General features: G+C 58.0%; 116 protein-coding genes, 1 tRNA gene, 1 pseudogene and 2 riboswitches (2 of these 120 only partly in view). Of the genes and pseudogenes, 53 read left to right on the top strand and 65 right to left on the bottom strand.

The features are described from left to right. The 4 genes from Q0955_RS12820 to Q0955_RS12805 all read right to left on the bottom strand — a co-directional run. Positions 1 to 578: the start of a hypothetical protein gene (locus Q0955_RS12820; protein ID WP_299424771.1), read on the bottom strand. The gene continues 586 nt to the left of window position 1, outside the view; the window shows 578 of its 1164 coding nt (coding positions 1-578); it begins with the start codon at positions 576 to 578; the stop codon falls past the left edge of the window. Between the two features lie 165 nt (positions 579 to 743). After that, on the bottom strand, positions 744 to 1229 hold the full coding sequence (gene rpsI, locus Q0955_RS12815) for a 30S ribosomal protein S9 (protein ID WP_093320630.1): 486 nt from the start codon (positions 1227 to 1229) through the stop codon (positions 744 to 746). Positions 1230 to 1232: 3 nt separating this feature from the next. Continuing rightward, positions 1233 to 1694: a 50S ribosomal protein L13 gene (rplM, locus tag Q0955_RS12810; RefSeq protein WP_299424769.1), complete on the bottom strand. Its 462-nt coding sequence runs from the start codon at positions 1692 to 1694 to the stop codon at positions 1233 to 1235. A 159-nt stretch (positions 1695 to 1853) separates the two neighbouring features. Continuing rightward, a complete protein-coding gene (locus Q0955_RS12805; RefSeq protein WP_299424768.1) occupies positions 1854 to 3248 on the bottom strand; it encodes a PLP-dependent aminotransferase family protein in 1395 nt (464 codons plus the stop codon). A gap of 89 nt (positions 3249 to 3337) precedes the next feature. Here Q0955_RS12805 and Q0955_RS12800 point away from each other — a divergent pair, with 89 nt between their 5' ends. After that, the gene (locus Q0955_RS12800) at positions 3338 to 3568 is read left to right on the top strand and encodes a DUF1127 domain-containing protein (protein WP_299424766.1); all 231 of its coding nucleotides are present in this window, start codon (positions 3338 to 3340) and stop codon (positions 3566 to 3568) included. A gap of 59 nt (positions 3569 to 3627) precedes the next feature. Here the strand turns inward: Q0955_RS12800 and Q0955_RS12795 are convergent, their stop codons facing one another. Beyond that, positions 3628 to 4053 (bottom strand): PaaI family thioesterase, encoded by a 426-nt coding sequence (locus tag Q0955_RS12795; RefSeq protein ID WP_299424765.1) that lies wholly within the window; start codon positions 4051 to 4053, stop codon positions 3628 to 3630. 56 nt (positions 4054 to 4109) lie between these two features. On the opposite strand from Q0955_RS12795, the gene Q0955_RS12790 reads away from it, so the two are divergent. The 3 genes from Q0955_RS12790 to gluQRS all read left to right on the top strand — a co-directional run bounded on the left by Q0955_RS12790 (position 4110) and on the right by gluQRS (position 7429). Then, complete coding sequence (locus Q0955_RS12790; protein WP_299424763.1) at positions 4110 to 4895, top strand: enoyl-CoA hydratase; 786 nt, start codon at positions 4110 to 4112, stop codon at positions 4893 to 4895. Between the two features lie 254 nt (positions 4896 to 5149). Further along, positions 5150 to 6493 carry a methylenetetrahydrofolate--tRNA-(uracil(54)-C(5))-methyltransferase (FADH(2)-oxidizing) TrmFO gene (trmFO, locus tag Q0955_RS12785; protein WP_299424761.1) on the top strand — a complete coding sequence of 448 codons (1344 nt, stop codon included), beginning with the start codon at positions 5150 to 5152 and terminating at the stop codon, positions 6491 to 6493. Between the two features lie 93 nt (positions 6494 to 6586). Continuing rightward, positions 6587 to 7429 carry a tRNA glutamyl-Q(34) synthetase GluQRS gene (gene gluQRS, locus Q0955_RS12780; protein ID WP_299424759.1) on the top strand — a complete coding sequence of 281 codons (843 nt, stop codon included), beginning with the start codon at positions 6587 to 6589 and terminating at the stop codon, positions 7427 to 7429. Here the strand turns inward: gluQRS and hisI are convergent. Beyond that, a complete protein-coding gene (hisI, locus tag Q0955_RS12775) occupies positions 7426 to 7788 on the bottom strand; it encodes a phosphoribosyl-AMP cyclohydrolase (RefSeq protein ID WP_299424758.1) in 363 nt (120 codons plus the stop codon). The genes gluQRS and hisI overlap by 4 nt on opposite strands. Positions 7789 to 7855: 67 nt before the next feature. On the opposite strand from hisI, the gene Q0955_RS12770 reads away from it, so the two are divergent. Further along, entirely contained in the window at positions 7856 to 8308 is a 453-nt protein-coding gene (locus Q0955_RS12770) for an iron-sulfur cluster assembly scaffold protein (RefSeq protein ID WP_299424756.1), read from the top strand. Between the two features lie 316 nt (positions 8309 to 8624). Here Q0955_RS12770 and Q0955_RS12765 read toward each other — a convergent pair whose 3' ends face one another. From Q0955_RS12765 to Q0955_RS12745, 5 genes are all read right to left on the bottom strand, one after another. Continuing rightward, complete coding sequence (locus tag Q0955_RS12765) at positions 8625 to 8747, bottom strand: hypothetical protein (RefSeq protein WP_271308124.1); 123 nt, start codon at positions 8745 to 8747, stop codon at positions 8625 to 8627. Between the two features lie 117 nt (positions 8748 to 8864). Then, the gene (gene recG, locus Q0955_RS12760) at positions 8865 to 10955 is read right to left on the bottom strand and encodes an ATP-dependent DNA helicase RecG (protein ID WP_299424753.1); all 2091 of its coding nucleotides are present in this window, start codon (positions 10953 to 10955) and stop codon (positions 8865 to 8867) included. After that, a complete protein-coding gene (gene ligA / locus Q0955_RS12755) occupies positions 10952 to 13204 on the bottom strand; it encodes an NAD-dependent DNA ligase LigA (protein WP_299424821.1) in 2253 nt (750 codons plus the stop codon). The genes recG and ligA overlap by 4 nt, the downstream gene beginning before the upstream one ends. Before the next feature lie 98 nt (positions 13205 to 13302). Next, positions 13303 to 14019, bottom strand: a complete 717-nt coding sequence (ctrA, locus tag Q0955_RS12750; protein WP_299424752.1) for a response regulator transcription factor CtrA — start codon at positions 14017 to 14019, stop codon at positions 13303 to 13305. A 102-nt stretch (positions 14020 to 14121) separates the two neighbouring features. Continuing rightward, positions 14122 to 14394, bottom strand: a complete 273-nt coding sequence (locus Q0955_RS12745) for a DUF1153 domain-containing protein (RefSeq protein WP_299424820.1) — start codon at positions 14392 to 14394, stop codon at positions 14122 to 14124. Positions 14395 to 14517: 123 nt separating this feature from the next. Between Q0955_RS12745 and mnmA the strand changes: the two genes are divergently transcribed. Beyond that, the gene (mnmA, locus tag Q0955_RS12740; protein WP_299424750.1) at positions 14518 to 15663 is read left to right on the top strand and encodes a tRNA 2-thiouridine(34) synthase MnmA; all 1146 of its coding nucleotides are present in this window, start codon (positions 14518 to 14520) and stop codon (positions 15661 to 15663) included. Positions 15664 to 15675: 12 nt separating this feature from the next. Here the strand turns inward: mnmA and Q0955_RS12735 are convergent, their stop codons facing one another. From Q0955_RS12735 to pyrH, 14 genes are all read right to left on the bottom strand, one after another. Beyond that, the gene (locus tag Q0955_RS12735; RefSeq protein WP_299424749.1) at positions 15676 to 16254 is read right to left on the bottom strand and encodes a cadmium resistance transporter; all 579 of its coding nucleotides are present in this window, start codon (positions 16252 to 16254) and stop codon (positions 15676 to 15678) included. Then, a complete protein-coding gene (lpxB, locus tag Q0955_RS12730; protein ID WP_299424747.1) occupies positions 16251 to 17408 on the bottom strand; it encodes a lipid-A-disaccharide synthase in 1158 nt (385 codons plus the stop codon). The genes Q0955_RS12735 and lpxB overlap by 4 nt, the downstream gene beginning before the upstream one ends. Next, complete coding sequence (lpxI, locus tag Q0955_RS12725; RefSeq protein WP_299424746.1) at positions 17408 to 18208, bottom strand: UDP-2,3-diacylglucosamine diphosphatase LpxI; 801 nt, start codon at positions 18206 to 18208, stop codon at positions 17408 to 17410. Before lpxI ends, lpxB begins: the two co-directional genes overlap by 1 nt. A 4-nt stretch (positions 18209 to 18212) precedes the next feature. Further along, positions 18213 to 19010 (bottom strand): acyl-ACP--UDP-N-acetylglucosamine O-acyltransferase, encoded by a 798-nt coding sequence (gene lpxA, locus Q0955_RS12720; protein ID WP_299424744.1) that lies wholly within the window; start codon positions 19008 to 19010, stop codon positions 18213 to 18215. A gap of 5 nt (positions 19011 to 19015) precedes the next feature. Beyond that, on the bottom strand, positions 19016 to 19480 hold the full coding sequence (fabZ, locus tag Q0955_RS12715; RefSeq protein WP_299424743.1) for a 3-hydroxyacyl-ACP dehydratase FabZ: 465 nt from the start codon (positions 19478 to 19480) through the stop codon (positions 19016 to 19018). Positions 19481 to 19611: 131 nt separating this feature from the next. Next, positions 19612 to 20178: an OmpH family outer membrane protein gene (locus Q0955_RS12710; RefSeq protein ID WP_299424741.1), complete on the bottom strand. Its 567-nt coding sequence runs from the start codon at positions 20176 to 20178 to the stop codon at positions 19612 to 19614. Positions 20179 to 20184: 6 nt separating this feature from the next. After that, positions 20185 to 22545, bottom strand: coding sequence for an outer membrane protein assembly factor BamA (bamA, locus tag Q0955_RS12705; RefSeq protein ID WP_299424740.1), 2361 nt, complete (start codon positions 22543 to 22545; stop codon positions 20185 to 20187). A 177-nt stretch (positions 22546 to 22722) separates the two neighbouring features. Further along, a complete protein-coding gene (locus tag Q0955_RS12700) occupies positions 22723 to 22869 on the bottom strand; it encodes a hypothetical protein (protein ID WP_299424738.1) in 147 nt (48 codons plus the stop codon). Positions 22870 to 22961: 92 nt separating this feature from the next. Beyond that, positions 22962 to 24308 carry an RIP metalloprotease RseP gene (rseP, locus tag Q0955_RS12695; protein WP_299424735.1) on the bottom strand — a complete coding sequence of 449 codons (1347 nt, stop codon included), beginning with the start codon at positions 24306 to 24308 and terminating at the stop codon, positions 22962 to 22964. Between the two features lie 24 nt (positions 24309 to 24332). Further along, entirely contained in the window at positions 24333 to 25502 is a 1170-nt protein-coding gene (gene dxr / locus Q0955_RS12690; RefSeq protein WP_299424733.1) for a 1-deoxy-D-xylulose-5-phosphate reductoisomerase, read from the bottom strand. Further along, complete coding sequence (locus tag Q0955_RS12685; protein ID WP_299424732.1) at positions 25499 to 26239, bottom strand: phosphatidate cytidylyltransferase; 741 nt, start codon at positions 26237 to 26239, stop codon at positions 25499 to 25501. The genes dxr and Q0955_RS12685 overlap by 4 nt, the downstream gene beginning before the upstream one ends. Positions 26240 to 26268: 29 nt before the next feature. Further along, positions 26269 to 26991, bottom strand: coding sequence for an isoprenyl transferase (locus Q0955_RS12680; RefSeq protein ID WP_299424730.1), 723 nt, complete (start codon positions 26989 to 26991; stop codon positions 26269 to 26271). 5 nt (positions 26992 to 26996) lie between these two features. Further along, entirely contained in the window at positions 26997 to 27560 is a 564-nt protein-coding gene (gene frr / locus Q0955_RS12675) for a ribosome recycling factor (RefSeq protein ID WP_299424729.1), read from the bottom strand. Positions 27561 to 27657: 97 nt separating this feature from the next. Then, on the bottom strand, positions 27658 to 28392 hold the full coding sequence (gene pyrH, locus Q0955_RS12670) for a UMP kinase (protein ID WP_299424727.1): 735 nt from the start codon (positions 28390 to 28392) through the stop codon (positions 27658 to 27660). Positions 28393 to 28511: 119 nt separating this feature from the next. Here pyrH and miaA point away from each other — a divergent pair, with 119 nt between their 5' ends. Both miaA and Q0955_RS12660 read left to right on the top strand, forming a co-directional pair. Then, positions 28512 to 29393: a tRNA (adenosine(37)-N6)-dimethylallyltransferase MiaA gene (miaA, locus tag Q0955_RS12665; RefSeq protein WP_299424726.1), complete on the top strand. Its 882-nt coding sequence runs from the start codon at positions 28512 to 28514 to the stop codon at positions 29391 to 29393. A gap of 120 nt (positions 29394 to 29513) precedes the next feature. Then, positions 29514 to 30401: an AraC family transcriptional regulator gene (locus Q0955_RS12660; RefSeq protein ID WP_299424724.1), complete on the top strand. Its 888-nt coding sequence runs from the start codon at positions 29514 to 29516 to the stop codon at positions 30399 to 30401. 21 nt (positions 30402 to 30422) lie between these two features. Here Q0955_RS12660 and Q0955_RS12655 read toward each other — a convergent pair whose 3' ends face one another. Next, complete coding sequence (locus Q0955_RS12655; protein WP_299424723.1) at positions 30423 to 31007, bottom strand: lytic transglycosylase domain-containing protein; 585 nt, start codon at positions 31005 to 31007, stop codon at positions 30423 to 30425. 227 nt (positions 31008 to 31234) lie between these two features. On the opposite strand from Q0955_RS12655, the gene ssb reads away from it, so the two are divergent. Next, positions 31235 to 31771 (top strand): single-stranded DNA-binding protein, encoded by a 537-nt coding sequence (gene ssb / locus Q0955_RS12650; RefSeq protein WP_299424721.1) that lies wholly within the window; start codon positions 31235 to 31237, stop codon positions 31769 to 31771. A 139-nt stretch (positions 31772 to 31910) separates the two neighbouring features. After that, positions 31911 to 33155, top strand: a complete 1245-nt coding sequence (gene pepT, locus Q0955_RS12645; RefSeq protein WP_299424719.1) for a peptidase T — start codon at positions 31911 to 31913, stop codon at positions 33153 to 33155. 57 nt (positions 33156 to 33212) lie between these two features. Here pepT and trpB read toward each other — a convergent pair whose 3' ends face one another. The 3 genes from trpB to Q0955_RS12630 all read right to left on the bottom strand — a co-directional run bounded on the left by trpB (position 33213) and on the right by Q0955_RS12630 (position 36176). Beyond that, entirely contained in the window at positions 33213 to 34421 is a 1209-nt protein-coding gene (trpB, locus tag Q0955_RS12640; RefSeq protein ID WP_299424718.1) for a tryptophan synthase subunit beta, read from the bottom strand. A 90-nt stretch (positions 34422 to 34511) separates the two neighbouring features. Next, positions 34512 to 35624 carry a 3-dehydroquinate synthase gene (gene aroB / locus Q0955_RS12635; RefSeq protein ID WP_299424716.1) on the bottom strand — a complete coding sequence of 371 codons (1113 nt, stop codon included), beginning with the start codon at positions 35622 to 35624 and terminating at the stop codon, positions 34512 to 34514. 3 nt (positions 35625 to 35627) lie between these two features. Further along, entirely contained in the window at positions 35628 to 36176 is a 549-nt protein-coding gene (locus Q0955_RS12630) for a shikimate kinase (RefSeq protein WP_299424715.1), read from the bottom strand. A gap of 120 nt (positions 36177 to 36296) precedes the next feature. On the opposite strand from Q0955_RS12630, the gene Q0955_RS12625 reads away from it, so the two are divergent. Genes Q0955_RS12625 through Q0955_RS12615 form a run of 3 tightly spaced genes read left to right on the top strand, consistent with a single transcriptional unit; the run spans position 36297 to position 38922 of the window. Next, the gene (locus tag Q0955_RS12625) at positions 36297 to 36446 is read left to right on the top strand and encodes a hypothetical protein (protein ID WP_283426350.1); all 150 of its coding nucleotides are present in this window, start codon (positions 36297 to 36299) and stop codon (positions 36444 to 36446) included. A gap of 1 nt (position 36447) precedes the next feature. Beyond that, positions 36448 to 37965 (top strand): hypothetical protein, encoded by a 1518-nt coding sequence (locus Q0955_RS12620; protein ID WP_299424713.1) that lies wholly within the window; start codon positions 36448 to 36450, stop codon positions 37963 to 37965. Between the two features lie 3 nt (positions 37966 to 37968). Next, the gene (locus Q0955_RS12615) at positions 37969 to 38922 is read left to right on the top strand and encodes a site-specific tyrosine recombinase XerD (RefSeq protein WP_299424711.1); all 954 of its coding nucleotides are present in this window, start codon (positions 37969 to 37971) and stop codon (positions 38920 to 38922) included. Here the strand turns inward: Q0955_RS12615 and Q0955_RS12610 are convergent. The 3 genes from Q0955_RS12610 to Q0955_RS12600 form a co-directional block, all read right to left on the bottom strand. Next, positions 38886 to 39704, bottom strand: coding sequence for a metallophosphoesterase family protein (locus Q0955_RS12610; RefSeq protein WP_299424710.1), 819 nt, complete (start codon positions 39702 to 39704; stop codon positions 38886 to 38888). The two genes, Q0955_RS12615 and Q0955_RS12610, sit on opposite strands and share 37 nt — an antisense overlap. Before the next feature lie 127 nt (positions 39705 to 39831). Continuing rightward, positions 39832 to 40533, bottom strand: coding sequence for a transporter substrate-binding domain-containing protein (locus Q0955_RS12605; RefSeq protein WP_299424708.1), 702 nt, complete (start codon positions 40531 to 40533; stop codon positions 39832 to 39834). A gap of 171 nt (positions 40534 to 40704) precedes the next feature. Then, positions 40705 to 41406: a transporter substrate-binding domain-containing protein gene (locus tag Q0955_RS12600; protein ID WP_299424707.1), complete on the bottom strand. Its 702-nt coding sequence runs from the start codon at positions 41404 to 41406 to the stop codon at positions 40705 to 40707. A gap of 140 nt (positions 41407 to 41546) precedes the next feature. On the opposite strand from Q0955_RS12600, the gene Q0955_RS12595 reads away from it, so the two are divergent. The 3 genes from Q0955_RS12595 to eno all read left to right on the top strand — a co-directional run bounded on the left by Q0955_RS12595 (position 41547) and on the right by eno (position 45304). Then, complete coding sequence (locus tag Q0955_RS12595; protein ID WP_299424818.1) at positions 41547 to 42851, top strand: HlyC/CorC family transporter; 1305 nt, start codon at positions 41547 to 41549, stop codon at positions 42849 to 42851. Positions 42852 to 42996: 145 nt separating this feature from the next. Further along, on the top strand, positions 42997 to 43881 hold the full coding sequence (locus Q0955_RS12590; RefSeq protein ID WP_299424705.1) for a DMT family transporter: 885 nt from the start codon (positions 42997 to 42999) through the stop codon (positions 43879 to 43881). Positions 43882 to 44029: 148 nt separating this feature from the next. Further along, the gene (eno, locus tag Q0955_RS12585) at positions 44030 to 45304 is read left to right on the top strand and encodes a phosphopyruvate hydratase (protein WP_299424703.1); all 1275 of its coding nucleotides are present in this window, start codon (positions 44030 to 44032) and stop codon (positions 45302 to 45304) included. A 76-nt stretch (positions 45305 to 45380) separates the two neighbouring features. On the opposite strand, the gene Q0955_RS12580 is transcribed toward eno, so the two are convergent. Next, the gene (locus tag Q0955_RS12580) at positions 45381 to 45770 is read right to left on the bottom strand and encodes a response regulator (RefSeq protein ID WP_299424702.1); all 390 of its coding nucleotides are present in this window, start codon (positions 45768 to 45770) and stop codon (positions 45381 to 45383) included. Then, the gene (locus Q0955_RS12575) at positions 45767 to 47239 is read right to left on the bottom strand and encodes an ATP-binding protein (protein WP_299424700.1); all 1473 of its coding nucleotides are present in this window, start codon (positions 47237 to 47239) and stop codon (positions 45767 to 45769) included. Before Q0955_RS12575 ends, Q0955_RS12580 begins: the two co-directional genes overlap by 4 nt. A gap of 396 nt (positions 47240 to 47635) precedes the next feature. On the opposite strand from Q0955_RS12575, the gene Q0955_RS12570 reads away from it, so the two are divergent. From Q0955_RS12570 to Q0955_RS12550, 5 genes and pseudogenes are all read left to right on the top strand, one after another. Then, the gene (locus tag Q0955_RS12570) at positions 47636 to 48223 is read left to right on the top strand and encodes a L,D-transpeptidase (protein ID WP_299424699.1); all 588 of its coding nucleotides are present in this window, start codon (positions 47636 to 47638) and stop codon (positions 48221 to 48223) included. A 10-nt stretch (positions 48224 to 48233) separates the two neighbouring features. Then, a pseudogene (locus Q0955_RS12565) lies at positions 48234 to 48676 on the top strand (cytochrome c). Positions 48677 to 48732: 56 nt separating this feature from the next. Next, entirely contained in the window at positions 48733 to 50106 is a 1374-nt protein-coding gene (locus Q0955_RS12560) for a multicopper oxidase family protein (protein ID WP_299424697.1), read from the top strand. A gap of 139 nt (positions 50107 to 50245) precedes the next feature. Further along, complete coding sequence (locus Q0955_RS12555) at positions 50246 to 51565, top strand: insulinase family protein (protein ID WP_299424696.1); 1320 nt, start codon at positions 50246 to 50248, stop codon at positions 51563 to 51565. Further along, positions 51565 to 52953, top strand: coding sequence for a hypothetical protein (locus Q0955_RS12550; protein ID WP_299424694.1), 1389 nt, complete (start codon positions 51565 to 51567; stop codon positions 52951 to 52953). The genes Q0955_RS12555 and Q0955_RS12550 overlap by 1 nt, the downstream gene beginning before the upstream one ends. 11 nt (positions 52954 to 52964) lie before the next feature. On the opposite strand, the gene Q0955_RS12545 is transcribed toward Q0955_RS12550, so the two are convergent. Then, the gene (locus Q0955_RS12545; protein WP_299424693.1) at positions 52965 to 53462 is read right to left on the bottom strand and encodes an Lrp/AsnC family transcriptional regulator; all 498 of its coding nucleotides are present in this window, start codon (positions 53460 to 53462) and stop codon (positions 52965 to 52967) included. Positions 53463 to 53515: 53 nt separating this feature from the next. Here Q0955_RS12545 and Q0955_RS12540 point away from each other — a divergent pair, with 53 nt between their 5' ends. Further along, positions 53516 to 54445: an EamA family transporter gene (locus tag Q0955_RS12540; protein WP_299424691.1), complete on the top strand. Its 930-nt coding sequence runs from the start codon at positions 53516 to 53518 to the stop codon at positions 54443 to 54445. A gap of 30 nt (positions 54446 to 54475) precedes the next feature. Here the strand turns inward: Q0955_RS12540 and Q0955_RS12535 are convergent, their stop codons facing one another. Both Q0955_RS12535 and Q0955_RS12530 read right to left on the bottom strand, forming a co-directional pair. Next, complete coding sequence (locus Q0955_RS12535; RefSeq protein ID WP_299424689.1) at positions 54476 to 55360, bottom strand: NAD(P)-dependent oxidoreductase; 885 nt, start codon at positions 55358 to 55360, stop codon at positions 54476 to 54478. Between the two features lie 139 nt (positions 55361 to 55499). Continuing rightward, positions 55500 to 55973, bottom strand: coding sequence for a phosphoribosyl-AMP cyclohydrolase (locus Q0955_RS12530; RefSeq protein WP_299424688.1), 474 nt, complete (start codon positions 55971 to 55973; stop codon positions 55500 to 55502). Between the two features lie 159 nt (positions 55974 to 56132). On the opposite strand from Q0955_RS12530, the gene Q0955_RS12525 reads away from it, so the two are divergent. Beyond that, complete coding sequence (locus Q0955_RS12525; RefSeq protein ID WP_299424686.1) at positions 56133 to 56993, top strand: alpha/beta hydrolase; 861 nt, start codon at positions 56133 to 56135, stop codon at positions 56991 to 56993. A 70-nt stretch (positions 56994 to 57063) separates the two neighbouring features. Beyond that, the gene (locus Q0955_RS12520) at positions 57064 to 57489 is read left to right on the top strand and encodes a cupin domain-containing protein (protein ID WP_299424685.1); all 426 of its coding nucleotides are present in this window, start codon (positions 57064 to 57066) and stop codon (positions 57487 to 57489) included. A 71-nt stretch (positions 57490 to 57560) separates the two neighbouring features. Here Q0955_RS12520 and Q0955_RS12515 read toward each other — a convergent pair whose 3' ends face one another. The 3 genes from Q0955_RS12515 to Q0955_RS12505 all read right to left on the bottom strand — a co-directional run bounded on the left by Q0955_RS12515 (position 57561) and on the right by Q0955_RS12505 (position 61047). Then, entirely contained in the window at positions 57561 to 58670 is a 1110-nt protein-coding gene (locus Q0955_RS12515; protein ID WP_299424684.1) for an anhydro-N-acetylmuramic acid kinase, read from the bottom strand. 160 nt (positions 58671 to 58830) lie between these two features. Beyond that, positions 58831 to 59265, bottom strand: coding sequence for a hypothetical protein (locus tag Q0955_RS12510; protein ID WP_299424682.1), 435 nt, complete (start codon positions 59263 to 59265; stop codon positions 58831 to 58833). Positions 59266 to 59298: 33 nt separating this feature from the next. After that, complete coding sequence (locus Q0955_RS12505) at positions 59299 to 61047, bottom strand: alpha/beta fold hydrolase (RefSeq protein WP_299424680.1); 1749 nt, start codon at positions 61045 to 61047, stop codon at positions 59299 to 59301. Positions 61048 to 61219: 172 nt separating this feature from the next. Here Q0955_RS12505 and tyrS point away from each other — a divergent pair, with 172 nt between their 5' ends. The 6 genes from tyrS (at position 61220) to Q0955_RS12475 (ending at position 66530) form a co-directional block, all read left to right on the top strand. Then, entirely contained in the window at positions 61220 to 62473 is a 1254-nt protein-coding gene (tyrS, locus tag Q0955_RS12500) for a tyrosine--tRNA ligase (RefSeq protein ID WP_299424679.1), read from the top strand. A gap of 214 nt (positions 62474 to 62687) precedes the next feature. Beyond that, positions 62688 to 63443, top strand: coding sequence for an SDR family NAD(P)-dependent oxidoreductase (locus Q0955_RS12495; protein WP_299424677.1), 756 nt, complete (start codon positions 62688 to 62690; stop codon positions 63441 to 63443). A 61-nt stretch (positions 63444 to 63504) separates the two neighbouring features. Beyond that, positions 63505 to 64122: a hypothetical protein gene (locus Q0955_RS12490; protein ID WP_299424675.1), complete on the top strand. Its 618-nt coding sequence runs from the start codon at positions 63505 to 63507 to the stop codon at positions 64120 to 64122. An 84-nt stretch (positions 64123 to 64206) separates the two neighbouring features. Next, positions 64207 to 64929 carry a hypothetical protein gene (locus Q0955_RS12485; protein ID WP_299424674.1) on the top strand — a complete coding sequence of 241 codons (723 nt, stop codon included), beginning with the start codon at positions 64207 to 64209 and terminating at the stop codon, positions 64927 to 64929. A gap of 177 nt (positions 64930 to 65106) precedes the next feature. Then, complete coding sequence (locus tag Q0955_RS12480) at positions 65107 to 65982, top strand: TIGR01459 family HAD-type hydrolase (protein WP_299424673.1); 876 nt, start codon at positions 65107 to 65109, stop codon at positions 65980 to 65982. Between the two features lie 104 nt (positions 65983 to 66086). Beyond that, positions 66087 to 66530: a MaoC family dehydratase gene (locus Q0955_RS12475; protein ID WP_299424671.1), complete on the top strand. Its 444-nt coding sequence runs from the start codon at positions 66087 to 66089 to the stop codon at positions 66528 to 66530. 64 nt (positions 66531 to 66594) lie between these two features. On the opposite strand, the gene Q0955_RS12470 is transcribed toward Q0955_RS12475, so the two are convergent. Next, positions 66595 to 67365, bottom strand: coding sequence for a nuclear transport factor 2 family protein (locus Q0955_RS12470; protein ID WP_299424670.1), 771 nt, complete (start codon positions 67363 to 67365; stop codon positions 66595 to 66597). 94 nt (positions 67366 to 67459) lie between these two features. On the opposite strand from Q0955_RS12470, the gene Q0955_RS12465 reads away from it, so the two are divergent. Genes Q0955_RS12465 through Q0955_RS12445 form a run of 5 tightly spaced genes read left to right on the top strand, consistent with a single transcriptional unit; the run spans position 67460 to position 70576 of the window. After that, positions 67460 to 67825, top strand: coding sequence for a helix-turn-helix domain-containing protein (locus Q0955_RS12465; RefSeq protein ID WP_294113445.1), 366 nt, complete (start codon positions 67460 to 67462; stop codon positions 67823 to 67825). A gap of 52 nt (positions 67826 to 67877) precedes the next feature. Next, the gene (locus Q0955_RS12460; RefSeq protein ID WP_299424667.1) at positions 67878 to 68810 is read left to right on the top strand and encodes a bifunctional riboflavin kinase/FAD synthetase; all 933 of its coding nucleotides are present in this window, start codon (positions 67878 to 67880) and stop codon (positions 68808 to 68810) included. After that, positions 68807 to 69304: a YcgN family cysteine cluster protein gene (locus Q0955_RS12455; protein ID WP_299424666.1), complete on the top strand. Its 498-nt coding sequence runs from the start codon at positions 68807 to 68809 to the stop codon at positions 69302 to 69304. The genes Q0955_RS12460 and Q0955_RS12455 overlap by 4 nt, the downstream gene beginning before the upstream one ends. Next, positions 69304 to 70353 carry a beta-eliminating lyase-related protein gene (locus tag Q0955_RS12450; RefSeq protein ID WP_299424664.1) on the top strand — a complete coding sequence of 350 codons (1050 nt, stop codon included), beginning with the start codon at positions 69304 to 69306 and terminating at the stop codon, positions 70351 to 70353. The genes Q0955_RS12455 and Q0955_RS12450 overlap by 1 nt, the downstream gene beginning before the upstream one ends. A 4-nt stretch (positions 70354 to 70357) precedes the next feature. Next, the gene (locus Q0955_RS12445; protein WP_299424663.1) at positions 70358 to 70576 is read left to right on the top strand and encodes a DUF6500 family protein; all 219 of its coding nucleotides are present in this window, start codon (positions 70358 to 70360) and stop codon (positions 70574 to 70576) included. 7 nt (positions 70577 to 70583) lie between these two features. Here Q0955_RS12445 and Q0955_RS12440 read toward each other — a convergent pair whose 3' ends face one another. The 4 genes from Q0955_RS12440 to Q0955_RS12425 form a co-directional block, all read right to left on the bottom strand. Further along, positions 70584 to 71666, bottom strand: coding sequence for a serine hydrolase (locus tag Q0955_RS12440; protein WP_299424661.1), 1083 nt, complete (start codon positions 71664 to 71666; stop codon positions 70584 to 70586). A 148-nt stretch (positions 71667 to 71814) separates the two neighbouring features. Continuing rightward, positions 71815 to 72447, bottom strand: coding sequence for a hypothetical protein (locus tag Q0955_RS12435; protein ID WP_299424659.1), 633 nt, complete (start codon positions 72445 to 72447; stop codon positions 71815 to 71817). Between the two features lie 31 nt (positions 72448 to 72478). After that, positions 72479 to 73282, bottom strand: coding sequence for an alpha/beta hydrolase (locus Q0955_RS12430; protein WP_299424658.1), 804 nt, complete (start codon positions 73280 to 73282; stop codon positions 72479 to 72481). A 16-nt stretch (positions 73283 to 73298) separates the two neighbouring features. Continuing rightward, the gene (locus Q0955_RS12425; RefSeq protein ID WP_299424656.1) at positions 73299 to 73898 is read right to left on the bottom strand and encodes a 2-hydroxychromene-2-carboxylate isomerase; all 600 of its coding nucleotides are present in this window, start codon (positions 73896 to 73898) and stop codon (positions 73299 to 73301) included. Between the two features lie 107 nt (positions 73899 to 74005). On the opposite strand from Q0955_RS12425, the gene Q0955_RS12420 reads away from it, so the two are divergent. Then, the gene (locus Q0955_RS12420) at positions 74006 to 75022 is read left to right on the top strand and encodes a ribose-phosphate pyrophosphokinase (protein WP_299424655.1); all 1017 of its coding nucleotides are present in this window, start codon (positions 74006 to 74008) and stop codon (positions 75020 to 75022) included. Between the two features lie 208 nt (positions 75023 to 75230). Here the strand turns inward: Q0955_RS12420 and Q0955_RS12415 are convergent, their stop codons facing one another. Genes Q0955_RS12415 through Q0955_RS12405 form a run of 3 tightly spaced genes read right to left on the bottom strand, consistent with a single transcriptional unit; the run spans position 75231 to position 77590 of the window. Continuing rightward, positions 75231 to 76148, bottom strand: coding sequence for a DUF2950 family protein (locus tag Q0955_RS12415; protein WP_299424653.1), 918 nt, complete (start codon positions 76146 to 76148; stop codon positions 75231 to 75233). A 4-nt stretch (positions 76149 to 76152) separates the two neighbouring features. Continuing rightward, the gene (locus Q0955_RS12410; protein WP_299424652.1) at positions 76153 to 77313 is read right to left on the bottom strand and encodes a DUF3300 domain-containing protein; all 1161 of its coding nucleotides are present in this window, start codon (positions 77311 to 77313) and stop codon (positions 76153 to 76155) included. Then, positions 77282 to 77590, bottom strand: a complete 309-nt coding sequence (locus Q0955_RS12405) for a hypothetical protein (protein ID WP_299424650.1) — start codon at positions 77588 to 77590, stop codon at positions 77282 to 77284. Before Q0955_RS12405 ends, Q0955_RS12410 begins: the two co-directional genes overlap by 32 nt. Positions 77591 to 77806: 216 nt before the next feature. Between Q0955_RS12405 and Q0955_RS12400 the strand changes: the two genes are divergently transcribed. The 3 genes from Q0955_RS12400 to Q0955_RS12390 all read left to right on the top strand — a co-directional run bounded on the left by Q0955_RS12400 (position 77807) and on the right by Q0955_RS12390 (position 81748). Then, entirely contained in the window at positions 77807 to 78565 is a 759-nt protein-coding gene (locus Q0955_RS12400; RefSeq protein WP_299424648.1) for a hypothetical protein, read from the top strand. Between the two features lie 258 nt (positions 78566 to 78823). Then, entirely contained in the window at positions 78824 to 80002 is a 1179-nt protein-coding gene (locus Q0955_RS12395) for an MFS transporter (protein ID WP_299424647.1), read from the top strand. Positions 80003 to 80239: 237 nt separating this feature from the next. Then, positions 80240 to 81748, top strand: a complete 1509-nt coding sequence (locus tag Q0955_RS12390) for a leucine-rich repeat domain-containing protein (protein ID WP_299424645.1) — start codon at positions 80240 to 80242, stop codon at positions 81746 to 81748. A 101-nt stretch (positions 81749 to 81849) separates the two neighbouring features. On the opposite strand, the gene Q0955_RS12385 is transcribed toward Q0955_RS12390, so the two are convergent. From Q0955_RS12385 to bamE, 3 genes are all read right to left on the bottom strand, one after another. Then, a complete protein-coding gene (locus tag Q0955_RS12385) occupies positions 81850 to 83664 on the bottom strand; it encodes an ATP-binding cassette domain-containing protein (RefSeq protein WP_299424644.1) in 1815 nt (604 codons plus the stop codon). Between the two features lie 49 nt (positions 83665 to 83713). Continuing rightward, positions 83714 to 84454, bottom strand: coding sequence for a GNAT family N-acyltransferase (locus Q0955_RS12380; protein ID WP_299424642.1), 741 nt, complete (start codon positions 84452 to 84454; stop codon positions 83714 to 83716). Positions 84455 to 84538: 84 nt separating this feature from the next. Beyond that, positions 84539 to 85012, bottom strand: coding sequence for an outer membrane protein assembly factor BamE (gene bamE / locus Q0955_RS12375; protein ID WP_299424641.1), 474 nt, complete (start codon positions 85010 to 85012; stop codon positions 84539 to 84541). Between the two features lie 118 nt (positions 85013 to 85130). Here bamE and Q0955_RS12370 point away from each other — a divergent pair, with 118 nt between their 5' ends. The 8 genes from Q0955_RS12370 to Q0955_RS12335 all read left to right on the top strand — a co-directional run bounded on the left by Q0955_RS12370 (position 85131) and on the right by Q0955_RS12335 (position 91269). Further along, positions 85131 to 85691 carry a DUF177 domain-containing protein gene (locus Q0955_RS12370; protein WP_299424639.1) on the top strand — a complete coding sequence of 187 codons (561 nt, stop codon included), beginning with the start codon at positions 85131 to 85133 and terminating at the stop codon, positions 85689 to 85691. Between the two features lie 139 nt (positions 85692 to 85830). Continuing rightward, positions 85831 to 86037: a 50S ribosomal protein L32 gene (gene rpmF, locus Q0955_RS12365; RefSeq protein WP_283426281.1), complete on the top strand. Its 207-nt coding sequence runs from the start codon at positions 85831 to 85833 to the stop codon at positions 86035 to 86037. Positions 86038 to 86057: 20 nt separating this feature from the next. Beyond that, the gene (plsX, locus tag Q0955_RS12360; RefSeq protein ID WP_299424637.1) at positions 86058 to 87143 is read left to right on the top strand and encodes a phosphate acyltransferase PlsX; all 1086 of its coding nucleotides are present in this window, start codon (positions 86058 to 86060) and stop codon (positions 87141 to 87143) included. A gap of 23 nt (positions 87144 to 87166) precedes the next feature. Then, positions 87167 to 88141, top strand: coding sequence for a beta-ketoacyl-ACP synthase III (locus Q0955_RS12355; RefSeq protein WP_299424636.1), 975 nt, complete (start codon positions 87167 to 87169; stop codon positions 88139 to 88141). A gap of 121 nt (positions 88142 to 88262) precedes the next feature. Next, on the top strand, positions 88263 to 88565 hold the full coding sequence (gene ihfA, locus Q0955_RS12350; protein WP_164646352.1) for an integration host factor subunit alpha: 303 nt from the start codon (positions 88263 to 88265) through the stop codon (positions 88563 to 88565). A gap of 15 nt (positions 88566 to 88580) precedes the next feature. Further along, a complete protein-coding gene (locus Q0955_RS12345; RefSeq protein WP_299424634.1) occupies positions 88581 to 89984 on the top strand; it encodes a MerR family transcriptional regulator in 1404 nt (467 codons plus the stop codon). Positions 89985 to 90057: 73 nt separating this feature from the next. Continuing rightward, positions 90058 to 90134: transfer RNA gene (locus tag Q0955_RS12340), tRNA-Pro, on the top strand. Positions 90135 to 90192: 58 nt separating this feature from the next. Beyond that, positions 90193 to 91269: a 2'-deoxycytidine 5'-triphosphate deaminase gene (locus Q0955_RS12335; RefSeq protein WP_299424632.1), complete on the top strand. Its 1077-nt coding sequence runs from the start codon at positions 90193 to 90195 to the stop codon at positions 91267 to 91269. Positions 91270 to 91275: 6 nt separating this feature from the next. On the opposite strand, the gene Q0955_RS12330 is transcribed toward Q0955_RS12335, so the two are convergent. From Q0955_RS12330 to Q0955_RS12300, 7 genes are all read right to left on the bottom strand, one after another. Further along, positions 91276 to 91506 (bottom strand): hypothetical protein, encoded by a 231-nt coding sequence (locus tag Q0955_RS12330; protein ID WP_299424631.1) that lies wholly within the window; start codon positions 91504 to 91506, stop codon positions 91276 to 91278. Positions 91507 to 91591: 85 nt separating this feature from the next. Continuing rightward, positions 91592 to 92278, bottom strand: a complete 687-nt coding sequence (scpB, locus tag Q0955_RS12325; protein ID WP_299424816.1) for an SMC-Scp complex subunit ScpB — start codon at positions 92276 to 92278, stop codon at positions 91592 to 91594. A 10-nt stretch (positions 92279 to 92288) separates the two neighbouring features. After that, positions 92289 to 93113, bottom strand: coding sequence for a ScpA family protein (locus Q0955_RS12320; protein ID WP_299424629.1), 825 nt, complete (start codon positions 93111 to 93113; stop codon positions 92289 to 92291). Between the two features lie 23 nt (positions 93114 to 93136). Continuing rightward, entirely contained in the window at positions 93137 to 94120 is a 984-nt protein-coding gene (gene nagZ / locus Q0955_RS12315) for a beta-N-acetylhexosaminidase (RefSeq protein WP_299424628.1), read from the bottom strand. Then, entirely contained in the window at positions 94117 to 95136 is a 1020-nt protein-coding gene (locus tag Q0955_RS12310) for an SPOR domain-containing protein (protein WP_299424626.1), read from the bottom strand. The genes nagZ and Q0955_RS12310 overlap by 4 nt, the downstream gene beginning before the upstream one ends. Positions 95137 to 95226: 90 nt before the next feature. Further along, positions 95227 to 96972 carry an arginine--tRNA ligase gene (argS, locus tag Q0955_RS12305; protein WP_299424625.1) on the bottom strand — a complete coding sequence of 582 codons (1746 nt, stop codon included), beginning with the start codon at positions 96970 to 96972 and terminating at the stop codon, positions 95227 to 95229. A gap of 75 nt (positions 96973 to 97047) precedes the next feature. Continuing rightward, positions 97048 to 98187 carry a deoxyguanosinetriphosphate triphosphohydrolase gene (locus Q0955_RS12300; RefSeq protein ID WP_299424623.1) on the bottom strand — a complete coding sequence of 380 codons (1140 nt, stop codon included), beginning with the start codon at positions 98185 to 98187 and terminating at the stop codon, positions 97048 to 97050. A gap of 93 nt (positions 98188 to 98280) precedes the next feature. Here Q0955_RS12300 and Q0955_RS12295 point away from each other — a divergent pair, with 93 nt between their 5' ends. Continuing rightward, complete coding sequence (locus Q0955_RS12295; RefSeq protein ID WP_299424622.1) at positions 98281 to 98604, top strand: iron-sulfur cluster assembly accessory protein; 324 nt, start codon at positions 98281 to 98283, stop codon at positions 98602 to 98604. A gap of 2 nt (positions 98605 to 98606) precedes the next feature. On the opposite strand, the gene Q0955_RS12290 is transcribed toward Q0955_RS12295, so the two are convergent. After that, positions 98607 to 99515: a DMT family transporter gene (locus tag Q0955_RS12290; protein ID WP_299424620.1), complete on the bottom strand. Its 909-nt coding sequence runs from the start codon at positions 99513 to 99515 to the stop codon at positions 98607 to 98609. Between the two features lie 176 nt (positions 99516 to 99691). On the opposite strand from Q0955_RS12290, the gene xth reads away from it, so the two are divergent. Further along, positions 99692 to 100471, top strand: a complete 780-nt coding sequence (gene xth / locus Q0955_RS12285) for an exodeoxyribonuclease III (RefSeq protein ID WP_299424619.1) — start codon at positions 99692 to 99694, stop codon at positions 100469 to 100471. Here xth and Q0955_RS12280 read toward each other — a convergent pair. Then, positions 100468 to 101079, bottom strand: coding sequence for an SOS response-associated peptidase family protein (locus Q0955_RS12280; protein ID WP_299424617.1), 612 nt, complete (start codon positions 101077 to 101079; stop codon positions 100468 to 100470). The genes xth and Q0955_RS12280 overlap by 4 nt on opposite strands. 3 nt (positions 101080 to 101082) lie before the next feature. Further along, on the bottom strand, positions 101083 to 101760 hold the full coding sequence (locus Q0955_RS12275; RefSeq protein ID WP_299424616.1) for an arylesterase: 678 nt from the start codon (positions 101758 to 101760) through the stop codon (positions 101083 to 101085). Positions 101761 to 101778: 18 nt separating this feature from the next. On the opposite strand from Q0955_RS12275, the gene Q0955_RS12270 reads away from it, so the two are divergent. Both Q0955_RS12270 and Q0955_RS12265 read left to right on the top strand, forming a co-directional pair. After that, positions 101779 to 102474 (top strand): ABC transporter ATP-binding protein, encoded by a 696-nt coding sequence (locus Q0955_RS12270; protein ID WP_299424614.1) that lies wholly within the window; start codon positions 101779 to 101781, stop codon positions 102472 to 102474. Beyond that, a complete protein-coding gene (locus Q0955_RS12265; RefSeq protein WP_299424612.1) occupies positions 102471 to 104996 on the top strand; it encodes an FtsX-like permease family protein in 2526 nt (841 codons plus the stop codon). The genes Q0955_RS12270 and Q0955_RS12265 overlap by 4 nt, the downstream gene beginning before the upstream one ends. A gap of 113 nt (positions 104997 to 105109) precedes the next feature. Here Q0955_RS12265 and gcvP read toward each other — a convergent pair whose 3' ends face one another. The 3 genes from gcvP to gcvT all read right to left on the bottom strand — a co-directional run bounded on the left by gcvP (position 105110) and on the right by gcvT (position 109609). Continuing rightward, a complete protein-coding gene (gcvP, locus tag Q0955_RS12260) occupies positions 105110 to 107959 on the bottom strand; it encodes an aminomethyl-transferring glycine dehydrogenase (protein WP_299424611.1) in 2850 nt (949 codons plus the stop codon). A gap of 147 nt (positions 107960 to 108106) precedes the next feature. Then, positions 108107 to 108466: a glycine cleavage system protein GcvH gene (gene gcvH, locus Q0955_RS12255; protein WP_299424609.1), complete on the bottom strand. Its 360-nt coding sequence runs from the start codon at positions 108464 to 108466 to the stop codon at positions 108107 to 108109. An 18-nt stretch (positions 108467 to 108484) separates the two neighbouring features. Next, complete coding sequence (gcvT, locus tag Q0955_RS12250; protein WP_299424608.1) at positions 108485 to 109609, bottom strand: glycine cleavage system aminomethyltransferase GcvT; 1125 nt, start codon at positions 109607 to 109609, stop codon at positions 108485 to 108487. Positions 109610 to 109695: 86 nt separating this feature from the next. Further along, positions 109696 to 109777: riboswitch (glycine riboswitch) on the bottom strand. Beyond that, positions 109778 to 109864: riboswitch (glycine riboswitch) on the bottom strand. A 271-nt stretch (positions 109865 to 110135) separates the two neighbouring features. Between gcvT and Q0955_RS12245 the strand changes: the two genes are divergently transcribed. Continuing rightward, complete coding sequence (locus Q0955_RS12245; protein ID WP_299424606.1) at positions 110136 to 110522, top strand: hypothetical protein; 387 nt, start codon at positions 110136 to 110138, stop codon at positions 110520 to 110522. A 40-nt stretch (positions 110523 to 110562) separates the two neighbouring features. Here Q0955_RS12245 and Q0955_RS12240 read toward each other — a convergent pair whose 3' ends face one another. Continuing rightward, positions 110563 to 111018: an Rrf2 family transcriptional regulator gene (locus Q0955_RS12240; protein ID WP_299424605.1), complete on the bottom strand. Its 456-nt coding sequence runs from the start codon at positions 111016 to 111018 to the stop codon at positions 110563 to 110565. 104 nt (positions 111019 to 111122) lie between these two features. Between Q0955_RS12240 and Q0955_RS12235 the strand changes: the two genes are divergently transcribed. After that, positions 111123 to 111521: the 5' portion of a gamma-glutamylcyclotransferase family protein gene (locus tag Q0955_RS12235; RefSeq protein ID WP_299424603.1), read on the top strand. 165 nt of this gene lie beyond the right edge of the window; only the first 399 of its 564 coding nucleotides appear in the window; the start codon lies at positions 111123 to 111125; its stop codon lies off the right edge, out of view.

The following is a 111521-nucleotide window of genomic DNA, read 5'->3' as shown; positions in this document are numbered from 1 at the left end:
AGAAAGTCCCCTTCCGGCGGCAGGCCCACCATGTCTTTCTCATGGTGATACTCATGGGCAAAGCCAAGGAAATTGGGGCACTCCAACTCAATTCGGTTAGGCTGATAGTTCTGAGAAATGTCACGCACCAGATTGCCCACATAGGCCTGCGCCTTCGGGTTGGCCGGGCAGAGGTTGTAAGAATTTGCGTCGCCAAACGCATTGCGAGTCACCAGATCCGGATTGGCAAAACCAAGTGCAGAGTTATGCAGGCACACGGTCCAGCAAGACACATCCAAGCCACCTGCATCCCGCGCCTCAATCATCTCGCGCAACACATCCTGTTCCTGCGCCAACGACGAAACCAATGGCTGCACCGCCTGCCCTTGCCAGATGTTGGTATCTGGACGGAAGTACAGCGTGCCATCTTCGGGAAAATACGCCCGCCGCTTCGGACTGCGCACCTGCAAAAACCGCCCCGCGTGGTACACGGTGGCCAGGCTGATCATGTCGAAGCCCAGATCACGCAACTCAGACGACACCGCCTCCTGCCCAATATCAGTGACATCCCAGGGGTAGGTCCAAAGTGCGTTGCTCACAGTCTTTCCTTTCAGATCAGCGGTTTGGCTGACGCGGTTGTATCGGAAAGCCGCCGCACTGCGCAGTCTGAAAAATCGTCAAAATCGGAAATTCCCCTGCAACGCGCGCAAACAAAAAGGCCGCTCCAAAAGAGCGGCCTTTCCGAAAATTCTGATATCCAGCGATTAACGCTTGGAGAACTGGAACGAACGACGCGCTTTGCGCTTACCGTATTTCTTACGTTCCACAACACGGCTGTCGCGGGTCAGGAAGCCAGCGGCTTTCAGGGCACCACGCAGGGAGGGTTCATAAAGCTGCAGAGCTTTAGAAATACCGTGCTTAACCGCACCAGCTTGACCGGTCAGACCGCCGCCTTTGACGGTGGCATAAACGTCGAATTCACCTTCAACGCCAGCAACCTGCATTGGCTGACGCAGGATCAGCTGCAGAACCGGACGGGCAAAATACACGTCTTGGTCTTTGCCGTTCACGATGACCTTGCCGGAACCCGGCTTGATCCAAACGCGGGCAACAGCGTCTTTACGTTTACCAGTCGCATAAGAACGACCCAGCTCGTCACGTACCGGCTCACGCGGTGCCGCAACTTCTACAACAGCTTCTTCACCGGCAACGGCGTTCAGCTCTTCAAGCGAGTTGATTTGATCAGCCATTGATTAGCTCCGGGTGTTTTTGCTGTTCATGGACTTCACGTCCAGCACTTCTGGGGCCTGAGCTTCATGCGGGTGCTCAGCACCGGCATAAACGCGCAGGTTGGTCATGACCTTGCGGGACAGGCGGTTGCCTGGCAGCATACGCTGAACCGCTTTGGTCACAACGCGCTCTGGGTGCTCACCTTCCAGGATCTGACCAGCAGTGCGGGACTTGATGCCGCCTGGGTGGCCAGTGTGCCAGTAGTAGGTTTTGTCCGCGCGCTTTTTGCCGGTCAATTGGATTTTATCCGCGTTGATCACGATGACGTTGTCACCCATGTCCATGTTCGGAGTAAAGGAGGCCTTGTGCTTGCCGCGCAGGCGCATGGCGACGATCGATGCCAAACGGCCCAGCACCACGCCTTCGGCGTCGATGATGATCCATTTCTTCTCGATGTCTGCCGGAGTAGCAGAGAAGGTTTTCATGTTAGGTCTTCCATGATTGGTTGACAGATACATCGGTTGCCCGACGCATCAAAATGCGATGGGCGGGTTATAAAGCACCCTCTTGCCGCGTCAAGCACACAAAAACCAAATAAACCAAACGAAAACAATAACTTGCAATTTAGGTATTATTTTACCCCATCAAGTCGGCGCATGTTGCAGCGGTTTTGACAGCATTTCCGACATGGTTTCCAGCGCGGCTTGCAAATCTGCCTCAGACACCTGTGGCGCAAGCGCAATACGCACCGCATTTGGCGCACGGCCATCCGCCAGCACATATTCATCTGCCGACTTGATCCGTATGCCTTCCGCATCACAAGCCCGCACAAACGTCGACCCACGCCAGCCATGCGGCAACTTCAGCCAAATGAAAGGCACAAACGGCCGCCAGCGTATGTCCCAGCTGCCCAGCACATTGACAGCCAGCTGCACTCGCTTGTTGACAAAGCGCTCAATCCGTTGACGGATCTCGTCTGCCTGACCGCTCTGGATCAGGTCAGCACAGATATCGAGCATCGGCTGCGGTAACCCGTAAAACATCGACTGCGCCACGTGCCGTGCAGTTTGCGAACTGCCCTCCGGAGCCACGAGGTAACCAAACCGCAGGGATGCTGAGACTGATTTGGTGAGCGAGCCGATATACCAGGCCCGATCCGGGCAAAGCGCCCGATAAGATGGCGTATCGGCCGGCCCTAAAGCGTGGCAATCGTCCTCAATGATTTGCAAATTATAGCGCCGGGCGATCGCTGCGATCTCCTGCCGCCGCTCAAGCGGCACTTTGATCGCTGTTGGACTATGCGCCTGAACCGAAGTCACAAGGACCTGCCCGCCGTGGCGCCTCAGCGCCTCTTCCAACTTCTCTGGCCGCATCCCATGCGCGTCCATCTCCACCCCGATAACTTCCGCGCGCAACAAGCGCCCGGCGTGCCGCACACCGGGAAAGGTCACCGCTTCGGTCAAAATCACCGGATGCGCGCCATGCAAACAACATTGCAACGCTGTCACCGAGGCATTCTGCGCCCCCATCGTCAGCACAACATCTTCCGCCGTGATCCGTCCCGCCACATCCGGCCCGATCCAGTTCACAACTGCCTGACGCGCATGCAGGTCCGTCGCAGACGTCGGACACAACAAATAGGACATATCGCCCTGCGCCGCGACGCGGGCCATCGCCTCTCGGATGACGCGATCCTGCCCCACATCCGGCACGCGTACCGCCCGCATATCGAGGTCTTCCGCTTGAGAAAGCGAGATCAACGGCTCCGGCGGTAGCACCGTCTCTGGCCGCCCGTCCGCCACAAAAGTGCCACGCCCAACAGTTGTCTCCAGCAGCCCCTCTTCCACCGCCAATTTATAGGCCCGCGCCACCGTTCCTGGCGTGATGCCCAATTGCCAGGCCAATTCACGCACAGGTGGAAGCTTCTCCCCAACTGGCAGGTGTCCACTGCGTACCGCCCCCCGAAGTGATTGTATCAATACAATGTATTTCGGGTCGGTGCAGCTATCAAAATTCGGCGGCCATATTGTATCAATCACAATGTTTTCCTCGCAATTGTGTCACAGCAGGGGTACATCACCCTTGTAACAAACTTGAGGATTGTATCAATACAATATTGGAGATGACCATGACAATGACCACAACAAACCTGCAAATCCTGACAAACCACAATGCAAATGCACAACTTCCAGTTGTTGCGCGCGCGGCGCTGTCGTTTGCGGCAGTGGTCACGGAATGGGACAAACGCACCCGCACCCGCCGAGCGCTCGCCAAACTGAACAAAGCGCAGCTGGAGGATATTGGATTGACCTTGCATGACGCCCGGATCGAGGCGCGCAAAAGAATGTGGCAGATCTGATCCCCGTCAGACGCCTCTTCCACTGGGTCGGGCTTGTCCCGACCCTTTTTTGTTTGGAGTCAGCTTTTGCGTGGCGGGATCGCGTAGGTCATATTGGCTCGCGCCACAGGCGCTTCTGAGCCTTCCGAGTATATCAGCACATTTGACACAGACAGCGTCCGCCCCAACTTCAACAGCTGCGTTTTAGCTATCAGGTCTTTGCCTGCTTCCGGCTTACGCATAAAATCCAGCGAACAATTGGTGGTCACGGTTAGCGCCTCTTTGCCAATAATGGCCATGGTCGCCACATAGGCCGACACATCCGCCAGTGCAAACATCGACGGACCCGACACAGTCCCACCAGGGCGCAGATGCCGTTCCTGTACCATCATCCGCATCACAGTGTTCACGCCGTCGATGTGCTCGACCACAAAATCATCTTTGACCTGTGGGAACACCTGTTCGAGCCAAGTGCCCATTTCTTCTGCTGTCATCACAGCTTGCATGCTTTTCCTCCGCCTCTCCCCGCGCTACCCTCGCGCCAACTTGGGAGGAGAGCAAGATGACACTTTTGGAACGTCGCGACACAAATGCGGTGGCACATCTCACCATGAACGCGCCTGAGCGGCTAAACGCGCTCTCTGACGAGATGCTTGCGGCCCTGCAAAACGAATTTGACGCCCTAAAAGAAGACACCTCCATCCGCGCCATCACGCTGTCGGGGCGCGGCAAAGCCTTCTGCGCCGGGCATGACCTCAAACAAATGACGGCCGGTCGCCAATCCGAGGATGGCGGACGCGCCTATTTTGCCGACTTGTTCAACTGCTGCGCCACGATGATGCAAAGCATTCAACTGCTGCCGCAACCTGTCATTGCTCAAGTGCACGGCATTGCCACCGCCGCCGGTTGCCAGTTGGTCGCCACCTGCGACCTGGCCGTGGCAGCCGAAGGCACCCGTTTTGGCGTGAACGGTGTGAACATCGGCCTGTTTTGCTCCACCCCCATGGTGGCCCTAACCCGCAACATTCCCCGCAAGCAAGCGTTTGAGATGCTCACCACCGGAGAGTTCATCGACGCCAGCCGCGCGGAAGCCCTCGGCCTGATCAATCGCGTGGTCCCGCACGAAAACCTGCAAACTGAGACCACACAGCTCGCTGAAACCATTGCACAAAAGCTCTCCGCCGCCGTGAAAATTGGCAAACGGACGTTCTATGAACAGTTGCACATGCAAACCGACCAAGCCTACGCCCACGCTGGCAATGTCATGGTCGAGAACATGCTCTACGCGCAGACTGAGGCGGGCATAGAGGCTTTCCTCAACAAACAACCACCGAACTGGGAGCAGTAGCCCGTTTCCAATCCCCAAACGGTGTTTTTCTAACAAAGCTGTGTCGAATCCAAATCAACTTGGGCACAACAAACACAACCGAACCACACACTTGTGTGGCACCAGTTCGCTAAGCGGATCGGCTCGTTACCGACCCGCGGGTTGCGCGTCGCCTCATTGGTCAACTTGTACTGCTTACTTTTGACCGGTGAGGCGCGCGCCTCTTTCTCATTCTAGCCCTTCCCAAACGCCGATCCCTGCCCTATGTCCGCCCCATGACAGAGACATTGCATATCGTTGGCGGCGGCATGGCCGGCGCGGAGGCCGCATGGCAGGCCGCAAACATGGGCGTGAACGTGGTGATCCACGAAATGCGGCCCAAGGTTGAAACCTTTGCACATCGCACCGGGCATCTGGCGGAAATGGTCTGCTCCAACAGCTTCCGCTCCGATGATGACGAACAGAACGCCGTTGGCTTGCTGCATTGGGAAATGCGCGCTGCCAACGGATTGATCATGGCCACCGCGGACAAACACCGTCTTCCGGCTGGTGGGGCGCTTGCTGTGGACCGCGATCCTTTTGCGGAATCCGTGACTGCCGCATTGATGGATCACCCCAATGTCTCCGTGGAGTACGGCGAGATTTCCGAGCTGCCTTCTGAGGGCCATTGGATCATCGCAACCGGTCCGCTGACCTCGAGTTCCCTGGGTGCGGCAATCCAAGAAGAGACCGGCGCGGACCGACTGGCCTTTTTTGATGCCATCGCTCCAATTGTCTATGCGGATAGCATCGACATGGACGTGGCCTGGCTACAATCACGCTACGACAAAGGCGACACCGAGGAAGAGCGCAAAGCTTATCTCAACTGCCCGATGACCAAAAATCAATACGAGGCGTTCATCGACGCACTCCTGGCAGCGGACAAAACCGAGTTCCACGAAGGCGAAACCGCCGGCTATTTTGACGGCTGTCTGCCCATCGAAGTCATGGCCGAACGTGGTCGCGAAACCCTTCGTTTTGGCCCAATGAAGCCCGTTGGGTTGACCAACGCACACAAACCGGACGACAAGCCTTACGCTGTGGTGCAACTGCGTCGCGACAACGCCTTGGGCACCCTCCTGAACATTGTTGGTTTTCAAACCAAGATGAAATACGGCGCACAAACCGAAGTTCTGAAAATGATCCCGGGTCTGGAAAACGCGTCTTTCGCTCGCCTGGGTGGCATCCACCGCAACACCTTCATCAACTCGCCAACACTGCTGGACGACCAGATGCGCCTGAAGTCACGCCCAAACATCCGCTTCGCGGGTCAGGTCACAGGCGTCGAAGGCTATGTTGAAAGCGCCGCAATGGGGCTTTTGGCGGGCCGTTTGGCCGCCGCCGAAATCCTTGGTAAAGCGCAAGACACCGCTCCGCTGAACACCGCCATGGGCGCGCTTGTGCACCACATCACCGGCGGTGCGGACGCCAAAACCTTCCAGCCGATGAACGTGAACTTTGGTCTGTTCCAACCGGTCGAAGGTCTCAAAGGTGGGCGTCGCGGTCGCAAAGATCGCTACAAAGCCTACACCGACCGCGCCAAAGCGGATTGGCAGGCCTGGATCGACGCCCAAGCGTAACTGGACCGCTCAAGCATCTTCCAATAACGTCTAAAGAGCGGGCCAATCGGACCCGCTCTTTTTGTGAAGACCCTTCGATAAGCGATTGAAACCGTGACCTTTATCACCCGCTTCGCCCCATCCCCAACCGGCCCCTTGCACTTGGGACACGCCTACTCGGCGATGCTGGCACACGACATGGCACAAGCCAATGGAGGTAAATTTCTCCTACGCATTGATGACCTCGACCAGTCCCGCGCACGCGATCACTGGGAGGCCCAAATCTACGATGATCTTGCTTGGCTGGGCATCACGTGGGAGACGCCCGTCCGCCGTCAATCCGACCACTTCGCAGACTACGACACGACATTGCACCAACTATCAGAAATGGGCCTCACCTACGCCTGCACCTGTACCCGCCGCGACATAGAAGCCTCAGCAAATGCCCCGCAAGAAGGCGTCCCCCAATTTGGCCCAGACGGGCGCATCTATCCCGGAACATGCCGCAACGCTGGACATTCATTTTCGGATGCCAAATGCATCCGCCTCAACATGCAAGCCGCCTGCGAACGGGCCCTGCCCGCGTTGTTTGAGGAAAGCGGTCCGGACCACACCGGCAAGCACGCATTGGATCTCGACACGATGGTCTCGGCTGTCGGCGACGTCGTTCTAGCCCGCCCCAATATGGCGGCGTCTTACCACCTGTCCGTCGTACTAGATGACGCCGCCACTGGCGTGACGGATATCATTCGCGGCGCGGACTTGTTTGACGCAACTGTAATCCATGTGGTGCTGCAAAACCTGCTGAACCTGCCCACACCGCGCTACCATCACCACAAATTGATCCGCGACGAAAATGGCAAACGCCTCGCCAAACGAGACGACGCCCGTGCCATTGGAAAATACCGCGCCGAAGGCGCAACCCCCGCCGACATCCGCGCCATGGTTGGCCTTTAGTCTTCCATCGGTTTCATCAGTTCCACGGTCTCACCATCGCGAACCGCCGTGTAAAAACACGTGCGTCGATTGGTGTGGCAGGCCGCGCCGGTCTGCTCAACAAGCACCAAAATACAGTCCTGATCGCAGTCATAGCGGAAATCGACCAGCTTCTGCACATGGCCCGATGTTTCACCTTTGATCCAGAATGACTGCCGCGAGCGGCTCCAATAGGTGACCTTTTGGGTTTCCAGCGTCTTCGCTACGGCCTCGGCGTTCATCCACGCCATCATCAGCACTTCGCCGCTTTGGCTGTCCTGTGCAATCGCCGGGATCAAACCCGCCTCATTGTACTTCAGCGCCTTAGGATCAAATCCCATACCATCGTCCTCTTTGCATCCGCGATTTTCCTCTCTATCTAGGAAAGGCGTAAAAAAGGAAACCGCGATGTCCGGCGAAACCGACCTGATCAAGCTCTACTCTGGCCAGATCCTGCAACTCGCAGCAACCATTCCACACACGGATCGGTTGGAGGCGCCAGACGCCACCGTGAAAAAGCGCTCCCCCCTCTGCGGCAGCACCGTGACTGTGGACCTCAAACTCGAAGACGGCCGCATCGCCTGGTTCGGTCAGGACGTGAAGGCCTGCGCTTTAGGTCAGGCTGCCGCCTCCGTTGTCGGTGCCAATGTCTTGGGTCAAAACCGTGAAGGCATCGAAGCAGCGCGTGAAGCACTCAAAGCCATGCTAAAAGAAGACGGCCCGACACCATCGGCCCCCTTTGACGGTCTTGAAGTTCTGCGACCCGCACGGGACTACAAAAACCGTCACGCATCGATCATGCTGGCTCTGGATGCCACCGCCGAAGCCTTTGATGCTGCCGAACAGGCCAACTGCGCCTAAACATCTACCTGTTTCAAGACTATGACAATCCAGCAAGCCGCGCCTTCCTGCGCGGCTGTTTGTCTGGGCACCAATCAAAAAAAACCGCCGCACTCCCCAATGGAAGGCGGCGGCAAGCGCAAGCGGTATCGCGTGGGACCCGGGCCATCCGACTTAGGGGGAGGCAGACCCCCAAGAGGACGATGAACAGGCAGTGTCAGTCGAGACGCATCAAATGGGGACAGATGCGCGGACGGACCGGCACGAATTTCGCAGGCAGAATTAGATCAGACTCACCACGTCACACTGAAACAAACACAAAAATTCACATCAAAGTTCACACAAAACCCGGGACATGCAGCGCAAGCACCAGCATGATCACCAGAGCCACCCCACCCACAGCATCCTGCAAAAGAGTGTCGCCAGAGTTGCGCACAACGGATTTGATTTGCTGCATCATGGTGGGTCTCCTTCCCGTCAGTCTTGTTGCTACTTTGTTCTCACATTGAGTGAGTCGAGTAAAGAATTTTTTGAGAACATTTGCGAACATTAAGGGAATTTTAAGGTCAAATTCAGCCTAACCCACTGAAATCAAACGGATCGCCTGATCCTGTTCCATCAACCATAAAAGAACACGCGCTGCCTGCCCGCGGTCGGTTCCCAAAGTTGGGTCATCATGTAACAGTTTGCGCGCATCAGTCTGTGCCACCGCCATCAGGCTTGCTTGCGTTTCAACATCTGCAATCCGGAACCGCGGCAAGCCCGACTGCGCGGTGCCAATCAAATCTCCTGCGCCACGCATCTCCAGATCCGTTTCCGCAATCACAAACCCGTCTTCACTTTCGCGCAGGGTCTTAAGCCGCTTCTCACCACCCTCTGTTAGAGGCGCTTGATACATCAGCAAACAGGTTGACGCCTGTGAGCCACGACCAACACGACCTCGCAATTGGTGCAACTGCGCAAGACCAAAAGCCTCCGCCCGCTCAATCACCATGATGGTCGCATTGGGTACATCTACGCCGACTTCGATGACCGTGGTGGCCACCAGGACCTGCGTATCTCCGGCCTGAAACGCCGCCATGGCCGCATCTTTTTCTTCGGGTGGCATCTGTCCATGCACCAGACCGCACACGCCTTCTCCAAGCGCACTGCGCAGCGCTTTGAACCGCGCATCCGCCGCCGTGTAGTCCACCCGCTCACTTTCCTCGACCAACGGACAAACCCAATAGGCTTGTTTGCCCTCAGCCACCGCCTTGCGCAGCTTCTCAACCACCTCGTCTAACCGCTCCGTGGAGATCAGCGCCGTGGTGATCGGCTGCCGCCCTGGAGGTTTTTCATCCAAAACCGAGACATCCATGTCGCCATACTGCGCCAGAGCCAGCGAGCGTGGGATCGGCGTGGCGGTCATCACCAACACATCTGCCCCCTCGCCTTTTTTGCCCAGCTCCAAACGCTGTCGCACGCCAAAGCGATGCTGCTCGTCGATAATCGCTAGCCGCAGGTCGGCAAAATGAACATCTTCTTGGAAGACCGCATGTGTCCCGACCAGAATGTGAATGTCGCCCCGCGCCAGCGCATCCAGCTTGGCGCGGCGCTCTTTGCCTTTGTCGCGCCCGGTCAAGACCTCAACCACTACGCCAGCGCTCTCCGCCAACGGTTGCAACCCAGCCATATGTTGTCGCGCCAAAATTTCGGTGGGCGCCATCATCACGCCCTGTCCACCAGCCTCGACCGCCACCAGCAACGCCATAAACGCCACCAAAGTTTTGCCTGCACCTACATCGCCTTGCAGCAGCCGGTTCATCCGCTGATCAGTTGCCATGTCCCGCGCAATCGCTTCAACCGCCCGCTCCTGAGCACTGGTTGGGCTATACGGCAGCGCCGCACGCACCTTGGCTTGCAACACCCCGGTCTGCACGGAAATCACCCCCTTGGCCCGCTGCAACTGGCTGCGCGCCAGAGCCAAGGTCAACTGATGTGCCAAAAACTCATCATATGCCAACCGCTCCCGTGCCGGATGGTTGGGCGATACCTGCTCCAAAGTCCCAGGCCGGTGCACCTGCTCCATCGCCTCACGCCAATTTGGCCACTTCGCTTTGTCCTTTTGTGACGGATCAATCCACTCTGCCAGTTCCGGAGTGCGGTCCAGGGCGGAGCGAACCGCCTTCACCATAGTCTTTTGCGTTACGCCATGAGTCAGCGGGTACACCGGCTCAAACGCGGGGATCTCCTCCGCCTCGTCCGGCGCAACGACGTATTCGGGATGCACCATCTGCGCGACGTTATCAAAAATCTCGACTTTGCCGGACACCACCCGCCGTGCACCTTCCGGCAGGATTTTCTTCAAGTAGTCTCCTCGCGCATGAAAGAAAACAAGCTGAAAGGAAGTCAACGCGTCCTGCACTGTGATCCGGTAGGCCCCGCCACGGTTGCGTGGTGCACGGTGCTCCCCCACCAAAACCTGCACGGTCACCACACCAGGCAGCTCGGCTTCATTCACAGAAATTTTCACCGCACGATCAATGCCCGAATATGGCAGCAAAAACAAAAGGTCACGCGGCTTGATGACGTCAATCTGCTCCAGATGCTGCGCCGTTTTGGGGCCAACACCATCCAGTTTTGTCACATCCGCAAACAGCGGAAACAGAAGCTCAGGACGTCCGCTCATAGGCCCTCGATCAGTGTCAGCCAGCCATCTTCATCGATGGTCTCGATGCCCAAATCAGCCGCCTTTTTCTCCTTGCTACCTGCGCCGGGCCCCGCCACCAAAAGATCGGTCTTCTTGCTCACGGAACCGGACACTTTCGCGCCCAAGGACTCTGCCCGCGCCTTGGCTTCTGCCCGTGTCATCTTCTCAAGTGAGCCGGTAAACACGACCGTTTTTCCGGCAACCGGACTGTCTTGTGTTGGCGCATCGGGCGATACCACGGTCAGCATGTCTACCAGCCTGTCAATCTCGCTGCGTTCCCGCTCATTGGCAAAAGCATCGGTAAGCGAGAGACCAACAGCCGCGCCAATGCCGTCGATCCCGGTCAAGTCATCCCAAGCCGCCTGGGCCTCGACAGACACCTTATGCGACGCCATCGCCAAATCTCTGGATTCTTTCACTTTGGCACGCCGCCCTTCAGCCTGCGCCACAAGCCGTTCGTGCTCTTCGGCCAGGTCCGCCGCGCGCCACGCCAGCGCAGCCGTCCGCGCTGTTTCCGCCGCAGTTGCCAAGGTCTCCCAAGTCAGGAAATGCAGCGCCAAATCCTTGGCTGCGGTTTCCCCCACATGCCGAATGCCCAAACCAAACAGCAACCGCGCAAAGGCTATCTCGCGCTTGTCCTCAATCGCGGCAAAGAGGTTGGCGACGCTCTTGTCCTTCCACCCTTTGCGGTTCGCAAGCTTGGTCAGGTTCGCGCCATCCCGTTCTGCTAGCGTGAAGATGTCCGCAGGCGTCCTAATCGGTAAATCGGGGTCATCATAAAACATCTCAATCTGTTTAGTTCCCAGACCTTCGATATCCAGCGCCTTGCGCGCCACAAAATGTTTTAGTTTTTCAACCGCTTGAGCCGCACAAATCATGCCGCCCGTGCAATGGCGAACCGCGTCGCCTTCCTCACGCACCGCAGGGGAGCCGCACACCGGACACAGCTCAGGAAACTGATAGGAAACCGCATCGTCCTGGCGCTTGGCTAAATCGACATCCGCCACTTTGGGTATCACGTCCCCGGCGCGGTACACTTGCACCCAGTCGCCTTCCCGGATGTCTTTACCTTCGCGAATGGTTGCGCCCTTGCTGTCCCGTCCGGCAATATAATCTTCATTGTGCAGGGTCGCATTGCTGACCACGACTCCCCCGACGGTCACAGGCGCCAATCGCGCCACGGGGCTCAACGCACCGGTGCGCCCCACCTGAATGTCAATCGCTTCCAACCGAGTCCAGGCCAGCTCTGCGGGGAACTTATGCGCAATAGCCCAACGCGGCGTGGTGGATCGGAACCCAAGCCGCTCCTGCAACGCCAGATCATTGACCTTATACACCACCCCATCAATGTCATAGCCCAGCGACACGCGCCGCTCTTCGATCACCTTGTAATGCGCAATCAGCGCCTCGGGACTGTCACACACTTTAGTCAGCTCATTGATGACAAACCCAAAGTTTTGAAGCCGCAAAATTGCCCCCATTTGCGTGTCCGCAAGGGATTCTGACAACTCGCCCCAAGCATAAGCAAAGAACTTAAGGGGCCGCTCACGGGTGACTTGTGCATCCAGCTGCCGCAAGCTGCCTGCCGCCGCATTGCGCGGGTTGGCAAACACCGTCTTGGGTTTCTTGCCCGCGGCCTCAAGCTGTTCGTTTTCCGCCGCGATCCGCGTATTCAACGCCTCAAAAGCGTCATGGCTCATATACACTTCGCCGCGCACTTCCAGCACCGCTGGCGCATTGACAATACTCTGGGGAATATCCGCAATCGTGCGCGCATTGGCCGTCACATCTTCGCCCGTGCTGCCGTCCCCTCGGGTCGCCGCATAGACCATCTCTCCATTTTCATAACGAATGGAGAGGCTTAACCCATCAATCTTCGGCTCTGCCGTAAACGCAAGCGGCTCACTGCTCAAGCCCAGATACTTACGAATGCGTTCGTCAAAATCCGCCACATCCTGATCTTCAAAGGCGTTGCCAAGGCTCAGCATGGCGACCTTATGCGCAATCTTGCCAAAGCCCTCGGAGGGCGCAGCGCCCACTTGCTCGGTCGGGCTATCAGTTCGCTTCAGCTCTGGAAACCGCGCTTCAATCGCGGCATTGCGCCGTTTGAGGCGGTCATACTCCGCATCCGAGATCGTCGGCGCATCCGCTCCGTGGTAGTCGCGATTCGCTTGACCTAACAACGCAGAAAGGCGCGCGAGGGCCTCGCGCGCCTGATCTACAGTCATATCTGTGACAGCAATCTCTTTGGCCACGGCCGCCTCCCTATTCTACCCTCCCAAGCAATAGGGCTGACAACCGTCAACGTCCAGAGGTCGCAGGCGCCTTAGGCGCGCATCGCCACTGGGTCGTCAGAGCCGGCAACCGGTTCCGGATCGCGCAGCACGTAGCCGCGGCCCCAAACGGTCTCAATGTAGTTCTCACCACCGGTCGCCTCCGACAACTTCTTGCGAAGTTTACAGATAAACACGTCGATGATTTTCAACTCAGGCTCGTCCATACCGCCATACAGGTGGTTCAGGAACATCTCTTTGGTCAGCGTGGTACCCTTACGAAGGGACAGCAGCTCCAGCATCTGGTACTCTTTGCCGGTCAGGTGCACAGGCTTGTTTTCGACCTCGACGGTCTTCGCATCCAGGTTCACGTTAATCTGGCCGGTCTTAATAACCGACTGCGAGTGACCTTTGGAACGGCGGATAATGGCGTGAATCCGCGCCACCAGCTCTTCGCGGTGGAACGGTTTGGTCAGGTAATCGTCGGCACCGTAGCCAAAGCCCTTGAGCTTGCTTTCGGTGTCATCCGCACCCGACAGGATCAGAATAGGTGTGTCGATACGGGATGTCCGCAGCTGACGCAGAACCTCGTGACCAGTCATGTCTGGCAAGCCCAGGTCCAGCAAAATAAGGTCGTAATCGTAAAGCTTCGCCAGATCGATGCCCTCTTCACCCAGATCGGTGGCATAAACATTCAGGTTGGCATGGGTCAGCATCATTTCGATGCTTTTGGATGTTGTAGGATCGTCTTCGACCAGCAGCACTCTCATTGGTTCGGCTTCCTTACGTTGGAGGGTTACTGTCGTTAACCTTAACGATTAAAGGTTAACGACTGGTTACCGATTTAGGAAGGTTAACAGAGATTGCCACAATTAGCGATATTTTTGAACGGCTGTCGCTTTCAACGCCTCGGTGCCATGGGTCGACACCGCTGTCACCCACTCATTAAATTCATCTTCACTTAAACTATACATTTCAAGTGCTTCGCGCTTGGTTATCAATCCATACGCCACGCCACGCACCACGGCCGCTTTGCGGGATGCCACCCATCGCTTGGTTTTGGCTGGGGGCAAGTCGGCACGCGTCATGACCTGACCGTCGGTCAGAGTCACACATCTGGGGCCTTCCACTTTCTTTAAAAACATCTCGCTCATCCTCTTGGTGGGAAAATAATCGCCCAAGGGACTTAACGAGGCCCTAAAGCAGCTCTTGAGAGTGTCTAAGATTTTCCTATATTCTCTTGGACTTCTGACCTGGAGAGACTCACCATGCCGCTTGATGGCGACACGCCCCTTAATTCGCTCGGTTTTGCCAAGCCCCCGTCTGAGACCCGCGTGGTTGTTGCCATGTCCGGTGGCGTCGACAGCTCTGTCGTCGCCGCCCAACTGGCAGACGAAGGCTACGATGTGGTGGGCGTGACCTTGCAGCTCTATGATCACGGCGCGGCGCTGGCCAAAAAAGGCGCCTGTTGCGCAGGGATTGATATCCATGATGCGCGCCGTGTGGCTGAGGAAAAGGGCTTCCCGCATTACGTTCTGGATTACGAGAACATTTTCCAAGACGCGGTGATCGATGAGTTTGCCGACAGTTACCTTGGCGGGGCCACGCCTGTACCCTGCATACGCTGCAATGAACGGGTGAAATTCAAGGACTTGCTGGAGACGGCGAAAGACTTGAACGCAGATTGCATGGCCACCGGCCATTACATTCAGCGCAAAATGGGTGCAGACGGCCCAGAGCTGCATTCCGCCGCTGACGCCAATCGAGACCAAAGCTATTTCCTGTTCTCCACAACGCCAGAACAGCTCGACTACCTGCGCTTTCCACTGGGCCACCTGCCAAACAAAGACGCCACGCGTGCTTTGGCCGCCGAATACGGCCTCGCAGTGGCAGATAAACCAGACAGCCAAGACATCTGCTTTGTGCCCAATGGCGATTACGCCAGCGTGATCGAAAAACTACGCCCTGGCGCCGCAGAGCCCGGCGATATCGTTGACAGCGAAGGTAATGTGCTGGGCACCCACGGTGGGGTGATCCACTACACCATCGGCCAACGCCGGGGGCTAGGCATCGGTGGCCTTACCACACCACTCTATGTGGTGAAGCTCGACGTGGAGAAAAAACAGGTCATCGTTGGTCCGAAAGAAATGTTGTCGACCCGCATCGTGCCTGTGCGTGAGATCAACTGGCTTGGCGACGAGCCTTTTGAAAGCCGCAAGGAGTGGCACTTTTCCGTAAAAGTGCGGTCCACGCGACCACCACGCGAGGCCATCTTACGACCAACCGGACCGGACACAGCAGAGGTGGAGCTGCTGACACCAGAAGAAGGCGTCGCCCCCGGGCAAGCTTGCGTGTTTTACGACAACGACAGTTCACGCATCTACGGCGGTGGCTGGGTCTGGCGCGGTTACTAAACCGCGCCACCATCACGTTATGTCGGTGCCGGTGTTGATCACAACATAGAGCCCGATCGCAATCATCACATAGGGCGCCAACCACTCCAGCCGCTCAATCCGCGAAACCTTCGCTGGCGCCATCGCCGCTAAAGCGGCACCGCCGAAGGCCAAGGCCAAAGCTGATGCCGTTGCACCAATTAGGATTGGCAGCGTGTAGCTTGGCCCGGAATCCGCCAGCAACGGCGTGAATACAGCAAAACTGTCAAACGACACGCTCAAAAACAGCGCAATAATGGCCAACACATGCGACTTGGACACTTGCTCTGCGGCCGAACTCTCTTTCCCCAAAAACCGCGCAACCAAGGCATAAGCCCCCAACCCCATGGGGATAAACCCGAGATAGCCCACCTGATGCGGCAAACCGGTTTCCAGCCCAGCAGACACAAACACCGCCGCCGCAAGCATGATGCCCTGCGCAATCAGATAGCCGCTCAAAGTACGTAGCTGTCCGACCGTCAGGATTAACCCAACCATGATGGCAAGATTGTCCAGGTTGGTGGCCACATGCGCCGCTGCCGCCGACAGCGCAATGCCAAACTTATCAATCATTTTTGAAGTCCATCCAACACAGCCCGCGCCGCGCGCAAACCGGGGAACTCCTGCCCACGTCCCAAGCGCTCCATAGTCAGCGCCATTGCGGCACGTTGCTCTGAGGCATCTTCCAGCACTTGCATAATGGCCGGCGCAATCTCTTCAGCCTGAAAGGCAGGTCCCAAAAATTCGGGCACCGCCCTGGTTTCCGCGACCAAATTTGCCAGTGTCACAGTATCAATCAACGCCATCCGGCTCATGATCTTCCAACTGATCCAGTTCATGTCATAGCCAATCACCATCGGCGTATCACTGGCAGCCAACTCCAACGACACAGTCCCCGACGCCGCCAGTGCCACATCCGCCGCTTTAAACGCCGCAAGTTTCTCCGTCTGTGCCGTTTCAGGGTCCATCTCATTGGGATCCAGCACTATTGGGGCAACTTTCCAGCCCGCCACCAACTCTTTTACCAGACCAGCCACCGGAGCAGCTGCAGGCACAACAACCTTAAGGTCTGGCTTCTGATGAACAAGCCTCGCCACAACCTCACCAAATGTCGGGGTCAGCCGACCAACCTCGCCGCGCCGCGACCCCGGCAAAGCAAGAAGCAACGGCGCATCGCCAATCCCATGTTTTTCACGAAACGCCGCAACCTCTGCATCCGTCGCCACCGGTTCGGTTACCACCGGATGCCCGACAAAGTCACAGCGCAGGCCAACCGCTTCCATATAAGGCGGCTCAAACGGCAATAGCGCCAGAACCTGATCCACATGTCTGGCCATCCTTTCCGCCCGCTTTGGACGCCAAGCCCAAACTGACGGCGCCACATAATGCACACAGCGCAGATCACTCTTGGCCTTGACCTCCCGCGCCACGCGCAGGCAGAAATCCGGGCTGTCGATTGTGACGATCACATCCGGCTGCCAATCCAGCGCCGCATCCGCGGTTTGGTGCATACGCTTCACCAGATGGCGGTACTTGGGCAGCACCTCGGCAATGCCCATTACGCTCAGCTCATCCATCGGAAACAGGCTCTCAAGCCCCTGCGCGGCCATCAGCGGCCCACCTACCCCGGCGAACTCCACGTCTGGCACCAATTGGCGCAGCCCCTCCATGAGCGCCCCGCCAAGTCGGTCGCCCGACAACTCGCCAGCGACCAAAAACACCTTCATCAGATCACCCGCGACAACAAGAACAATCCGCTCTCTTCCAGAGCGGCCAATGTCTTTGGCCGATCCAGCACAACCACACGACCAGCCGACACCACAATGCCCTCCACACCGGCCTTTGCAGCGGCCCGCACCGTATCTGGCCCAATCGCAGGCATATCGACCCGTAGGTCTTGCCCGCGCTTTGGCGCCTTCAAAAACACGCCCTTGCCACGCCGCAAATGCTCCGGCGTCTCAGCGACAAAGCGCAACATCGCATCCGTGCCCTGGAGCGTTTCAATGCCAAGCGTGAGTCCCGCTGCAACAACAGCTCCCTGCCCGACATCCAGCGGGGATAGGGCCAACAAAATGTCCGCTGCGCGACTGGCATCTTGAAGCGCTTGCTCAGATGGCTCTGGTCCTGCCAGCAACCCTTCCTCCGCTGTCAGACCCTCAAGCAGCTCATGTGCGCCAACAACCTCGAATCCTTGCTCTTCAAACACAGCAATGATCAAGCGCAGGATGGCATCATCCCCGCCCTGTAACGCAGGCAGCAATCGCGGCGCAATTGCCATCATCCCGGCATCAAATTCCGCAGGATTCAGCGGCGGACGACCAAGACCTCCGGCCATCACCAGACGGGTCAAACCTCCGGCCTTCAAGGCGTCAAACAATCCGCCCATTTTCTCAAACCGATGAGAGTGAACATCGCCGGGCACATCATGTGCCACGCCTTCAAACACCACGCACATCGCGTCCGGATGGGCCGCAGCCAGTGCCACCGGCAAGCTGCCGCCACCACACAAAATCGCCAGTCGGCTCATCACATTACCTCGGTGTCAGGAAGGAACGGTCAGTGTCGCCCATGATAAAGGCCACAATCTCTTGCACATAGTCACTGTCGGTTTCCTCGCCCAAGCGTTTGGCCCGCGCCTGAAACGCGCCTTCGCCTTGCGCCAGCATCTGAAACGCGGCCCGCAAAGCGGTGATGTCAGAGCGCGCCACGCCACGACGCTTCAAGCCGACAAGGTTTAGCCCGTCGAGCTCGCCTCGCGGCCCTTGCACCAAACCATAAGGGATCACATCATTGGTCACCATGCTGACCGCACCAATGATGGCACCGCGACCAATGCGCACCCATTGATGAATGCCACACAGCCCGCCAATTATGACGTCGTCCTCAATGATGCAGTGCCCTGCCACAGCAGCAGAGTTCACCACAATCACATTGTTTCCGATCTGCGCATCATGCGCGATGTGACAGCCCGCCATGAACAAGCCATCGTCACCCACGCGCGTCACGCCGCCGCCACCGTCTGTGCCGCTGTTCATTGTGACATGTTCGCGGATGCGATTGCGTTCGCCAATCACCAGCTTGGTATCTTCCCCACCAAACTTGAGATCCTGCGGCACCTCGCCAATCACCGAGAAGCTGAACACCACCGTGTCCGCACCGATCTCGGTATCGCCGGTCACCACCACATGAGACTTCAGTTCAACACCGGCATGCAAAACAACCTTTGCACCCACGACGCAAAATGGCCCGACGACACAGCCGTCCGAAACCACCGCACCGTCTTCAATCACCGCTGAGGCATGCACCTCTGCATGAGCAGAAATAGCCATCAGCCTTACTCCTTAGGCAGGTCCATCATTGCGGTGAACTCAACTTCACAAGCGACGTCGCCGTCAACCGTGGCCGTCCCGGCGAATTTCCAGACCTTGCCGCCCGGCTTGCCACGTGTGGTTTCCACTTTCATTTCCAGCTTGTCACCCGGAACCACCATGCGGCGGAACTTACATTTGTCGATGCCCATGAAGTAGACCAACAGATCTTTGTCCGCCAAATCCAACGCCACGCCCACCATAATGGCAGACGTCTGCGCCATGGCTTCAACAATAGTCACGCCCGGCATGATCGGTTTCTTCGGGAAGTGCCCCTGAAAATGCGGCTCGTTCATGGTGACCATCTTGATGCCGGTAGCCGATTGATACCCATCGATATCAACCACTTTGTCGACCAGCAGGAAAGGATAGCGATGCGGAATGAGCCGTTGGATCAGTTCGATATCGGCGCTCTTGAGATCTTCGGACATTTGTTGCTCCTCATGCGGCCTAAGACTTTGATCTTAGCCCTAACAATCCACGACGCGAGGGGCAAGCACCAGGCAAGATTCAATCCGTTTCCAAGGATGCTGCCCAAAAGGAGACCTGTAATCAGACTCTGTTATTCGTCAGGCGGAACATCATCCTGTCCCGCGCCGTCACCCAGTACCTGGTTCAGCCGCATGATTGCAAAGGACGTCACATCAACAGCGGGATCACCCAGCAACACATCGCGTCGCTCCAGAATGACTTTGGCACCGGCGTCCCGCATCAGGGTTGTCAAAATGGGACTGGCAACGCGAATAAACGCGTCCTGTTCTCGTTGACGCCGACGCTCCAGATTGGCAGCCTTTTCGTCTTGTTCTTTGCGGATTTGCACCACCCGAGCATCAAACGCCTCAGCCACTGCCCGAAACGCATCAGCTTCCATCTGGCTACGTTTCGCGGTGAGGGCTTTCTCTTCCGTTGTCAGCTCAGCTTGAATACGGCGATTTTCTGCCAACAAAATTGACTCGTCCGCAGCCAACTCTTGGGCCACGCGGATCCCAAACTGGGATTGGCTGAACATCACGTCACTATCGACGGTCAACACTTGTGACTGTGGCAAAACCTGCTGCTGCGCAAAGGCAATCGGGGCGCTCAACAGCGCCCCAATCAGGAAACTTATGCGAAATGCGCCCCGTCCCATACCGGATCAGAATTGCGCACTGATGGTAAAGTCAAAGGATTGATCCCGGTCGAACTCTTCTTTCTGAAGTGCCTTGGTAAAGTTAAACCGAAGCGGGCCAATTGGCGTGGTCCAGAAAATCGAAGCACCAATGACATGACGCAGCGAAAAATCTTCGTAGTAGATTGTCCCGACACCATTGGTGTTATCCAGCCCCCAGAGTGAGCCAACATCGTAAAACAGACCGCCAGTAATCCCAAGTTCTTCAGGCAGCCCCAATGGGAACTCTGCCTCAAACCGTGCCGACGCATAATATTTTCCGCCCAATGCGTCATCCAATGACCCATCCGCAGACCGCTCTCTTGGGCCAACACCATAAGGCTTAAACCCTCGAATGTGGCGGTTAGACACAATATAGCGGTCGTCAATGCGGCTATCGCCGTTTGGAGAGTAGAGCGCACCACCTTGCAGCGTCGCGCGCAAGGTCACTTCCTCTTGCCATACTTTGGATTCTGCGACCGCCCGTGCGGTGGTCGACACAAACTTATAGTCGCCACCGAGGCCACCAAAGTCTTGCCCAAACTCGAACATGTAACCACGAGTTGGGTCCAAACCGCGTTTGCGTGTGTCATAGCGATAGGTGTAGCCAATCGAGCTTTTCCAAATTTCACCACGTGCCGCTTCTTGTTCGACAATCGTATTGGGGTCGATCGAATTGTCCGCAGAGACATCCAGACCGGACCGCTCCAATTTGTAGCGCAGTTGCATATCGGAGAACTCGCCCAACTCAAATCCAAGGTAAGGTGAGAACTCACCAACAGTGTTGGTGAAACGCGCTTCACTGGGTTCAAATTCCTTATAGAAGAACCCAAATCCGGCGGTTAGGTTGCGACCCAAAAACGCTGGCTCAGCAAAGGACAAGCTATAGTCCTTGATGTCAGACGACGTCGAGAACGACAGCCCAAAGCTCTGCCCTCGGCCAAGGAAGTTGGACTCGCTAAAGCGAACGACCAGCCCGATACCATCATTTGTCGAGTACGTGCCGCCCAATGCCAAAGACCCCGTGGGCTGCTCTTCGACGTCAACATCCACAATAACCTGGCTAGGCGTGCTGCCTTCGCGGGCGTTTACATCTGCAACCGTAAAGTACCCAAGCGCGCGGATACGTTCTGCACTTTCACGGATTTCGCGCGGATTGAAGGGATCTCCTTCGGCAATCCGGAACTGGTTACGAATAACCTTGTCCAAAGTTGTTGTATTGCCTTCAATGTCGATGCGTTCGACGAAGATTTTCGGACCTTTGGAAATGACAAATTCCACATCCAGTGTCAGGTCGCGGTCATTACGCGAAATACGTGGATCTACACGCAGAAAATCCTGCCCTTGTTTCAGACCAAACCGCTCCATCCTGGTAATCGAGTTTTCAATCAGGATCGGAGAATACGTCACGCCGGGCTTTAGGCGAAGTGTGTCCAGATACTCTTGCGCATTTACGCCGTTAATTTCGCTGGTCGCAGTTATGTTGCCAAATTTGAATTGCTGGCCTTCTTCCACGTTAAACGTCAGGAAATAACCGTCGCGCTCGCGCGAAAGCTCAGCGTTCACAGCCAGAGTTCGGAAGTCAACATAGCCCCGCGACAGGTAGAAATCCCGCAGCACCTGTTTGTCAAACTCGATCCGGTCATTCACGAAGGTGTCTTGCTTAAAGAACGCCCGCAAGAGGCCAGCCTGCTTCGTCGCCAAAACGCGACGCAGCCGGTTGTCGCTGTAATTGCGGTTGCCCACAAAACCAATGCGTTCGATCTCGACCACACCGCCTTCAAACACTTCGAAAATCAGGTCAGCGCGGTTGTCGCTACGCCGAATAAGCCGGGTGTTCACGCGCGCCGCCAAACGGCCTTGCTCGGAATAGGCTTGGGTGATCCGCGCTGCGTCGCGCTCAGCCGTGGTCGGATTCAACACCCGACGGGATTGCGATTCAATCAGTTGTTCCAGCGCCTCGTCTTTCAGGCGCTTATTACCTTCAAAGCTGATCCGGTTGATGGTTGGGAACTCTGTTACCTTGATCACAAGCGTACTGCCACTTGGCACAAGTTCGACGGTTTCAAAAAGGCCACTCGCCAGAACACGCTGATATGCGGCATTCACCTGTCCGGCAGAGACAGCTGTGCCACGCGGAATAGCTGCGTAATTTGCCACCGCAGTAGAATCGATCCGCTGATTGCCCTCAACTCGGACCGAGCTGAAATTATATGTTTGCGTCAGACCAACTGTTGGCAACGCCACCATGATCGCAAAAATCGCAAAGAAAAACGCCGTAATGAGGCGCCGTTTCTGCACCTCTCCCCCGTCTTTGGCAATCGCCAAAGCCCTCGATTGTTTGGTCATTCCCAAACTCCGCAGTACATCCCAGTTGGGTTGTGACTATCGGGTCTGGGGGCTGATGTCAAAACAGCATTGGCCTTGGATCAAAGAGAATCGGCCGCCATTGCACTGGCATCCCTAGCGGGTCGGCCTGTCAACACCACACAATGTTGTGCGCAGGCCTCCGCTCAATCCCATGCCTTACTGAAGGCCGCCGTTCATCATCATCGTGCCGACAAAGGCGCCAAGCGACAATCCAGCGAGGATTGCTGTTGGAAACAGCATGCGCTCCCAGTTGATGTCAATCAACAGCCCAACTGCGCGGTATCCGTTTTCAATGGTGTGCATAGTCCAAACCCAATTCTTACCTACAGCCTAACTCTACCGGAGGAATTGGGCGAAAATTGGGCACAACCGTTAGAGTCGTGCCCAAAATCACGTTAGGGGCAGAACAAATCGTTGGTCAGACCAAACACCATCATGCTCAAAACCAAAACCAAACCCGCCGTCATAAGAATGCGCAGCACACCATCGGCGGGTGGTTTTCCGGTCACGGCCTCATAGGCGTAGAACACCAAATGTCCGCCATCCAACATTGGGATTGGGAACAAGTTGAGCAGGCCAATTGCGGTGGACAGCACAGCAATAAACCAAATGAAGCTTTGCGCCCCTTGGCTGGCCATCGCACTGGAAGTCTGCGCGATCCCAACGGGCCCTGACAGATTGCAGCTGCTGATCGCACCGGTGATCATGTGATACAGGCCGCTCACGGATCCTTCCATGATCCGCCCGGTCTGACGCACACCAGCCATAAATGCTTCACCAGCTGGCAAAGTCTCAGTCGCGGGATCAAATGCCAGACCGCCACCAATGCCGATCCGCCAATGCGTGACAAACCCACCGTTCGCCTGAGGTTCATCCACGCGGCGCGGCGTGAGATCAAACTGATCCACAACACCTGCCCGATCCACTGTCAGAGCCATTGTAGCCCCTTCCCCACCTTCAACAGCTTCCTTGAGCTGGGAGAAGGCCACAATCGGCTTCCCATCAATCGCGGTGAACACGTCGCCAACTTCCAGGCCGGCATTATAGGCGGCGGAACGTGGCGCCAAAGACTGCACCATTGGCGGATACAAAAACGGCCCGGACACCTCCAATGTCTCCCCACCGCGCTCTACGGTATAGGTCAGCACAGCTTCCTTTGGCATCGCTTTGGCGAAAGCATCGAAAGCTTCCGGGTCATCAAAGGACGGAATCTCCGCCCCAGCAATCGCGGTCACAACATCGCCCTGCTGCAACTCATACGGCGCCTCCGGCTGGTCCCAAATCTCGCCCACGATCAGCTTACTGCCAATCTGGCCGTTGAACATCATCACACCGGTGAAAATGATGATCGATAAAATGAAGTTAAACACCGGTCCGGCCAGAACGGTGGCAGCCCGCGCCCAGAGTGGTGCACCATGCATGGTGTGTCGGCGCTCTTCCTCGGACATCTCTTCCATGGCTTCGCCGTCTTTGCCGCTGGCAGCATTGGCATCGCCTTTGAACTTCACATAACCACCCAGCGGAATCGCCGCGATCTGCCACTTGGTGCCCCGCTTGTCATAGCGCGAATAGATCACCGGACCAAAGCCCAGGCTAAACACATCCGCCCCAATGCCGCTCCAGCGTCCCACAATGTAGTGGCCATACTCATGGATCGCGACGATGATCGACAGGGCCAACACAAACCACAACACGGTCAGCCCGCCGCCACCAATACCGGAAATCAGCGATGAAATATCCAAAGGGGTCGTCCTCTTTCTGGGGCGTTACGCCAATTTTTGCATGACCTGATCGGCCGTCTTGCGGGCCAGATGGTCGGTTTCCAGCACCGTATCAAGGGTCATTTCGGCATTCTTGCGGCAATGTGATGGAGAAAGCTGTGTCAAAACCTCTTCGACCACCTCCGCCATCTGCAAAAACCCAATATGATGTGCAAGGAACCCATCCAGCGCGCGCTCTTTCGCCGCGTTGAAAATCGCGCCTGCGTGCCCGCCCAGTTCCAGCACCTCATGTGCCAACCGCAGCGCCGGATAGCGTTGGAAATCCGGCGCGCGAAAATGCAACGATCCAATCTTGGCGAGGTCCAACCGCTCCACCGGCAGCGTCTTGCGCTCCGGCCAGTGCAACGCAAAGCCAATCGCGTGGCGCATATCCGGCGGGCCGACATGGGCCATCAACGCGCCGTCATTGAACCCGACCAAGGCATGCACCAAAGATTCCGGATGCACCAACACCTCGATCTGCTCATGTGCGCAGCCAAAAAACTCTTTGGTCTCAATGACCTCCAGCGCCTTATTGAACATCGAGGCGCTGTCTACCGTGATCCGCTGCCCCATGTTCCAATTGGGATGGCTGCTGGCCTGCTCCGGCGTGGCGCGCGCCATGTCTTCCAGCGTCCAATCGCGGAACGCACCGCCACTGGCGGTGATGATAATCCGTTCCACCGCAGCCATATCTTCGCCAATCAGGCCTTGAAAGATCGCCGAATGCTCGCTGTCTACCGGCAGGATACGCGCCTTGTGCGTCGCAGCGGTGCCCATGATCAACTGACCCGCTGTGACAAGCGATTCCTTGTTGGCCAACGCCAATGTCGCGCCTTGCTCCAGCGCCACCAAACCCGGTGCCAGCCCCGCCGCGCCGACAATGGCACTCATCACCCAATCCGCAGGCCGCGCCGCCGCCTCGCGGATCGCAGTCGAACCTGCAGCCGCTTCAACGCCACTGCCGGCCAATTCGGCGCGCAGCTCATCGAGCCGCGCCTCATCCGCCGTCACCGCGACATCCGCCTTCAGCTCACGCGCGTCTGCCGCCAGTTGGGCAATGTTCTGCCCCCCGCTCAACGCCACCACATCATAGCTGTCGGGATCGCGTCGGATCAGGTCAATGGTGTTTTGTCCAATCGACCCGGTTGCACCAAAAATGGAGATTTTTCTCATGTCGCAGGCAGCCCCAATACGGCACCCAGCACCAGCACCAAAAGCGCCGCGCCCAACATCGCATCAAACCGGTCAAGCAAGCCGCCATGACCAGGAATAAGGTTCGAACTGTCCTTGATGCCGGTGTGGCGCTTGATTGCGCTCTCGGCTGCATCGCCCATCTGCGAGGCAAAGGAAGTCAGCACCGACAGAATAATCAATGGCGTGCCACCAAAAACCATCCCCACACAGGCCGCAGCCACCCAGCCGGCCATCGTGCCGGACCATGTCTTTTTGGGGCTCACTTTGGGCCAGAACTTCGGACCACCAAACACCCGACCGGCAAAGTAGCCAGCCACATCCGTGGCCACCACGACTGATACCAACCACATGACCCAATAAGCCCCTCGCACGTCGCGCAGGACAATCAAGCCATAGCAAGCCAACATCAGCCCCGCCGCATAAGCTACGTAGATTCCACGATCTTTCTTAAGTTGCCCGGCGCCAGCCAAGGGCACGGCCAACAACATTGGCAAGATCGCCTGGCCAGGAACAAAGTCGGTCAGAAAGAGCACAACAGCCGCCAGTGCCCCCATGGAAAGCGACACCTTCTGGTCACCGCCGGACAGCATCCGAGTCAACTCCCAGACCATGCCGCCGCAAATGATCACCACAAATTCGTGGAACAAAAACCCACCTTGCCAGATCGCCAATCCACCCACGCCAAGCAGCACCACTGCTGACAGAGTCCGGGGCAACAAATCGCCCCACTTACCCGCAGCACTACTCACACTGTCACCGCGCCAAAACGACGATCCCGTCGCGCATAAGCGTCCACCAATTTGCGGAATTCCTCTTTCGAGAAATCCGGCCACAACGTGTCAATAAACTCATATTCCGCATACGCCGATTGCCACAGTAGGAAATTGGAAATCCGCGCTTCGCCACTTGTGCGAATGACCAAATCAGGATCCGGCAACACATGTGTATCGAGATACTTTGGCAAGGTCTCTTCGTTCACATCTTCCGGAGCCAACGAGCCATTTGCTACGTCCTGCGCCAACCGCTGTGTGGCGCGCGCCACTTCATCCCGGCCACCATAATTCAACGCAATTGTAAGATTCACACCATCATTTTCGGCGGTGAGCTCCTCCAATTCATCCATTAAGGCGCGCAGCTTTTCGTCCAAACGCGGACGGTCGCCGATAAACCGCACCCTCACCCCTTCCGCCTTCAGCCCACGGGCTTCCTTGCGGATGTACTGGCGAAAAAGGCTCATCAAGCCCGCAACTTCCGCCTGCGTGCGCTTCCAGTTCTCGGTCGAGAACCCAAAAATCGTCAAATACTCCACACCCAAGGGTTTGCAAGCGCGCACAATCTCTTTGACGCGCTTGGCCCCGGCGTGGTGCCCAAATAACCGCGGGCGACCGCGTGCCTGCGCCCACCGGCCGTTGCCATCCATGATAATGGCCACATGCCGAGGGCCGGTCGCGGGAATCTCGTCACCCATGTTGTTCAGACCTGCATGATCTCGGATTGCTTGTTCTCAAGCGCGCCGTCGATTTGCTTGATATAACGGTCAGTCATTTCCTGAACTTCCGCTTCCCAAAGCTTCTGATCATCCTCAGACAGGCCGTCCGCCTTGCCCTTTTTGATCTGATCCATGCCATCCCGACGCAAGTTGCGGATCGAAACACGGGCATGTTCGGCATATTGCGCAGCCACGCGCGCCAGCTCGGTGCGGCGTTCTTCGTTCAGCTCCGGAATTGGCAACATTACGATGGTGCCGTTGGTCTGTGGGTTGATGCCCAGACCGGAGTTCATGATCGCCTTCTCAACCGCGCTCACCAATGATTTGTCCCACACATTGATGGTCACCATACGCGGCTCAGGCACGTTCACGGTGCCCACCTGGTTGATCGGTGTGCGCGATCCATAGGCATCCACCATCACCGGCTCCAGCATGTTGGCTGAGGCGCGGCCGGTACGCAGCGAGGCAAATTCAGTTTTCAACGCACCCATTGCACCATCCATACGGCGTGCCAGATCGTCGGTATCAAGTTCAAACTCTTCGGACATGAGATTGCTCTCTTCTTCTGTCTGTTTTCTTTTGTCTTTTTCGCGCGTTGCAGGGCATTTGGCCCCGCGTCACGCTGTCTCGATCACCTTAACGGGATCAGACAACCTTTGTATAGGTGCCCCGACCTGCGAGAATGCCTTTGAAGCCGCCTGGCTCATCCAGAGGGAACACAATCAGCGGCAGGTTGTTGTCCCGCGCCAAGGCAATTGCACTTGCATCCATCACCCGCAGACGTTTCGCCAGCACCTCGTCATAGGTGATTTCATCATAACGCACCGCGTCATCATGCTCGGCTGGATCCTTGTCATAGATGCCATCCACACCGTTTTTGCCCATAAAGATCGCTTCGCACGCCATCTCATTGGCCCGCAGGGTCGCGGCAGTGTCCGTGGTGAAATACGGGTTGCCGGTTCCGGCAGCAAAAATACACACGCGTTTCTTCTCAAGGTGCCGCACAGCACGACGACGAATGTACGGCTCAGCCACCTCATCCATGCGAATCGCGCTGATCACACGGGTAAACACACCCAGCTCTTCCAACGCACTCTGCATCGCCAGCGCATTCATCACCGTCGCCAACATACCCATATAGTCCGCTGTGGTGCGCTCCATGCCTTGCGCTGCACCGGATAGGCCACGGAACACGTTGCCGCCACCAATCACCATGCAAATCTCCACGCCCATGTCGTGAACAGATTTCACCTCTTTGGCGAGACGCGCAATTGTCGGCGGGTGCAGGCCATAGCCCTGGTCTCCCATCAACGCCTCCCCCGAAATTTTCAACATCACACGGTTAAAGGTGGCGTCGGCGGGGACGGTGTCGTCGCTCATGTTGCACTCCATCTGCGCATCGTTTTAGGATTGGACGCAAAATGTCGGAAAACGCCCGCAGGTTCAATGCGAGAGTTGAGGATAACCGACAAAAGTAAGCGCAAAGTCAGGTCACCCGCATGTCACAACTGCCGCCCATCGCCTCTGATCAACCCGTATTGATCGCAGGCCCCACAGCCAGCGGCAAAAGTGCGCTCGCTTTGGAGATTGCCGCGCAACAGGGCGGCGTGATCATCAATGCCGATGCAATTCAGGTGTTTGACAATTGGCGCGTGCTAACGGCGCGCCCCTCTGCAAAGGACGAAGCCGCAGCCCCTCACCACCTCTATGGTCATGTTCCCTATGACGCTGAATACTCGGTAGGCCATTGGCTGCGTGAGGTGGCGCCGCTTCTGACCAACGGTCCCCGCCCCATCATAGTTGGTGGCACCGGCCTGTATTTTTCCGCACTCACCCAAGGTCTCGCTGACATCCCCGCCACGCCACCGGAGCTGCGCGCACGCGCAAACGCCCGCGTTGCGGCCGAGGGCTTCAAAGCCCTGCTTGCAGAATTAGACCCAGAAACCAAGGCCCGGATCGACACGCAAAACCCGATGCGTGTGCAACGCGCTTGGGAAGTTCTCACCGCCACAGGCCGCGCGATGGCCGATTGGCAAGACAACACGCCGCCCCCTCTGTTGCCACTGTCAGACACACTACCGATTGTTTTTGACGTGCCCAAAGACTGGCTCAATGCGCGGATTGCCCAGCGGTTTGACTTGATGTTGGACCACGGCGCATTGGACGAGGCACAAGCAAACCTCGCGACATTTGACCCGGCACACCTCTCCGCCAAAGCCATTGGAGCCCCTGAACTCGTCGCGCACCTGCGCGGAGACATTGATCTGGAAACCGCCCGCGAGCGCGCCACAATTGCCACCCGACAATTTGCCAAACGTCAACGCACATGGTTCCGCTCAAAAATGAAAACCTGGCATCACCACACGCCGGTAGACATCTAATTTCCGCGAATTTTCGCCAATCGGCACGGCGGGACTACAAGTCTTCACTTGCTCGAATCGCACATCCCGCGCTTAATCTTCGACAAGATGACCGATAAAAATTTACATATCCCGTCATTTATGACCAAACCAGGCATGGGCGGCATGTCTGGAGTGGCGCACAAGCCTGCAGCACCTGTGGCTGCGCCACCTCCACCGCGCCCCGTTGCAGCAGATCAGCCTTTACCGCAAATTCGTGTCGAAACTCTTGCTGGCCTGACCAAAGGCGCGCCGTGGATGCTTGAGCAATTACATGTGCGCGCGCACCACATCTTATTGTGGACCACCCGTGGCCAGGGACGCGTGTTGTTGCATGGTCTGCGCCGGGGTTTTGGCGCCCATAATGCGATTTTTGTCCCCGCTGGCAAACTGCTCTCCTTTGAACTTGGGTTGCAGGTTCAGGGCTTGGCCATGTTGATCCCGGATGACGGCCGCGTGACCCTGCCCGACCGTGCCCAACATCTGAGATTGCAGGACGGAACCGAACAAGCCGAATTCACTGCCATCCTGGACGCTCTGCGCCGCGAATTACACGACAAGCGCCCCTTTATGGCCGAGGCCTTGAATGCCCATGCCCGCTTGCTCTCCGTTGCATTGCGCCGGGACCTGCAAGAGGCTGGCCCACCGCCGCCAACCCGTGCCTCAGAACGCATTGTGCGCCGCTTCTGTGACATCCTTGCGGCCGAATACACAAGCGGTCAGCCAATGGCCTGGTACGCCGATCAGCTCGACATCACCCCGACGCACCTGACCCGTGTTTGCCGTCAAGCGGCAGGTCTCACAGCAGCCGAAATGCTCTCGCAAATGACCCAACACCGGGCGCGCAGCCTGCTGCTGGACAGTGACCTGCCCATCAACCGTGTCGCCGATTCCCTTGGATTTGGCAGTGCCGCCTATTTCACGCGCTTCTGCCAACAGCACTTTGGTGCTGCGCCAAGTCAGGTGCGTAAACAGGCCCGCACCCGGTAATTTACCTGAAATTAAAAGGGCTTACCCGCCCCAGATAACCCGCACATAGTTGCGTGTCTCCGCATACGGCGGCACACCGCCGTATTTCTCCACCGCCCCCGGCCCAGCGTTATAGGCCGCCAAAGCCAAGCGCCAGCTGCCAAATTTTTGGTACTGCTGCTTAAGATAGCGGGCGCCGCCTTCCAGGTTCTGTTGCGGATCCATCGGATCCACCCTCAACAACCGCGCGGTCTGAGGCATCAACTGCGCCAACCCCAAAGCCCCTTTGTGGGACTTGGCTGTAGCATTCCAATTGCTTTCCTGCTGCACCAGCTTCAGGAACAAGTCCACCGGCACGCCATGCAACAATGCCGCCTCCTGCGCCATCGCAAGATACGGCCCTCGGTATTTACCTTGATAGCTGCCGTTGCCCCACTTGGAAGGCGTGTAAATCGGCTTCGGCTTGAGGCGTACAGAGTTGCGATATTGCTCAGACGCCCGCCCATCGAGCACTTTTGTCTGGTTCTTAAACAACCGCGCATTGGATTTGGTCGACAGGCTTTGCGCCGCCACTGGCCCAGAAACCAAGGCCAATCCAATCACCAGTCCCAAAATCCTGCGCGCCATATGCGCCTGCTCCACCCTGCTTTTGCCGTCTTCTTAATCAAATTGCAGGGATTTTTCCAGACCGTAGAGCGCCGCTTGGCAAAATCCCGCGCGCCCCGCGTCTTTCCCACCTCAGGTTATCCACAAGTTTCCGCCTTTGCTATTGGAGAAACCGCTTCCCATTCATCCCCCGCAGTGGTGTATGGTGCCCCAAATCCAGAGAAAGAATCCGTGGGAGACATAGGCGCATGGCCGGATCGGTGAACAAAGTAATCCTTATTGGCAACCTGGGGCGCGACCCCGAGGTGCGCTCCTTCCAGAACGGCGGCAAAGTGTGCAACCTGCGCATCGCCACCTCCGAGACTTGGAAAGACCGCAACACTGGCGAGCGTAAAGAACGCACCGAATGGCACTCCGTGGCTATTTTCCAAGAAGGCTTGGTGCGCATTGCTGAGCAATACCTGCGCAAAGGCTCCAAGGTCTACGTGGAAGGCAAATTGCAAACCCGAAAGTGGCAGGACCAATCAGGTCAGGACCGCTACTCCACCGAAGTGGTACTGCAGGGCTTTGACGGCGTGCTGACCATGCTCGATGGCCGCTCCGGCGGCGGTGACGGCGGCGGTGGCTTTGGCGGCGGCAGCAGCGGCGGCTATGACCAAGGTGGCGGCGGCTACGGCGGCGGTTACGATCAAGGCGGCGGCGGCGGCAACTTCGGTGGCGGTGGTGGCGGCAACCAAGGCGGTCCAGCGCCAAGCCGTGACATGGACGACGAAATCCCGTTCTAAGTCACAGACACAGTGTATTTCAGAGGTCGCTATTTAGCGGCCTCTTTTTTGTGGCGCACCACCCCCTGCCCATCTTTACACCAGCGTAAACTTCTCCCAATGTCTTGCACTAGTGAACGATCATTCAGCGAGGCCCGACATGAGCGACAAGACAAGTTTTGACCAACAACTCACAAACCGACTGGTCGCATACTGTGCCATCGACAGCCAATCCGACGAACATTCCACCAGCATCCCGTCCACCGACATCCAGCTCAACGTCTCCCGCCATCTGGTCGCGGAACTCGAGCGCATCGGTGCCTCAGACGTGGAACTGACCCGTTACGGTGTGGTCCTCGCCACCGTGCCTGCCACAGTCGAAAATGCGCCAACCATCGGCTTCTGCGCCCATGTCGACACCGCACCACAGTTCAACGCCACCGGCGTGAAACCCCGCGTGATTGCCAACTGGGACGGCTGCGACATCACCTACCCGGACAACCCGGATCTGGTGCTGAGCCCATCGACGTCTGCTTACCTCGCAGGCAAAGAAGGCGAGGACATCATCACCGCCTCCGGCCTCACCTTGCTGGGCGCCGACGACAAAGCCGGCGTTGCGATCATCATGACCATGGCCGAGCACCTGCTGACCACACCGGGCCTGAAACACGGCAAAGTCCGCATTGCCTTCACCCCTGACGAGGAAATTGGCAAAGGCGTGCATGCCGACCTACCCGCCGATTTTGGTGTGGACTTCGCCTATACGCTGGACGGCGCCAAACGCGGCACCATGGAGTATGAAACCTTCTCCGCCGACGGCGCTGTGGTCACCATCACCGGCACCTCTGCGCATCCCGGATATGCCAAAGATAAGATGACCAACGCCCTGCATGTGGCCGCGCAAATTGTCTCTGATCTCGACGAGCCCGGCACCACGCCCGAAACCACCTCTGGCCGCGAGAGCTTCACCCATGTCTACGCGCAGGAAGGCGGCAGCAGCGAAGTTGTCCTACGCTTCATCCTACGCGCCTTCGAAATGGACGACCTAGAGGCGCAGGCCACCCGACTGAAAGCCGCCTGTGCCAAAGCCGAAGGTGACTTCCCCGGCTCCAAAGTGGCCTGTGAGATCAGCAAACAATACCGCAACATGCGCTATTGGCTCGAAAACGACATGACCCCGGTAGACCTCGCCCGCGAGGCCATCCGCACCGAAGGCTTTGAGCCAGCCTCCGTGCCAATCCGCGGTGGCACCGATGGCTCCCGCCTGACTGAATTGGGTGTGCCCTGCCCCAATCTCTACACCGGCATGATGGAAATTCACGGCCCTCTGGAATGGGTTTCTGTGCAAGACATGGCCAGCGCCACACGCATGATTTCCAACCTCGTACAAATTGCCGCCAAATGACAAAACAGCGCCCGGTGTCTCCCTCGGGCGCTGTCTTTTTCTACCTAGGACAAATGATCAGTTATCGACGCTGAACCCGTAGGTCTCGGTCACATAGTCGATATCTTTATCACCCCGGCCAGACAGGTTGAGCAGGATTGATTTGCCAGGGTTGTTGGCCGCTTCCCGCATAGCAAAGGCCACCGCATGTGCGCTTTCCAGCGCCGGAATGATGCCCTCGTGACGGCTCAGCTTGTAAAACGCATCCAAAGCCTCTTTGTCGTTTGCCGCCGTATAGTTGGCCCGCCCTGTGCGGTACAAATGCGCGTGCTCTGGCCCCACACCCGGATAATCCAACCCGGACGCAACCGTGTGCACCGGCGCAGGCTCGCCGTTCTCGTCTTTCAGAAGCATAGTGCGGAACCCGTGAATGTCCCCGTCCTCACCATAGGTGATCGTCGCGGCATGCTCGCCCAACTTTGAAGACGTTCCCAATGGCTCCACGCCATAAAGCGCCACGTCCTTGTCCTCGATGAAGCCAGCAAACATGCCCATCGCATTGGACCCACCGCCCACACAGGCCACAACCATATCCGGCAGGTTGCCGGTCATCTCCAGAAACTGTTCGCGCGCTTCAATGCCGACAATGTGCTGGAAGTCTCGCACCATCATCGGGAACGGGTGCGGCCCCACCACAGAGCCAATCGCAAACAGTGCGGTGTCTGCCTGTGGTACATAACTTTCAAACGCACTGTCCACCGCTTCTTTGAGCGAGCGCCCACCAAAGCCCACAGGCACCACTTCGGCCCCCAAAAGCTTCATGCGCGTCACATTGGGCGCCTCTTTGGCAATGTCGATCTCCCCCATGTGGATCTCGCATTCCATGCCAAAATACGCCGCCGCCGTCGCCAGCGCCACACCGTGCTGCCCCGCACCGGTTTCCGCCATCAGCTTGGTTTTGCCCATGTGTTTGGCCAGCAAACCTTCCGCCATACAGTGGTTTAGTTTGTGCGCACCGGTGTGGTTCAGGTCTTCGCGCTTTGCGTAAATCTGCGCGCCACCGAAAATCTCCGATAGATTTTTCAGGTAAGAAACCGGGGTCGGACGCCCTTGGAAATGCTTCCGGATATAGCGCAGATCACGGATGTAATCCGCGGATTTTGAAATCTTATCATAAGCTTCGGCGATTTCTTTGAAGTGCGGCTCAAGCACAGGCGGCAATTGCGCACCGCCATACTCGCCAAAAAAGCCGTCTCGTGTTGGGGTCTCTTTTAAATACGAAGACATAAACGGGGGTCCCTCTAGTTACCTTTTCAGAGGTGACCCTGTCCGCTTTGTAGCATCTATGTCATGGGACCGATTGCCGCGCCGCCAAACTTACCGCCGTGCCAGTTCTTCTTGCAGCAACTGGCGCACCACATCACGCGGCACATCCGCGGTCACAAACGCCTCGCCAATCCCGCGCGCCAGAATGAAGCGCAGCTGGCCATCCACAACTTTCTTGTCCTGCCCCATCAGGTCCAGCAGCCCATCGGCATTTGGCAACTCGCCCTCAATGTCCTTGAGATCCACTTTCATGCCCATGGCCCGCAGATGCTCCCGCACCCGGCTTGGCGCTTCCTGCGCACAGAGCCCCAATCGCATCGACAATTCAAACGCCAGCGCACAGCCCACGGCCACACCTTCACCGTGCAACAAACGGTCGCCATAGCCGGTGGCGGCTTCCAGAGCATGACAGAAAGTGTGTCCCAGATTGAGCAAAGCGCGATCCCCCTGCTCGGTCTCATCACGCACCACAATCTCGGCTTTCATCTCACAGGATCGTTTCACCGCCGCAATCCGCGCCGCCTCATCGCCCGCTGCGAGCGCTGGCCCCTGCGCCTCCAACCATTCAAAGAAATTGGCGTCACCCAACATCCCGTATTTCACAACTTCGCCATATCCGGCGAGGAAATCACGCGGCGTCAGCGTGCCCAACACATCGATATCCGCCAAAACCAACCGCGGCTGATGGAATGCGCCCACTAGGTTTTTGCCCAGCGGACTGTTGATGCCGGTCTTGCCACCCACCGAACTGTCTACCTGCGCCAAAAGACTGGTCGGGATCTGCACAAACCCAACGCCACGGCGCAGAATGGCCGCCGCAAACCCGGTCAGGTCACCAATCACCCCGCCGCCAAGCGCCACCACCAGGTCCTTGCGCTCCACGCGCTGCGACAAAAGCCATTCAACGGTTTGCTCCAGATAAGCCCAGCTTTTGGTGCTTTCACCCGCAGGCAGCACAAGCGCTTCCATGGCAATGCCGTCCGCCGCCAAGCCGTCACGCAAAGTCTCCAGATGCAACGCCGCGACATTCTCATCCGTCACCACGCAGACCTGTTTGCGCGCCAGCATTGGCCCAATCAGCGCGCCAGATTTTGCCAGCAGCCCCGGCCCGATGTGAATGTCATAGTCCCGGCCCTCAAGGCCCACATGTACGGTTTCCATCACGACCTACGTCTCCGCCAAAACATCGGGGCGCGCGTCCAACAACGCCTGCGCCACCCGATCTGCCATTTCTTCAATACTCAACCCAGCATCGGCCTTCACCGGCAGGTCCGCGAGGCTATACAAGGGCACCCGCGCCTCAAAAATCTCTTCCAAGGTTTTGCGCGGATTGTCTGTGCGCAACAGCGGCCGGGTGTCCTTGTGTTTCACCCGATTCCACAAAAGCTCCACATCTGCATCCAGCCACACAGCCACGCCGCGCTCTGAAATCTCCGCACGATTGCCTTCCGCAAGATAGGCACCACCGCCGGTAGACAGAATACAACGCTCTTCCTCCAGCAGCCGGGCAATCACCTGACTCTCCTTTAGGCGGAAGAACGCTTCTCCGTCTCGCTCGAATATTTCGGCGATACTCATATTCGCAGCCTTCACGATTTCGGCATCGGAATCAATAAAAGGCACATCAAGTTTGGCAGCTAAAGCCCTACCAACAGCGGTTTTTCCCGCCCCCATCATGCCAACAAACACAACGGTTTTTTTCAAATCATAGCTCATCAAACGCCCGCAATCGGCTAAGCCTTGCCCAAAAGTGTGGTTTCGACATTGAATGACGTGATCTTGCTGGAAAGGCCAGTTATAAGTTGAAAAAAAGCAGGCAGAAAAATCGAGGATATTATGGGCAGACTCTTTCGAGCCTTGTTGTTTTTAGTGGTGCTGGCCGCAGTGGCCTTGGTGGCATACGCCTATCTCGGGCCAATTTTTGGCGCGGATTTCTCCGCCCCGCAGGCCGAAGTGCGCATTCCACTTGAACTGACAGGGCAATAGGGTGACACGCCTCTCCAGAACCGGTCTCGCCGCGCTCTTTCTTTCTACAGGCGCGCTGCATGCGCAAAACGTGCCGCTCTCAGCTATTGATTGGCTCGACCACACCCCAACCGTGACCTTGGATATGGGTTTGCCGCTCAACGAAGCCCCGGTCAGTGAAGGGGTCGCCACGCCTGCAATCAATGTCAGTCCGCTGTCAGAAACCTCGCAAGATGCCGTTGGGCTGCTGCCCTCCAATGTGACCGGCCTGCCTGCGTCACTCTGGTCGGCCTCTGATGCCGACACGCTCAGCGGTTTGGTTGCCGCACAGCGCCCCGAAGTGCTCCCCGCCATGCAAGCGTTGCTCTACACGCTGCTGTTGGCCGAAGCGGACGCACCGCGCGAAGCCGGCGTCACAAATGAACTCCTCTTGGCCCGCGTCGACAAACTGGTTGACATGGGCGCATTGGAACAAGCCGAAGCCTTGCTGGACCGCGCGGGGCCAACCACCCCGTCACTTTTTCAACGCTGGTTTGACGTGACCCTGTTGATGGGCCAAGAAACCCGAGCCTGCGAAGCCCTGATGGCCGCGCCGCATCTGGCAACCGACTACGCCTCCCGCATCTTCTGCACCGCCCGCGCCGGTGACTGGCGCGCTGCTGCCCTGACGCTCGACACCGCAAAGGCGCTTGGTCTGATTTCTGAAGAACTGGACGCGCTTTTGCTGCGCTTCCTTGACCCGGAGCTGTTTGAAGGTGAGCCACTACTGGTGGCCGCCAACGGGCCCGACCCGCTCAAATTCCGGCTTTACGAAGCGATTGGCGAAGGCCAAACCGCCGCCCGCCTGCCACGTCCCTACGCCCACGCGGACTTACGCGACACTGCCGGTTGGAAGGCACAACTCGAAGCCGCCGAACGCCTTGCGCGCACCTCTGCCCTACACGAAAACGCCCTGCTTGGTTTTTACACCGAGAGCTCTCCATCCGCGTCCGGCATGATCTGGGACCGTGTTGCAGCCGTGCAGGCGTTTGATCGCGCAGTCACCAAACAGGATCTGCGCGACGTCTCCGACACGCTGCCCCAAGCCTGGGCCGCCATGCAACAGGTCCACCTTGAGGTGCCCTTTGCCCGCCTCTACGGCCCGCAGCTGTTGCAATTGCCCTTGCAAGGCGTCACCGCCCGTCTGGCCCGCGACATTGCCCTGCTGTCGTCAGATTACGAACGTGCCGCTCGCTCCGGCCCTCGGGATTTCCTCGCAGGCCTGGCCCTTGGCACCCCACCCCGCAAACCGACCGATCCGGTACACCGCGCCATTGCGGATGCGTTCCACGACGCCGGTGTGCCACAGGAAATCTCGACCATGTTGGCGCGCGGCCAACTGGGGGAAAGCCTGCTCACCGCTATGGAACTCATGGATGACGGCGCTGCTGGCAACCTCGGCGCCTTGACCGAAGCGCTCGCAACCTTCCGCGCCGTCGGCTTGGAAGACACCGCCCGCCGCGCCGCGCTGCAAGTGGCCCTGCTCGACACGCGAGGCTGACCTATGACGGCGCCCGCTGACAGCCTGCAATGGATTGCCACCTTCCTTGAAGCGCAAGCCGCCGAGCTTGGCGCATCTCCAAACACGCAATCCGCATACGCCCGCGATCTACGCGACTTCGCCACCTGGGCCCACGGCAAGCCTCACAGCTTTGACGCGCTGTCTCAATCCGACATCGAAGACTACCTGCTCTTCTGTGACGCTCAGGGCCTCTCCCAATCCACCCGCGCTCGCCGGCTCTCCGCGATCAAACAACTCTTCCGCTTTGCTTTTGAGGAAGGCTGGCGTGGGGACAACCCCGCGATCCAGATCAAAGGCCCCGGCCGCGCCAAGCGCCTGCCGAAAACGCTGGAAGTCACCGAGGTGGACGGCCTGCTCGCCGCCGCCCGCACCCAAGGGCGCACCACCGATGACCGGTTGCGCAACACCTGCTTGATGGAGCTGCTCTATGCCACCGGCATGCGCGTGACCGAATTGGTCAGCCTGCCGGTCTCCGCCGCACGCGGCGATCCACAAATGCTTCTGGTGATGGGCAAAGGCGGCAAAGAGCGCATGGTGCCGCTCTCCCCACCTGCGCGGGACGCTCTTGCGGCCTGGCTCATTTGCCGAGACGCCGCTGAGGACATCGCCCGATCCAAAGGCAAACCCGCCTCGCGTTTCCTCTTTCCGTCTCGTGGCGCTTCAGGCCATCTCACCCGACACCGGTTTTACATGCTGATCAAAGACCTTGCCGTCGCCGCAGGTGTCTCCCCGGCCAAAGTCACGCCGCACACTCTGCGCCACGCCTTTGCGACGCACCTCTTGGCCAATGGCGCTGACCTGCTCGTGATTAAGACACTCCTTGGTCACGCCGACGTCGCCACCACAGAAATCTACACCCACGTGCTGGACGAACGCCTGCGCGAACTGGTCACCACGCATCACCCCTTGGCTAAGGACGGCAAGCGCAATTCCTGAGGCAACACATCTTCAGACGGCCAATAACCGCTGAGCAACGCGCGATCATAGCCCTGCGTCAGCCCGACGGCCTGCATCGCAGACTGCGCGGCCTCCGCATCATAGCTCAACGCTCTGATCTCAACCTCGCCATCCCGCACCACCACAAACCGCGTCCCCCGTTGCCCGTCATGCTCTGGCATGCCAACAGCTCCGGCATTCACCCAGGTCACGCCGCCAACTTGCCGCTGAAACGCAATGCCAGAGTGCCCCGCAATCACCACATCCACCGGTCCGACCACAGCCTCAAGCGCCGCAAGCTCTTCCACAAACACAGCCTCCGGCGACACCGAAAACAAAAACCGTGCCACATCGGTCACCCCGCCGTGGATCACCGCCACACGCTTTCCCGCCTGCTGAAACGTCACCACATCCGGCAATCCCGCCATCCAGCGCCGCGCCTCTTGGTCCACCTCCGCGTTCGCATGCGCGTACCATCCTGCCGACAACAGATCACAGGCCGTACCCGCCTCAAAACCGCATCCACAATCCAGCGCATTGGCCGCCAGTTGCTTTTCACAGTTGCCCGCCACAACAACAGCCTGCGCCGCGCGCACCGCCGCCACCGTCTCAGCTGGTTGCGCGCAATAAGCCACCACATCGCCGGTACAGATCACATTGCCAGTGGGCACCCCGAGCACAGTGGCTTGCGCCAGAACCGCCTCCGTTGCCTGCAAATTGGAATAAGGCCCGCCAAACAGCAGCACCGGCCCCGCCAACTCTCCCAAATCCTGATGTCGCACTGCCCGCCTCCGCCATGTCTTTGTCGCAGGTTTACGACGCCCAGCCCAAAGCGCCAATCACATGACCGTCAGACAACAAAAGGCCGGGCACATGGCCCGGCCTTCCCAACGTCATCTCAAAAGAGACTTAGTCGTACTGCGCCACGAGGGCTTCTTGGGTGCCGTCAGCGAGGATCGAGTCAATCGCGTCATCCATACGCGCGATCACGGATTCATCGGTAGTTTTGGAGCATGCCAGGAAAAATTCGTTCCGGGAAATCTCCATGGCGACCTCAAAGCTGCCGTCTTCGATTGCCACTGCCGCCGCAGATTCCAACGCCACCATGTAATCCACACGGCCCGCGCCTAGCTTCTTCAGGGTCATCTCTGCATCCGGCGCGAGGTCAATGTCGCTTGCGCCCAGACGGTCCAGCAATGCCACCGCAAAATCGCCAGTCTGCGTGCCCACTTTCTTGGTCAGCGCCTGTTCCACAGAACTCACGTCGCCATTCGCGCCTGGTTTCTGGATCAGGTAGATCGCCTCGGAATACATCGGACCGGCCCAGTTAAAGCGGTCTTCACGTTCCGGCGTACGCGCGGTCGTGAATACGCAAGTATTGGCGTCCTGCTCTGCCAACGTGATGGCACGCGACCACTTGGTCACTTCCATCTCAGCGGACACACCAGAGCGCGACAGAGCCTCGGTGATGATGTCCACACCGTGGCCGGTCAACTCGCCGTTTTCGACGTAGTTATAGGGGGCATAGTCTTCCGTAAAAAACTTCACGTCCGCGGCCTGTGCTACGGTTGCAGTGGACAGGGCCAGTGCGCAGAGTGCTAGAGTTTTCATTGGTGGATTTCCTCGCTTTATATCTCTGCCCCGGTTCTGCGCCGCATGTCTGAAGGCAACGTAAACATGCGACATAGCAGCACAGACAAAATCACAACCCTCTGAAACTATATAAAAAAAGCTGGGGCGATTGCCCCAGCTTTGCCACAATCTTCTCGTGGTGAGATTGCATCAGTAACGCGATACAATCTCCGCCTGTGTGCCGTCCGCCATGAGAGAATCCATCGCAGCGTCAATCTCGGCAACAACGGTGGCTGGCGTGTCATGGGAGCAGGCGATGAAGTACTCATCCCGAGACACTTCCAACGCAATCTCCAGACCTGCATCCGCCGCAGTCAGCGCGTTGGCGCTCTCCTGACCAAGGATCACATAGTCCAACCGGCCTGCTGCCAGCTTCTTCATGGTTTTGTCCAGATCCGGTGCCGCATCCACCTTGGCCGCGCCCAGCTCTTTGAGCAGGTCAACCGTGAAATCCCCAACCTGCGTGCCGATGGATTTGGTCAGCGCCTGCTCCAAAGACGTCACCTCACCGTTGGTGCCCGCGTTCTGGATCAGATACATGCCTTCCACATACATCGGCCCTGCCCATTGGAACTTCGCTTCCCGCTCGGCGGTGCGTGCGGTCGAAAACACACAGGTGTTCGCGTCTTTCTCAGCCAGCGCAATGGCACGGGTCCATTTTGTGATCTCTACCGAATGCGACAACGCCGCGCGCTCTGCCACTTCATTGATCAAGTCAATCGCGTGCCCTTTGGCCTGCCCGTCTTCTGTCCAAGAATACGGCGCATAGTCTTCCGTCAGGAACGACACGCTGGCCCCATCGGCCATGGTAACGGTTGGCAGCGCGAGGGCCGCAAATACAAAAGCTTTCATTGGATCCCACTCCATATATGTTTGAACTGGGCGCTCCCTTAGATCAAACCACCTAAAGAAGGTTTAAGGGCTTCACGCCCCCTTGATCCGGCCCCATTGCGCCCCCATAAACCTAAGTGATTGAGATTTCAGAGGACCCCATGGAGCCCACCACAACTTTTGACACCGCATTCTGGATCACCGCAGGCGTGATTTTCTTTTTGCTGATGATGTCTGCCTTCTTCTCCGGCTCCGAAACAGCCCTCACCGCAGCCTCTCGCGGCAAACTGCGCGCACAGGCGGACAAAGGCAATCGCGGCGCCCAACGCGCCCTAAACGTGACCGAGGACAGCGAACGTCTGATCGGCTCCGTGCTGCTGGGCAACAACCTGGTCAACATCCTCGCAACCTCGTTGGCCACCGCTCTCTTCACCCGGGCCTTTGGCGAAGGTGGCGTGGCACTGGCCACTCTGGTCATGACCCTTCTGGTTTTGATCTTTGCCGAAGTGCTGCCCAAAACCTACGCCATCACCCGCCCCGAAGACGCCGCCGCCACAGTTGCTAGCCCGATTAGCCTGATTGTCACGCTGTTCTCGCCTATTGTTGCCGCCGTACGTGTATTGGTGCGCGGTGTGCTGCGCCTGTTCGGTGTGGAAACCGACCCGGACAGTCAGGTGCTCGCCATGCGCGAAGAGATTGCCGGTGCCATTCAGTTGGGCCACTCCGAAGGCATCGTAGAAAAAGAAGACCGCGACCGCATCCTTGGCGCGCTTGATCTCTCTGATCGTGTAGTTGAGGAGATCATGTTGCACCGCTCCGGCATCCAAATGATCAACGCAGACGACGCACCTGCCGACATTCTCAAACAATGTCTGGAAAGCAACCATACGCGCTTGCCGGTCTATAAAGACGACCAAGAAAACATCATTGGTGTGGTGCACGCCAAAGACCTGTTCCGCAGCATGTACACCCGCGCCGTACAGGAAGAGACCAACGCCCGCGACCTGCTGGCTTTTGACCTCACCGAAGTCGCCAAAGAGCCTTACTTCGTGCCGGAAACCACCTCGCTCGACGACCAGATGCGCGAGTTCCTGCGCCGCCATGCCCACTTCGCCCTGGTGGTGGATGAATACGGCTCGCTGCAAGGATTGATCACGCTCGAAGACATCCTTGAAGAGATCGTGGGCGAGATCACCGACGAGTTTGACGAAGACGCTGACCACCCGATCCGCAAATCAGAGGATGGCCAGTTCCTGATCGAAGGCGCCATGACAATCCGCGACCTCAACCGCGCCACCGACTGGTCCTTGCCTGATGACGAGGCCAACACCATCGCCGGTCTGGTGATCCATGAGGCACAGATGATCCCCACCGTAGGGCAGGTGTTTTCCTTCCACGGTTTCCGCTTTGAGGTCACCGGCCGCGAAGCCAACCGGATCACCGACTTGAAAATCCGCCCGCTCTAAGCCGGCAAACCGGCCCATCCCTGCACAGCGCGTGATGGGCCCCATCACCAAAATGAATGCGGCTTTGGTCGCGTTTGTCGGAAACGGACTTGCCATGTCGCTCGTTGCTCTTCACCTGTGAACCATCTGACGCGCGGGTAACATTATGCAAAACGTACACGGTATTCTGATCCTTGTGGCGGCCATGCTTGGCTTCACGCTTGAGGATATGTTCATCAAATCCCTCTCTGTGACCCTGCCTGTGGGCCAGATCTTGATGGCCTTGGGACTGGGCTCCGGCGCGGTCTTTGCCGTGCTTGCCATCCTGCGGGGCGACAACCTCTTTGCCGCTGCCGCTTGGTCTCCACGCATGCTGTTGCGCACCGCCTGCGAAGCGGGTGGCGCCGTGCTTTTTGCCACCGCCCTTTCCCGCGTGGACCTCTCCACGGTTGCAGCCGTGTTCCAGACCCTGCCGCTGGTCATCACCCTCGGCGCAGCGCTCTTTCTGGGCGAGCAAGTCGGCTGGCGCCGCCTCACCGCCATTCTGGTTGGTTTCAGTGGCGTCTTGCTGATCATCCGCCCGGGCACCGACGCCTTTGACGCCAATGTTCTTCTGGTACTCGGTTCAGTGATCATTGTTGCCCTACGCGACCTGATCACCCGCACCATTGACGCGTCTGTGTCCTCCTTTGTGGTCTCCTTCCAGAGCTTTGCCTCGCTGGTCCTCGCTGGCCCGCTTTTGATGCTTTTTAACGCCGCCGACTACGCCTCGGTCACCACGTCCCACCTCTCCATGATGGCAGGCGCCGTGGCCTTTGGGGCCGCAGGCTACTGGGGCGTCGTCACCGCGCTGCGCCTTGGCGAAGCCTCCGTTGTGGCCCCCTTCCGCTATTCTCGCCTGCTGTTTTCCATCCTGGTTGGCATGGTGGCCTTTGGCGAGCGCCCCGACCTACCCACCATGTTGGGTGCCACGCTGATCATCGGCTCCGGCCTCTTTACCTTCATGCGCGAACACCGCCTCGCCAAGGCCACCGCCCCGGCCCAAGCCTAGCCAATTCCAGCAAAACAGCGTCCTCCTGTCACTGTTAGCCCTAACCTGTGGAAAAACCACCGTTAGCGCTATCAAAATGCGTTTACTTTTGCCCCCGCCCTGCTATAGCTGCGCCCGACATTTGTAGCCATCCGAGGGATCCTCCGACATGAGCACCATCATTGATATCTTTGCCCGCGAAATTCTCGACAGCCGCGGCAACCCAACCGTCGAAGTTGACGTGATCCTCGAAGACGGCACCATGGGCCGCGCAGCTGTGCCTTCCGGCGCCTCCACCGGTGCCCATGAAGCGGTTGAAAAGCGTGACGGCGACAAAGACCGCTACCTCGGCAAAGGTGTTCTGGAAGCTGTGAACGCGGTGAACGGCGAAATCGCCGAATGCCTCGTTGGCATGGACGTGACCGAGCAGGTTGCCATCGACCAGGCAATGATCGAGCTGGACGGCACCCCAAACAAAGGTCGCCTCGGCGCCAACGCCATCCTGGGCGTCTCCCTCGCCGCTGCCAAAGCCGCGGCCGACCACACCGCTCAGCCGCTGTTCCGCTATGTGGGTGGCACCTCTGCCCGCGTTCTGCCGGTGCCGATGATGAACATCATCAACGGCGGTGAGCACGCCGACAACCCAATCGACATTCAGGAATTCATGATCATGCCTGTCTCCGCGGCCAACATCCGCGAAGCCATCCGCATGGGCGCCGAAGTCTTCCATACTCTGAAAAAAGAGCTGACCGCCGCAGGCTACAACACCGGTATCGGTGACGAAGGCGGCTTTGCCCCGGCATTGGAAAGCACCCGCAAGGCGCTGGATTTCTGCATGAGCTCCATCGAAAAAGCTGGCTACAAGCCTGGCGAAGACATCTACCTCGCCCTCGATTGCGCCTCCTCTGAGTACTACAAAGACGGCAAATACGAGATGGTGGGCGAAGGCAAATCCCTGACCTCTGCTGAGAACGCGCAGTACCTAGCCGACCTCTGCAACGACTACCCGATCATCTCCATCGAAGACGGCATGGACGAAGACGACTGGGATGGCTGGAAAGCCCTGACCGACCTGATTGGCGACAAAGTCCAACTGGTAGGCGACGACCTATTTGTGACCAACCCAACCCGTCTGGCGGATGGCATCGCACAGGGCGTGGCCAACTCCATGCTGGTGAAAGTGAACCAGATCGGCTCCCTGACCGAGACGCTGAAGGCCGTCGATATGGCCCACCGCGCGCGCTACACCAACGTGATGTCCCACCGCTCCGGCGAAACCGAAGACGCCACGATTGCCGACCTCGCCGTGGCCACCAACTGCGGCCAGATCAAAACCGGCTCCCTGTCGCGTTCCGACCGTCTGGCCAAATACAACCAGCTGATCCGCATCGAGGAAGCGCTGGGTGAAACCGCCGAATACGCAGGCCGTTCCGTACTAAAATAAGCCTAGGCACAAACAAAACAAAAAACCCCGCCATCGCGCGGGGTTTTTCTTTTACTGGACTTGCGTGGGTCGACGCTCAGTGCAGGTGCTCAGTCAGTACCTCAACCAGCTTATCAATCCGCACCGGCTTCGGAATAAAGCCGGAAAACCCAACTTCATCACATTCCTGCTTCTGCATATTGGACACGCTTGCGGTCACGGCGATGATCTTTGGCCCTTCCGGGGACAGCAACCGGCTGATCTCACGGGTGGCGTCAATGCCATCCATATTGGGCATGTTGATGTCCATCAGGATCACATCATACTGGCCGCTTTCCGCTTTTTGCACACATTCGAGACCGTCATTTGCGACCTCGCAATTGATGCCGCAGTGCTTCAAAAGCCGCTGCATCACCTTCAAATTGATCGGTTCGTCATCGGCCACCAAAATACGCGGATTGAGGGCAGAAAAGTCTGGCTTGGTCATGCTGCGTTCCTTTTGTCTTGCGATGCGACATTGCTGGCGGTGCTGAGTTTCGTGGGAATGGTGAGTGTAAAGGTGGAGCCTTTGCCCAGCTCACTTTCAAGTGTGATGTCGCCGTTTGCCTCTTGGGCAATGCCCTGCGCAATCGACAGGCCGAGACCAGTGCCGCCGGCCTTTCGGCTGGAGGAACTGTCCGCCTGCACAAAGCGTTCAAAGATCTTGGCCTGATCCTCCGGCGCGATCCCCGCACCTGTGTCGGTGACACTCACCGAGAATACGGCATCTTCCGAACCCTGGGCATGTGCAACTGTTGCACTGACATGAACAGAGCCTTCCTCAGTGAACTTCACAGCATTGCCAACCAGGTTCACAACAACCTGACGCAACCGCTTGGCATCCCCCAGAATCTCCGGCGCATTCTCTGGCACCTCAAGGTGAAAGGACAAATCTTTCTTCTGGGCCAAAATCGTCGCGAAACCGGTCGTGTTCTTCATGAAGTCCTTCACCTCAATCGGCTCAGATTTCATGCGCAGCGCCCCAGCCTCGATCTCACCAAACGTCAAAATCTCTTCGATCAACGCCATCTGGTTGTCCGCGCAGGAGTTCAGAATATCAATCAACTCCCTGTCCTCTTCGGGCAGATCCGCCAGTTCCAACAATTGCGCAGCCCCGATGACTCCGTTCATAGGCGTGCGCAACTCGTGGCTGATCGTGGCAAGAAACTGCGTCTTGGCCATATCTGAGGCCCGCGCGGCTTGCGCCTCCTCTTGAAGCTCCGACTGAATACGCAGAATTTCTGTAACAAGCGGCCGTGCCACCACAAACCAGGCAAAAACCGCCGCGAACAACGCGATCACAAACACCAGCACAGACAGGAAAACCGGCAACTCACCAGCGGTCTGGGATTGCTGCGTCAACACCGCGTTCACATGATCGATTTGCTCGGAAGACAGCGTGTTCGCCTCAGCCCAATAGGCAGCCAGTGTGGCGGGATCATCTTTTCCATCGGCAAAGATCTCCGCAGCAGCCAGCAAGATCGTCCCAATCGTGTTCTCCAAAGACACTTCCTCAGAGGCGCCTGCCTCCCAGGAATCTTCCTCTTCTTCCCAGATGTCTTCCAAAACCTCAGGCATTTCATGGCCGAGCAGCCCCAACTCGGTGCCCAAGGCAATCGGATCTATACCGGCCTCTTTGGTGCGCGCATTCAACGCCTGTCGGGTAACGGACTCACTGTCCTCATCGATTTCATCGCCATCCGGATCTGCAGCCCGCAAAGCGGAATAGTATCCCAGCGCGCGCGTATAGGTGTTCTGCGCTTCTGAAGCATCGAAACTCCGAGACGTCTCCACCTGCGCCGCATGGCCTTTCAGCTTGGACACAGCTTCAATCATCTGGCCCATGGTCAGCACATACCGAGATGTCGCCGCCGCTGACTGGTGAAAGTACACAGAGGCTGCACTGGCCACAAACATTGGAACCAACAAAACAGCGATTGTGGCAAAAAGCCTGCGCCTTAGATGACTTTGATGGATAGAACCCACTTTTGAGCCCGTATCCCCATTCTTACTGCGCATTTTGCTCTCCGTTTTCGGCTGATAACTTGGCTAGTCCGGCACGCTGGTGTACTTTGGTATGTAACTGGTATTACCAAACCCTTAACCTTTGACCACTGACCGCTGATTTGAATGGCTTTGAGGGACGAATAGCCGCCGCAGACACCTAAATGTTGCGCCGCACCTTCGAGCGTGCCGTTTTGGGCGAGTTGCCTTCGCCCACGGCCAGCCTCACGCCTTCGTGACCCCAATGTGTGTTGACCTCCCCCTACTGGAACCTGTCACACCGTGGGAAAAGAACATCACGAGGCACGCATGGCACATTCCCCAAAATCTCCCCGGCTCACCCGCCGGTCCTTCCTGATCAGCAGCACGCTCACGCCGATTGTGGCCGCCGTCCCCGCATTGGCACTCACCGAACCGGAGCAAGAGCCATCGGTGCAGCGCAACGTTTCTTCCTTCCGCACCCATGACTGGCAGGACCATTTTGACGCGCTTGGCGTGGGGCTGATCATCTCAGACACCACCACCCGCGTGTTGCAGCACTGGACGGCGGATGGCGAAATGCGCATCTACCCAACCTCTGTGCCGCTCACCGACGAGTTGACCAAACGTGGCTATACCGAAGTCACCGAAAAACGCGCCAACCCCGGCTGGGCGCCCACGCCGTCGATGCGCGAGCGCAACCCGGAATGGCCGCCCTATGTCAAAGGCGGCGATCCCTCCAACCCGCTGGGCACCCGCGCACTTTACCTGTCGTGGCAGTACTACCGCATCCACGGCACCCACGACACACGCAAGATTGGCCGCCGCTCCTCCAACGGCTGCATCGGCCTCTATAGCGATCACATCGAAGAGGTGTTTGACCGCACCAAAGTCGGCACCAAAGTCAAACTGATCTGATCCCAATACCATGACCAAACCACTTATCCTCGCTGGCGTAGTGCTAGCTCTGGGCGCGGCCACCTTTGCCGCCCTCCAGTTTCAGCCCACACCACCCCAGCCCGTCGCCGCGCCGGAAACCACAGGAACCTCAGCCATGGTCTCCGTGAAACAACCCGCCGCCCACAGCGAGCTGGCACAAATGGGCAAACGCGCCTTTGAGGCCACCTGCGCCGCTTGCCACGGCGACAACGCTGCGGGTCAGGACGGTGTCGCGCCGCCTCTGGTGCACAAAATCTACGAACCCGGTCACCATTTTCCGACATGGCCTTCTTCATGGCCGTCGACAACGGCGTGCGCGCCCATCACTGGTCCTTTGGCGACATGCCTCCGGTGGCGGGCTTGACCAAAGGTGACGTCAAAGCCATCGTGGCCTACGTCCGCGAGCTGCAACGCGAAAACGGCATTTATTAAACGTCGGACACCACTGCCCCGTATCCGCTTCAATACCAATCCGTAAGAGTAACCGCATGCCCATCACCCGCCGCCAATTCCTCGCCAGCACCGCCGCCCTCGCCCTAACACCAAAAACCAGCTTTGCGGCCACCGCCCCGGTGATCGAAGCCACCACAGGCCACGTGCAGCTGATTGATGCCGAGTTTGGCGACTATCCGGAAACCGAGGTCTGGGGCTACAACGGCTCGGTGCCCGGCCCGTTCCTGCGCTTCAAACAAGGGGACACGCTCAAGCAAGAATTGCTCAACAGCCTGCCCAGCCCCACCGCAATCCACTGGCATGGCATCCGCGTGCCCAACGCCATGGACGGCGTGCCCGGCATGACTCAGGAAGCCGTGCCCACCGGCGAACGCTTCCACTACGAGTTCCCGCTCAAAGACGCCGGCACCTACTGGTACCACTCGCACAACCAATCCACCGAACAGGTCGCCCGCGGTCTCTATGGTGTGGTTGTGGTAGAAGAAACCAACGCGCCAGACGTGGATCATGACATTGTGGTGGTGCTGGACGATTGGCGGCTCAGTGACGAGGCCCAAATCACCGATGACTTCGGCGCCATGCACGACTGGACCCACGCCGGACGGCTTGGCAACTACATCCACGCACAGCTGTCCGAGCAACCGGACTCTGTGCCGGAAAACGCCCGCCTGCGCCTGCGCTTTGTCAACGTCGCCACCGACCGCGTCATCACCGTCTCCGTACAAGGCGGCGACGGCAAACTGGTCGCCCGCGATGGCATGCCGTTAGAAACCCCCGAACCGCTCGACGCCATGCCCTTTGGCCCGGCCGAGCGCGCCGACGTGATCATCGACGCCCAAGCCAACGAGGCCAACGCGCTGCAAATTGTCCTGCACGAAGGCGACACAGGTTACCTGTTGAAAGAGATCCCAATCTCCGGCACCCAACCCGCTCGCGATGCCGTCCAGCCCCTGCCCGCCAATCCAATGCCGCGCCTCTCAGACCTCACCGACGCCCTGACCGTGCCCCTGCACATGGAAGGCGGCGCCATGGGCGGCTTGCGCGAAGCCACCTACGAAGGTGAAACACTGGACATGCGCAGCTTGGTCGACAAGGGCCAGGTCTGGGCCTTCAACGGCCAAGCGGGGCTGAGTGACACGCCGCTAGCGGAGGTCGCCCAAGGCCAAATCGTGCGCATCCCCATGAAAAACGACACGTCCTTTCCCCACGCCATGCATCTGCACGGCACCCATTTTCAGGAAGTTCTGTCCGACGGCAGCTTTGGCCCGCTGAAAGACACGCTCTTGATGCAACCCCGCGAAACCCGCGAAATCGTCTTCATCGCCGGCGCTCCGGGCAAATGGTTGATGCACTGCCACATGTTGTCCCACGCCGCAGCAGGCATGCGCACCTGGATCAAGGTGGTGTGATCGGCAACTTGTCCCCGTCGTATCACAACGGGCTTGCTGCAACGCACTGCAAAAAGTCCCACCCTGTCCCTTGAGAAACCGACACAACCAACGCAAGTATCTACTAGAAGAATTACGCCTCTCTAAACCTTTGGACTTTATGCGTTTCAAAACCCTACCTCTCCAGCTGAGCGCGACCATATTTTTTGCCCTCAGCGGCCTGCTCATTACCGTCAACAGCCCCGCGACCGCTCAGGAGATCTACCCAGTCGCCGAAAAAGGTGGCCTGCACGGCGCATATGTGGTGCCCATCGAAGACTTCAATCGGGTGGATGTGCAGCTGATCGTCCTGTCCGGTGCCTACGATGATCCGGCCCCATCTGGCACCGCCCATTTGACTGAACACCTCGCCGCTTTTTCCGCGGATGCCACCATCCTCAAAGAAGTGCGGGAACGTGACTTGAATGCCAGCACTTTTAATGCGGCCACGGTCTACACCAACTCCGGCTCGCCAGAGGAGTTGGAAACCCTTCTACGCCTGTCCAGGGCAGTTCTGGATACCCCCGTTCTACCAGACGATTTTGCCAAAAGCGAAATCGATATTGTCGCGCGGGAAACCTTTCTAAGAGAACGCCAGTATCCAGGTCGGTGGTTGACTCGGATGGCTTTGCAAAATCTCTACGGCACGCCTCGTGGCCGAGCCAATAACACTGTAGCAGACCTCCCCAACCTAAACCTCAAAGCGGCTTTTCAATTCCACAAAGATCATTATGTGCCCGCCAACGTCACGGTCATTGTTTCCGGTAAGATCGACCATCAATTGGCCTCAGATCTGGTGACAAAGATTTTTGGCGACACAGATACCTCGACCCCGCCAGGTAAACCCTGGCTGGATCACAAACCTGACCCGGACCTCCGGCACGTGCAGCACATAAAGACAAACCGATTGGCCCGGGACACGCTGCAATTTGCAAAGTTTGTCGACTTCGAAAACCACCAAGACAGTTTTGATTTGCAAGGTGCGTTTTTTGTCGCCACAGACATTCTGAACACGCGCCTTCAAAACGCTCTTCATTTTCAAGATGTGCGCTTCCTATCGGTGGACCTGAATTGGTACTTCGCCAAAAACGCCGATCTTGAAATGACGTTGAACGTGGAACTGATGCCCGGCTTCTCTCTTGGGGAGGCCCACCGCAATCTGCGAACAACCCTGAAATTACTGCTCCGGGACCCGATCACCACCGAGGAAATAAAGCGGGCCCGCCAGAAAGAGGTGGTACAAGCACAAGACGCACGCCGGATGCCGTCCAGTACGCACTGGTTCTTGCAAAACTTGGCCGCAGATGGCTACCCCCCCTTCAGTCCGTCTATCTATATCGACATAATCAACGCCACCACGGACCAAGAGGTCCTCGACTTTGTGAACAAAGTCATGGAGCCCTCGGCGACGGCAACCGTTCTGGCTAAGAAGGTAGACTGATGATGCGCGCCTACATCCAGCATGCGGCAGCTCTGCTTGTGGCAGCTCTTTGCCTTCTAAATGCCCCGCAGGTTCGCGCGGAATTGATCGCAGCCAATAGTGAGACACGGATTGCCTACCTAACGCCTTTGCGCAACGGTCTGTCTGCGCTTACCTTGGTCTGGCCGATGGAAGACGTGACCGAAAAACGGGCGGACGCTTTGGCCGCCGGCCTGCTCAGCGTGACGTCCGGTGGAACCGCCTCACGCTCACCTTTCGAAATCCATGAGTATAGAAAACTGAACGGCATACGGCAGAGTATCGCCACAACCCGTACGCATTTGCTGTTCACAATTTCGGCACCAAACGAGGTCTTCCTGGAAACACTGGTCCACCTCGAAAACCTGTTGATGCAGCCGACTTACTCCAAAGGCTGGTTTGACCGAAACCTGCAACTGATGCACACCACGCCGTCAACGCTCACTCGCAATCCCGGCGATGTCCTACACGAAATCAACAGTTTCCTCGACTACAATTCTGAAGAAGCATCGCCAGCGCAATTTGGCCCCGAATTCCGCTTTGGCCAGCCCAGCCAAGCTGTCCTGCGGTCGGATGACGACGTGGTTAAAAGACGGGTATCAAAGTTACTCGCCAAACTCCCGCGTCATGCTGTGAACCTGCGCGTGACTTTGCCAAAGTGGCTGGAGGTGATGCTAGGGCGGGATCGTTTCACCTACGATTTGCCTTCCGGTACAATTCACTTTCAGGATCCCACCTCTAGCGAGATGCTGATCCTACTGATCAACGCCGCCACCTTTGACAACGAAGAGCACATAGTCGGGGCAAATCTCTTGGCAAACCATATCGGAGCCAATCAGAGCGCGGAAATGTTTCTTAAGTTGAGACAAGAAATGCGAGCTAGCTATGACCCGACTTCACAGTTTGTCATGACTGACAAGAACACGGCGATGATCATGCTGAGCGCAACTGTTGCGGCAGACAGATGGCCGCAGATTTATGCATCCATCAACGACATATACTCATCCGTACGGTCAGGTGATGTCTCCATACCCCGTTTGGACAAACAGCATCAAACTTTGAGCCGAAGTTTCAGTGACGACGCCTACCACAACCCTGTTTGGACTGCGCGACAATATCTATATGAGTATCCGGACGGAGCCAGCGGTCAAATCTCGCTCCCGATCTTTACGGCTCTAGAGGCGGCGTCGACCAAAAACATTATCGCCAACGCCAGCAGCTACTTACCCCCGCTGGACGACTATTTGCTGATCCTAATTGGTGGCGGGCCCACCCCCTCCGCGGACCTCAAAGCCAACGGCTACTGCCCCCTCCCACCCAACACACCTCTCAAACACTGCCTTCAGCAACTCCGCACTGAGGGCAATTAGCCAAGGCCAAGTCACAACACCACCAAGCGCTCCGACACTGGCGAAGACTGAACGATCGAAGAATTGGTCGCCCCAAACGGCACCAGCCGGTCAATCACCGCCTCCATCTCCGCCACGTCACGCACATGTGCCCGCGCCACAAAACAATCCTCGCCGGACACACGCTCGCAAACCACAATCTGTGGCGTGTCCTGAATGGCCGCAATCATATTGCCCATTTCGCCGGGCATCGGACGCGCCCGGATCAAAACCGTCAGCCCATAGCCAAGTTTGGCCGGATTAATCTGCGCCGCGTAGCCGGTGATTATCCCCACGTCCTCCAGGCGCCGCACCCGATCGGCCACGCTGGGGGCTGACAGGCCCACACGCCGGGCCAACTCCGCCCGCGCAATCCGTGCATCTGCGCTGAGGGCACGCAGAATCGCCACATCAACATGATCCAACACCCCACCTTCAGATCGAAGGCCGTTTTCACCTTGCACCTTTGCATCCATCGCAGTTTCCGCCATCTCGCCACCACCTCACCATACCAACTTCACCATTCAGCTTGCATTGTGATCCTATGTCAGATCAAGCCCCCAGCTCTGCGACCGGCCCGTCAGACCACCTGTCCCGCCTGTCAGAAACCGTGCCCCCACAGGCGTGGTTTACTGTCTCCGCTGTGTTCCACTACCTCGGACCGGCCTTTGCTGTGCTGCTGTTCCCGGTGGTTGGTGTGCTGGGCGTTGCCTGGTTCCGCATCGCCTCCGCCGCCCTATTTTTTGCCCCCCTCACAAAACCCTGGCGCACCTTCAAAAACGCCCCGCCGCGCGAGCGCGCTTTGCTGCTGGCCCTTGGTGCTTGCCTAGCGGTGATGAATTGTTCGTTTTATCTGGCGTTGGAGCGCCTGCCCATCGCGCTTGTTGCCGCCATTGAGTTTGTTGGCACCGTTGGCATCGCACTTTGGAGCCTGCGCACCGCCCGCAATTACCTGGCCTTTGCCGTGGCCAGTGTGGGCGTGGCTTTGCTCATTGATGTGCCCGCTCTGCTGACAGCGCAGAATGCCGCCTTGACCTCAGACCTTCTGGGACTGTTCTGGGCGCTGCTGAATGGCGGATTGTTTGTGCTTTACATCATCCTGGGTCACAAAGTCTCCGAAGGGGGCGCTTCCGGCGGTGTCGAGCGCCTGGGCGCCGCCATGACCGCCGCTTTTCTCTGTGTCATGCCCATTGGGTTCTTTCAGGCGCTTGAGGCCTTCGGCGCGCCCATGTTGGTCCTGGCCGGCATCGGTGTTGGTCTGTGCTCCTCGGTGATCCCCTATGTCTGTGACCAACTCGCCATGTCCCGCCTGCCCCGCGCCAGCTTTGCCTTTCTACTGGCCCTCCTGCCTGCTTCAGCAACCGTCATTGGCGTTCTTGTTCTTCGCCAAATCCCAAACATGATCGACCTAATGGGAGTTTTGTTGGTGATGATCGGCGTGGCGGTGCATCGCCCCGCCACGACTGGGATTTGATGTGAGTAGGCCGAACCACGGGTCCAAACCTCACTCCAACAGATCACGCCAGCCATGCTTCGGCGCAAAGCCTACCATCTCCTTGGCCTTCTCATTGGCATAAAAGGTCTCGTTAGCCCCCATCTCGCCACGCAGCTCCACCCCTTGATAGAACCGCGCAATCACCTGATCAGAGGGCATCCCAACCGAACTGTCATCATTGGCCACGTTGAACACCTCATAGCCAAGCCCGTCGGTTCTCAAGCAACAATCCACCATGTGCCCCAAATCGCGCGCATCGATATAGGCAAAAATATTGCGCCGCCGCAGAGCGGGATCTTTGACAAAGGCCGGGAACATCTCGGCGTATTCATGCGGCTCGATCACATTGTTGATCCGCAACCCATAAACATCGCAGCCAGTGCGCGCCTGAAAGCTGCGCGCGGTGGCCTCGTTACAGACTTTGGACATAGCGTAGCTGTCATGCGGCACGGTGGGATGGGTCTCATCCACCGGAACAAAGGCGGGTTTGACCTCGCCATCCGCAAAACACACGCCATAGGTGGTTTCTGAACTGGCAAAGATCACCTTGGGAATGCCCAGCTTCACCGCCGCCTCGATCACATTGTAGGTGCTCAACGTGTTCTGTCGAAAACACTCGCCATCGGTGCCAATCATCACCCGCGGGACCGCCGCAAAATGCACCACCGCGTCATAGGTTGGCACGCCCGTACCCGCATCCAACTCGTGAAAATCGGTGAACTGCGACATCGCGCCAATCACTTGCCCCGCATCGCAGAGATCAATCAGCAGCTCGGAACAATCCAACCCAGACGGCACACGATCCGCATTGACCACGTAATGCCCCTGTTCCTGCAAATGCCGAATGGCCCATTTGCCCGCTTTGCCACTGCCACCTGTAAAGAAAACCCGCATCGCATCCCCGCCTGTCACCCTAGAAAGCCAAACGCACGATGCGCCACATGCCGAGGCGAGGCAAGTCTGGCATCACTGGTCCCCTCAAGCAAAAAAGCCCCGCATGATGGCGGGGCTTTTTCTCTGAATGTCTCAACTTTTATGGCTGATACGGCAGCGAGCTGTGGTGCAGAACAATCCGCAAAACGCCATTGGCGTCTTTCTTATAACCAAAGCTCTTGTTGGCTTTGGTGACTTTGCCGTCTTTGTCGGTCATAATGCCCATGCCTTGCCACATCGCCACATCACCCTCGATGAAGCTTGCAGCGGTAACCATCTCGACATTCCGCCATCCCAAAAGCGCAAACCCACCGTCCAGCGGGTATTCTTCGTCATGGCCTACAAAATAGGACAGCGCGCCTTTTTTGGTCGGGCGGAAGGTCTGATCGCCGCTTGCCAGCGTTGGCTTAAACAGTACAGGGCCCAGGTTGTAGCCATAAGCCGCGTCCAGAACCCCTTCGGCCACAGGTCGCGCCTCGTCAATTCCGCCCGCCTCATAGGCTTTGGAAATCGCCACAAGGCCCGCGCCCCAGGCGTCGCGTGCTGCGCTCAGTTCGGATTCAGTGATGGCCACGATAGAGTCCCTCTCTCTAACTAGAAGCAAATTTGAGCCTTTTTGGAGGAGCGCACCTATCGTTTCAAGACATTGATTGTTGGTTTTTGCGAAAATCCACGCCAACACCGTCCCCAACGTCACCCTTGCGCACAGCTTAGGCGCGACTAGCTTGCGCGCATGCAGATGACATGGCACCACAGCAATCTCTCCGGCGGCACCGCTGCCGCGTGGCAGAACCAAGGCACCGGTCCAACCGTGGTCTTCCATCACGCCACGGCGCTTGGCCCACGCTGCTACGCGCCGTTCCTCTCTGCACTTGGAGACAGCTACCACCTCAAAGCGCTGGCGATGCGCCCCTTGTGGCAACACGCCCCACCGCCCAATCCCCGGCGTGAATGGGACCTTTTCGCTGATGACATGATCGAATGGATTGAGGCCACCCAAACCGCGCCGATTCTGGCGATGGGCCACTCCATCGGCGCTGCCACCACCGCCATGGCCGCCGCGAAACGCCCCGACCTGTTCAAAGGCCTCGTACTGATCGAGCCCTCCGGCGTCACCCGCCGCATCCGCCTGCTGCTCAAACTGCTACCCTATCGCCTGCGCCAAACCAAAGGCCCCGCCGCCGAGGTGCTCAGCGGCCCCACCCACTGGCCAGACCTCGCGACTGCGTTTGCCTACTACCGCGCCTCCAAAGCCTACCGCCGCTTTGACGACGCCACCCTGCGCGGTCTGATTGAGGCGCTCACCGTGCCCGACGACACCGGCATCAAGCTGGAATACCCGCGCAATTGGGAGGCGCACCTTTACGCCACCCCACCACTGATCCTGCCAACCCTCAAACGCCTGACCGTGCCCACCGAGGTCATCATCGGCAAACCCTCGCTTTTCATGGATCCGTCCATCGCCCGCAGCCTGCGCGACAGCCGCCCGGACATGACCTTCCAGTCCCTGCCAGACTATGGCCACCTGCTGCCCCTGGAAGCCCCCATACAAGTTGCCGCCGCTGCCCGCACCGCCCTGGACCGGCTCAGCTAAAAACTTCTCGCTTGCCTCCCCTGCGCCAAGCTGCCCCTATGTCGCCAACCAACGACATCGGACGCAGCCCATGACCGCAGATCAGATCATCGCCCACCTCAACCTCGCCCCGCACCCTGAAGGCGGCCACTACCGCCAGACCTGGATTGCCGAAAGCGCAGACGGCACCCGCCCCGCAGGCACCTCGATCTATTTCCTGTTGAAAGCAGGCGAAACCTCGCACTGGCACCGTGTCGATGCCGCCGAAATCTGGCACTACTACGCCGGTGCACCGCTGATCCTGTCGCTTGCAGAAACCGACCAAGGCCCCGCCACCGACCACGTGCTTGGTCCTGACCTCGCAGCCGGTCAGTTCCCGCAACACATCGTGCCCAAAGACCACTGGCAGGCCGCCCGCAGCACTGGCGAGTGGACGCTGGTCGGCTGCACCGTCTCCCCAGCGTTTCAGTTTGAAGGTTTTGAACTGGCTGCCCCGGGTTTCGACATCCCGCGCTAAGCCCACCTCATCGCCCGACCGAAAGGTCGGTCTGCGCCAGCCTGCCCCTCGGCAGGCGCAGCCCTAAACGCCTAGCTCTCCGGCTCACTCACCGTGCCACCGCCGACAAGCGCCATCACCCCCGTGGTGCTGGGGCAGCTTGTTGGCAAACCCCGCGCCACGCGCACGGCAAGATAGGCAAAGGCCTGCGCTTCCAGCATATCGCCATCCAGCCCAACTTCTTCGACAGGCACCACCGCACAGTCCAGCGACACCCGCAGCATCTCCATCAGCACCGGATTGTGCCGCCCGCCACCCGTGACCAGCACGCGGCTCGGCGCTTCGGAGCAATGTCCCATGCCCTGCGCCACCGCCGCAGCACACATCGCGGTCATCGTTGCGGCCGCGTCTTCATCCGACAGCTCGCGCACCAACTCCATCATCTCGGGGAAATCGTTTCGATCCAGTGACTTCGGCGGCATTCTTGAGAAATACGCCTCCTGCAGAAACAGCTCCAGCGCCCCTGTGGCCACAGTACCCTGCGCCGCCACTTTGCCGCCTTCGTCAAAGGCCAAACCGCGACGCGCCCGCAGCATGTCGTTCAGCGGCGCATTGGCGGGTCCGGTGTCAAACGCCAGCAACGCACCCTCGTCCTCAGGTGCCGCCTTACGCGGATCCACCCAGGTGATGTTGCCCACCCCGCCAAGGTTCAAAAACACCACCGGCTCAGAGGCGCCAAACCACTTGGCACAGGCAAAATGGAAAAACGGCGCCAGCGGCGCGCCCTCGCCACCCAGTTCCACATCGGCAGAGCGGAAGTCCCAAACCACCGGCACGCCCAGCGCCTCGGCCAAGGCTTTCCCATCGCCCACCTGACAGGTCCCACGCCCACGCGGCTCATGCGCCAACGTTTGCCCGTGAAAGCCAACCAGATCGACACCGTCAAACGCACCCAGCACCTCCGCATGGGCCGCTTCAATCACCTCTGCTGCCGCTTCCGCCTCCGCCCCGGACCACTGGCCCAGCGCCTGCGTAAGAACTACCTGCTCCGCTTCAGAATAGCCGCGATAGGCCGTTGCCCCAAACCCATGGATCACCTGCCCATCGGTCTCAACCACAGCCGCATCCACGCCATCCAGTGACGTGCCTGACATCGCGCCCAGCGCGGTCACAACCGCCGCCTCACCCTGGCCCTTCAACATGGCCTTATCCTTTTGGTTTGCCCACCTATGCCGCGCCGAAACGCGGTGGCAAAACCTTAAAGGATCAGCCCCCCAAATCGCCAGCCCAAAACGGAAACGCCCCACGCTCTGTGTGTAATAACCAGAACGTGGGGCAGCCTTCATACGGCACGCTCCGGCTTTAGCGAGAATGGGGAGCCCCCAAAGCCGGAGACAGAGGCGCTCTGTGCACCTCCCGTCGCCAGGCTGCGCGTGACTTCACTCGAACCACAATTGCAATCACACCAAGACAGATCCAGAACACCTGAATCATAAACGACCCAAGATTAAAGTCCTGCACCAGACTCACCAGAACAAGCCCTGCACCAAAAATATTGATGACAAAAAACGGGATGTCCTGACTGCTGAGAATGCGAAAGGTGATGAGGGTATAGTTGGTCAGGTAAAGGCAAAACCCCAACACGCCACACGCCGTTGACACAGGTTTGGGGAGCGCCTGGATTAACTCAAAAACATAGGCAAACAATAACCGCGCCCCCCGATAAATAAATTCCTGTTCAATGAGTTTAAAAATACCGACTCCAGGGGGGATTTCCCTATCCCCAATTGGGGACATTCCACCAATCTTCAGGTATTCCCTACCATCTGGTCAAAACGCAGGAATGTCATAGCGCAAACTGTCCGGGGCCATATCCTTGCCCGCGGCACGCGCTGCCAACCAGGGCCAGTTTTCAATGTGATGATAGTGCCCCTTGCCCGACAAAACAGTCAGCTGCGCGTCTTGTAAGTGCTGCGCCAACAGCTCCGCCCCCTGGATGGGGGCCACATTGTCATCAGGCCCCTGAAACACCTCCACCGGCGTGTGAATGTCAGACGGGTCAAAGTCCCAGCCCTGCGCGTTAAGCAGGTTCTCCTCCACCATCCCCTCCATGCCAGAGGCCGTGCGCAGGGCCAGCATCTCTGCGGTGCGACGTCGGATCACCGGGCAAGACAGAATGCGAATGTCATCTGCGCTGCGGGAGCGTTTGCAGTACCGGTCAAAGTAGCGCTCTTTGTTTTGCAGGATGGAGCGCACCAGAAACGGAATGATCTGCCGCAACATGCCGGGCCAATGCCGCCCCAAGATGGCAGACATATGATAGAATTGATCCAACTCCCGCCAATTCTCATGGCGGTAAAACGGATAACAGGCGGAGGACAAAACCACTTTGGTGATCCTGTCCTGTAATTCATGGGTCACTGCCAAAGCGGATCCGCTGCCAAAGGACACCGACAACACAGCCGCTTTTGAGATCTGCAAATGGTTCATCAGCTCTCGCACATCCCCGGCAAAGTCGCGCAAACTGGTCATGTCAGATGGATCAGACCAAAAGCTGCCGGGACGACAGGGGCAAATCAGCCGCACACCAATCTGTTCCAGGACGTCAAAACACCGCTGGGGATAGCCAATCACGTCGATGGTCACACCAGATAGCGCATCAAACACCAGCACCGGCGCGCCCGCTTTTGGACCGAGACAGAAATACTCATGCTGCCGCCCGTCTCGCAGCGTGATCCGATTGCGCACTTGAAAGCGGGTATGCTCCGCGCCGTCATTGCCCCGCACCGCCATCAAAGGGGATTTTGCCAAAACCCCGGATAGCTCAGCACGGCTCTTGGTCCCGGTTTTTTCATAAACCCGCTTCAGGTAGGTGCGCACACTCTCATAGGAGACCCCCATGCGCCAGCCAATGTCACGTAGCTCGCGGGCCTGCGCCACATGGCCCAACACCTCGGCTTCACGCCGGGTCAGACCATGTCTCTTGGCGATATGCGCCGCCCCCATATGGCTCTGCTGCCCCGACGAGATCACCACACTGGCCGCAATTGCGGGAAAGCCAATCCGCGCGGCCTCCTCTTTTGGCAGCACCATCAAATCAACCGCCCCGTCCTCCCGGCTTTTGAACTCCAACGCAATCCCCGTGCGATTGGCCTCCCGCGCACAATGTGGCAACGGCCTGTCTTCCCCGCTCTTGGGCAAAAACACCTGCATGTCCTGCCCCTGCAAAGCCGGCATAGGCAACACGTCATAGAGCGCCCGGTTGGCCATCACCACCTGCCCCTCTTCATTGAGCAACGCGACGCCAAAGGCAAAGCTGTTGAGCACCGAGGACAAATAGGCCTCCCGCTCCTGCAACCCCACCATACGCTCCGATATGCTAAACGCCCGCCGGAAATGCCGCGACAGGTTCTCCAGTCCCCGCGTCTCCGCTTCCATAGCCTCTGGGCTTTCCAAATACCGGCTGTCCCGCGCGCGGTGCACTTCCTCTGCCAATTCCGAGATCAGCTCGGGCCACAGGGAATTGTCCAACGACGCCTCATAAACGAGGTGCGTCAAATCCTCAAAACGATCACTCATTAACATAACTTCAAAAGCTAGAACATAGCAGTCCCCCACCACCGCACAAAGTGTGGAAACCCTGCCCTCTACCTTGCGCGCAATCCCGGCTTACAAACATGCGTTCAAGGTGCTAACAGGAGGCAAAGCGCCCCTAGAGGCAGAGACAACCAACGGACAAATGAGTGGCACCATGACCTATCAGCCCAAATCGGAATTCCTCACCGTGATGCTAGAGCGCGGCTTTGTGGCCGATTGCACAGATTACGAAGCCTTTGACAAAGCGCTCTGTGACGGTGTGGTGCCCGGCTATATCGGCTTTGACGCCACCGCCAAGTCTCTGCACGTGGGCTCGCTCATTCAAATCATGATGCTGCGCTGGCTGCAAAAGACCGGCCACAAACCGATCACCCTGATGGGCGGCGGCACAACCAAAGTCGGTGACCCGTCGTTTCGGGCTGACGAACGCCCGCTGCTGACCAACGATCAGATCGACGCCAACATCGATGGCATCAAACAGGTGTTTGCCAAATACCTCGACTATGGCGACGATGACACCGGCGCGCTGATGCTCAACAACGCCGAATGGCTCGACGAGTTGAACTACCTCACCTTCCTGCGCGACATCGGCCGCCACTTCTCGGTGAACCGCATGCTCAGCTTCGAAAGCGTGAAGTCCCGTCTGGACCGCGAGCAATCCCTGTCGTTCCTCGAATTCAACTACATGATCCTACAGGCGTATGACTTCCTGGAGATCAACCGCCGCTACGGCTGTCTGGTGCAGTTCGGCGGCTCTGACCAATGGGGCAACATCGTCAACGGCATCGACCTGACCCGCCGCGTGGACGAAACCCAGATCTTTGGCCTGACCTCTCCCCTGCTGACCACCAGCGACGGCAAAAAAATGGGCAAATCCGCAGACGGCGCAGTCTGGCTCAACGCCGACATGCGCAGCCCGTATGAGTTCTGGCAGTTCTGGCGCAACACCACTGACGCCGACGTGGGCCGCTTCCTCAAACTCTACACCGAAATGCCGGTCGACGAGTGTGACCGCCTCGGCGCGCTCGCAGGCTCTGAGATCAACGAAGCCAAGATCATCCTCGCCAACGCCGTGACCACACTCTGCCACGGAGCCGACGCCGCGGCGACCGCCGAAGCCACCGCCCGCGAAGTGTTTGAAAAAGGCGGCGTGGGCGACGACCTGCCCACAGTGACGCTCACCTCTGAGGACCTCGGCGACGGCATCTCCATTGTGCAGCTGATTGTGAAATCCGGTCTCGCCAAGTCAGGCAAAGACGCCAAACGCCTGATCAAGGAAAACGGCGCCAAGCTGGATGACGCCCCGCTGACCAACGCGGGCCTGATGATCGACGCCGCTGCGCTGGCCTCCCCAATCAAGCTCTCCGCAGGCAAAAAGCGCCACGCCCTGGTGCAACTGGACGGCTAATCCCGCCCGCCTTCGATTTGCTCTTCAAGGCCCGCCCCCTCCGGCGGGCCTTTTCTTTTCCGATTCACAGTCTCCAAATAACCCGAGGTGAATGCGCCACGGGCGCAGAGGGGCTGGCCCCTCGCTACGCCCTCTAGACACGTAGGCGCCATTCAGGTTATTTGAACACACGTTCATTTACCGACCTTTACGTCTCTCTGGGAGGAGCCCGCCAATGAAACTTGATCAAACCTGCGCCGTGATCACCGGGGGCGCTTCCGGTCTGGGTGAAGCCACCGCCCGCCACTTTGCAGCCAACGGCGCCAAGGTGGCCCTGTTTGACCTCAACGAGGAACGCGGCACAGAGATTGCAGCGGAACTCGGCGGCACCTTCCACAAGGTGGACGTGACCGATGAGGACAGCGCCGCCGCGGGCATCCAAGCCGCCAAAGAGGCCATGGGCAAGATCACCGCCGCGGTGAACTGCGCCGGCATCGCCCCTGCCGCCACCACCCTTGGCAAAAACGGCCCTCACCCGCTGCACACCTTCCAGAAGACCATCGACATCAACCTCGTGGGCTCCTTCAACGTCGCCCGCCTCGCCGCCGAAGTGATTGCGGAGAACGAAGCGGAAGCAGACGGCGCGCGCGGCGTGATCATCAACACCGCCTCTATTGCAGCCATGGACGGCCAACGCGGCCAAGCGGCCTATGCGGCCTCCAAAGGCGGCATCGTTGGCCTCTCCCTGCCCATGGCCCGTGATCTGGCACGTTCCGGCATCCGCGTCATGGCAATTGCACCCGGCATCTTCCTGACCCCGATGCTGCAAGGTCTGCCGCAAGAAGTCCAAGACCAACTGGCGCAAGACGTGACCTGCCCAAAACGTCTGGGCGACCCGTCTGAATACGCCCGCCTCGCAGGCTTCATTGTCGAAAACGGCTATCTCAACGGCGAAGTCATCCGCATCGACGGCGCCCTGCGCATGCAGTAACAAAACCATAGGGTGCGCATTTACTGCGCACCTTGCTACCCTCTCCACAAAGGAGAGCACTATGCCCCGCCAAAACCGCGTACAACCCGACGGCCAGATCCTCGCGCACCCAACACGTGGTGCCTTCATGGGCAACCGGGGCATTCTGCACGACGCCTCCGCGCACCAACACGGTCAACTGACCCACCGCCGCTGGCGTCACAAAGCTTGGGTCTGCTGTGTGTTGTCGTTCAAAAACCGTCAGCGCCAACTCATGGCCCGCAACCGCTACACCGAACTGTTTTTCTATGACGAGGCTGTCGCGCTTGCCGCTGGACACCGCCCCTGCGCCGAATGCCGCCGCGCCGACCACAAGGCTTTCCTCGCCGCAGCCGACCACTCTGGCAGCGCCCCCGATTTCGACGAACAGCTACACACCGCCCGCGCCATTCCCCGCGTCTACGGCCAAAACCGCCCGCTTGCCGAAACAGCCTCCCTGCCAGACGCCACTTTCATCCTGACAGACACCGGCCCCGCACTTCTACTCGACGACATGGCCCTCCCCTTCACGCCGCAAGGCTACGCCACCCCGATCAAACGCCCACAAGGCACACACCCCGTGCTCACCCCAGCGCCCACACGCATCGCACTGCACAACGGCTTCCGCCCCACCCTGCGCCTGCCCGCCCAACTGGCCTAAGCCCAAAACCACCGCGCTGTTGACAAACTTCCGCCGCCAAGTGCCTTTAGGAGCAGGCAAAACACCTCCAACGCGGACACCCAAATGAGCTTTCCCGATCTGTTTGACCACTTTGACCACGTCTACATCGTGAACCTGCCTTATCGGGATGACCGCCGCAGCGAGACCATTGCAGATTTCGCCCGCGTGGGTGTGTCCATCCCCAATGAGAATATCACTTTCTTTGAGGCCTCCCGCCCGAAGGAAAAAGGCGCGTTCCCCTCGACTGGCTCCCTCGGCAACTTCCTCTCGCAAACCCGCGTGCTCGCCGACGCGCTGGAAAGAGGCTATGAGCGCATCCTGATCTGCGAAGACGATCTTGAACTCAACGATCTGCCGGACAGCACCGTCGCCAAAGTGCTCACGGACCTGAAAACCACCAACTGGTCCATTGCCGCCCTTGGCTATCTGGAACCGGAAACCCCACCCACCGACAGCATTGGCCTAACCGAGTGGACCGGCGGCACCCGTGGCACGCAATTCTGGGCCATCCAGGGCGACAGCATCCGCGCGTTCCATGACTACCTCGAACTTGTCCGCGCCCGCCCTTCCGGCCATCCCGAAGGCGGCTCGATGTTCTTTGACGGCGCCTTCAACATGGTCCGCACCATTGTGCCAGGCACCACCTTCCGCCTCACCACACCCTGCCTTGCGGGCCAGCGCAGCTCGCGCACCGATATTCACGACCTGAGATTCTACGACCGCGTCGAACCCTTCCGCAGCATCGTAGGCGCCCTGCGCAAAGCGATGAACCGCGCCAAAGGTTAATTTCCGCACCGCAGCAAAACTCCCCACCTCCGCAAAACAGTCGCAATACCGACAAGATACCGACGTGGATTTTGGGCGTTAACTTCTGCACCGCAGCACGTCGCAAAACGGAATCGCTGGCACTCGGTAAATGCCCCTGCCATACCTTGCGCAACACTTCACGCGCAGGACCACCACATGACCCAGATCGTCTCCTCTCTCGCCGAGATTTCCGACAATTACAAAGCACTGTTTGTCGATCTCTGGGGCTGCGTGCACAATGGCGTCACCGCCTATCCGGAAGCCGTCGCCGCCCTGCAAGCCTACCGCGCCAACGGCGGAATTGTGGTGCTGGTCACCAACTCCCCCAAACCCCGCGCCGGTGTGGCAGAACAGCTTGGCTCCTTTGGCGTTCCCGATGATGCCTATGACACCATCGCCACCTCTGGTGACAGCGCACGCTCGGCCATGTTCAATGGCGCAGTCGGGGAAAAAGTCTACTTTATGGGCGAATGGGAGCGCGACGCAAGCTTCTTCCAACCACTTGAAATCCTTGACAACCCTGTCAACATCCAACGTGTCCCGCTGTCTGAGGCCGACGGCATTGTCTGCTGCGGCCCCTTCGACACCATGGCCGATCCGGACGTGAACCGCGCCGACTTTCTCTATGCCAAAACCAAAGGCATGAAGCTGCTCTGCGCCAACCCCGACATCATTGTGGATCGCGGCGATGTGCGTGAATGGTGCGCTGGTGCACTGGCCAAACTCTACACTGAAATGGGCGGTGAAAGCCTCTACTTTGGCAAACCCCACCCCCCGATCTACGACCTCGCCCGCCGCCGGCTTTCGGCTCTGGGTGTCACCATCGCAGACGAAGACATCCTCGCCATCGGCGACGGCCCCCACACCGACATCTCCGGTGCCATGGGCGAAAACATCGATTCGCTCTTCATCACCGGTGGCCTCGCCGCAACGGAGACAAAAACCGCCCATCAACCAGATGCAGCCGCGTTAACGAATTACCTCGCTGAACAGCAGGTCACACCACAATTTGCGATTGGCAAACTGCGTTAACACAAAAGCGCTTGATTTTTCTGCGACTGCGAAGTAATAAAATTACGAAGCTAGCGCAATCAGCGTTATTAAGTTACACAGCCAATCCAGACTCGGAGGGCCAAATGTTGGACAACCTGCCCCGCGGCACAATCTTTATCGAAGACCTCGAAATCGGCATGACCCGCTACGTGCGCAAAACCGTGACCGATCAGGACATCGAAATGTTTGCCGCCGTGTCCACCGACCACAACCCGGTGCACTTGGACGAAGAGTATGCCCAAGACACCATGTTTGGTGGCCGCATCGCCCACGGCATGCTGACCGCCGGTCTGATCTCTGCGGTGATAGGCGAACAGCTGCCCGGCCACGGCACCATCTACATGGGCCAGTCGCTGAAGTTCCTTGCGCCTGTGCGCCCAGACGACACCGTTGTGGCCTCCGTGACCGTGACTGACATCGACATAAGCAAACGCCGCGTGAAACTCGATTGCGCCTGCATGGTCGAAGGCAAGAAAGTCCTCGCCGGCGAAGCCACCGTGCTGGCGCCGTCACGCAAGCTGGACTGATCCCCCCAACCGAAAAACTCCTCCAAACTCAAAGGGCGGTGCCAGAAGCACCGTCCTTTTTGCTTTAGAACTTGCCGTTCTCATGCGCCATTTCAGCCGGGATCTCACTCACCGTGTCCCAGTGCTCAACGATCTTGCCATCCTCAACTCGGAACAGATCAAAGAACGCCGTGTGCGCCTCGCCCAACACGCCTTCTGACGCAGCGAAAACAAAATTCCCGTCCGCAACAATCATATGCGTAGCGTCATAGCGCATCTCGATGCCTGCCTCTGCCATCATCTGCAACGCGCCGCCAAGGCCTTCTAAGCCATCCGCGATCTGCGGATTGTGCTGTGCGTAACTTTCTGCCGAAATGTACTCACCAATCTTCTCTGGTGCCTTCCCGTGCAACACATCACTCACAAACGCACTCACAAGCGCTTTGTTCTCCGCAGTTTTTTCCCGGCCCACAATCTCCGTGGCCCCATCGGTCATGGTCCGGCCCGACGGGTTTGGCCCCGACAACGGCTGCAGGTTGTCCCAATGCTCCACCACTTTGCCGTCCGCCACCCGGAAAACATCAAACGCCACCAGCGTCTCCGCTCCAAAGGCTTGCGCATTGTCAAAGGTGTTGTGCATCACCACCAGATCACCCTCGGTGATCACCCGATGCGTGTTCGCGGTCATACCGCTTTGCTGGATCACCGGCACAAAGCCCACAATCGCCGCCGCCCCGGTGGGCACAGCCGGATTGTGCTGGATGTAGTCCGGCGCCAACAGCGCACTGGCCGCCTCAGGATCAAACTGGATGAAAAGCGCAGAGAACGCGTTCAGCACGGTTTCGGTGATGGTCATTTTGGTCAGCCTCTCGAATCAGCTTGTTGCAAGTACAGCCACAAGGTATGAATTTTGCACCTAGTATCAATTACGCACCTTGAAGGAACCAGGTATGGTCAAAGTAACCGCCCACACCAAAGAAGAGGCCGAAAACTGCCCGGTCCGCTCTGTCCTGACCAAAGTCACAGCAAAGTGGAACTTGTTGATTTTGCTCACCTTAGAGGACGGCGAACTGCGCTTTGGCGAGCTCAAACGTGCCATTGGCGACGTCACACAACGCGTGCTTACCGAGAACTTGCGCCTGCTGGAGCGCGACGGCCATCTGACCCGCACCGTACATCCCGGCCCGCCTTTGGCGGTCTCCTATGCCCTGACCGAGCAGGGGTTTGATCTTTTGCGTGTGCTCAAACCACTTGTCGGTTGGGCGGCGCAGAACTTTGGCGACATCTCCGAAGCCCGCGCCCGCGCCGCTGAGTAACGCCGCACCGTCCTCTCTTGCACCTGACCATTCAAGGGGCTAACCCTGCCACATGCAGATCATTCGCGACTATCAGTTTGTGACACCCCAAGATCGCGGCGCCAGCGTCGCGATTGGCAATTTTGACGGCGTGCATTTGGGCCACCAATCGGTGATCGATCTTGCCCGCAAGGCCGCGCCCGACGCGCCTTTGGGCATCATGACGTTTGAGCCGCACCCGCGCGAGTATTTCGCGCCGGACGCCCCGCCGTTTCGCCTCGCCAGCGCCGAGACCCGCGCGCACCGTTTGGAAAAACTCGGCGTCGACAAGCTGTATGAGCTGCCGTTCAACACCGCATTGTCCAGCCTCACACCAGAAGAATTTGCCCGCGATGTGATCGCAGAAGGCCTCGGCCTGACCCATGTGGTGGTGGGCGCGGATTTCTGCTTTGGCAAGGGCCGCAAAGGGACCGCAAACGACCTTGTGACCTTTGGCCAGGAGTTTGGTTTTGGCGTCACCATTGCACCGCTCATTCAGGGCGGCGAAGGCCAGGTGTCCTCAACCCTGATCCGCCAGGCCCTCTCCGATGGCCGCCCGCGTGACGCCGCCAACATGCTGGGCCACTGGCATCGCATCGACGGTCCGGTGATTGGCGGCGAACAACGCGGCCGTGACCTTGGCTTCCCCACCGCCAATATGTCGATCGACAATCTGCACCAGCCGAAATACGGCGTTTACGCTGTGCTGGTCGACGTGCTCGACGGTCCCCACACCGGCAGCTACTTTGGCGCCGCTTCGATTGGCACCCGCCCGATGTTTGGCGAAAACAAAGCCAACATCGAAACCTTCCTGTTTGACTTCTCTGGTGACCTTTACGGCCACACCCTATCTGTGGGTCTGGTCGACTACCTGCGCCCGGAAGAGAAATATGACAGCCTCGACGCGCTTGTTGCCCAAATTGCACAAGACTGCGACGACGCACGCAAGATCCTGAACGCCCTATGACACGCCCCCCTTTTCTGAAAGCCCCCAGCGATCCCATCGAGCGCCACGGACTGGCCAAACGCTTCTGGGAAAAGAAACCGCTGACCTCACTCAACGACAAAGAGTGGGAAGCGCTTTGTGATGGCTGCGGCAAATGCTGCCTCAACAAACTCGAAGACGAGGACACCGGCGAGGTCGCCCTGACCCGCGTCGCCTGCCGCCTGCTGGACGACGAGACCTGCCGCTGCACCCAATACGACATCCGCCACCAGTTTGTTCCGGAATGTATCGTTATGACGCCGCAGAACATCGATGACCACGCCTATTGGCTACCGCAAACCTGCGCGTATCGCCTGTTGTGGGAAAAGAAGCCGCTCTACGACTGGCACCCGCTGATCTCCGGCACGCCGGACACGGTGCATGACGCAGGCGTCTCGGTGCAGCATCAAACCGTGTCCGAATTCGACACCCCGCTGGAGCAGTGGGAAGACTTTATCATCGAGGAGCCCTCCTAATGCATTTTGCCTCTGACAACTCCGGTGCCGCACTGCCCGAGGTCCTCGCCGCCATCACCAAAGCCAACGAAGGCTATGCCATGGGCTATGGCGATGACGTGGAAATGGCACAGGTCACCGCCAAAATCCGCGAAATTTTTGAGGCCCCAGAGGCCGCCGTCTATCTGGTCTCCACCGGCACCACGGCAAATTCACTCGCGCTCGCAACCCTTTGTGATCCTTGGCAAACCATCTTCTGCTCTGAGGTGGCCCACATCCACAAAGACGAGTGCAACGCGCCCGAATTCTACACCGGCGGTGCCAAGCTCACGCTGGCGGCGGACAAAGACGTCGACAAAATGACGCCCGCCTCCCTGCGCGCCGCCATCGAAGGCGAAGAGACCCGCGGTGTACACGGCCCGCAGCGCGGCCCTGTGTCAATCACGCAGGTCACCGAGTACGGCACGGTCTACACATTGGCCGAACTCACCGCCCTCTGTGACGTGGCCAATTCCTACGACCTGCCCGTGCATCTGGACGGCGCGCGCTTCACCAACGCCATGGTGGCACTGGGCTGCACCCCTGCGGAGATGACCTGGAAAGCCGGTGTCGACGCGGTCAGCTTTGGCGGCACCAAAAATGGCTGCATGGGGGTCGAAGCGGTGATCTTCTTTGATCCCAAACACGCCTGGGAATTTGAACTGCGCCGCAAACGTGGCGGCCACCTGTTCTCCAAACACCGCTACCTCTCCGCGCAAATGCTCGGCTACCTGCAAGACGACGTCTGGATCGAAGCCGCCACCAAAGCCAACGCCAACGCCGCCCATCTTGCTGGCGGCCTGCGCGAGATCGGTGCCACATTCAAATACCCGCCACAGGCCAACATGATGTTTGTCGCCCTGCCCCGCGCCACCCACAAACGCCTGTTTGACGCTGGCGCGGCTTTTCACCTCTGGGACGGCACGCTGGACGGCGACGACGCCGAGATGGTCACTGCGCGTTTGGTCTGCGACTGGTCGCTCAGCAAAGAGTTGATCGACCAATTCCTCGATCTGGCAGCAGGGAAATAATCCGGTGAGAGACAGTCTACGCGCCAAAGCGGTTCAGATCTGCAACGACAAAATCGCCAAGAAAGGCGAAACCGTCGGCCTGTCGTTCTATGCCTTCTTTGCCAACAAGAACGACAACCCCGAGCTGCTGATGGAAGCCGCCACCTGGTGGATCCAGACGCATGAGCTCGATCACTTTGAGAAAGCCGAGAAGATCCGCGAGATGATCCTGTCGGGCGCATAAGAGCCGCTCAAAGCCCCTCTTGAACCAACCACTTATAAGCCGCGCGCATTCCGTTTAGCGATTGCGAGCGGTTTCCGTACACAAACATCCAAAGCCCGGTGCTGAGATAAGAGTTGCCAGTGTAATTTCGCTCGATCAGCACCAAATCACGGGCGGCATCAATCATCATAAAGTGTTCGCCATACCCATCGGTCCACACCGTGCCTTCCGCGTCCTTTAGCCACCAAAGGTACCCGGCATGGCTGTATTGCCCGTATCCAATATGGTTATCGCGCAGATCACTATGCGGCGCGGTTGAGAGCGTGATCCAGCTTTCCGGCACAACTTGCTGCCCCTGCCAGACACCTTCCTGCGCCACCATCATGCCAATCCGCGCAAAATCCCGCGCGCTCATATAGGTGTGATAATGCGGGTGTTGCGTGTCCGTGCTGGGCATAAACCACGGGTCGCCCATAATCACGTTCTCAGCCTGAAAATCCTGCATACCCAAGGGCTTTGCCAGAAACTCCTCCATAAAGGCGCCAATCTCATAGCCGGTTTCTTGCACAAGGATCGTGCCAAGCGCGTTGGCATCAAAATTGTTGGCAAAGAAGTACGCGCCGGGCTGAAAGCTGTCCCGCTGAGGCCGATCGGTGATCTGCGCGTCATGTTCCCCGGCGGCGGGCAAAAACACACCAGACCGGAACATCAACAAATCCCGAATGGTCGCCGTTTTTTCCTGCGCCGTGAGGGGGATATTCTCATCGATGCCTAACTCAGCCAGCGTTTTGTCAAGATCAATCAGCCCCTTATCCACCGCAATGCCATACATCAGGCTCATGATGGATTTACGCATCGAATGGGTGTTCATAATCAGATCAGTGGGCCCGTCGGCAAAAATGACATCGCCCTTGTGCAAGACCATCCGCGCCCGCTTGCGATCATCCGGCCCCGGCGCGGGCCAAATCGTGTCTATCTGGGAGGAGTCGAAATCCGCAAAGCTGTGCTCGATCTGTGTCTCCGGCGAAGGGTTCCAAACACGTGGCACTGTGGCCCAGACAAAAACAACCGATGTCAGAACGACAACAGCAAAAAAGAACCACTTAAGCATTACGGGTGTCCGACTGAATTAAACGCAACCCAAGGTAGCCAGCCAGCGCCACAAACAACAAGGCATATTTGAACATCTTCTCCATCGCCCTCGGCGCGGGCGCTTCGCTTCCTAGCCCCTCGGTTCGGACGCGATGGAACTTCAACCGTCAGTGCAACACGGCTTCTTTGCACTTCTTGAAGTCAAATAGCTTGGCATACCCGCCCTCGCAAAGCGCTTGTTTGAGCGGATCGGAAAAGAACAGCGAGTTGTCGAGCCACTTGTCCGACCAAAAATCCAACCCTTCTGTATTTGAAGACAATACAGCAATGTCGCCATCCTGAAGCGTGTAGGGCATTTTCCATTTGGTTTCTGGCGATGGCTTGGCTTGACTGCGGTGTTTGTAGCGTTCCCTTACGTTTTGGCACTGCTCCGGTATAAAGGCTTCAACATCCTCTCTGACGCCAAGAATGTAGAGGCTTGGAGTGACCAAAGTTTTTCGGTCATGCAGGTACAGATTTGCAGGATACAGCTTCGCTACCCCTAAGTTGTATGAGGCAAAAACATTGTGGAGATTTTCCGAGATTTTGATGCCACCTGGGCCGAAGAGCATATCGGGAACACCCTTCTCAAAAAATGCATCGCGATACTTCCCATACAGGCGAAAAGGCAAGTCCTCAGCGCGAACTGCAAGCCCTTCCGCTTTGGCTCGCCAGCCCGGCTCTTCCCGGTCGATTTCTATCCCCACGAGCAAGTCAGAGTTGTTCGCTATCGCCGAAATCCAAATATCACCTTCTGCCACTACTCTTTACTCCATTACCCCTGCGAAAAACTTAGCTAAGCCCCTCAACCGTCCGCCGCACCTCAGCAGCCACCAAATCCGCGTGCGTAATTGCCCCCATGTGCCCGGCACCAACGACAGTCACCCGCCGCCCATCCTGCACCGCACGCGCTACCCCATCACAGACCGGTTTCATGATCGCAGGGCTCTCCACCCCGTCCATCACCACCACCGGCACGGCAATCTCACCCAGCCGTGGCATGATGTTGCCAACATCTTCCAGCACATCCTGCTGAGAGGCCACTACAAACGGCACTTGCCGCGTGAAGGTCGCGCGGGTCTCTTCCGCCAGCGCCTCCCAAGGCGTGCCGTCGCCCCATTCCTCAACAAACATACGCACCGCCGCCTCGGGATCGCCCGCATCGTTCAAAGCAAACACCTGCCCCATATGCGCATCGTTTTTGGCCACTTCCTCTGGCGCGGCATCTTTGGCCGCCAGCATTGTCACCGGCTCAAACAACGACAATGAGCGCACCAAATCCGGCCGCTCTATTGCCAACCGCAGCCCGAGCAATCCGCCATAAGAATGCCCAATCACATCCACAGGCCCATCCAGACGCGCCAAAATCGCATCCAGCATGGTCTGCCCGGTCAGCGTCCCCGGCACATACGCCGCACTGCGCCCATGGCCCGGCATGTCTGGTGCCTCAATCGTCAGCAGATCGTCCAGCGCCGCGCCAATGCCGCGAAAGGCACCCGAATGCCCAAGATTGCAATGCAGCGCCAAAGCCGCACGCGACCCCTGCCCCAACACACGCCAATGCATGTCAGGCGTCTTTCCGTCGTCCAAAGCCATGGTCCTTAAAGTGTCCTTACAACTCACCCGCCAAATGGGCGTCCAAATCATCCAACCGATCCTGCCCCCAGAACCGCGCCCCATCGTCGGTCACATAAAACGGCGCGCCAAAGGCCCCCGCTTCCACCGCCTCGTCCAGGTTGCGGGCATAGGTCTCCGCCCCCACCAGCAAACCGCTGTCCGCCAGCGCCGGATCAAACCCGGCCTCAGTCAAACAGGCGCGGATCACATCATCCTGCGCGATGTCCTTCTCCTCAGCCCAGCACGCCCGCAAAAAACCATACGCCAAAGCACCCAAGTCGCCACCACCGGCGTTTGCCGCCGCAATGAAGGCATAAGAGGATGGCGCCATATTGGTCGGCCAATGCGCCGGGTTCAGATTGAAGTCCATGTCCAACTTCTTAGCCTGCCGCAGCAATTCCTGCGCGCGGTATTCCTGACGGCTGACGTGACGTTCTTTCGGCGGTGTGCCCCCCGTGCGGCCGAACAGCGCCACAATATCAAGCGGCTTATAGACAATTTCCGCGCCGTGTTTGGCCGCGATCTCTTCCAACCGTGTGCCTGCCAAATAGGAATACGGAGAAATTGTTGAGAAATAATAGGTGATCGTGGCCATTTTTGCCTCCCATAGCTCGCACGTCGCTTTGCGGGACGTTAGGGCCATGTTAAGGCAAGCGCAACGTCACGAATCTGTCACCAAAGCCACCTGGGGATTACCGCGCTATGGCCACCATTCTTGAACCCAAACTGATCACTGGCAATGCCAACAAACCGCTTGCCAGCGCCATCGCGCGACGCATGTCTATGCACCGGGGCAGCAACGTCAAACTGATCGACGCCCGTGTGGAGCGTTTCAACGACGCCGAAATCTTTGTCGAGGTTTACGACAACGTACGTGGCGAAGACATGTTCATCATCCAGTCGACCTCCAATCCGGCAAACGACAACCTGATGGAACTGCTGATCATGTCCGACGCCCTGCGCCGCTCTTCGGCCAGCCGCATCACCGCTGTGATCCCCTACTTCGGCTACGCCCGTCAGGACCGCCGCACCAAGGCCCGCACGCCGATCACCGCCAAGCTGGTCGCCAATATGATGGTTGAGGCTGGCATCGAGCGCATCCTGACCATGGATCTGCACGCCGCGCAAATCCAAGGCTTCTTCGACATTCCGGTCGACAACCTCTACGCCTCGCCGGTCTTTGCGCTCGACATCAAAGCGCAATTCAAAGACCAGCTTGAAGACGTGATGATCATCTCCCCGGATGTGGGCGGCGTTGCCCGCGCCCGAGAGTTGGCAAAACGCATCAACGCCCCTCTGGCCATCGTCGATAAACGCCGCGAGAAGCCAGGCGAGATTGCCGAGATGACCGTGATCGGCGACGTCAAAGGCAAGAAATGTATCATCGTGGACGACATCTGCGACACCGCCGGCACGCTCTGCAAAGCCGCCGAAGTCCTGATCGAGCACGGCGCCACCGAGGTGCACAGCTACATCTCCCACGGCGTTCTGTCTGGCCCGGCGATTGAGCGCATCACCAACTCGGTGATGAAGTCTTTGGTCATCACCGACAGCATCGAGCCCACCGAAGCTGTAAAAGGCGCCAGCAACATCCGCATCGTGCCCACCGCCCCGATGTTTGCCCAGGCGATCCTGAACACCGCCAATGGCACGTCTGTGAGCTCGCTGTTTGAAACGGAGACGCTGGAACCCGCCTACGAAGGCCTGTTCAAAGCCTGATCTTTGCAGATTGGTTGAGAGATTTGGAAAGCCCCGACGGAAACGTCGGGGCTTTTTTTGTTTTGAGTGAAGTAATGGCTACTGTCAGCCCTTAGCGGACAAGTGATTAAGTCGAATCCGCTGGATCATCTAATCAACAGGCCCCAAAAGCACACTTCTGAATTTCCCTTCAAGAAAACCCGCAATTGGTGTTCATTTGACACGAGGATCAATTGCTTAAATCGACGGGGAGCCATTCTGCCGTTGGATCATAGCGTGTGATTGCAAAAGCCTTCTCCAAACTGTCTTCGCCGAGGTCCGCCTCAAGCACCAATCCGTTCTCTGAAACCATAAACGAATGAATGCCTGTATTCCCGTAGTCAGACGGAACCGCCAGCAAGGCATGTCCCGACACCATATTACCGCCGCTGATATAGTTCAGCGCACCACCAGGTGCCGCGGCGCTTTGCTTGTCTAAAATACGGTAGTAGTAACCGCCAAACGGTTCAGGCCCTGTATCGGTGTCTCCAACAGAGTAACCGTCAAGAGACGCAAGCGCGACACGCGCGCCCAACGGGCTGTCCTCGTCCGCCCAAAACAAGCCGTCCCGCATCCCGTCACTTGACAAGAACGAGGGGGCAAACTCCATAACCTGATCCCCATCATGATCTACGAGGCGGTATTCGGCTTGGATATCCACATAGACTGCCATGAACTCGATGACGTCCAACTCGTTCAAACCGATCCGCCGGAACAAAACCTCATCTCGTCCAGCCGCGACATCAAACATCCAATTGGCCTCGACTTTCCCAATCGGAATCGGAAATGGCCACCCCTCCGAACCCAGCAGTAAGACCACAGAACCGTCCTCGGCTGGTTGCAGGCGGTATCCTTCTTGATACAGGCTGAGAATTTCGGCGCGATTGGCCGCGTCGCGCCTTGGGTTTCCTGTGGAAATGAGGTCCTTAGCGTCTGCCCCAAAGACCTGCAAAGTTGCGTCCTGATCTTCCTCTTGAAGGGCTGTCATCATGGCATCTAAGGCAGCTTGCGGAGTGGCGAACAACGCGGGTGATTGCGCTGTGGCGGCAATGGGAACAGCCAAACCAATTGCAAGTCCAGTAAGAGCTTGTGCGAATGTGAACTTCATTTGTCTATCTCCCTCTGCGCGCGCCGGCGGCGGCGCGGCCACGCGTTGCGCCGGCTTTGGCGCGCTGAGATGGCGCGCGTTTTTGCATCGCGCCACCGTTGATCGGGGCTGCCTGACGTTTTGGCACTACGCTGGACTGCGGCGCCTTGGGGCGTGGACTGGTCCTCGGAGTTTGGGTTTTCTTTGTCCGCTCTACAGCCGCCTTACGTTGGGCGGGTGAAGGGCTTGAGGGGCGTTCCACACCTGCGCGCGGGTTCTTGCTTTGGGAGATATCCGCTGCGCCGCTTTTCTTCGCGAGATCGGCACGCATCTTGTCTCCTCGGTCCGGTTTGGTCACCGGCATGGTGGTCACACCGTCGTTGCCGCGCTTGCGAGCAATCGTGTCACGGGCCTCTTTTTGGCGACCTTCATCGGGTTTCCAACCAATGTTGTTGCGATCCCCGATATTCACGTCCCCGTCGATATCAATGTCTATGTCCGGATTTCGAATGATTGGTTGACCGTTCCAGCCACCGCAATTGCGACATCCCCAATAATCATGCCAGTGATCATCGTCATCAAAGATCTCATCTATGATGGCTACAGCGCCAAAAACCAGCAGGCCTGTTGCCAGCGCATCGCCCACGTCAGAAGAGTTGTCGACATAAACCGTCTCGGTCTCATATTGAGGCACATAGACCACTTCGGGATCAGTCGGCTGGATAACAATTGTGTCTGAATCGCCCTCCTGAACCACTTCAACGGTTTGCTCGTCACCACTGACCAAATTGCCTGCATCGTTTGCGGCTTGTCGTTTGACTTGGACCGCTTCCATGACGTCGTCGCTTTGGGCCAACATCGCGTTCCCGACCGTCTCTGTCCAATCGATATGCGCTGCCATATCCTCCAGCACATCTGGGAATGCCGTCGCCAAAACTTCGACACTTTCATCCCAGTCTTCGGCTTCAATGAGCGACTTCAACTCCTCTTGCTCCACTTCTGCGTTGTCGTCCAAAAACACGTCGGCCTTAACAACCTCAAGAGGATAGGTCGCGGCAACCAATACTTGGATAAGCAACGTATCTGGGTAAAGGGCAACAGGAGCGACAAGCGTTTCCAACTCCTCAGCCCGAAGCAATTCATTCTCTTGGTCTTCAGCCGACTGTGCCAATGCACCTGTCGGCATTAGTAATATTATGGAAGACAAGAAAGATTTCAGCGTTATGCATTTCATTCCGATGCCCTTTTTTAAAAAAAGATACGAATGCCTCACGGTAAGCTTTGCCACCCTTTGAACCAAGAACTTTTGCCAAACATTCGATTTCCCGCTCGCGCTGAGAAACCAAAAGGAGCAACTCACGCGAGCGAACATTGCGGTCACCGGAAGTGATCGGAAAATTGTCTGGCATGTGGCATGGCATTAAAAAAGGATGGAAACTCTGCCCCTTAACCGCTGTTGCCAAGCATTAGAGACAGGTTTGGAGGAGCTCTCGATCAGCCTGGGATTCTACGGCCGCATTTGAAAACGGTTGGATCTTGAAGCTGCACAAAGCCCGCTTCCTGCGCAAACTTGCTACGCCCCCTCATCCCAAACCAACAGCCTTCGCCGATAAACCCTTTATCAAGCCTCTTTCTGCATAGTCCGCGTGAAACACCTCGCCAGCAGAAAGCCGGTTCCCATGTCGATTGCCTCCTCTTTGCGTCTTGCGCTTCTGACCGTCAGCCTCATGGCGTCCCAAGCGCAGGCCAACAGCGTCTCCCTGATCCAGAACGGTTTCTTTGCGCAACGCGCCTCTTTCAACGACACTTCCCCCCGCGCCCCGCAACAGCCTGCCCTCGCGCAACCGACGGACGCCGACGTCAGCCGCGGCGCGTTGGCCTTGCGCCCCGGCACTGCCAGCCTGTTCCGCGGCCGCGCCACCGGTGGCCTCTTTGCGCCGGTGCTGACGCAGGTTCTGCCGTCCGCCGCCAAGCAGCTGATGACCCTGATTGCTGGAGCCGAAGCGGGCAAGGCTGGCTATGATGCCGTGCAGTATGGCGCCCGGACCAAGACATCTCGTCCGCCAACCGAGATGACCATCGCCGAGATCTATCAGTGGATCGACAACACCCCGGGACAGCCCCACGCGATTGGCCGCTATCAGTTTATCCCCGCCACCCTGCGCCGTCTCGTACGCCATCAGGAGGTGCCGCACGACAAGCTGTTCAGCCCGGAGATACAAGACCAGCTGGCCCACCAGTTGCTAGAAGAAGCCGGGCTCAGCGATTTTCAGTCCGCCGAAATGTCGCGCGCGACCTTCATGCTCAACCTTGCCAAGATCTGGGCGGGCCTGCCTACCTCGACAGGCAAATCTTACTACGAGGGGTATGCTGGCAACAAAGCAGTCTACTCATGGGACTATTTTGACAGCCACTTCCGAAAGATCTTTCCGGGCTAACGGCATTACCCAGCCGGTGACCAAGCTGTACCATGCCTGCGATTTCGCAAGCCACGCCCCTCCGATTCTCCCCGCTCCTTGGGAGGAGACCTCTGGAATTGCCCTCAAAAAACCCAACCAATTTTCTGACAGAGTAGAGCGAGCCTCAACCAAAAACACTTTAAGGTTGTTTTTCACAGTTAAATACACGTAGGTCACTTGTTCCCTGCACAGCTTTGGGTCTAGCTGGCCCCACATCCGCCAACAGGACTTTCTCACATGACCCCAACACTGTCCTCAGGGACCGTGCGCCTCATTATGGCGCTGTTTTTCTTGCATCCCTTCGCGCTTGGCGGGTGGTTGCCTCATATTCCGTTTATGCAATCCAAATTGGATCTCAGCAACGCACAGTTGGCGTTGGCCTTGCTCGGCCTGCCCATGGCCTTTGTGTTTATGTCCAAGTTTGCCGCCAAAATTGTGGCCAGGCATGGCGCGCCCAAAGTCCTGCTCACCATGTTTCCAGTTCAGGCCGTGACAGTTGTCTTGCCACTCCTTGCGGTGGACCACGTCACTTTGTTCTTGGCGCTGCTGATTTTTGGAGCGTCGATGACCTTCCTGAATGTGGCGTTGAATGTCTACGCAGGTCAGCTCGAGAAAGCCGCAAAGAAATCCGTGATGAACCGCTGCCACGGTTTCTGGGCGCTTGGCCTGACGGTCAGCTCCTTCCTGGCCGCCATTTTCACGGCCGCGGTGTCGCCGGTGGTCACCGTGCTAACCCTCACCACAAGCACAACCATCCTGGCCCTATGGCTGACACGTCCACTGCCCAACCTGCGCCCGCAATCCGCTGACGCCTCGACCAAAACCAAACGCCGCAAACTGCGTGATTACCCAACCACCCTGTTCTTGATTGTGCTCTTTGTGATTTCCGTAACCATGGCAGAGGGTGCCATGGCCAATTGGGGCGCCGTTTATATGGCCGAACGTCTGCCCGAAGGCGCCAGCACCGCAGGTCTTGCGATCACTGTGTTTTCCGCCTTTGTTGCCTTTGGCCGCTTCATTGGGGACTTCTTGAAAATCCGCATGGGCAGCACCAATCTCGCACGCATGAACGTCGGCCTGGCCATCATTGGTTTGCTGACCCTGGTGGCGCCTTTCCCGCCATTGGCGTCTTTTGTCGGCTTTGCCTGCATCGGGCTGGGCCTCTCGGTTGGCTTCCCTCTGGCCGTGTCTGCGGCAGCGGCACTGGAAGATGAACATGACGCCGACAACATTGCCTTCCTGTCGGTCATGGCGATTGGCACCAACGTCGTCGCCCCGCCCATCATTGGCCTACTGGCAGACCACTTTGGCATCGCCATGGCTTTGGCCGCGCTCCTGCCCGGTCTCTGCCTCAGCTTTGTGATGGCCCGTCATTTGACACCACAGCCGGAGTTACAAAAGACGACCCTAGCCTAAGCCCTGATCGTTTTAACCATCAAGACCGCCCACACCCGCCTGCCACGCGCAGGCGGGTGTCTTTGTTTTACACGTAAGTTCAAAGCCTTACGCCTTTTGAACAGGGCACCTCCCCAAAAACCACCGAAATTTACCAAAAAGTGAGTTGTCCCAAGGCTGTTCCGCAGTAGACTGAACTTCCACTAACGCTCCTGACTTCTTTTCCCCCCCGCGCCGTCCCACTATCAGGCGCCGTTGATGAGTTCTCACGTGCTGACCAGTTTAAAAATCCAATCCTTCCTCTCTGTGGCCAAACAGAGCCTCAAACAACGCATGCGTCCGCAGGTGCGGGCGCGTCGCAAAGCCACCCCCACACCTACGGGCACGCCGGCCGATCCCGCCGCCTTTTTTGCCTGGAGCCTAGAGCGCCACAAAGAGGCCCATGCGCGTCAAATGGTGATCTCTGGCGACAACGGCCGCTTATTGCCGGAAATCTCCGCGCTTGCGCCCCATTTGCGCAAACTCTGCATCCGTCATACGCCCATCACCAATATTGCCGCGCTGCGCGGTCTGCCAAATTTGCAAGCGCTGGAAATCACCGCCTCACCGGTTACGGATTTGTCGCCGCTCGCAGATCTGCCAGAGCTGACAGAGCTCAAACTGTCGCTGCCGTCCGAGATTGATGTAACCTTGCCCGATCTGCCTAATCTACGGCGGCTCAAAATCTCCCATCCCGGCAAGCCGGTCCACCTCGGTGCTCTGCCCCGCCTGGAGCAGGCTGACCTGCTGGCCTTATGCGATACGCTCCCCGCACTCACCCGAAGCCCAAACCTGACAGACCTCAAAACCCGCATTGCGCAGGGCCAATCGCTGACGTCGCTGGCACAGGCAGACGCGCTCACCACGCTGTCCCTGCGCTGTGACGGCAAGGTCGACATTGCACCACTTGCCAACTTGCAACAGCTGGATACGCTGGACCTGTTTGGCGCGGACACCACCGACCTTACCGCTCTGGGCTCCCTGCCCGCGCTCACAACACTGTCGCTGTGGAACACCCCGGCAATACGGTTTGACGCGTTGTCTCAGGCCGCCAGGCTGGAAAACCTGACCATCCAATCACTTGGCCTGATCACCGATCTCAGTTTTGTATCCTCTCTGAGCGCACTGAACCATCTGTCGATTGGCGCGGTCTCCCATTGTGACCTCGCGCCTGTCGCGTCTTTGCGCAAGCTCGCCTACCTGTTGCTGCAAAGCGCTGACCCAGATCTGGACCTCGGCCCATTGGAGCACTGTGACACCCTGCGGACGCTGCATTTCCAGCTGACCGATGACACAGACCATCAGATGCGTGCACCATGGCCGGAACTGCCCAACTTACAAAACCTCAGCCTCTCTGGCACCAACATCAGCTCGATCAATGGACTTCAGAGATGTAGGTTGCTCAAGAACCTAAGTTGTACCGGAACTGCGGTTAACGACCTTTATCCGCTGCGCTCGCTGCCGTACCTGGAACAGCTCGACATCTCCGGCAGCCAGGTCGCCGACCTCTCGGTCCTGCTCACCTTGCCTAAATTTACCAAGCCAAGCCCCAATTGCACTCTGGCGCTCAATGATACGCCCGCATTGCAAAGCATGCACGAGCTGGACGCGTTGGCAGCGAGCTCCAATGGACGGGACTACGACCATGCCCGGCACCTGATGGCCAATCGCGTTGTGGTGCTTCTTCAAGATCAGGCAGCTGCGTCCAGCGAAGGCGCTGACGCCTAAGACGTAAATCAAAAGTTGCGGCGCCGTGACGCCGCAACATATTCAAAACCAGTGGACAGTCGTAAAGCAGCCGCAATACCGACGTCTTACCGACGTGAAAATCAGCTGTTGCTTTCGGCCTTTTCTTCCAGCACCAGCCACTCTTCTTCGGCGTCTTGCAAAGCCGTTTGACGCTCCACCAACGCCTCTGTAGCTTTCTGGAATTTTACCGGTTCTTTGGTGAACAACTCCGGGTCCGCCATGAAGCCTTCCAACTTTGCGATCTCTGCCTCAAGCCGTTCCATGATACCCGGCAATGCCTCCAGGCGGTGCTTCTCGGTGAAGCTTAAACCAGCGGTAGGCGCGGCCTTCTCGGCCTTTGCCTTCTCAGCCTTTTGCTTTGTTTTCTCAGCCTTTTTCGGTGCGTCTTCCTGCCGCTGCGCCCGATAGTCAGACCAGCCTCCGGCATAGGTCACCGCCTGACCGTTCCCCTCCATGGCAATGGTTGTGGTGGCCACCCGATCGAGAAAATCCCGGTCGTGGCTCACCAACAGCACGGTGCCGTCATAGTCATCTAACAGTTCTTGGAGAAGATCGAGGGTCTCGACATCCAGATCGTTGGTCGGTTCGTCCATGACCAGAAGATTGCTCTCCTTGGCCATCAGTTTCGCCAACAACAACCGCGCCTTCTCGCCCCCCGACAAAGACCGCACCGGCGCCCGCGCCTGCCGATCATCGAACAGAAATTCTTTAAGATATCCAACCACATGCTTGGGATTACCGCGCACCATCACTTGATCGGCCTTACCCGAAACCCGCATCTCTGGATCGCCTGTGAGGCTGTCCCAAAGCGTCATCTCCGGATCCAGCTTGGCCCGCGCCTGATCAAACACCGCAGGCAGCAGATTGGTGCCCAACGACACAGTCCCCGCATCCGGTTCCAGCTCGCCCATCAACATTTTGATCAAAGTGGTTTTGCCCACGCCGTTAGGCCCAACAAAGGCAACACGGTCGCCCCGCTGCACCGTCAGCGAAAAGTCCTGCACAATGCTCTTACCGTCGTAAGACTTCGACAAACCTTTGGCATCTATCACTTTTTTACCTGACTTCGGACCCGCAGACAGTTCCATCGCCGCCGAGCCTTGTCGCTTGATCATCGCGGACCGTTCCGCCCGCAGATCTTTCAACGCCCGCACACGCCCTTGGTTGCGCTTGCGCCGCGCGCTGATGCCTTCCACAGCCCACCGCGCCTCGGCCTTGATCTTGCGATCCATCTTATGGCGCTGCAGGTCTTCTTCGTCCCAGACCTTGTCGCGCCAGGCTTCAAAATCCTCAAAGCCTTTTTCCTGACGACGCACCATTCCCCTGTCAATCCAAAGGGTTGCACGGGTCAAAGCGCGCAAAAACGCCCGGTCGTGGCTGATCAACACATAGCCTGCCCGTGTCGCTTTCAGCTCTTCTTCAAGCCAGGCAATCGCTTCAATATCAAGGTGGTTGGTTGGCTCGTCCAACAACATCAGCTCCGGCGCTTCCGCCATCAGCCGCGCCAAAGCCGCGCGCCGACGTTCGCCACCAGAGGCCGTCTCAACCGCGCGTGCCGGATCAAACTTCAACCCTTCCCCTGCCCGTTCGACCTTGTACATCTCACCCGGCTCCAAAGCTGCCGAGGCAAAATCACCAAGCGTGGCAAACCCTTTCATATCAGGGTCTTGCTCCATATACCCGACGCTCACACCCGGCGGAACAACGATGTCGCCTCGGTCTGGCTCGACCAGCCCCGCCATGACCTTCATCAAGGTTGATTTGCCCGAACCGTTGCGCCCTACCAGCGCCACCCGATCACCGGGTTGCACCACAAGGTTCAACTGATCAAAAACCGGATCTCCGCCAAATGTCAGGGAGATATCGCTCATCTGTAAAAGAGGTATACGTGCCATAGCATGCGCCTAGCCCGCACACGCCGCCCCGTCAACCGCGCCTATGCGGCTAGCAGGCCAAAGCCCGCAAAAGCCGCTTTCGGGCCGCAGGGATCGCCTTCACCTCGACGCCGGTAAACACATGTAACGTGTTCATTTTCTGATCGACCACCGCATGGTCGCTGACCCACCCGCCCATCAAAAGATAGCTGCGCAGCATAGGTGGCATGCTCAACTGCGCCGCTTTGAGATTTGGCTTACGCCGCAACCGAGAGGCAAAACGAAACACGTTGGGCGCCTTCACCCGCGGCAACCATCGATTTGGCGCCAGATGCCGATCGCGCAACATTGCAAAGCTATCAAGATAACTGCTGGTATCCGTGCCTTCAAAGGAGGCGCAGCCAAACAGCAATTCCACATTGTTTTCGTCCACATAGCTGGTCATTGCACCCCAAGCGATGCGCAGCACGTCCGCATCATGCACTTCCGGGTGCATACAAAACCGACCCATTTCAACCATGCGGCCAGGATAGGTTTTTAGCGCGTCTAACTCATAAAACTGTGCGGAATAGCTACGGTCGATGTCCGCCCCACCGTTGAGAGGCAACATCCTGAAAACACACACCAAACGCCCATTTGCGACGTCTTCAATCAGGTAATGCCGGCAATGTGGATCATAGGCATCCACATCAAGTGTTGTGTCATCACCGTGGAAAGCCAATTGGCGCAGACGTTGCGCCGCCCGCAAGTCGCGCGCAGTTTGCGAGACCCGCACACGGTATCGACCAACCTCTTGAATCGCCTCGTTCATCTGCATCCCTTTCCGGCGCCAGCCTATCAGAGATGCGGTGACAACCGAATGACAAACCCACAAAGGCGGATCACGCTGGTACTTTTAGAAACTTCCGTTGCTCGCGGTTGGCGCTCCAGATGGTCCAAAGTTGCCAATATTCGCCCCCAGTTGACGCAACAAACCACCGGTCTCGATTCCATTGTCGGTGATACGGCGCTGCAACGGCACAAACCGCCCATCTTCCAAAGCGTAACGCTCAACGTTTCGCGCTATGCCTTTGGTGTCGAACCCAATAACCACCACCTGCCGGTCAACGACCTCGGGTCGGGTTGGACCGAAATGTTTGATACGCGAGCGCACATAAATATAGCCACTGTCATCCAGAACACCGGAAGCTGATGGAGGTCCAAAGGTCTCGACAACCGTGTCCCGCGTGTCTACGCCCAACGTGATAGACGCCAGTTCTTCTTCGGTCGGCACATAGCCATGATTGCGATAGCGCGTGGCGCAGGACGCCAAGGACAGCATGGCCGCTCCCATGACCGCATATTTGATCACTTTGGTTCGCATCTTCATGCCTGCCCTCTTGTCTTGGCCCGTCTTGCCTTTTATCTCGCTTACAGAAGGAACGCGTATGGTTCAAGATGACAACACGTGTCCACATTGCAACCGACCTCAACTCAAAGTCAGAAACATGTCTTCAAGCGCCTCCCCCACTTCCACATTCCGCGTGGCCGACCTCCGACAGAATCGCCCAACTGGCTTTGATCTGCGGCCAAACGCCAAAGAGCTTGGCGCACTGGCTGACGCGCTTGGCCTCACAACTTTGCGTAAAGTTGTTTTTACTGGCGAAATACGCGCATACGGAAAAAATGACTGGGAGTTGGTTGGCGCCCTAGGGGCCACTGTTGTGCAGCCCTGCGTGGTCACGCTGGAACCGGTTACAACTCGGATCGACGAGAAAATCGAGCGCCGTTTCCTCGCGCAGATGCCGGAATTGCCTGACGATGACGAAGAAATCGAAATGCCCGAGGACGAAAACTCTGAGCCTTTGGAAACACATATCGACGTTGAAGCAATCCTGCACGAGGCACTAGCGCTCAACATTCCGCAATTTCCACGAGCGGACGGGGCTGAATTGCAAGAAGCCGTCTTTACGGAGGCCGGAAAAAAGGCCATGACAGACGAAGACGTCCGCCCCTTTGCCGGATTGGCAGCCTTGCGTGACCAGTTGGGCTCAAAAGAGGACGAATAGGGCTTGCGTTGTGCGGAAATCGCAGTATTTTCGCGCGCTCATTCGAATTTAGCGTTGGACTCGGGCGCGCTTACCGCGTAGAGGCTCCAAACGCTCAGGAAACCGGGCTCCGGCCCCCAAGTAAATCAAAGGTTGCGACATGGCTGTCCAGCAGAACAAAGTATCGAAATCGCGCCGCAACAACCGCCGTGCACATGACGCCCTGGTTGCAGCGAACCCTAACGAATGTGAGAACTGTGGCGAACTGAAGCGCCCGCACCACGTATGTGCTTCTTGCGGCCACTACAGCGACCGCGAAGTCGTTGCGATGGTGGACGACGTCGATCTGGACGAAGACGCAGCATAAACAACGGGATCTGAGCCCGCATGACCGGTTTGGCGCAAACAGCAAACCCCGGCAGCGGGCGCACAGTAATCTCAGTTGACGCCATGGGTGGCGATCGCGGGCCGGCAGCTGTTGTTGCCGGCATTTCGCATTCTGCGAAGATCAACCCAGACATTGCTTTCATTTTGCATGGCCCCAAAGACGAGCTTGAGAAGCTGGTCGCGCGCAAGCGCATTCTGGATGGCCGGGTTGAGATTCGCGACGCCTCTGACGTGGTGTCGATGGAAGACAAACCCCGAGATGTGATCCGCTCCAAAACCACATCTATGTGGTCCGCATTGGAATCGGTGCGCAGCGGCGAAGCAGACGGCGTGGTCAGTTGTGGCAATACCGGCGCTTTGATGATGCTCTCGGTTGTGCGGCTGCGCAAAATTCTTGGCGTGGACCGTCCGGCCATTGCCGTGCTCTGGCCCTCCCGCGCACCACAAGGCTTCAACATCATGCTCGACGCCGGTGCCGACATTAGCGCCGACGAGCATGATTTGTTGCAATACGCGCTGATGGGCGCCTCCTATGCCCGCAACGGCATGGACCTCGAGCGCCCCCGCGTCGGGTTGCTTAATGTGGGCACCGAAGAGCATAAAGGCCGCACCGAGCTCAAGCTGGCGCACGACCTGATCGCCCGCAATGCCAAGAACGCAAACTACGACTTTGTTGGTTTTGTGGAAGGCAATGATTTGCCCGCTGACAAAGCTGATGTGATTGTCACCGACGGGTTCACTGGCAACGTCGCGCTGAAAACCGGCGAAGGCACCGCAGGCCTGATCGGCTCACTGCTCAAGGAAGCTTTCAAGTTCTCCCCTCTATCGCGTTTGGCGGCCCTATTGGCTTATACGTCGCTGAATCGTCTCAACAAACGCATCGATCCCCGGCGCGTCAACGGGGGCGTGTTCCTGGGTCTGAATGGTACTGTGGTGAAATCCCACGGGTCTTCGGATGCCACCGGCGTGTCCGCCGCGGTTAAACTCGCCTTCAAACTTGCGCAATCGGGCTTCTCTGAAAAGCTTGCGGCGCGGGTTGCATCTGCTGTTTCTCTGCCGCAAGATGCTGACAGCACAAACGAATAACAATAAAATAGCAAGGCACTGATATGACGACACGCGCCGTGGTTAAGGGCGTTGGCCACTACTTGCCGGAACGGGTCGTTCCCAACGCCGAATTCGAAAAATCTCTGGACACCTCGGACGAGTGGATTCGCACCCGCTCGGGTATTGAGCGTCGGCACTTTGCCGCTGAAGATGAGACCACGTCCGACCTTGCAAGTTTTGCCGCCAAAGCAGCTTTGGAAAACGCGGGCCTGACCGCCGATGACATCGACGCGGTGGTTGTCGCGACATCCACGCCAGATCTGACCTTTCCGTCTGTCGCCACCATGGTGCAGCAAAAGATTGGCATGACGCGTGGCTTCGGGTTTGACGTTCAGGCGGTTTGCGCTGGTTTTGTTTACGCATTGACCAATGCCAATGCGCTGATCCTGTCCGGTCAGGCTCAGCGTGTTCTGGTGATCGGCGCGGAAACCTTCAGCCGCATCATGGACTGGACAGATCGCGCCACCTGTGTGCTGTTTGGCGATGGCGCGGGCGCGCTAATTCTGGAAGCGCAGGACGGCACTGGGGAAACCGCCGATCGCGGCGTTTTAAGTGCTGACCTAAATTCTGACGGCCGCTACAAAGATATGCTGTTTGTGGACGGCGGCGTGTCCACTACGGGCGACGCTGGCAAGCTGCGCATGCAGGGAAATGCTCTTTTCCGCCAAGCAGTTGAGAAACTGACCTCCACCGCTCACACAGCCCTGACAAAAATTGGTTTGACCGATGATGCCGTGGACTGGATTGTCCCACATCAGGCAAACATCCGCATCATCCAAGGCACCGCAAAAAAACTTGGCGTCCCCATGGAGCGCGTGATTGTAACCGTGCAAGACCACGGCAACACATCAGCCGCATCTATCCCGCTCGCCCTGTCCACTGGCGTGGCCGAAGGCAAGATTAAGCAAGGTGACCTGCTGGTGACCGAGGCAATTGGTGGCGGCCTGGCGTGGGGCGCTGTGGTTCTGCGTTGGTGAAAACTGACCTAAGTGATTGGCGAATATTGCAGATAATCGCCTCACTTCCCGTTCAAATCATTGACTCCCAATTTCTCTTGCCCCTATGGTTTTTGAAACGTGTACCGGCAGGGGGGACCACATGACTGACAAGACATTGACCCGGATGGATCTCAGCGAAGCAGTGTTTCGCGAAGTGGGCCTGTCCAGAAACGATTCCGCACAACTGGTCGAAAGCATTCTGACTCATATGTCCGATGCCCTGGTGCAAGGTGAGCAGGTCAAAATTTCCTCGTTTGGGACGTTCAGTGTACGGGACAAAGCAGCCCGTGTCGGTCGCAACCCAAAAACCGGCGAAGAAGTTCCGATCCAGCCCCGCCGTGTCCTGACCTTTCGACCGTCGCATCTGATGAAAGATCGCGTCGCAGCCGGCAACAAAAAATAAGACGAGACAAACTCCATGGCCAAATCGCGTGAGGCATTTCGCACTATTAGCGAAGTCGCTGACTGGCTAGACGTGCAAACGCATGTCTTGCGCTTTTGGGAAAGCAAGTTTTCACAGGTCAAACCCGTGAAACGTGCCGGTGGGCGGCGGTATTATCGCCCGCAAGACATGGAACTCTTGGGTGGCCTCAAAAAACTTTTGCACGAAGACGGCATGCCAATCAAAGAGGCGCAGCAACTTTTGCGCGAAAAGGGCGTCAAACACGTTTCCAGCCTGTCCCGCCCTGTAGACGAGGAAGCCCAGCCTGTTGAGGCGGTTGCGGAAGATGTAACCGAAGAAACAGGCCTGGAGCCGGTCGAGACACCGCAGGAAGAACCGCAAGCCGGCATCCCCCAAGACGAACCTCCTGAAGTAGAGGCTGAACTGGAAGAGCCTGTGGAAGCTGTTGACGCAGACCTTGAGGACCCGCCAGAAGCCGACGCTCCGCTTGAAGATGTCGCAAACCAAGAGAACATTGCTGTCCAGGAAGAAACCGTTGAGGAGGCGTCCGAAGAAACGCTTTACACCGCACCGGATGATTTCAAACCGGATGTTGAGACCTCCGTTGGAGACGTCGAGGAGGAAGACAACGCCGGCATTCCGGAGGATCTACTGGTCAAAATCGAAGATGATGTGCCCGCAGCTTCGTCTAAGACAGGCCCGCTACCCTCAGGTTTGACCAGCCCCGCACAGGCACCGGAAGTCGACCAAGCCGAGCCCGCCACAGCGGCGGAATCGGAACAAGCTCCTAAGGTGGAAACAGGGGCTTCCTCTGGTGGGCCTGAAGAGTTGCCACCGATGGACGATCTTTTTGCCACGCTGGACACTCCGGTTGCCCCAGTTGAAGCTGAGGCTGAGGATGCCGCCCAATCAACAAGCGACAATACGACAGAGGCCGAGCCGCTTGGCGAGCTTGCGTCCTCGGACGCAGCGTCACCGGCCCCCTTCCAGTCCCCGGACGTTTCCGCGGAACCAGAAACACCCGCTCCGAACGCCGCCTTTGTGCCTGGCCTTGAAACGATGGCGGACGGCGACAACGGTACGACTCCGTCAGCACTTGCAATGAGCGACGCTTCGGATGAACCGGCCATCAACAGTGAAAGCTCTGTAGAGGCGCCAACGACCAACGCACCGTCCAGCTCAGGCGCCGCTGCACCCAAGTCCGCGCCGCCCCCACAAGCGCCTACAGAGACGGCCAATGACCTTTCGGCCATATCACCTTCCAGCGCACCTGACTTGGAAACCCTCGTCGCCCGCGAAACCGCGCGAGACGACTTCCTGCTGATGCTGACCAAACCTGTGACCGTGGACCGCAAAGACGCCTCTCGCGCCGCAGATCTTCTGGCGCGCCTTGAGGCGCTTCACGGCAAAGCTGGCTAAAATTCAGGGCGAGACAAAACTTGCATTTTAAGACTTGCTCCCGCCCGCAATTTCGTTATGAACAGCCCATCGTCGGGCTATGGCGCAGCCTGGTAGCGCGTCCGTCTGGGGGACGGAAGGTCGCAGGTTCGAGTCCTGCTAGCCCGACCAATCAAAACCGCCCGTGTGCCGCAAGGCCCGGGCGTTTTGTGTATCTGGAGACGACCCAATGACCGGTGTTATTCCGAGCCAAACCATTGAAACCATGCTGCAAACCGGCGAGATTTCAGTCACTGATCCTGTGTCGGAAGGCCAGGTTCAACCGGCGTCTCTCGATTTACGCTTGGGCACAGTTGCCTACCGCGTGCGTGCGTCTTTCCTGGCGGGCAACGGGCGCAGCGTCCAAGATCGCCTGTCCGAATTCGAAATGCACCGCATCGACCTGACCAACAGCGCCGTGTTGGAAAAAGGCTGTGTTTATGTTGTGCCGCTGATGGAGAGCCTCGCGCTGCCCGACGATGTGCAAGCAGTGGCCAATGCCAAAAGCTCCACCGGCCGTCTCGATCTGCTGACCCGTACCATCACCGATGGTGGCACCGAGTTTGACCGCATCGCACCGGGATACTCAGGACCGCTCTATGCCGAAATCTGTCCACGCAGTTTCTCTGTGCTGGTGCGCCCCGGAATGCGACTCAACCAAATTCGTTTCCGCAAAGGTCAAAGCATTCTGACCGACGCCGATTTGACCGTGCTTCATGACCGCAGCCCGCTGGTGAACGGCGACGCCGTAATCGACGATGGATTGGGGTTCTCGGTCGATCTGAAACCCTCTGAGGGCACTTTGGTCGGGTATCGTGCCAAACCACATACCGGCGTGATCGACCTCGACAATATCGGTCACTATGATCCCGCAGACTATTGGGAAGAACTGCACAGTTCCGACGGTCAAATCATCCTCGATCCCGGCGCCTTCTACATTCTGGTAAGCCGAGAAGCCGTCCACATCCCGCCAGCTTACGCGGCTGAGATGGCGCCGTTTCTGGCCATGGTCGGCGAGTTCCGTGTCCATTACGCCGGTTTCTTTGATCCCGGGTTTGGCCATGACGCCGCCGGCGGCACAGGGTCGCGCGGCGTTTTGGAAGTGCGCTGTCACGAAGCCCCGTTTGTGCTCGAACACGGTCAGGTGGTAGGTCGTCTGGTCTATGAGCGCATGGCTGAGGTACCAGAGCAGCTCTACGGCTCCGGCATCGCGTCAAATTACCAGGGTCAGGGCCTGAAGCTCAGCAAGCACTTCAAAGCCAGCTAAGAGGGCTTAGAAGCGGCCAATCCTGCGGGTCACCCGCATGGCTTGCTTCGCACGTTTTGCATCAAGCTGGGGCGCATTCTTAGGGGCTTGCGATTTTTCTCCCCAAGGCCCCGGCTCTGCTTGCGTCCTATTCTTCTGCGCTTTGGAAGCCGCATTGATCCCCGCATTAATGCCACCGTTGATCAGACGGCGCATCACCATCCGGGTCACCATATTGATCAGTTGATTGGCATTCATAGGAGTCACTCCACCCGTTGTCTTGAATGTAACCTAGGTATCAAATGCGCCAATAATAGGGCTTCAGACCATTTTTGACGCAGACTTAATCCTCAAACATCTCGGACTGACCTTCGTCGATGACCATCCCATCATCGTCTTCATCTGAATTCACGCCCAAGGGAATTGTGCCAGGTGGTGGACGGTTTTCCAGGAGCCCGGCCGCCCGCAGCTCCTTGAGCCCCGGCAAGTCACGCGGGCTGGACAAGCCAAAGTGATCCAGAAACTGTGGCGTGACCACAAAGGTCACGGGACGCCCAGGCGTCATCTTGCGCCGCCCAAACCGGATCCACTCCATCTCAAGCAACTGATCCACCGTACCACGGCTCACACTCACCCCACGGACTTCTTCAATTTCCGCACGTGTCACCGGCTGATGGTATGCGATGATGGCCAATGTCTCGACAGCCGCACGGGACAGCTTGCGCGTCTCCACGGTTTCTTTCTGCATCAAAAAACCCAGGTCTGGTGCTGTACGCATCGCCCAAGCGTCACCCACCTTGACCACCTGTACCCCCCGCCCCTCATAGCGCTTGCGCAGATGCACCAAGGCCTCCGCCGCATCACAGCCATGTGGCATACGGTTGTTCATTTCCTTAACACTCACCGGCTCAGCGCTGGCAAACAGGATCGCCTCGCACATGCGCTCCTGCTCGGCAACGGGCGGCGCTTCAAACAGGCTTTCCTCCTGTTGCGGCGCGTCCTGCGCAGCCTCTGCGCCGGGTTCCGACATATTGATATCGTCACTCATCCCTGCCGTCCCTCTTTCGTACTTCTATCGGCGCAAAGGTCTCACTTTGGCGGATAAACACTTTGCCTTCTTTGGCCAGTTCCAGCGACGCTGCAAAGGTTGCTGCGGTGGCCGAACGCCGTTTCTTGGGATCATTTTCCCAGCCCACGGGCAAATAGCTCAGAATATCGGTCCACGCCCCCGCATAGCCAATCAAACCGCGCATGCGCTCCAAAGCCTCTTCCATGGTGAACACAGACTCGCGATCTAGGATAAATGGGCGAAATTCGTCCCGTGTACGTAACCGCGCATAACCCTGCATCAAATCCATCAAGGTCGCGGTGAAAGTAACTTTCCGAACACGCTCCACCGTTTCCGGCACACCACGCGCAAAGAAATCACGCCCCATCCGATCCCGCGCCATGAGTTTTGCCGCCGAATCCCGCATCGCTTGCAGTCGTTCCAATTGGAACGCCAAATGCGCTGCTAGCTCCTCACCCGACGGCCCCTCTTCGGTTGGATCTGGCGGTAAGAGAAGACGAGATTTCAAAAACGCCAACCAAGCCGCCATCACCAGATAGTCCGCCGCGAGTTCCAGCCTGAGCCGTTTCGCCCGTTCCACAAAGTCCAGATATTGCTTGGCCAGCTCTAAAACCGAAATCTTGCGCAGGTCCACTTTCTGCGTCCGCGACAGCGTGAGCAGCAGGTCAAGCGGCCCCTCAAACCCGTCCACATCCACAATCAGAGCTTCCGCTGCCATTCGCTCGGCAACGGACATCTCCTCCTGCTCGTCCCCAAAGGACATCTGTAGAGTTTTGTTTAGGTCAGTCTCGGCCATGCCCCTGCCAGTCAAGCGCCCGTTCAGAACGCTTTAAGTTCCTCGGCAAGCGCTTCAATGTCAACAGGCACGGACGCGCGACGCGCGGCCAGAACCGCCTCAGCCCGACGCTGTCCAGCCTCAGACATCTCACCAATTGCCGCTGCCACCGCCTGACGCTCTGCCAATGTGCCGTTGCAATGCAGAACCGCGTCACATCCCGCAGAAATTGCCGCCATAGCACGCTGGTCGACGGTGCCACTCAGTGCCTGCATGTCAATGTCATCCGTCATGATCAGCCCATCAAAGCCAATCTCATCACGCATAAACTGCATCATCTTCGGAGAGGTGGTCGCTGGCGCATCGTCCATATCTTCAAAGACAATATGGGCGGTCATGCCCATTGGCAGATCGTTGAGCGCTTTGAACGGTGCAAAATCGCCTTCCAACTGCGCTTTTGGCACAGAGACACGCGGCAGGTCCTTGTGGCTATCCACCACTGCCAACCCATGTCCAGGCATGTGCTTTATAACGGGGTAGACCCCGCCATCCCACAACCCATCAGCAACCGCGCGGCCAATTTCAATGATCTGCTGCGGGTCCTCGCCGTAACACCGGTTGCGTAAAAACGGATGGGTATCAGGTCGCGCAACATCCACCATGGGCGCACAATCCGCATCAATACCCAGCGCCATCAGTTCATGCGCAATAATGCGGTAACGTAGGTACATCGCACGCGCAGCATTGGATCCGGCTTTCTGCACTTCTTCCAATGGCGGCAACCACTCAGAGGCCAGCGGAGCCCGAATGCGCTGCACCCGCCCCCCTTCCTGATCAATCAGGATCGGCGCATGATGATCCACGCAGTCCCGCAGTTCATCACACAGCGCGCGGATTTGATCCGCAGTGTCGATATTGCGCGCAAACAGAATAAAGCCAAACGGCTGCACCTCGCGAAAAAACGTCTTTTCCGCAGCGCTCAGGCGCAATCCATCACAGCCAAAAATCGCGGCGCAGAAGCGGCTCATCGCGTGGTGACCGGAATACAATCGGCGTTTTCAGCCTTCAGCGCAGAGCACATCCGGCGCGCGTCGCTCACGGTGTCAAAGCCCATCGCACGCAAGCGATAAAACACCCGCCCGCCGCTGCTCGCCTTTTCAATCACCCGCGACTTATCGCCAAGATAGGTATCAAACCGCTGTTGCAACTTGTCCCATTCGGCCCGCGCGATCTCCGGGCTGGCGTAGGCGCCCAACTGCACCAGACGGGTGCCCGCGGGAATGGTCTCGGCATCGACTTCTTTTAAGGCGCCCTGTACTGCCGCATCAATCGACGCGACCTGCGTGCCTTGCGCCTGTGATGATAGATTGGCGGGACGCAAAACCGGACGCAATGAGCGCTTCAACCCACCTTTGATTTCGGGCTTGGCAGCAGGTTCCACATCCGCGGAAACTTCCGGCTCCTTCAAAGCCACCTGAATGGGTTTGACTTCGTCAACCTCAATTGTCTCCAAAGGCGTTGCCCCAGCCGACAGTTGCTCAGCCAACTCTTCCACCGACAGCGGCGTGCTCACGTCCAATGGGGCTGGCGCAACGATGGGCTCAATTGGCGCGCGCACAACAACCTCGGTCAGTTTTTCTGTTTCAACCAGACTTGGCACCGCCGAACGTTCTTGGGTCGGCTGCACCACAACCGGCGCATTCTGAACCCGATCACGATCTGTCAACGAAATTGGCGGCGGCGCAACAATCACCTGATCCGCTGGACCAGCTGCGCTGCCATCGGCAGCAACCTGATTGACCATCAGCCCTTGGTGGCCTGCCTGACGTCCACCTGGGTCATCAGGTTGAATACGCATTGGCCCTTCCAAGGCACGCACCACCGGCACACCACTTACATCACGGGATAGGATTTGAAAGCCCCAAACACCGGTGCCTACCACCAGTGCCAGAGATACAAACATTCCCGCGCGGTTCACCAAAAGTGCCGCGTTGGAAGATTCGCCTTTGGGAACGCCGTGCGCGCCCATCGGAATTTCTGCCATTTTTGCCTCACTGCCCGTCCGCGTTACCGCAGTTGTACGGTGTCGCCGGGGTCGTCTTGCCTAGTCCTCAACCCCGACGAACGTGCAGCTTTAGCGCATCTCTTGCGCCGGAGTTACGCCCAGAATACCAAGACCTGCGGAAATAACAACGGCCACTGCACGTGCGAGTGCAATTTTCGCCTGTGATGTATCTGCGTCACCCTCTTGGACAAAGCGCAGCGAAGTGTCCTCGTTGCCTTTGTAGTACAGCGCATGCAGCTCACCGGCCAGTTCATACAGATAGAACGCGATCCGGTGCGGCTCATTAGTGCGACCGGCAATTTCCACCAGACGGGGCCATTCGGCCAACTTCTTCGCCACTGTGATTTCCGCCGCGTGATCCAGCTTGCCAAGGTCTGCCGCTGCCAAAGTCGCGTCATCCGCTGTGATGCCCGCTGCTTCGGCATTTCGGATCACCGAACACACCCGCGCATGTGCGTACTGCACGTAAAACACAGGGTTGTCTTTGGATTGCTCTAGAACCTTGTCAAAATCAAAGTCCAGCGGTGCATCGTTTTTGCGGGTCAACATCACAAAGCGGGTCACATCCGGACCTACCTGATCGACCACGTCACGCAGGGTCACAAAGGTCCCGGCCCGCTTGGACATTTTGAAAGGCTCGCCGTTTTTGAACAGTTTCACCAGCTGGGTCAGCTTAATGTCCAAGGGCACCTTGCCATCTGACAATGCCGAAACTGCAGCCTTCATGCGCTTGACGTAACCGCCATGGTCCGCACCAAAGACATCGATCAGCATGTCAAAACCGCGATCCACCTTATCGTAGTGATAGGCGATGTCAGGCGCAAAGTAGGTCCAAGCCCCATCGGATTTCTTCACCGGTCGATCCACGTCATCGCCATGTTCGGTGGACTTGAACAACGTCTGCTCTCGAGGTTCCCAATCTTCCGGCTTCTTGCCTTTTGGTGGCTCCAGCACACCTTCGTAGATCAGACCTTTTTCTTCCAATTCTGAAATCGCCGCTTCAATGCGGCCGGTGCCGTACAGGGACTTTTCAGAATAGAACTTGTCCATCACCACGCCCAGCGCCTTCAGATCAGCCCGGATCAGCTCCATCATCGCATCGGTTGCGAAGACGCGAACATCCTGTAACCAAACATCTTCGGACTTATCGAGATAGGCGTCGCCAACCTTGTCCTTCAAAGCCTTGCCGGTCTCAATCAGGTAGTCGCCGGGATAGGTGCCTTCAGGGAACGCAACCTCTTGGCCATGCGCCTCAAGGTAGCGCAGGTAAACAGAGCGCGCCAATACATCGACCTGACCACCGCCATCATTGATGTAGTACTCACGGGTCACATCAAAACCGACAAAGTCCAACAGAGACGCCAGCGCGTCGCCAAACACCGCACCCCGTGTGTGACCCACGTGCAGTGGCCCAGTTGGGTTGGCAGAGACATACTCCACATTGACTTTTTTGTTTTCGCCCATGGCGGAGCGGCCAAAGTTCTGGCCACCTTCCAGCGCAGCTTTCACCACGCCCTGCCACAGCACCGGCGCCAACCGCAGGTTCAGGAAACCAGGTCCAGCCACCTCAGCCACTTCAACACGCGCGTCTTCGGCCAGTTTTGCCGCCAGCACTTCTGCGATATCGCGTGGCTTCATTTTGGCAGGTTTGGCCAGCACCATCGCAGCGTTGGTCGCCATGTCGCCATGCAACGCGTCGCGTGGCGGCTCTACTGCCACGTTTTTGAAGTCCAGCCCTTCAGGCAGCTTGCCTTCGGTTTGCATCGCAGTCAGCGCGTCGATCACGGCTACGCGGATCTCGGAAAACAGGTTCATCAGACCGTCCTATCAATATGTCTTTGGTCTTTTCGGATTTGGCGTGGTTTATCACCCCAATCCGTCACGTCAACGTCACTTGCCCAGAAGCTGCTCATGTTGCTGCAACGCATAGCGGTCCGTCATGCCGGAAATATAGTCCGACACCATGCGCGCCACGGCGGTTTCGCTGTCACATTTTGCCAAATCCGTATGCCAGCGGGCAGGCAACAATGTGGGCTCCGTCAAAAACAGCGGAAACAGCTCTTTTACAACAATGGTCACTTCTTTGCGCATCTTCACCACGCTGGGCGCGCGGTACATGCGCGTGAACAGGAAGCCGCGAATTTCTTTCAGGTCTGCCCAGAGCGCAGTGGAAAACTGCACCACAGGCCGCCCACAAGCGCGCAATTCTTCCACGGACTGCGCATCCACCTCAGACAAGGCTGTCCGGGATGTATCAATCACATCCCCGACCATCACGCCAAAAACCCGCCGCAACGCCTCATGCCGTCGCCGGATCGCTTCCAATCCCGGATACTGCCGATCCACCTCGGCAAAAGCGTCCCCGACAATTGGCAGAGCACAGATCTCTTCTTCCGTGAACAGCCCGGCACGCAGCCCATCATGCAAATCGTGGTTGTTATAGGCCACATCATCCGCCAACGCGGCCACCTGCGCCTCGGCACTCGCATGGGTATGCAACTCCAGATCATGCAGCGCATTGTAATCAGCCAAGGCATAAGGCAGCTCGCCCGTCACCGGCCCATTGTGCTTGGCAATCCCCTCCAATGTCTCCCAGGTCAGGTTCAACCCATCAAAATCCGCATAGTGCCGCTCGAGCGAGGTCACAATCCGCACCGCCTGTGCGTTGTGGTCAAACCCGCCATAAGGCGCCATCAACTCGTGCAGCGCGTCTTCACCGGTATGCCCAAAGGGCGTGTGCCCCAGATCATGCGCCAGCGCGATCGCTTCGGTGATTTCCTGATTAAGACCCAACGCCCCCGCAATGGTCCGCGCCACCTGCGCCACCTCAATCGAATGTGTCAAACGGGTACGAAAGTAGTCACCTTCATGCTCCACAAAAACCTGTGTTTTGTGCTTGAGCCGCCGAAACGCGCTCGCATGAATGATCCGGTCCCGGTCCCGCTGAAAACACGACCGGAAGCTGCTCTCCTCCTCCGGAAAACGCCGTCCCTTGGCGCGTGCCGGATCTGAGGCATAGGGCGCCTGCATAAGCGTGGTCCTTGTAGCCTGTCCTTGGCCCTTCTATATTGGAATTTATGCCCGCTAGGAACCGGGCAAATCGCGCGAATAGGACAAAATATCATGCAGTTGCCGCCCAAAGTCACACAAAGAGCTTTCGAACGTCTCGCTGAGATTGGCGCCGCCGAACAAGGCCAAGCCCTGCGCGTGGCTGTAGAAGGCGGCGGATGCTCTGGCTTTCAGTATGAAATCAAACTCGATGCCCAAACAGACGACGATCTTGTGCTGGAAGGTGGCGGCGAGAAAGTCTTGGTGGACAGTGTGTCCCTGCCCTTTCTGACAGACGCCGTGATTGATTTCACCGAAGAGTTGATTGGCGCACGGTTTGTGATCAACAACCCCAACGCCACAAGCTCCTGCGGCTGCGGCACCAGCTTCTCCATGTAAAATCAAGCGGCTACGGTCTGTTCCTTGATTGTGGCTGGCACCATGTCAGCCACAAGCACCAACCCGCCTACCACAACCAAAGTGCCACCGAGCACCACCGGGCCAGAGATGCTCTCGCCAAATACGGCTGAGCCAACAAACACCGCCCACACAAACTGAATGTTCATCAATGGCGTCGCCACGTAGGCAGGCAACAGAGTGAGCGCGACCATGCACAGCCAACGCGCCACAAACATCACCGCTCCATAGAGGCATGCCCACAGCACATCTGAGATTGGCATGGGCACGGCCACAAACGGCAGGATTGCCAGCATCACCAAGCCCGCAGCGAGATTTGGCCAAAACACCTGCGCCAGACACCCGCCTTCACGTTGTGTCATCCACCGTGCTAACACCATTGAAAGCGCCGAAGTAACACAGCCCGCAACGGCAGCCGCGTGGCCGCTCCCCAAAACGCTTCCACCGTCCACAAAGAGACATGCCACACCAAGACTGCCAACGGCCAAAGCTGCCCAAGCCGTTGCCCGTACTGGTTCATGCAGGACCGGTCCCGACAAAACCGCCACTCCAAGCGGGATCATCCCAATGAACAGAAACATTTCCGCCAAAGGCAAAAGCCGAAAACCGTGGTAAAACCCAAAGGCCCCCAACAGCCCAAGCCCACAGCGTAAAACCATGAAACCTGAATACCGTGTTCGCAAATGCGCGCTTACACGCAAGATGTTCCCATGCGCCTTCACGCTTACGGAAACTAAGCTCAGCATCACCACAACCATACAAGACACACCAAATAGCTGAGCCGCAGGATAGCTCTGCGCGATCACCTTGATCAACACATCCGCTCCCGTAAGGACCAAAGTATAGCTTAGTACCACCACGCCCCCAAGGACGCGCACCGAAACAACAGACACATGACCCTCAACACATCAAACAAATACATCGTCGAAAGTACCGGCCCCAGCCTGCCACAGGTTTTCGATTTCGCAAAATCCAGATCCCCGTCTCCTTGAACCAAGCAAACTTTCCACCTTGCCGTTCCCTGCTGTGGCTGGATAGATACCGCAGACCAGCAGTGAGGAGCGCGCCCATGAAAATCGCCACATTCAACATCAACGGGATCAAAGCACGCATCGAAACCCTGCCCCGCTGGCTCGATGAGGCGCAGCCCGACGTTGCGCTGCTGCAAGAAATCAAATCCGTTGATGAAGCCTTCCCACGCGAGATCTTCGAAGAGCGCGGCTATCAGGTCGAAACCCACGGCATGAAAAGCTTCAACGGTGTAGCGATCCTGTCCAAGCTGCCGCTGGAGGATGTGACACGCGGCCTGCCTGGCGATGAGATCGACGAACAGGCCCGCTACATCGAGGCCACCGTCATGGGCGACACCCCGGTACGTGTCTGCGGCCTCTACCTGCCCAACGGCAATCCCTGCCCCGGTCCAAAATACGACTACAAACTTGCGTGGATGGACCGCCTGCACGCCCGCGCCCAAGAGCTTATGGCTGCCGAAGAACCGTTTCTGATGGCAGGTGACTACAACATCATCCCGCAAGACGAAGACGCCGCCAAACCAGAAGACTGGCAGGAAGACGCCTTGGCCCGCCCTGAAAGCCGCGCCGCGTATCGTCGCTTGCTAAACCTCGGCTTTACCGAAGCTTTCCGCGCCCGCAACCAAATGTCTGGCATGTATTCCTTCTGGGATTATCAAGCGGGTGCGTGGAACCGCAACAACGGCATTCGCATCGACCACTTCCTGCTCTCCCCGCAATGCGCGGACCTGCTACAAGACTGTCAGATCGACAAAGAAGAACGCGGTCGCTCCAAACCCTCTGACCATGTCCCCGTTTGGATTGATCTCGCCGCCTAAGCGCCGTCCCAATCCACATCCGCGGCCTCTTCGATAGACAGTCGCCCGTTTGGCCAAGGCACCATCAACGGCGCAACCTCTTCCTGCGTGCCAGTGAGCCACAAATCAATTGCGTCTTTCTCAAGAAGAACCCCCATCCGGTGATGGATTGGCTTCACGTCGCCATTGGGTTCACAGGTCACCGTCGCGACTTGGTGGACTTCCCGCCCTCCGGGCGCAATCCACAGATCCGTGATCGCCGCAAACACCAGTGGCTCCGCGCCTGTTATCCGCCAAGCTGTCTTCTTGCGCTTCTCACCGGTCCACTCATACCACCCATCCACAATCACCACAGCCCGCCCAACGCCATCAAACGCGGACTTGTCGAACACTGTCTCGGACCGCGCATTGACAATTGTCTCCATCACCGGCCGCCCCCTGGCGTTCACACGACCAACCGGAACAATGCCCCAACGCATACGTGTGAAGCCACACGCAGTCAGGCACACAATCTCCTGGCCCGGAGCAATGTTCCGGCGCAACGGTTCATCAGAAACCCCAACGATCTCACGACCAGCCCACTGACCAATTTTCGTCATAGGGGTTTCCAAAAACAGCCGCCCCGGCATAGATCACTCCTCCACAGCACGCTCGACCAAGCTTTGCACAAAGGGACCAAGCACCGGCACAATCCGCGCCACGCCCTGCACATTTGGATGGATGCCATCCGCCTGCATCAGCGCACGCAACTCGTCAGCTGGCAAATCCCGAATGGCCTCAAAGAAATCCGGTGCCAGAGCCACATCGTACTGCGCCGCCAGCTCGCCATACATCCCGTCAAATGCTTGTTTATAGTCAGCGCCAAAATTCATCGGTGCTTCGACACCTATCAGCAGCACATCCACATCCGCCACCTGACCGGCCTCAACAATCCCGGCCAAATTGGCCTTGCTCACCGCCGGGTCAATCCCACGCAACGCATCATTGCCCCCCAAGGTGACAATCATTGCATCCACTTCCGGCCCCAAGGTCCAGCCAACCCGTGACAAGCCCCCCTGAGTGGTGTCTCCAGACACCCCCGAGTTCTGCACAATCACGTCCAGCCCCTGCGCCCGAAGCCAGCCTTCAAGCTGCGGCACAAAACCCTCTCCCTGTGGCACGCCATAACCATGCGTGAGACTATCCCCCAGCGCCGCAATCACCGCGGGCTCGGCCAAAGCCGACCTAGCCGTTACCGGAACAACTAAAATGCCGAAGGTCAGCGCCTTGCCCACGCGTTTGGACGCCCCATATAGGGTGGAAACATTCATCAACAGGCGGCCTCTTTCATGTCATCCATTCTCTCCCTTAAAGATGCGGTTTTGGCGCTGGAAAGCAATGCCGGACGCATAGAAATCTTGCACGGCATCTCTTTGGACGTGCAGGCGGGAGAGACTTTGGCACTGGTTGGCCCCTCTGGGTCTGGCAAATCTTCCCTGCTAATGCTCATGGGCGGATTGGAGCGCGCCACCTCCGGCACTATCACCGCGCTGGACCATGACCTCTCCGCAATGGACGAGGACGCCCTTGCCCGGTTCCGCCGCGAAAACATGGGGGTGGTGTTTCAGAACTTCCACCTGATCCCCACCATGACCGCGCTTGAAAATGTCGCAACCCCGCTGGAACTTGCCGGGCGCAAAGACGCCCTAGAGCGCGCCAAAGCCGAGCTTGAGGCCGTGGGCCTTGGCCACCGCGCTGACCACTACCCCAGCCAAATGTCTGGCGGTGAACAGCAACGGGTTGCTCTTGCGCGGGCCTGCGCCCCTTCCCCGCGCCTTTTGCTGGCGGATGAACCCACCGGCAACCTCGACCAATCCACCGGCGAAACCATCATGGACCTGCTGTTTGACCTGCACGCCAAACGCGACACCACGCTGGTGCTGGTCACCCATTCCAACACACTTGCTGAACGCTGTGAACGTGTCGTGCGCCTGCGGGATGGTCAAATCGATGCGCCTTTGACTGCGGTTGAGGCCTCCGCATGAGCCTGACCGCTGCCACGCGCATCGCCCGCCGTGAAATCCGCGGCGGCCTGCGCGGTTTCGCCGTCTTTCTTGCCTGCCTGATCCTTGGCGTGGCCACCATCGCCGCCATCGGCTCCGTCCGCAGCGCCATCCAAACCGGCCTTGCCTCTGAAGGCGCCACGCTCTTGGGCGGCGATGCCGAAATGAGCTTCACCTATCGTCGTGCCACAGACGAAGAGCTGGCGTGGACAGTAGAAAACGCGGAAGCCACGTCCGAAATCATCGACTTCCGTTCTATGGTGGTTGTCCCCCGCAAAGACGATGCCGAACGCGCATTGGCACAAGTCAAAGCCGTCGATAATGCTTATCCCCTTGTCGGTAATGTCGACATCTCACCGGACATCCCATGGCAAGACGCGCTGGCTGGATCCGGCACCCTACCCGGCGCGGTCCTGCACGGCCTTTTGGCGGACCGCTTGTCTCTCAATATCGGCGACACCTTCCAGCTCGGAACCCAAGAATTCATCCTCACCGCCCGCTTGGATCGTGAACCCGACACCGCAGACGGCTTCAACTTTGCACCGCGCGCGTTTGTCCGCACCGAAGACCTCGCCAACAGCGGCCTGCTGGCGTCTGGCACGCTCTTCACCAGCCACTATCGTCTCGACCTGCCGCCCAATCCAGACCTCGCGGCGCTCGAAGCCGACGCCCGCGCAAAATTTGAAAGCACCGGCATGCGCTGGCGCGACAGCCGCAACGGCGCGCCCGGCATCACCCGCTTTGTAGAACGTTTTGGCGCCTTCCTGATCCTCGTGGGGCTCGCAGGGCTTGCCGTGGGTGGCGTGGGCATCTCCACCGCCATTCGCGCGTACCTGTCGCGTAAAACCGAGACCATCGCCACACTGCGCAGCCTTGGCGCTGAGCGCCGTGTGATCTTCCTCAGCTACTTCCTGCAAATCGGCTTTGTTTCTCTTGTTGGTATCGCTCTTGGTCTTGCCCTAGGCGCGCTCCTCCCGATCCTGTTGGGCCCGGTGATCGAGTCGGTCTTGCCGTTCCCCGCGAACTTCAGTCTCTATCCGATCCCCCTGATCGAGGCCGCCCTCTATGGCGCGCTCGCTGCTGCTATTTTCACCCTTTGGCCCCTGGCCCGCGTCGAAAACGTCCGTCCAAGTGCTCTCTTCCGCGACCAACTGGGGGAAAACCGCCATTTGCCCGCCGCGCGCTACATCTTTGTGGTCGGCCTGCTGATCGCGCTCCTTTTGGGTCTTGCCAGCTGGCTTTCTGGCTCCCCTCGACTGACACTCTGGTTTGCTGGCGGCGTGATAATCGCCATGATCGCGCTTACCTTTGCCGCCACCGGCCTGCGCGCACTTCTGCGCCGCCTCGCCACCCGCATGCGGCTGCGCCCTGAACTCCGTTGGGCCGTGCAATCCCTTGGCCGCGCTGGTGACGCCACCACACCTGTGGTGCTCTCCCTCGGCCTTGGTCTCAGCGTGCTTGCCACTGTCGGTCAAGTCGACGGCAACCTGCGCAACGCCATTGCCCGCGATCTGCCAGACGTGGCCCCGTCGTTTTTCTTTGTCGACATCCAGCGCGATCAAATGCCGGAACTACAAGCCGATTGGGACGCCACACCCACCATCCACAACGTCGAAACCGCCCCCATGCTGCGCGGCGTGGTCACCCGCATCAACGACCAACCCGCCAAAGAGGTTGCAGGCGACCATTGGGTCATTCGCGGCGACCGCGGCGTGACCTACGCCGGTGCCATGCCAGAGGACACCAAGCTGACCGCTGGCACATGGTGGGATCCGGACCATGCAGGTGAACCTCAGATCAGCTTTGCCGAAGAGGAAGCCCTTGAGATGGGCCTCAATCTGGGTGACTCGCTGACCATCAATATCCTGGGCCGTGACATCACCGGCACGGTCACCAGCTTCCGCGACGTAGATTTCTCCTCCGCGGGCATGGGTTTTGTGATTGTGATGAACGAAGCCGCGCTGGCTGGCGCGCCACACAGCTTCATCGCTACGGTTTATGCCGATGCCGAGAGCGAAGCGACCCTGCTCAAGGATGTCTCCGAGCAATACCCCAATGTCACGGCCATCCACGTGCGCGACGCTGCCCAGCAGGTCTCCAGCCTCGTCGCACAGCTCGCCAATGCCACCACCTATGGCGCGTCGACCATCCTGCTCACGGGACTACTGGTGATCTTTGGCGCCGCCGCTGCGGGCCAAGCTGCCCGCACCTATGAGGCAGCGATCCTCAAAACTCTCGGCGCCACACGCGTGCAGGTCCTACGCAGCTTTGCCTGGCGCGCCGCGCTCCTCGGTGCTGCGGCTGGCGCTGTGGCGCTCGCTGTCGGTCTCACCGGCGGCTGGGCGGTGATGACCTTTGTCATGGAAAGCGACTTCTACGTGATCTGGCCCAACGCGCTGCTGATCTTATCCGCAGGCATTCTGGCCAATCTCCTGGCAGGCATGGTCTTCGCGCTGCCTTCCTTGGCCAACCGCCCCGCACAAATCCTGCGCGCCCGCGACTAACTCCTCAACAGAAAAAGCCGGGCGCAAACCCGGCTTTCTCATTCTTCAAATATCTCAGGGGTGTGCTTGCCTTGGCAAGCGAGGGGGCTGGCCCCCTCCCCCAAACCAGAGATTTACTCCGCTGCGTCGGCGTAGTCATCCATCGGCGGACAGATGCAGACCAAGTTGCGGTCGCCGTAAGCGTTGTCCACACGGTTCACCGGTGGCCAGTACTTGTCGACACGGAACGCACCTGGAGGGAAACACCCCTGTTCGCGAGTGTATGGGCGGTCCCAATCCTTCACGAGGTCTTCCATCGTGTGCGGCGCGTGCTTCAGCGGGTTGTTTTCCGCATCAATCCGGCCTTCCTCGATGTCGCGAATTTCCTCACGAATGGACAGCATCGCATCACAGAAGCGATCCAGCTCCGCCTTGTTCTCGGACTCGGTGGGCTCGATCATCAACGTGCCTGCCACTGGCCAGCTCATGGTGGGCGCGTGGAAACCGCTGTCCACCAGACGTTTGGCAATGTCATCCACGGTCACGCCAGCACTGTCGGCAAACGGACGGGTGTCGATGATACACTCATGCGCCACACGGCCGGTTGGACCTTTGTACAGGATGTCAAACGCCCCTTCGAGCCGCTTGGCAATGTAGTTGCCGTTCAGGATCGCCACACGTGTCGCCTGGGTCAGACCTTCACCGCCCATCAGCAGAACATAAGCCCAGCTAATTGGCAAAATTGACGGAGAACCGAACGGCGCCGCTGAAACAGGCCCTTCCTGACCACCGGTTTCCGGGTGACCCGGAAGGTACTGCGTCAGGTGCGCTTTTACACCAATGGGGCCCATGCCGGGGCCACCACCACCATGCGGAATGCAGAAGGTTTTGTGCAGGTTGAGGTGGCTCACATCCCCCCCCAGATCGCCCGGACGGGACAGGCCCACCATCGCGTTCAAGTTGGCACCGTCGATGTAAACTTGACCGCCAAACTCATGGGTGATGCCACAGACCTCATGCACCGTGTCCTCAAACACACCATGCGTGGATGGGTAGGTGATCATGCAGCCTGCAAGGTTCTCGGCGTGCTTCTCTGCTTTGGCGCGGAAATCTTCCACGTCAATGTCGCCGTTCTCTGCGGTTTTCACCGCCACCACTTTCCAGCCCACCATCTGCGCAGACGCCGGATTGGTGCCATGCGCACTCATTGGGATCAGACAGACATTGCGGTGCTCTTCCCCACGTGAGCGGTGATAGGCCGCAATGGTCAACAGACCGGCATATTCACCCTGCGCGCCCGAGTTGGACTGCATGGAAATCGCATCATACCCGGTGATCTGACACAGCTTGTCGCTCAGATCTTCGATCATATGGGTGTAGCCTGCAACCTGATCTTTGGGTGCAAACGGATGCATATTGGAGAACTCTTCCCAGCTCACCGGCATCATTTCCACCGCGGCGTTCAGCTTCATGGTGCAAGAACCCAGCGGGATCATTGCCCGGTCCAGCGCCAGATCGCGGTCTGCCAGACGACGCATGTAACGCATCATCTCGGTTTCTGCCCGGTTCATATGGAAAATCGGGTGATCCAGATAGCTGCTCTCGCGCAGCAGTTTCTCCGGCAGGCGATACTCAGGCGTGTAGTCGTTGTCTTCCTGCACAATGCCAAAGGCACGCCAAACCGCTTCGATGGTCTGCGGACGGGCGGTTTCATCCAGCGAGATACCAACTTTAGTCTTGCCAACTTTGCGCAGGTTGATGCCCTCCTGCACCGCGTGCTGCAACACACCGCGCTGCAACAGGCCAACATCCACGGTGATGGTGTCAAAAAACACGCCCGGCTCCACGGTAAAGCCCGCATCTTCCAGACCTTTGGCCAGACGTGCGGTCTTGCGATGAATGCGCTGCGCAATCGCCTGAAGGCCCTCTGGCCCGTGGAACACAGCGTACATCGACGCCATCACCGCCAGCAGCGCCTGTGCAGTACAGACGTTGGAGTTGGCTTTCTCACGGCGGATGTGCTGTTCACGCGTCTGCAAAGACAGACGGTAGGCACGGTTGCCCTGTGCATCAATTGACACACCAATGATCCGGCCCGGCATGGAGCGCTTATAAGCATCTTTACAGCTCATATAGGCGGCGTGTGGACCACCATATCCTACAGGCACGCCAAAACGCTGGGTGCTGCCCACCGCAATGTCGGCGCCCATAGCACCCGGCTCTTTCAACAGGGTCAGCGCCAGCGGATCTGCCACCACAACACCAATCGCTTTGTTGGCGTGCAGCGCTTCAATTTCAGCAGTGAAGTCACGCACATGCCCGTGGGTGCCGGGGTATTGGAAGATCGCCCCAAAGACTTTGTCAGCCTCGAGATCATCCGGATTGCCAACAATCACTTCAATGCCCAGCGGCGCAGCGCGGGTTTGCATCACGCCAATGTTCTGCGGGTGGCAGTTTTCATCCACAAAGAAGGCTTTGACTTTGGATTTGGACACCCGCTGCGCCATGGTCATGGCTTCGGCACAGGCGGTGGATTCATCCAGCAAAGAGGCGTTGGCCACTTCCAGACCGGTCAGATCGCTGATCATGGTCTGATAGTTCAACAGCGCCTCAAGACGGCCCTGCGAGATCTCAGGCTGATACGGCGTATAGGCTGTGTACCAGGCTGGGTTTTCCAAAATATTGCGTTGAATTGCCGGTGGCGTCACGGTGCCATAGTACCCCTGACCAATCAGGCTGGTAAGCACATCGTTCTTTTCAGCAATTTCCCGCATGTGGCGCAGCACTTCGCGCTCCGACATCGGGCGTCCAGTATCCAACGGCGCTTTCTGGCGGATGCTTTCCGGCATCGTGTCGGCGACCAAAGCGTCAAGGCTCTCGGCACCAATCACCTCAAGCATCGCATCCATCTCATCCGGAGACGGGCCAATGTGACGGCGGTTGGCAAAATCATAGGGTAGATAGTCGGTGGGTTTGAAGGTCATCTTCATCTCCTCAACAATCCGCGGCAACAGGTGCGGCGAAGAAAAAGTCAGACTGCGGTCCGGCCAGAAAAGCCAAACCAATAATTCTCTCTTGAAGATCATAGGGCACGCGGATCGCCATCAGACGATCCGCGCACGCAAAAGCGTTTACCCAATGAAGTCTTTGTAGGCGTTCTCGTCCATGTAGTCGTCCATCTGGGACGCATCGGACGGCTTGATCTTGAAGAACCAAGCGCCTTCCATGGGGTCATCGTTCACTTTGCCCGGCTCATCCACCAGCGGCTCGTTCACTTCGACAATCTCGCCATCGATTGGCGCCAGAATGTCAGACGCAGCTTTCACGGATTCAATCACACAGACTTCTTCGTCTTTGGTGACTTCGGTGCCCGCTTCCGGCAGCTCGATAAACACAACGTCGCCCAATTGCTCGCTGGCGTGCTCGGTGATGCCAACCACCACCAGATCGCCTTCAACCCGCAGCCATTCGTGCTCTTCGGTAAATTTCATTGCTTGCTCTCCTGTTGCTCAACGCTTGAAGTTGGCGGGTACCAGCGGCATCTTCGCCACGGTCACGGGCATGCGTTTGCCGCGTACCTCACCAAAAATTTCTGTCCCGACAACGGCTTGTGCCGTGCCAACATATCCCATGGCCACCGGACCTTCGTAGGTTGGGCCAAAGCCGCCCGAGGTCACTTCGCCAATCGGCTCGCCACCTTCAGCTGCGGCAAACAACTGCGTGCCTGCCCGCATCGGCGCGCGGCCGGTTGGGGCCAGCCCCACACGTTTGCGCGCCACGCCTTCGGCCAGATCGCCAAAAATGCGGTCCGCGCCAGGGAACCCACCGGCACGGTCGCCATCCGCGCGCCGCACCTTTTGGATCGCCCAGGTCAAGGCCGCTTCAATTGGGGATGTGGTGGCATCAATGTCGTTGCCATAAAGGCAAAGACCACCCTCCAAGCGCAGGCTGTCGCGCGCACCAAGGCCGATGCCCTCAACTTCTTCCATCTCCAGCAACTTGCGGCAAATACCTTCCGCGTCGGCCTCTGGAATGGAAATCTCATAGCCGTCTTCACCGGTGTAGCCCGAGCGGCTGACCCAACAGGCCACGCCATCCAGCTCGACTTCGATAAAATCCATAAACGCCATGTCTGCAACAGCTGGGTTCAGCCGCGCCAGCGCGGTTTCCGCTGCCGGACCTTGCAACGCCACCAGCGCGCGATCGGTGATCTCTTCAACCGTCACATCAGGCGACAACGCCGCGGTCATGCGTGCAATATCGGCCTCTTTACAGGCCGCATTCACCACCACAAACAAGTGGTCGCCACGGTTGGCAAACATCAAATCGTCTTCGATCCCGCCCGCGTCATTGGTGAAAAAACCATAACGCTGACGCCCAGCGCCAAGGCCGATCACGTCTTGTGGCACAAGCGCTTCAAACGCTTTTGCCGCAGCCTCATAGCCGTCAGCCCGCAACGCGACCTGCCCCATGTGACTCACGTCAAACAGTCCAGCTGCCCCACGGCAATGCAAGTGTTCCTTCATGACGCCAAGCGGGTATTGCACAGGCATATCATAGCCCGCAAACCCAACCATCTTGGCACCAAGCTCAATATGCAGATCATAAAGCGGTGTGCGCTTCAGCTCTCCCATAGGCCTCGCCCTTCTCTTTCCGGGCGTGTCCATGTTCTGGAGGTCACATCCGGCATCCCAATTTCGCGCAATTAGTCCGCGCGTGCGATGCCCCCTCTGTCCGATTGCCTGAGATCGTTATCCCTTCGGCGGGCGCCCTGACGGACACCACTCTCCAGAGTGTGTTTCCTTAGGTGGTCGGTCCCTGTGGCCTGAGAGTTTCCGGGGCGGTTGCTCCTTCGGCACTGGATCGTCCAGTTCTCCCGATTCACCTTGCCGTGCACCGTAGTATGCAGAACAAAATCTGACAAGCCTCTATGTTCCACATAATTATCGCGCAATAAGCAATGCTTATAATGAAGATTGCTCGCCTAAATTCCCGAAATTCTAGCAACCGCAGGCGGACCCCATCGCGGCAAGGCAGTGCCACCCCCAAAACCACATTCACACAAACTTATTGACAACCATGGCCTCCCGCCAAGAACGACGGTTGCCTCCGACCCCAAGATCAATAAACACGATACATGCAGATACAAAAGGACCACCTATGCTTGCGCTTGCTCTGATCATCTTTGTTGGTCCGCTTATTGGTGGCGGCCTTTCGCTGTTCGCTGGTATCCAGCTGTGCCGAGCGCGCAGCGCCCTTGGTCTTCTGATTGTTGCGCTGATCTCTGCAATTGGTCTGCTTGCGGTCTGGGAAATGCGCTATGATCTTGGCCTTGACCTGCCAGACCTCGATACCCTGCCGTCCGGCGCTGCGACGGAAAAACTTCTGGTTATCCTCGCAGCGGTACTTCTTGGCACTTTGCTGCTTGCGGCCTTACGATGGCCCTCCTCCACAAAAGGGCGCTGGGCGGCCATTGTTGCGGTTCTGTTTTGGGGCACAGTGATTGGTGCTGGACTGGTGTTGTCCGGCGTTGATTTCCGGCACTAGCACTTCGGGGAGTCAGGCCGCAAAAGGTGGCACCCCGACCTCACCCGGCCTTCGCACCACATGGATCAGGCGCCAAAATTCCCAACAACGCTGTGTTATCACAGACCAAAGAGTCCAAAGTGACCTGATCCAGACGGGCGTAAAACGCCTCAGCAGCCTCACGCAGCGCCTCTTTCAGACGACATGCCTCAACGAGCGGGCAAGAATTGTCGACATCGGCAAAGCACTCCGCCAAAGGCACGGAAGCCTCCATCGCACGGAAAATCTCGCCAATCTCAATGTCTTTTGGCTCTCGCGCCAACTCCAGCCCACCGTTGCGTCCACGCTGTGTGCTCAGCACTTTCATCAACGCCAACTGGTGAATGACCTGTGCGAGGTGATTTTCCGAAGCGTTACACACGCCTGCAATTTCATGCTTGGTCACCAAGCGGCCACGGTGCGCTGTACAATACATCAGCACACGAATGGCAATATTCGTCCGTTTGGTAATCCGCATTTTTTCCTCTCAGTCCGTCCCAACGGTCAGATGGGTGGCCGACTTGTGCCAGAGGGGCCCACGCATAGCATTGACATGGATCAACACACGTGTAGGCAGGAAACATGACCGCCTCTTTCTTCTTTGGCTATGGTAGCCTCGTGAACCACAGCACGCATTCTTACGAGAACGCGCACCCTGCCCGCCTGAACGGATGGCGGCGGCAGTGGTGTCACACCGACCTGCGCCCCATCGCGTTTCTCACCGCTGTGCCAGACGACTCCTGCGCCATTGACGGCATTATAGCACATGTGCCCGGCGATGACTGGGAAGCTCTGGATGCCCGTGAGTTTGCCTACACCCGCATGCTCAGCACCCCGAATGTCACCCACCCGATCACCGATCCGATTGAGATCGCGGTTTACACCGCGCGGCACGACATTGGCCTGCCCGCAGACATGCGCCATCCGATCTTACTCAGCTACTTAGACGTGGTTGTGCAAGGCTACCTGCACGAGTTTGGC

It is taken from the genome of uncultured Shimia sp., from assembly GCF_947493595.1.
Taxonomy (GTDB): domain Bacteria; phylum Pseudomonadota; class Alphaproteobacteria; order Rhodobacterales; family Rhodobacteraceae; genus Shimia.
This window is presented reverse-complemented; position numbering and strand designations above follow the sequence as displayed.

Bases quoted from the DNA above. Each gene is read 5' to 3' on its own strand.
- rpsI (WP_093320630.1), bottom strand. From the start codon at position 1,229: ATGGCTGATCAAATCAACTCGCTTGAAGAGCTGAACGCCGTTGCCGGT.
- rplM (WP_299424769.1), bottom strand. From the start codon at position 1,694: ATGAAAACCTTCTCTGCTACTCCGGCAGACATCGAGAAGAAATGGATC.
- Q0955_RS12800 (WP_299424766.1), top strand. From the start codon at position 3,338: ATGACAATGACCACAACAAACCTGCAAATCCTGACAAACCACAATGCA.
- Q0955_RS12795 (WP_299424765.1), bottom strand. From the start codon at position 4,053: ATGCAAGCTGTGATGACAGCAGAAGAAATGGGCACTTGGCTCGAACAG.
- Q0955_RS12790 (WP_299424763.1), top strand. From the start codon at position 4,110: ATGACACTTTTGGAACGTCGCGACACAAATGCGGTGGCACATCTCACC.
- trmFO (WP_299424761.1), top strand. From the start codon at position 5,150: ATGACAGAGACATTGCATATCGTTGGCGGCGGCATGGCCGGCGCGGAG.
- hisI (WP_299424758.1), bottom strand. From the start codon at position 7,788: ATGGGATTTGATCCTAAGGCGCTGAAGTACAATGAGGCGGGTTTGATC.
- Q0955_RS12770 (WP_299424756.1), top strand. From the start codon at position 7,856: ATGTCCGGCGAAACCGACCTGATCAAGCTCTACTCTGGCCAGATCCTG.
- Q0955_RS12765 (WP_271308124.1), bottom strand. From the start codon at position 8,747: ATGATGCAGCAAATCAAATCCGTTGTGCGCAACTCTGGCGACACTCTT.
- recG (WP_299424753.1), bottom strand. From the start codon at position 10,955: ATGAGCGGACGTCCTGAGCTTCTGTTTCCGCTGTTTGCGGATGTGACA.
- ligA (WP_299424821.1), bottom strand. From the start codon at position 13,204: ATGACTGTAGATCAGGCGCGCGAGGCCCTCGCGCGCCTTTCTGCGTTG.
- ctrA (WP_299424752.1), bottom strand. From the start codon at position 14,019: ATGAGAGTGCTGCTGGTCGAAGACGATCCTACAACATCCAAAAGCATC.
- Q0955_RS12745 (WP_299424820.1), bottom strand. From the start codon at position 14,394: ATGTTTTTAAAGAAAGTGGAAGGCCCCAGATGTGTGACTCTGACCGAC.
- mnmA (WP_299424750.1), top strand. From the start codon at position 14,518: ATGCCGCTTGATGGCGACACGCCCCTTAATTCGCTCGGTTTTGCCAAG.
- Q0955_RS12735 (WP_299424749.1), bottom strand. From the start codon at position 16,254: ATGATTGATAAGTTTGGCATTGCGCTGTCGGCGGCAGCGGCGCATGTG.
- lpxB (WP_299424747.1), bottom strand. From the start codon at position 17,408: ATGAAGGTGTTTTTGGTCGCTGGCGAGTTGTCGGGCGACCGACTTGGC.
- lpxI (WP_299424746.1), bottom strand. From the start codon at position 18,208: ATGAGCCGACTGGCGATTTTGTGTGGTGGCGGCAGCTTGCCGGTGGCA.
- lpxA (WP_299424744.1), bottom strand. From the start codon at position 19,010: ATGGCTATTTCTGCTCATGCAGAGGTGCATGCCTCAGCGGTGATTGAA.
- fabZ (WP_299424743.1), bottom strand. From the start codon at position 19,480: ATGTCCGAAGATCTCAAGAGCGCCGATATCGAACTGATCCAACGGCTC.
- Q0955_RS12710 (WP_299424741.1), bottom strand. From the start codon at position 20,178: ATGGGACGGGGCGCATTTCGCATAAGTTTCCTGATTGGGGCGCTGTTG.
- bamA (WP_299424740.1), bottom strand. From the start codon at position 22,545: ATGACCAAACAATCGAGGGCTTTGGCGATTGCCAAAGACGGGGGAGAG.
- Q0955_RS12700 (WP_299424738.1), bottom strand. From the start codon at position 22,869: ATGCACACCATTGAAAACGGATACCGCGCAGTTGGGCTGTTGATTGAC.
- dxr (WP_299424733.1), bottom strand. From the start codon at position 25,502: ATGAGAAAAATCTCCATTTTTGGTGCAACCGGGTCGATTGGACAAAAC.
- Q0955_RS12680 (WP_299424730.1), bottom strand. From the start codon at position 26,991: ATGGGTGACGAGATTCCCGCGACCGGCCCTCGGCATGTGGCCATTATC.
- frr (WP_299424729.1), bottom strand. From the start codon at position 27,560: ATGTCCGAAGAGTTTGAACTTGATACCGACGATCTGGCACGCCGTATG.
- pyrH (WP_299424727.1), bottom strand. From the start codon at position 28,392: ATGAGCGACGACACCGTCCCCGCCGACGCCACCTTTAACCGTGTGATG.
- miaA (WP_299424726.1), top strand. From the start codon at position 28,512: ATGTCACAACTGCCGCCCATCGCCTCTGATCAACCCGTATTGATCGCA.
- Q0955_RS12660 (WP_299424724.1), top strand. From the start codon at position 29,514: ATGACCAAACCAGGCATGGGCGGCATGTCTGGAGTGGCGCACAAGCCT.
- Q0955_RS12655 (WP_299424723.1), bottom strand. From the start codon at position 31,007: ATGGCGCGCAGGATTTTGGGACTGGTGATTGGATTGGCCTTGGTTTCT.
- ssb (WP_299424721.1), top strand. From the start codon at position 31,235: ATGGCCGGATCGGTGAACAAAGTAATCCTTATTGGCAACCTGGGGCGC.
- pepT (WP_299424719.1), top strand. From the start codon at position 31,911: ATGAGCGACAAGACAAGTTTTGACCAACAACTCACAAACCGACTGGTC.
- trpB (WP_299424718.1), bottom strand. From the start codon at position 34,421: ATGTCTTCGTATTTAAAAGAGACCCCAACACGAGACGGCTTTTTTGGC.
- Q0955_RS12630 (WP_299424715.1), bottom strand. From the start codon at position 36,176: ATGAGCTATGATTTGAAAAAAACCGTTGTGTTTGTTGGCATGATGGGG.
- Q0955_RS12625 (WP_283426350.1), top strand. From the start codon at position 36,297: ATGGGCAGACTCTTTCGAGCCTTGTTGTTTTTAGTGGTGCTGGCCGCA.
- Q0955_RS12615 (WP_299424711.1), top strand. From the start codon at position 37,969: ATGACGGCGCCCGCTGACAGCCTGCAATGGATTGCCACCTTCCTTGAA.
- Q0955_RS12605 (WP_299424708.1), bottom strand. From the start codon at position 40,533: ATGAAAACTCTAGCACTCTGCGCACTGGCCCTGTCCACTGCAACCGTA.
- Q0955_RS12600 (WP_299424707.1), bottom strand. From the start codon at position 41,406: ATGAAAGCTTTTGTATTTGCGGCCCTCGCGCTGCCAACCGTTACCATG.
- Q0955_RS12595 (WP_299424818.1), top strand. From the start codon at position 41,547: ATGGAGCCCACCACAACTTTTGACACCGCATTCTGGATCACCGCAGGC.
- Q0955_RS12590 (WP_299424705.1), top strand. From the start codon at position 42,997: ATGCAAAACGTACACGGTATTCTGATCCTTGTGGCGGCCATGCTTGGC.
- eno (WP_299424703.1), top strand. From the start codon at position 44,030: ATGAGCACCATCATTGATATCTTTGCCCGCGAAATTCTCGACAGCCGC.
- Q0955_RS12580 (WP_299424702.1), bottom strand. From the start codon at position 45,770: ATGACCAAGCCAGACTTTTCTGCCCTCAATCCGCGTATTTTGGTGGCC.
- Q0955_RS12575 (WP_299424700.1), bottom strand. From the start codon at position 47,239: ATGTTTGTGGCCAGTGCAGCCTCTGTGTACTTTCACCAGTCAGCGGCG.
- Q0955_RS12570 (WP_299424699.1), top strand. From the start codon at position 47,636: ATGGCACATTCCCCAAAATCTCCCCGGCTCACCCGCCGGTCCTTCCTG.
- Q0955_RS12560 (WP_299424697.1), top strand. From the start codon at position 48,733: ATGCCCATCACCCGCCGCCAATTCCTCGCCAGCACCGCCGCCCTCGCC.
- Q0955_RS12555 (WP_299424696.1), top strand. From the start codon at position 50,246: ATGCGTTTCAAAACCCTACCTCTCCAGCTGAGCGCGACCATATTTTTT.
- Q0955_RS12550 (WP_299424694.1), top strand. From the start codon at position 51,565: ATGATGCGCGCCTACATCCAGCATGCGGCAGCTCTGCTTGTGGCAGCT.
- Q0955_RS12545 (WP_299424693.1), bottom strand. From the start codon at position 53,462: ATGGCGGAAACTGCGATGGATGCAAAGGTGCAAGGTGAAAACGGCCTT.
- Q0955_RS12540 (WP_299424691.1), top strand. From the start codon at position 53,516: ATGTCAGATCAAGCCCCCAGCTCTGCGACCGGCCCGTCAGACCACCTG.
- Q0955_RS12535 (WP_299424689.1), bottom strand. From the start codon at position 55,360: ATGCGGGTTTTCTTTACAGGTGGCAGTGGCAAAGCGGGCAAATGGGCC.
- Q0955_RS12525 (WP_299424686.1), top strand. From the start codon at position 56,133: ATGCAGATGACATGGCACCACAGCAATCTCTCCGGCGGCACCGCTGCC.
- Q0955_RS12520 (WP_299424685.1), top strand. From the start codon at position 57,064: ATGACCGCAGATCAGATCATCGCCCACCTCAACCTCGCCCCGCACCCT.
- Q0955_RS12515 (WP_299424684.1), bottom strand. From the start codon at position 58,670: ATGTTGAAGGGCCAGGGTGAGGCGGCGGTTGTGACCGCGCTGGGCGCG.
- Q0955_RS12510 (WP_299424682.1), bottom strand. From the start codon at position 59,265: ATGTCCCCAATTGGGGATAGGGAAATCCCCCCTGGAGTCGGTATTTTT.
- Q0955_RS12505 (WP_299424680.1), bottom strand. From the start codon at position 61,047: ATGAGTGATCGTTTTGAGGATTTGACGCACCTCGTTTATGAGGCGTCG.
- tyrS (WP_299424679.1), top strand. From the start codon at position 61,220: ATGACCTATCAGCCCAAATCGGAATTCCTCACCGTGATGCTAGAGCGC.
- Q0955_RS12495 (WP_299424677.1), top strand. From the start codon at position 62,688: ATGAAACTTGATCAAACCTGCGCCGTGATCACCGGGGGCGCTTCCGGT.
- Q0955_RS12490 (WP_299424675.1), top strand. From the start codon at position 63,505: ATGCCCCGCCAAAACCGCGTACAACCCGACGGCCAGATCCTCGCGCAC.
- Q0955_RS12485 (WP_299424674.1), top strand. From the start codon at position 64,207: ATGAGCTTTCCCGATCTGTTTGACCACTTTGACCACGTCTACATCGTG.
- Q0955_RS12480 (WP_299424673.1), top strand. From the start codon at position 65,107: ATGACCCAGATCGTCTCCTCTCTCGCCGAGATTTCCGACAATTACAAA.
- Q0955_RS12475 (WP_299424671.1), top strand. From the start codon at position 66,087: ATGTTGGACAACCTGCCCCGCGGCACAATCTTTATCGAAGACCTCGAA.
- Q0955_RS12470 (WP_299424670.1), bottom strand. From the start codon at position 67,365: ATGACCATCACCGAAACCGTGCTGAACGCGTTCTCTGCGCTTTTCATC.
- Q0955_RS12465 (WP_294113445.1), top strand. From the start codon at position 67,460: ATGGTCAAAGTAACCGCCCACACCAAAGAAGAGGCCGAAAACTGCCCG.
- Q0955_RS12460 (WP_299424667.1), top strand. From the start codon at position 67,878: ATGCAGATCATTCGCGACTATCAGTTTGTGACACCCCAAGATCGCGGC.
- Q0955_RS12455 (WP_299424666.1), top strand. From the start codon at position 68,807: ATGACACGCCCCCCTTTTCTGAAAGCCCCCAGCGATCCCATCGAGCGC.
- Q0955_RS12450 (WP_299424664.1), top strand. From the start codon at position 69,304: ATGCATTTTGCCTCTGACAACTCCGGTGCCGCACTGCCCGAGGTCCTC.
- Q0955_RS12440 (WP_299424661.1), bottom strand. From the start codon at position 71,666: ATGCTTAAGTGGTTCTTTTTTGCTGTTGTCGTTCTGACATCGGTTGTT.
- Q0955_RS12430 (WP_299424658.1), bottom strand. From the start codon at position 73,282: ATGGCTTTGGACGACGGAAAGACGCCTGACATGCATTGGCGTGTGTTG.
- Q0955_RS12425 (WP_299424656.1), bottom strand. From the start codon at position 73,898: ATGGCCACGATCACCTATTATTTCTCAACAATTTCTCCGTATTCCTAT.
- Q0955_RS12420 (WP_299424655.1), top strand. From the start codon at position 74,006: ATGGCCACCATTCTTGAACCCAAACTGATCACTGGCAATGCCAACAAA.
- Q0955_RS12415 (WP_299424653.1), bottom strand. From the start codon at position 76,148: ATGAAGTTCACATTCGCACAAGCTCTTACTGGACTTGCAATTGGTTTG.
- Q0955_RS12410 (WP_299424652.1), bottom strand. From the start codon at position 77,313: ATGCCGACAGGTGCATTGGCACAGTCGGCTGAAGACCAAGAGAATGAA.
- Q0955_RS12400 (WP_299424648.1), top strand. From the start codon at position 77,807: ATGTCGATTGCCTCCTCTTTGCGTCTTGCGCTTCTGACCGTCAGCCTC.
- Q0955_RS12395 (WP_299424647.1), top strand. From the start codon at position 78,824: ATGACCCCAACACTGTCCTCAGGGACCGTGCGCCTCATTATGGCGCTG.
- Q0955_RS12390 (WP_299424645.1), top strand. From the start codon at position 80,240: ATGAGTTCTCACGTGCTGACCAGTTTAAAAATCCAATCCTTCCTCTCT.
- Q0955_RS12385 (WP_299424644.1), bottom strand. From the start codon at position 83,664: ATGGCACGTATACCTCTTTTACAGATGAGCGATATCTCCCTGACATTT.
- Q0955_RS12380 (WP_299424642.1), bottom strand. From the start codon at position 84,454: ATGAACGAGGCGATTCAAGAGGTTGGTCGATACCGTGTGCGGGTCTCG.
- bamE (WP_299424641.1), bottom strand. From the start codon at position 85,012: ATGAAGATGCGAACCAAAGTGATCAAATATGCGGTCATGGGAGCGGCC.
- Q0955_RS12370 (WP_299424639.1), top strand. From the start codon at position 85,131: ATGTCTTCAAGCGCCTCCCCCACTTCCACATTCCGCGTGGCCGACCTC.
- rpmF (WP_283426281.1), top strand. From the start codon at position 85,831: ATGGCTGTCCAGCAGAACAAAGTATCGAAATCGCGCCGCAACAACCGC.
- plsX (WP_299424637.1), top strand. From the start codon at position 86,058: ATGACCGGTTTGGCGCAAACAGCAAACCCCGGCAGCGGGCGCACAGTA.
- Q0955_RS12355 (WP_299424636.1), top strand. From the start codon at position 87,167: ATGACGACACGCGCCGTGGTTAAGGGCGTTGGCCACTACTTGCCGGAA.
- ihfA (WP_164646352.1), top strand. From the start codon at position 88,263: ATGACTGACAAGACATTGACCCGGATGGATCTCAGCGAAGCAGTGTTT.
- Q0955_RS12345 (WP_299424634.1), top strand. From the start codon at position 88,581: ATGGCCAAATCGCGTGAGGCATTTCGCACTATTAGCGAAGTCGCTGAC.
- Q0955_RS12335 (WP_299424632.1), top strand. From the start codon at position 90,193: ATGACCGGTGTTATTCCGAGCCAAACCATTGAAACCATGCTGCAAACC.
- Q0955_RS12330 (WP_299424631.1), bottom strand. From the start codon at position 91,506: ATGAATGCCAATCAACTGATCAATATGGTGACCCGGATGGTGATGCGC.
- scpB (WP_299424816.1), bottom strand. From the start codon at position 92,278: ATGTCGGAACCCGGCGCAGAGGCTGCGCAGGACGCGCCGCAACAGGAG.
- Q0955_RS12320 (WP_299424629.1), bottom strand. From the start codon at position 93,113: ATGGCCGAGACTGACCTAAACAAAACTCTACAGATGTCCTTTGGGGAC.
- nagZ (WP_299424628.1), bottom strand. From the start codon at position 94,120: ATGAGCCGCTTCTGCGCCGCGATTTTTGGCTGTGATGGATTGCGCCTG.
- Q0955_RS12310 (WP_299424626.1), bottom strand. From the start codon at position 95,136: ATGGCAGAAATTCCGATGGGCGCGCACGGCGTTCCCAAAGGCGAATCT.
- argS (WP_299424625.1), bottom strand. From the start codon at position 96,972: ATGAACCTGTTTTCCGAGATCCGCGTAGCCGTGATCGACGCGCTGACT.
- Q0955_RS12300 (WP_299424623.1), bottom strand. From the start codon at position 98,187: ATGCAGGCGCCCTATGCCTCAGATCCGGCACGCGCCAAGGGACGGCGT.
- Q0955_RS12295 (WP_299424622.1), top strand. From the start codon at position 98,281: ATGCAGTTGCCGCCCAAAGTCACACAAAGAGCTTTCGAACGTCTCGCT.
- xth (WP_299424619.1), top strand. From the start codon at position 99,692: ATGAAAATCGCCACATTCAACATCAACGGGATCAAAGCACGCATCGAA.
- Q0955_RS12280 (WP_299424617.1), bottom strand. From the start codon at position 101,079: ATGCCGGGGCGGCTGTTTTTGGAAACCCCTATGACGAAAATTGGTCAG.
- Q0955_RS12275 (WP_299424616.1), bottom strand. From the start codon at position 101,760: ATGAATGTTTCCACCCTATATGGGGCGTCCAAACGCGTGGGCAAGGCG.
- Q0955_RS12270 (WP_299424614.1), top strand. From the start codon at position 101,779: ATGTCATCCATTCTCTCCCTTAAAGATGCGGTTTTGGCGCTGGAAAGC.
- Q0955_RS12265 (WP_299424612.1), top strand. From the start codon at position 102,471: ATGAGCCTGACCGCTGCCACGCGCATCGCCCGCCGTGAAATCCGCGGC.
- gcvP (WP_299424611.1), bottom strand. From the start codon at position 107,959: ATGACCTTCAAACCCACCGACTATCTACCCTATGATTTTGCCAACCGC.
- gcvH (WP_299424609.1), bottom strand. From the start codon at position 108,466: ATGAAATTTACCGAAGAGCACGAATGGCTGCGGGTTGAAGGCGATCTG.
- gcvT (WP_299424608.1), bottom strand. From the start codon at position 109,609: ATGGGAGAGCTGAAGCGCACACCGCTTTATGATCTGCATATTGAGCTT.
- Q0955_RS12245 (WP_299424606.1), top strand. From the start codon at position 110,136: ATGCTTGCGCTTGCTCTGATCATCTTTGTTGGTCCGCTTATTGGTGGC.
- Q0955_RS12240 (WP_299424605.1), bottom strand. From the start codon at position 111,018: ATGCGGATTACCAAACGGACGAATATTGCCATTCGTGTGCTGATGTAT.